Consider the following 83,549-nt stretch of genomic DNA (forward strand, 5'->3'; position numbering starts at 1 on the left):
GTGGGTGGGCGAGGTGTTTCGGGCTATTGCCCAAGACTGCGTATTCCGGTCGAGTCGGCCACCGATTCCGCTGGGAGTCGGTCCGTGAATCCGCTCCGGGGCGGCCGGCCGTTCCGGTGTCGGTCGGCCACCTCTCGGAGCGAAGCGACGATGGTGTTGGCGTTAGCGGTCGTTGGCTGGCTCGGAGAGCTTGCCTTTGGCCGTTTTTCTCATGGAGTCGCCCTTGAGGTCGAGGAAGTCCTTCGGCGTAAACGCACTGCCTGGACCGGACCGATGCGCGCGCGCAAGTATTTTGCCTTCAATAGTTTGCATGGGTATAGTTACTCTTGCCTGTCCCGAATTATAGCGCGAATTCGGGACAAAGTGAAGTGGCGCGAGCACTTTAGATCAGAATGGAGGCGTGGGTTGAGCACGCCGCACCTTCGGACGTCCGAACCGCTGCCCTCGAGCGTCTATTCTGGTTACGATATGCCAAAATCATGTGTTGGGTTTCGTTTACACCCAGCCTTTTCCGGCCGTCCACATCTTGTTGAAGTCACCGGGGTGCGCGGCAGCGAAGAGGGGCAGGGAGAGGAATTCGATCAGTTCCCGGTGTACGGCCACAAAGTCATTCTCGCGATTGTCCGGCAGGCCTGCGCGCTGGAGAAACGCGGCCCAGAGGTCGCGTTTGTCCGTTCGTTTTGGGAAGGTTTCCCACAGGCACGCGGGTATTTCTTTTGGGAGGTCTGTTTTCCGACGCTCGAAGGTCGCGTGTATGGCCTGGCACAGGGTGGGACCGTCGAAGTCAAATTCGCGTGCGAGCACACACAGGTCGTAGAAGTCCTTCATTCGGGTATTGAGCACGTCAAGAGAAACCATCGCCTGAAGCTTCTCGGCTATCACGGTTTCACGCGGGTAAACGCGGATGTATGGCGCGGGCAAGGAGGAAAGGAGCGCCGTATATTCCGCCTGCTGAGGTTCGGGGGTGATGGCGTCGCCGAATCCAATGTCTATCTGCAATGGGATGCGGGCGTTTTGAAGATGGGCCACGAGTCTGATGCGCTGACCGTTGTACTCGTGCTCGACACGAATCTCCTCGACATGGATGGACTGTTCATCGAAGATCAGACCGTCCGGAATCACCTCCATGCGGCAGATGTCGCGGATGACTTTTCCGAGTGCTTCGGGGGATGGCTCGCCAAAGCCCAGCAAGTCGAGATCGCGTGTAGGGCGGTGCGGTTTATGGGACCAGAGCGCAAAGAGCCGCGCTCCCTTGAGGACGAAAAGCTCCGCGTGTTTCGATTGGCTCAGGCGGTAGAGGAAGCGTTCCGTGGCGAAGGCCGCAAGGAGCAGATTGAAGTCCGAGCCGTCGGGCCTTGCCAGATTGCGGAGACGTTCGCGAATGGAGGCGGGCATGTTCTTTGGCGGCGGGGTCATTGAAGCATCTCGATATAGGGCTGTACGACCTTGGTAACTCGGCAAATGACGGCATATTTCACGAGTTCCGGCACGGTCGCCTTTTTTTGCGCCATGGCATCCCGCAGGGCTTCCACCGCCACGTCGCGTCCGATTCTGCGCCGATGGCGGAAGCAGTCGATCACGGTGCGGGCGGGGCTGGTGATACGAACGGGGACACCATCAACCAGGTGTTCCTCGATGCCTTCGGTGAGGGCTTTCCCGGAAAAGCGAACCACCTCAAAGGACAGTTCGGGGATGTGGGGGCGTCTGGCCTTGGGGTGCAGCGCGATCCAGATTGTGGCCGGCAGTTGGGTCGTAAGTTCATGGAACCGGAGCGCGGAAAGCAGGCAGATGATCGCGCCCGTCGTCCGTTTCGTGATAAGCGCGAAGTCGTGGTTTTCCGTTGGCGACGTTTCCGGATGAGCATAGAGTCCGCGTCCAACGCGGACCAGCCGTCCGGAGCGATACAGGACGGCAAGTACATGCCGCGGTATCCCGTGCTTTTCCAGATCGCGGGGGCGCAGAATTCCCTGCTCTTTGGCGAGGGCAAGTACCCGGTCCGATGGTGAAATCATTTCGCCCATTGTTTCATTTCGTCGTTAATGGCCACTAAGTATCCGACGTTTTGTAACACATTCTCGACGTGTAATGCAAAAGAGCAGATCAAGGCCGTGTCCTTCCTGAGCCATGATCGGCTGCAAGTAAGAAGGGGTGGTGGTTTGGGGTACTGGGCATAGTGCGACTCCAAAACTTCGACCGGAGGCCTCGCATGCCCGCCACTTCACCGTTTCTTGCCCGAATCCCGCCGAGAATTTTCCCTATTCAATGCGCCGCCGCCTTGGTATATTGAGGCGCGCGGACCCTTCGGGGTCTGCCATAGCCAATGCGCTCAACGGCGTGGCGGCATCATTCAAGTGGGCTGGCGACCCGGCAAACCCGATCCAGCCAATCGGGCTAAGGGGGCGGACTTCATCACCCGCCATAGCCAGACCCGTAGAGCCGGATGCGTGGAGACGCGCTTGTCCGGTTCGATGGAGGCTTGCCGGCGTAATCCTCCTGGCCCGTCCCCCTGCGGGGCGCGCGAGGAGAGTAATCCCGGCATTCTATCCAATAGCGATTGCCTTGAAGCAGGGCGACGCGGACACGCCTCGGTGGAGCGCATGCGCGCCATGCGTTCCATCGGGGCGGTGTTGGTCCAAGCCGGTGCGCGGCGTACTTCGGACGTCCGAAGTTGCGCCGCAAATCCGCCCAGGGGGTTCGTGACTACAGGGCGCAAGCCCCAGGTTCGTTCAACCTGCGCTGGCGTGGGGAGCGCCCGTCCTGGCGACAGGCGGGCTCGGGTCTTTGAAAGGGCCCGGCGACCGGCGAGAAAAAGCCGGCGGCGAATAGCTCAACCATGAGAGGGGCGAAAGCCCTTGCCAGTAAGAATCGCGCGAGACGGCGCCGAACCGCGAAAGGCTGTGACCGGCGGGTAAGGGGGAGCTTCTTACTTCTGCCCCCTGAAATCGCCTCCTTGCATGCAATGCACGGGGCGGAAACTGCAACGGGACGGGAGTCCCGCTGTACGGTCATTGGCTCCGGGGGATAACACCCCCTAGCAACGTGACGCGTGATTTGTGGATCAATACTAACGCGGGAACCGCTGAGGCGGCCGGGGTGATGCCCGGCGCCTGGCCCTTTCAGCCAGGTAATTGAAATGCCTCAGTGGGGGAGTGGGGTCCGAGTAGAAGTCGAAGGTTTCGAGGGTGCGGGCGGCAAGGCAGTCGCACGCGCCCTGGTGTGTTTCCGGGTGGCGCCGAAGCACGTACGCCACGACGAAAGGACCGACGGGTTTTTACCCACTTGATTGATGCCCGGGGGACGGTCAGCCATTGCCTGGCCGTCCCCCATTGCCCCTGGCGGGGACACGACCGGCCGCGCCGCTTTCATCGGGAGATGGATCGGGCGCGGTGTGTGCATCGGAGTGCCGCGGCAATGCGGGAAAGGAGGTTATGCAACGAGAGGATTTGAGTGCGCAACGGGTATGAATTGGGCACGGGGAACTTACGGAAGTAAGTGCGCCGTGCCGGATGAGCGGACGCCGGGGCATTCCGCACTTGCGGGAAGCGCGCCGGATGCCGGGCGCGAGACGCGGGTTTATCGGGCATTTGCCCTTTCCCGCGGATCGTGCTAAGAAACCCCGCGAGGCGCTCGTGTCGCGGGTTCTGTCTGATGGCTGTAACGCATATCGAGACCGCGGTACGGGCGCTTCTGCAACTTGGCCGTTTGGCCATGGCGGAAGCGTGCGCCGTATAGGATGAACCAGAGGCTTTGCGGGATTGTGCCTTCACCAAACAATCCCGCCCCATTCAACGGGGAAATCGAGCGAGGGAACATGAATTATCGCGGCGTGGCCACCAGCCTTGCTGGCTTTGTCCAACAGGTGGCCACGGCGTATCTTCCGCACGGCTACTGGTTCTACAGCCAGGGCTGCATACCGGCGGGGAAGCGCCCGGAGGCTATCGACGCCAAACTGATCGCGAAGTATGGCGCGGCCCTGTCCAAATGGCAGCGCGCGCGGCGGAAGCGGGCCGGTCTGGCCAACGTCCAGTACATACGGCTGGGGCGCATCTTCCTGGTTATGGCCACGAAGGGCGCGCATCCGTTCTTCCAGGAGGAGGCCGCGTCCATCCGCGACGCCCGCACGGTTCCGATCCGCGTTGGCGGCTATTCCATCAGCGTGCGGAAAGGGCCGGACGGACGGCTGCACAGCCACGTGCGAATTGATCGCGCGCCCTACGCCGAGCTGATGGCGCGCTACCTGGAGCGCTGCAACCGCCTGTCCACCGCGCGGCTCGCCAGCGAGCTGTACCATCTGCCCTATGAACCCTACGCCCCGGTGCGGCGGCAATACCTCATCCTGTTGCGGCGGATAAACGCGGTCCGCAAGGCGCATGGCCGGCCGGCCGTCCCCGTGGAGGCGCTGCCCCTGCGCAGGCGGATCATCCGGCCCTTTGAGCCGGACAACCGGGCGTGGGAGTCTACGCCGCTTCCGGATGCAGCGCCATGATGATTTCCGAGGCGGCTTTGCGGATTCCGTCAAGGGAGGCTTCGAGGGTTTCCACGTTGCCGTTGTAGAGCTGGATGTAGTCGCTGGATGCCGTGCTGCATTCCAATCCGATGGCGCTGGATACGATGTAGGCCACGGCTTCGGCCTCCAGTTCGCGGGATTTGCGCGTGCCTACGAGGCCGTGATCCGTCCAATGGAGCAATTCATGGGCGAGTTCATGAACCAGCACGGAGAACTCCGCGGCGGGACTCAGCGATGGGCGGATGCGGATTCTGCCGCCGGAGGAAGCCCCTTCGGCATTGCCCAGCTCGTCGGAATAGGTCAGTGCGATGCCCTGGCTCGCGATGAAGGCTTTCAGGCGCTCCGTGTGGCCGCGTGGATCGCCACTGGCTTCGGCGGGGCAGGGGAGGGGATCGCCGTCGGTCTGGGACACATCGAACACATACGCCGCACGGAAACGGATGCGGGGTTGCTCGTCCTGCAACGCGGTTTCGCTGGAATCACGGAAAACCATCGGCGCAATGATCGTGATGCCCTGCTCGCCCTTCTTCACGAAACGCCCAAGCTTCTTCCACGCCCGAAATCCAGCCACCCGGGACGCCATCGGGAATTGCGACTGGATCAGCAGGATATTCCGGAAGCTGTAGCGATGGAACCGCGCCATGGCCGCGAGATAGGCCACGAGCTGGTCGCTCTTGCCGCTTTCAAGATTCTCGACAAGGTTTTTCAGGCCCTGATCGATGAGTTGCTTTACCTCATCTGTTTTCTCCGTATTCATGTCCGCCTCCTGGGGGTTAAGGTTGTTTTCTTCGCGGAGACGGCCGACGAAGCGAACCCGGCGGTCAAGGTGGAGGCGCAGCACAACCTTGACGGCCCCAGGGGTGAGCGCAGTCAGAATCCGCGCCAAAAGAAAACCACCGCCCGGGAGGCGGGACGGTGGGGGAGGGGAGAGATGGGGAGTAATGAGACGGGTGCAGATAGATCGAACGCACTACCGAGAAGTGTGGCGGGTCAGCGTGGAATCAATCAAGCGTTAACCCGTCGGAAACGCCTTCCAAAATCGTCTGAATATTGGCCCGCGCAGGTTCGGTGACCGGATTATCAACACCAACCTCGATGGTGACTTGAATTTCCAATCCAGCCCCAGCTGCAGCTTTCTTAATTTCGCCGATATTATCGGCCAGATCCTGGATTTGGTCGGTGCTAAGTTTCGCGGACGCGCGGAGGACCCCGGGACGAACGGGTGGTGGCGCAGATACTGAAGCGACTGTGGGAATGGTGCCCGTGACGGCCTGTAACTTTACGCTACTGGCTGCCGCAATGTCACAGGGCCAGGGGCCACTGTCCTCGGTGCGCTCCAGGTAGTGGCCGTGAATAGCGCTGTCGATGGCATCCCGCACGAGGGGCCAGGGCTGTGGTTGTCCCGCGCGGCCGGAGCACGCGTTCAACAAGGCAATCGCGGTGGTGGCATTCTGTTCCCACGCATCCGGAAGGGCCTCGTGCAGAATGTCCGTCACGGGAATGGGAGAAGGCGGGCCGTGTAATTCGGCGCTGTCATTCAGGACACCCGCCGGGACGCTTTCTTTCCAGATGCTCGCCTGCCCCGCGATGAGCCATATGCTGCCCGTCTGTACAGCAGACTTGATGCCTTCCGCCACCGCGTCCGGCGAGGCGCTGGGCACGGACAGGGGCTCCTCGAAGGCGCCCCGCGACACCTGAACCACCGTGCCGCCTCCGAAATAGGCCTTGACCGCACTGACTGTGAGCACACCAGAGTCAGGCCAGAGCTGCGGAAGAGTCTTCGGCGTGAGCAATTCCCCAGGGATGGCGGCGAGCTTGGCGTTCTCCGGCAACACCAGCTCGAGGCTGGGATCCTTCATGTCCGTATCCGTCGGCCGCTGCATCCACCAGGTCCGGAGCGATCCATCGGGCCGCCGCGCCCGCAACACGAAACTGCCCTGTTCCGCACCGCGCGCAAGCGTACCCAGGATTTCCTGGTGCCGAAGCATTTTCGGCAGGTGGGGAAACTGCGCGAAGGCCCCCGCGAGGTCCTTCACCCGGCGTTCGGTTTCCCCGCCGCGCCACAAATCGAAAGGCCCACCCGGAAGCAGGGCATCCGCCTCGATGGCGGTATCCTGAATGCGGGATCGCTTGTCATTCTTGATGGTTTGGAAGAGCGGCTCGCTCTCGACGGCGATTTTAAAAGCGTGGATCTCACCTTTTTCGTTCACCGACACAACCACGCAATAGGCCTGCTTGATCGCCTCGGGGATCCGGCTCTTGGCATCGCCCAGATAGCCCGCGAGGCGCGTCGACCGAAGCACGTCCAGATCCTGCCCCTTGAGCAACTGATGCACCTCGTCCCACGCGAGATAATCCCGCACGGCGCTCCGGGCCGCGTCCAGGGCTGCCTTCTCCGGCACCGCCAGCACCACCGCATTCCGGCATACCCGCGGCCGGTTCGGTGCTGTGGTGTCGTTGATGAAGCGCTGCGACTCCGCACTGGGATTGCCCGACGTGGACACCGCCCTGGGGCTCAATATGGCGAAGTGGAAATCGCCATCGTCCTCGATGTCACTCGGCTTGGTGGGCAACGTGTGTACCCGCGCCCCGGCGGCGCTCGCGCCCTGGGTCAGGGTCTTGGTGTCGCCGATAAATTTGACCAGCACATCCTCCACCGCGCCATCGGAGACCCGGTTCTGCGCGGCGTCACTGTGCATCTGCTTCAAGTTGGGCTTCCCGCCCAGGCGCCACGATTTCGGCAGCATCTTCTGCCCGCCGGGCGCCGTCTCCGCGTCCTCGATGCATTCCTCATCCAGAAACCACGAAACCTCGGTCCAGCGCCGCAGGGCCTTCTCCAGCTCGATCTTGTCGGGACGCGTCGGTCCCAGCAGCACCATCAGATCCCGCGCCAGGGCCTTGCTTCCCTTGGGCTGGGAATGGAGGAAGGTCGCGATGACCGCCTGCTCCATCTCACGGTGGTTCAGGGCCGTCGATTCGTGTTCCAACGCCGCCGCCTTCTCCAGTTCGCCCAACAGAATCTTGTCCCATTCCTCGCGCTTGCCCTCATACTCCTCCGTGGTGGCCACGGAAGACAGCTCGCGCAGCGCCTCCGACAGGTCCGACTGGCCAGGAGGGGAGAGGAACACGTTACAGCCCACCAGGGGCGACTGATCCCACTTGGCCGCATCGCGCAGGCCCAGGGCAAAGGTCCGCAGCACGCCGCGCGTCCGCTGGAAGCGCTGCATGCTGGTCCACTTGGTGTACAGCACCTCCGTCACGTCCGGGTGGAAGGGATAGCTCTTCTCGAAGCGCTCCTCGGCGCTGTTGGCCTCGCGCTTGGTCTGCTCGTCCAGGTCGTAGACGCCCTTGAGCGCCGCCAGCACGTGCTGCTTGAAGGCACCCGATTGCTGGATGGATTTCGGCGTGAAAAAGCGGCGGCGCAGCACCTCGGCCACGTCCTGCTTCTCCACCGGCTGCACGCTCTCTTCCTGCTCCCGGCGGAACAGATCGGAGAGATTGCCCACGATCTTCTGGCCCGTCGAATCCATTTTCCGGGGGTCCGTCGCGAGCAGGGAGGCCACCACCGCGCAATGCTTCACCTTCGTCGCCGCCTGGGTCAGCGCCTGGAAAAAGCTCTCCAGATAGCCTTCATAGGCTTTCTTGACGTTGATCTTGTCCCGCGCATACATCAAGACCTCATCAATGAGTATGAGTGTCGAAAGCCCGTCTTTTTGCGGCATGGACAGGAGTTCCACCAGCAACGGCTCATACGGTGCGCTCTCGCGCTCCTTGTCCTTGCCCTCGCCGTGGAGCAGTTTCAGGCCCGCGCTCCCGGCAATCTGCCACGCCAGTACGCTCCACGGCTCCTTCAGCCAGCGCAGCTTGCCCGAAGGATCCCCAATCTCCATGCCCTTCTCGATGTCCAGCTTGTCGAAAGGCAACACCACCACCCGCGTCTTCGGCGGATTCAATCCGTCCAGGTGCGACCGGAACTCCTGCACCGAGGACAAATCCCCCGGCAGGTGCTCGGGATCCGCCACCAGGTGGTACAGCGTGATCAGCGTGTGCGTCTTCCCGCCGCCATAGGTCAGTTCGAGCTGGCGCACCGCCTTCTCGTTCTTCCCCGCCAGGCGATAGACCACATCCTTCACCAGTTCCCGCAGGTTGCGCGTGGGGTAGGTCAGCGCGAAGAACTCACGCGGATCCTGATACACCGTCCGCGCCCGGCCGAGCTTCACCTCGTAAAGATCGGCGGCAAAGCTGTTCAGGGCCAGATCGCCGGCCTTCACGTCGTCCCGCAGCGTCACCACTTCGTGCCACGGGGTCCAGGGGGTTTTAGGCATTGTCCGCTCTCTCTTCCTTTTGCCGCAGGGGCACCATGCGTACGCGGCGATCTTCGACCACCGTGAAATGCCCCGCGAAATCCTCCCGGCTCGACAACGCAGCCACCGCCACGCGCGCCACATGCTCCGGCGAAGCCATCGAAATCCGAAACAATATTACGCCACACGCGGCGGGGAGCCGGTGGCGAAAAGCCAGTTCACCAAAATCCTTGTCAAAAGTCACCACGATCCGGCCCTCCCGCTGCGCGCGTTCGAGCACGGCGGGATCCGCCGCGCCCGGCATGTCGCGCCGGACCCACACCATGTCGTGGCCCGCCGCCGCAAGCGCCTCCACAGCCGCCAGGGGAAAGTTCTCGTTCGCCAGCACACGCACGCGTCAGATGCTCAACGGGTACACCCGCTCCGCGTGCAGCAGCTCGCTGGCGTACTGCAGGCACGCCCGCACATCCTCGGGCGTGAGGCCGGGATAATTCTCCAGCACCTCGTCCTCGCGCCAGCCCTGCGCCAGGAGCTCGACGATGAACTCCACCGCCAGCCGCGTTCCGCGAATGACAGGCTTGCCGCACAAGACCTCCCCGTCCGTGACAATTCGCTCGTGCCAATCCATGGTTGGTTCTCCTGTAAATCCAATGTGATTCGGCGGCTTTGATCCACGCCTTCTACACCTTCCAGTGAAAGGTATTTTCAACGCGCAATGCGGCGCAGGCCGGATTGCCTGGAATACATCTCTTATTCGTGTGAATTCGTGTCCATTCGTGGTCTAACTTCACGCACATTGTGGCGCTCGACCAGCCGCCGGACAGGGCGCCGGTCACATTGTATCTCCACCCGAGTCCATCGCCATTTGCCTGTCCTCATGCCGCTCGCCTCGGGCGCGGACGTGGTTGCTGATGCTTTCCAGTAGCGACCTTTCCTGGCTGCCGCGTTCGGCGAGTTCTATTATGGCCTGGAGGAGTTGCTGGAAGAGTTTATTATTGCGCAACGCGCGCTCGTCGAGGTATTCGTTGACCGTGGCCACGTCGCCGGCTTTCCAGAGGTGCATGAGGCGGTGGGTCTGATCGATCAGGGGCACGGGCTTGCCGTTGGGCGCCTGGAGGCCCATGTTCTTCTTGATGCGCCTGTTCCAGGGCACGAGCTTGGCCTTGCCGCCGGAACTGACGCCGTCGTCGCCGGGCGCGTCGTCTTCCCCGGCGGATTCCTCGTCCGCGGTTGCGGCGCCGTCGATCAGGCCGCCTTTCGTGGGCGCGCTGTCCTTGGTCTGCAAAATGCCGTACTGATCCGCCAGCGCCTTGTCCGACAGCCCGCAGGACAGTGCATACATGATGCACGCGCCGCTCGGGGCCTCGCCCATCCCGAAATCGTTCCGGTGGAGCAGGTAATAGATGGTCACGTCGTCCAGGCCCGTCACCGTCACCTCCTCCTCGCCGTGCGAGAGGATGCGGCCCACCGCGAAGTCCACCACCATGCGCCGGACGTGCTGGAGAAACTCGGACACGCTCATGACCGCGCCGGGCTCGTCCGCCTTGCGCACCACGGGGTGCTTGGAATAGGCCTCCAGCGCCGGGCCCGTCGCCGCCCACACAAAGTCAGGGCCCCGAATGCCCGCGTCCCAGAAGTAGCGCAGCCGCTCCGTGATCCGCTCCCGCATCGCATCCAGCACCGGGCCGTCCCAGCCGGGGCGGGCGATGGCGGGGCGCTTCTTGCAGACGAGCCAGAGGGAGGAGGCGAGAGAAGCGCGATTTAAGTTACGAATTCCTCCAGGCATCTCGGTCGCAATCGGCCATGAACCCGTGACAGCAAAGCCCGCCCGAATGATTCCTGCCACCAGCGCTTCCCAAGCGTTGGGATTCTTATTTGCGAACACAACTACGAGTCTTCCATTTGGATGCATTTTCTCACAGGCCGACGAGAATGAGCGGTACATGCCGTCTTCGTAAGTCTGCTTTGAAAGTGCAGCATTTTTCTCGTGGCGACTTGAATCGTCTATAAGTTCGCCGTCACCAGTGCTTGAATTCCACTTCGGTCCAAGAGCTTCACGGGTTGCCTTGTCAAACTCAGGGCTCAATCCGTAAATGGCTCGCCGTATCCAAATGTAGAAAAAGTCCATTAGGTCCGAGTAGGGAATGGCATCATAGTATGGCGGATCAGTGAAAACGATGTCGTTATCGAATTCGATGCCAGTAATCGCGGATGCGTTTAGGGCATGTGGAGCTACCGTTGAACTCCAATCTGTTTGAAAGAAACGAGCGAGTACGCGATACGCTGAATTGATACCACCATTGTAAAAGCGCTCGATAGGTGAAAGGGGATTCCCTTCAGCATGATCCCATGTAATTGGCAAGGCCCATCTCATGAATACATGCTTAACTTCTTCTGCGCCATTTTCCCATATACAAAGGTTGGCCATGTAGTCAGCGGTGCGGCTGAAGACACAAGTTAGAAGAGCTGTTACTGCTTCTTGCCACAGTGGCGGAAATCCTGTCTTTTCCATCGCCTTTGGGCAAGTACGTGTGAGCCTGATCAATACTCCCAACGTAAGAAGTTGCCTATGGACAAATAGTTTGTGCCATTGGTCGAACCCGTAAAGCGGAACACGGAACCCAAGCGCTTCCTTTCCAGGAAGTGGCTCGGTTGGCAGCCCGAAGGGAATGTCCTTGTAAACATCTTCCAGGCACGACTCTGCCTCCTCCGCTTTCGCGATCTCGTCACGTATCGGCAATCGATACTCTTTGCAGGTCGGCCCTTCGACAACGACCGCAGTCATCATGGCCCCCAGCCGTCCTGACTTACCTTCGACTCGGATATCTTCCATAGTCATCATGGCTGGGCAGCACGGGCATTGCGCACCGGAGCGAGACATCGTGCCTCCGCCGAGTTTCTTATCGAGGGCGCGCTTTTGGGCGGCGTTGCCACCCTGTTGCGGGACATTGTCTCGTACCCGAAACACGACGCCCGACTTGTCGGCGTTCGGTTCCATCTCCAGCACGACGCGCTTCTTGTCCTTCTTGCAGAGCCAGCGCGTCTTGAGCAGGGGGACGATGGCGCGGCAGTTCTTGCACTTGACCGTGCGCGCCCAGAGGTAGGCGACGGTGGGCTTGGCCACCCAGCGCGGGTTCTGGGGGTGCTTGAGGTAGTCCTCGCCATAGTCCACGTTGAGCGTGTGGATGTCGGCGTTGCCGTCGGGATCGAGGGGGACGAGGCGGGGCGGGCGCGCCTCGAAGGCGACGCCGCCATCCACCAGGGGCTGGTAGTCGGCGTAGGTGGGGTAGAACTCGGCCAGTTCCTTGCGCGCTTCCTTCAAGACCCAGAGGCCCCAGGCGCGGACGTGCCAGGCGAGGTCGGCGTCGGGCGGGGGGAGGAGCTCCATCTGGTATTCCCGGAGCTTCGCCGCCACCTTCGATTTCGTCGCCTTCTTGCCGCCCGTACCCTTGAAATAGGCCTCCATGAACTCCGGGTCGTTCGCGGCGAAATCGGGTAGGGGGAGCTTCTGGCCCGCCAGCTTCTGGGGGTATTCCAGCGTACACTTGAGGATGAACCACGCCACGGGGTTGATGTCGATGGCCGTGGCCTCGCAGCCCAGGCGCATGGCCTCCAGCGGGATGGCCCCGCCCCCGGCGAAGGGGTCCAGCACGCGCGGCGCGCGTCCGCCATAGGCCTTGCGGATCTCCTCCCGGAAATAGTCCAGATCCGGACCCGACTCCCGGCCCCAATGGAGGATGCCGCCCTCCGTCTCCTCCTTGATGCTGCCATCCTTCTGCACCGTCTGCACCACCGTACCCGCCAGGCGCTCCAACAGCTTCTGGCGCGCCTCCTCATTGCCGGGATCCGGCAGCAACGTGGCGATCAGCGCCGCCCGGCACGCCGCCAAAGGACGCCGCGCCGGCCAGATATGCAGCGTAGAGATATGCCCGTGCCGCACGTTCTTCTCGTGCACCGAGTCAATGGACGTCTGTTTAAGCGGAAAAGCCACCTCAATAAGGCGCGGGGGATCGGGATTAGTATCCATTTCTTACTCCACCGATACTACCCAATAGAATCGTCAGCGGGTGTTGCACTGGGTGAAATCTGCTACTGCTCATCGAAGAGTGCTCTTTTCCATTCTTTCCAGCCTTTGTATTCAGTATTCAGTTTGGTGAAGTGGTTCATATAAGCGCTAAGTTCGTCACTCTTACCGATGGAATTCTCCAATCGACTCAGCAAATCTGTTAGCTGGTAAGAGGCTGCAACCTCCTTATCCAAGTAGGATCCAGGAAAAAGCTGAACCCTAAGACGTTGTTTGGAATGATCCCACTTAAAGGAAGTTCCGCTGTGATCGGTTTCTGGCTCTAGCAGGATATTGCCTGCATCATCTTTGCGCTCGATCTCAAATCCTCTGCTTAACTGCATCGAGAAGAAATCAAAAAAGCGCCTGGGCCCCACGCCAAAAAACGGCTCAAATCGGACGTGTGTGTTTTCGCCCAACTGATCGCCGACGACTTGAGCAAGGGAGTCCGGATGAAAATGTGCGGCTTTGCTCTTGGGATAGGGCTCAACGTATACCACCCGCTCAATGCCAGCGGCGATAATGTGTTTTGCACAGTTGTGACAGGGAAATGTTGTGCAATACAAGTGCGCTCCTCGGGTCGAAATGTTATTACGTGCACAGGATAGAAGGGCCTCCATTTCGGCATGAACGACGCGGCCATACTCGGTGATATCACCAATTAGAGAACGTTTGACCACATCTGCCAAGTCGTCTTTGTCGATAGGAGGAGATTTCTGTTGCTCGCCGTCTTGATTTGCGATGAGCTTATTCAGGACACGATTTACAATGTCATCAACGATCTTGTCCTTCTCCTTCTTATTCGAGTCACACTCTAACGTGCAATCTCGTCCGCCTGGCTGATCTCTGATCTCATGGGACTTCGAATCGTACTCCGGCCAGTAGAGCCCCCCTCCGAACTTTGGGCAATCATTCGCTCCAGTTGAAAGTATTTCCCTTCCCTTGGCTGCGACCGCCCCGACCTGTCGCGATAAATCAGCAGATCGGAGCGCGGCAGAGAACGCCATGAACATAGCGTATTCGTCGAATGTTGGAGTGACATATGGATGACCAAAAACCAAGTCGAGAACTCGCCAGATGCCGTGTGTCATCCGGTCGTTGTTCTCATCAATGTATAGGAAAAAATCAGCAAGATGAAATGTCTTACTTGTCTGCTGGCCATGCTTGAGGTGTTCATCAGCGTCACGCTTTATGAGCTTTTCCGCATCGTTCTGATGGAGACCCTTATTCTTTGTGAGGTACTTGATTCGACGCTTTTCATCGGCAAATACGCCAAGGAGGTAAAAACCGTCTCCATAAATATCGCGGAGACAGGAGACTTCTTCTGGATGCTTCAAAGAGCGAACGATGTACGCAGCTCGGTTACGTGGCGCGGTATCCGAAACCTCTTTTTGACGCCGCAGGGCGATTTCAGCAGCTACCCCGAGTGCGAGGATCCCGTTGTATCCGGATTTTTCTCTCGCTTCGTCTCCTGCTGTCATTAGTCTATCTATACGGTCAAATTCATTTGTCCCAAAGTCGGGAAATTGTGAAATCTTCATTATCACGTCGCGTGATACCGAAATTGTGTCGGGAAAGTACCCAAAACTTTGTAGGCGCTCCTTGAGTACGTTACAGACATTCTCCAACTCAGTGCCCACAGCGCCAACCAACCCAATTACAATTTCTGAGTTTCGAAAGCGACGACCGATGGCCGTTTCGCGATTAATCGACGCAGATGACAACGCCGTGGTATCAAAATCATCTGGACGAGTCTCTACCGGCTCGGTACCGATAGGCGTTGATATTGTCTCCCACGGCGGCGGGTTGTCATCACCAACGACAGGCCCTGGCTGTCCTTGCGAAGAACTCGGGTCGCTCTCAGTGTCAAGTATCGCTCGTACTTCGTCCTCAAGGGCTTTTGGTCCGCTGCCTCGACCCTGAAACATGATTGTTCCTGTACTTGGATACCAATTCATGATTCCGCCGTTAGAGTGACGAAACTGTTTTTGATTGTCGCCGATGTCCAACCATGTCCCTTGGGCCTCCAAGTGACCTAATGCGGCCCTTAGCGCCTCGTAGTCTTCGATAAAACGGAGTGTCATAGTTCCAACTCCAGGATTCTCCTTAACACTTCATTCCCCTTCCGCCGCGGCCTGAATCTGGCCCGCGTTGATGACCACGCCGCCCCCCTTGGCGACCAGCTTCTGAAACGGGTTCTGGACCCGGATCAGGCGGGGGTGGGCCGAAACACTCATGTATTCGGAAGCAATCATCGGAGTTTCATCTCCTGCAGGTAGGGGGAGAGGGTGGTGCTTTCTCCGAGCATGGATTTGTGCGAGACGATATAGAGGCGCTCTCGAGGCCGTGTAACGGCGACGTAGAACAGTCGGCGTTCCTGTTCGAGTTCTGCCGGTGTCTTGGCCAGCCTGCTCGGCCAAATCCCGTCAATGGCATCGAGCACGACAACCGTATGGTATTCCTTGCCTTTGGCTCGGAGGGCGGTCATGAGGTGGATGGAGCGCAGTTCATCCATGTCCCGCTGTTCTTCTCCTTCGGGCACGGGCTGGGCCTTAAGATGAGAGATGGCATCTTCGAGATCGTCCAGAAAGGCGTCGTAGTCGTCACTATAGCGCTGGGCGTAGTCGGCCAGGTGGAGGAAGGGGGGATCGACGTAGAAGATGTCTTCCAGGGACATAGCCTTTCCATAGTCTTTAGAAAAGCCGTCAAACTCCTCACCGAGGACATTGAGCGTGTCTGCGACGGTCTTCGTGGCCAGCAGGCGATTGATGGGCCCGTAGAAGCGCTCGTTATCGATGTTCTTGAGCGAACCGGGGTAGGCCATAAGTGCCTCTATTGCCTCGTCGAAGCTCCGGGGCCTTTTCGTATGAAGGTGCGCGTTCAGTTCGGCGCGGTCCTTTTTATTCAGAGGATAGCGCTTGACCTTGTCAAGGAGGCCCACAAAGTCATTGACAACTTCGGGTGCCCTCCGGCGACGATCATCCCGGCGTGACACCATTAGAAGGATGTCGCGAAGGCTATCGAAGGATGCTTGAAGGAATATATTCAGGTCTTCCTTCGCAAAAAAGGGGATATCCGAGGCAGCAAGCAGAATCTGATAGGGAATAATCTGCCCGCGCTTACGTCCGAGAATGGCCAGTTTTTGACCATCATTCTGATTCATTTCTTTGGCCAGAGTCATCACAAACTCGCAGCTTTCCTGATAGGTCGCGAATTCCCTGACGGAGATATCTGCTTTGCGGGTGCTTTTTGCCTGGACTGTTTTCGGAATTCGAATCTCGTTGTGTTCGATCAATCGGGTCGCGTGGTTAACGATGTTTGAAGGGGAGCGGTAATTCTTTTCAAGGATGTGGGTCTCGAACTCGCCACCGAGAAACTTCTCGGGTTCCAGAATGAACTTTGGCACCGCGCCGCGCCACTCGAAGATGGCTTGGTCGTCGTCTCCGGCAATGGTGAGGGTGCTCTTGTGAATTTGTACGAGGGTCCGGATTAGATTCATATCCAACGGGTCGACATCTTGAAATTCATCGACAAGGATATGGTGAAAGCGTTGATTTGCGGCTACCGTAGTTGCCTCAAGCTTGAGCAATGCATGGTATTTCTGGTCGGCGAAGGTAAGCAGATTGGAACGGAGCAGGTGCTCGGTGGCCGTGGCCCAGAAATGGATGAAATCGTGCTGCTGGTGCTGCTCGTAGAGTTTCATCTTGTCGAGTCGAGATTGATATGCGTTTGCAAAATACCGATCCAGACCCACACTTTCGATCCACTTTGTGTTTTTCACAAAGTCTTTGATGAGATTCTTGCTCTGATGGCGGAATCCCAATCCCTTCAAGACGTCGAACACGTCCAGGATGTCGCCCTTCAGCGCGTTGAGCGCGTTGCCTGACGACAGGACTTGGGCCATGGTGGCATTCTCCGTCCAAAGAGGCCGCAACGTATGGTGAAAAATGCTATAGGCGTCTTTTCTGGAGACAAGTTTGAGGCCACTTTGCTGACTGCGGAGATGCCGATAGCCCAGTGCGTTCAGGGTATTCACCTGGACATGTGACGCGAGAAAAGCCAGATCCGGATCATTCTCTATTCGGTGCCGAATTTCATCTCTCGCGCCTCTGGTGAAGGTAACGATGAGGAAGCGTTGAGGTTTCTTTGCATTGCGTTCCTGTATCGTCTTGCAGCGCCAAAGGAGAGACAGGGTTTTGCCGCTGCCGGCAGGCGCGAGCAGTCGAATTCGTTCGGCCTTGCTTGCGCAGAAGCTTCGTTGCGACAGGTCAAGTTTCACGTCAGGCATGGGTTGCACCCTTTCCATACTTTTTCCTATTCCCCTTCCGCCGCGGCCTGAACCTGGCCCGCGTTGATGACCACGCCGCCCCCCTTGGCAACCAGCTTCTGAAACGGGTTCTGTACCCGGATCAGGCGGGGGTGGGCCGTTGCGCAGTCATATACTACATAGAGCCAGTAGCGATCACCAAGGTTGCAGGCCTTGGCCCATTCGTTGGGGCTGAGCTCGATTTCTCCGGAGCGCATGCGGCCCTTGACCTCGACGGCGATGGTGCTGCGGTCGGCGCGTCGGACGTGGAGGTCGAAGCCGCAGTGATCGTCGAGCCCCTGGGCGCGGGCCAGGGCGGGGGTGGAGACCTCGTGTACGGTGGAACCGCGCACTTCCTCCCACGCGCTGGCGATCTGGACGGCGATGGCTTCCACATCGCGGTCGACCCGCTCGCGCTCGGCGGGGTCGTCGGTGGGTACAATGAGTGCATGGGCCAGGAACTGGACGGCACCCGGCTCGATAAGTTCCGCCTCGCGGTGGAGCACGGCCAGGGCGTCGGCCTTGCGTTGGGCCAGGTGGCGCTGTTGGAGTTTGACCTCTTCCAGTTGCTTCTTGGCCACGGCGATGCCCTCGCGCACGCGCTGGGAGAGGCGGGTTCGCCGGGAGGCCAGCTCGGCATCCTGATAGTCGAAGCCCCGGCGGATGAACTCATCGCGCATGGGGATTTCCCGCTGTAGCGTGGCGCGGCGCTGCTCGGCCAGGGGGACGGCGATGGTGCCGGTGGCGTGGGCGCGGGCCTTCTCCGCCAGGGCGGGGGCCTTGGCGCGGATGGGCTGGGCGGCGGCGGGGATGCCGCGACCGCCCTTGAGGAGCATGAGATGCTCCACGGGACACTCCTCCGTGCGGCCGTCCGCCGTTTGGCGGAGGGCGAAGAGGCGCGATTCCAGGCATTCGGCGTGGGCCAGGGGCGGATGGGCCGGATCGGCCCCGCGCTCGATGTGGACCAGGCCGAGGTGGATCAAATAGGGCGCTTCCGCCGTGGGGTCCACGAAAATGGCCCCGCGCAGGGCATCCTGCCGGAAGCGGTCGCAGACGTGCTGTCGGAAGGTATCGAAGAGATAATCGCCGGGGTGGAGCCAGATGCGGTCGGACAGATCGCCATCGGCGGGCCGGTAGAAGGTCATCTGCTCCCGCTGCGGGGGGGTGTAGGCGTCCAGCGCGGGCCAGAGGGCGTCCATGGCACCGGGTTGATCCGGGCGCAGGGTGAAGATCGCGTCGGGGTCGCCATCGAAGCCGATCCCCAGCACGGGTGCGGCCCGCTCGACATAGCGCCGGATGAATCCGGGCAGGAGGCGGCGGAATTGCTCGCGCTCCAGGCTTTCGCGGATAGCGGGCAGCTCCTTTTTCACGTCGCCGCCGTCGCCGTAGAGGCGTTGCTCCCGATCCGCGAGGGCCTTGACCTGCTCTTCCGTGAGGGTGCCCGCGAAAGGGTCCGCCGGATCGTTCGGGTCGCCGTCGAGGGCCTGCACCATATAGTCCCGCACGGAGACATTCTCGAAGAGGCGCCCGATCACGTCGAAGACCTTGTCGGACCCGAGGGACTTGCGGATGCTCTCCAGCTTCTCCAGGAGGGTCTTCATCACCCGGCCTTCGCGCGTTTTGCCCGCGACGAGGTTGAGGATGACGACGGGGTCGTGCCTCTGGCCATAGCGGTGGATCCGGCCCATACGCTGCTCCAGGCGAGCCGGATTCCAGGGGATGTCGAAGTTCACCATGATCCAGCAGAACTGGAGGTTGATGCCTTCGCCGGCCGCATCGGTCGCGATGAGGAACTGGGCTCCGCCGTCGGCGTGATCGTGTTTGAAAAACTCCTTCTGCTCGTCGCGGCGGGTGTAGTCCATGCCGCCGTGGATGGTGGCGATGCGCCCGGCGAAGCCGATGCCGGAGAGGCGCTTGACGAGGTAGTCCAGGGTATCCCGGTGCTCGGTGAAGATGAGCACCTTCTCCTTCTTGTGGGCGCGGTCGTCCAGGATGGAGCGGAGCTTGTCGAATTTGGACTCCTGGCCGCTGTCGTAGACGTGGCGTGCGAGGGCGGCCAAAGCCTGGGCCTGCTCGCGCTCCAGCAGTAGCTCAGCCAGATTGCGGGCGACCACGCCGCCCATGGCTTTTTCCTCCACCGCTTCCCGTTCCTCCATGCCATCGCTGGTACCTTCCTCGTCGGCGGTGCGGGCTTCGTGGGCATCGTAGTCCTCCTCGTCGAGGTGGCCCTGGCGTCGGCGGAGTTCATCTTCGCTAATGCGGCCGGATTCGATGTCCTCGATGAGGCCGCTGAGCTTCTCGGCGCGGCGTTCGAGGGAGCGGAGAATGGCCCAGGTGGAGCTGGCGAGGCGTCGCTGAAACACGCTCATGGCGAAGCGGGCGGCAGAACGGTTCAGCATTTTGGCTTTGTTGTAGTAGGTGCGGATGTACTCCGTCACGTTGTCGTAGAGGGCCTGTTCGCTGTTGGCCCCCGGCGTGAGATCGTAGGAGAGGGTATCCGTGATCCGGGTGGGGTAGAGGGGGTTCCCCTCCAGGGTGACCATCTCCTCCTTGGTGCGGCGGATGAAATGGCGGAGCTTCTCCTCCTCCGGAAATTCATCGAGGGCCTCGGGCGTGGCGAAGACATTGGGGTCCAGCAGACGCCACAGGCAATAATAGGGGAAATCCTTGCCCATGTGGGGCGTGGCACTGAGCAGGAGCAGGTGCGTGGCGTGCCAGGGCAATTGCCAGCGGGGATCGTGGGCCGTGGCCCCGGCCAGCGCCTCGCCGAGTTTGTAGCGGTCCGTCTTCTTCACGCCGCCGTCCAGATCCTGCCGGACGGAAAGCTTGTGGCATTCGTCGAAGATGATGAGGTCGTAGGGCACCACGGCGGGATCCTGGAGCCGTGCGAACATCTTGTCGCCCGCGAGGGTGTCCACGCTGACCACCAGCCGGTCACTGCCGGGGCCGACGAAGGGGTTGCCCTTGCGCGCGTCCGCCCCTTCGATGATCCGGAAATGGAGTCCGAAAAGGGCGCGGAGTTCCCGTTCCCAGTTGCCCAGGAGGCCTGCGGGCGGGACCACGAGCACCCTACGGATCAGACGGCGGGAGAGCATTTCGCGGATGTAGAGCCCGCTCATGATGGTCTTGCCCGCACCGGCGTCGTCGGCCAGCAGGAAGCGCAGCCGGGGCTGGAGCAGCATGCGGTCGTAGACGGCAATGCGCTGGTGGGGCAGGGGATCGATCAGCGCCGTCTCGGTGGCGAAAGCGGGATTGAAGAGGTGGCCGTAGGTCAGGCGCTCGCCCTCGGCCACGAGCCAGACGTGATCCGGGTTGGCGATGAAGTCCATCTCCGGCGCGGGGGACTCGCTATACAGGTCGCGTTCCTCGCGCGCTGCGGAGCGAGGGGACTGGAGGCTATCGATGCCGTGTGCTTCGAGACCGGCCACTTGCTGCCAGGCCAGATCACTCGGACGGGTCTGACCGTTTTCCCAGCGATTCACCGAGGCAAAGGACACGCCAAGCAACTCGGCCAGACGCGTCTGCGTCAAGCCGAGGGTGTCTCGAAGTGCCTTGATGCGCTCACCCGCATCCGGCGGCACCGCAGTTGTCTTAGCACGAGGCGACAACGGTGATTCTCCCGGTAGAACTGCCGGGTAGAATTATAACAGGTGCTATATTGCGAGGTACAGTGGAATTAGGTAAAAAAAGGGCAGGGAGGCCCGGTGGTGCAATCGAACCATTGAAAAATCCCTGCCGCAATCAACAAGTACTATTCGTCGTCGTCCTCCGTGCGCTGGCTGGCGCCGAAGATCCAGGTGTGGGCCATGTCGGCGATCTTGGCGACCACGGGGAGTTCGTCCCGCCCGAAGGAGTCGGAGGTTTTCCACTCCTCGCCGTCCTTGTAGAGCCGCGTGATCCGGACGTTGTAGCGGTGTCCGTTTTTCGACTCGTTTTGCCAGATGGCGGCCTTGATCGTCCCGAGCCGGAGCTCTTCCACGGGCTTGTTCGCCGTGCTTTTCTTGCTGTTGGCCATGTGGGCCTCCTTTCGTGGGTTGTGTTTACGCGGCGAGGGCCAGCAGGCCCGACGCGCGCGTGTCCAGTTCGATGCGGTCGCCGGCGTTGGGCAGCTTTCCGGCCATGCGCGTAAGTGCGTCGATGACCGCGAAGAGCGAGAAACCGCTGCCGTCGCCAGCAACCCTGATGGCTTCTCGCGCGAGGTTTCGGGGGATGCCGTGTTTGTGGAGGGCCTTCAGGACCTCCTCGGCATCGGTTCCCATGCGCGTGCGCATCGCATTCTCGATGACGCGCACGAAACCGTCGCGCCGCTCGTCCCGTTTCCAGACGAGGTGTTCGATGATCCGCCGGATGTCATTCAGCGAATCGTGGACCCGCGCGGTGTGCTTGCGGGTGAATTCGACGACTTCCACGGCGTCCCAGACGATGTGGTTCCGGCAGATGGCCTGAAACCAGAAGGTCTGCACGCCAATCGAGCGCTTGCCCACCTCGGAGTTCCACAGGAAGAACCCTGGAGCGAAGGCCTCGCCCTGGATCTCGGTCCAGCCGGTCGGGTCGATGAGGAAGCAGAACATGTCCTGCTCCCCGCAATAGAGCCCGCTCGCACCCGTGATCGCCTGCTGCGGCGGACAAAAGTCGCCCGCCACCTCGCGAACCACATCCAGCAAGTCCGCGTTGTGCAGCCGGGTGTAGCTGGCGCCGTGAATGGAGCGGATGCCACCCGGCTGCACCAGCGCCTGGATGGGCCGCGATCCCGCCGGGAGCGTTTCCCGCAGCGCCGCGACCGCCGTTTCCGGCCGGAGCTTGTTCACCGTGTCCTTGCTGACCTTCGCCAGGCCGCAGACCTGCGTGAAGCTCCAGTCATTGAGCCGGTAGACGCCATCCTCGCCCAGGCGCAGGGTGAGCGTTCCCTCATCCAGTTCCGGGCGGATCGCCGAAGGCGCGTTCCACTTCTCCTCCGAGCGCTCGCGCTGCTCGTTGCAATGGCGCGTGAGCGCCTCCAGGTTCGCATACTGTTCATCCGGCGAACGCCGGAAGAGCTCATTGTGAGCTCGCGTCAAATGGGCCATGAGACTATCTCCTAGTTGTTGAAACCCGTTGAAAAACCGTGTTGCACCACCGGTCTCCCATAAGGCATGGAAGACGGGGGTATCCCGTCTACGCGTGTTCGTTTTTCAAAGAGCATCAACTTGGAGGGTTATGCGGGGAGCATACGCGAACGTGACATTTAGTCAAGTTCCGGGTCGGGAATGGGGGAGAGAACGCGGCATCGCCTGCAGGATGCGGCGTAATTGTTCAAGGCATCCGCCTATGCGTAAGACTTCGGACAGCGGCAGGGCGGAGGAGGCCGGCGTCGGGCCGCCGCCATGCGCCAGGTGACCGCCCGCGTTCCACGGCCCAGTCGCCGACGCCGAGCGCCGCCTCCTTGTAGGCGAAGATCCCGTAGTCGCGGTACGTTTCCGGGTCAACGATTGCGGAGAAGAAATTGGCGAGGAAGGAATTCCCACCCGCCGCCAACCCAAACGGATCCACCAGTGACCACGGGTTGCTCGCGGCGTAGGTGTAGCCGTTTCCCAGGTTCAGCGGGTCGCCCCAGAGGCCGAGCGGGTCGCGGCTGGCAGAGCCTGTCGTCGCGAGGTGCGAGTCTGGGCGGGCGTTGGACTGTCTTTTCAGGTCGCAGCACCACCGATCAGACCGGAGCGTGGCCCTATGAGTAATTGCGCGTGCTGCGCATCTTGCTAGCGGAAAATGCTCACCTTAAACACCAACGCCTCAAAATCCGGGGGATCCGCCATGCCATGGCTGCAGTGATAAATACGTTCTGATTCCGACAATTCCTCAACCCAGAACCCCGCGTTGCCCGTCCACTTTTCCTCTACCACGCGATCATTACCATACATGCGTTTGAAGACGTTCCAGACGCCGATTTCTCCCTTTCTACAGAAAAAGGGGTATTCAACAGAGTCCTCGTATCGATTATCCTTCCAGGTCCTCAGGATATCCACCCGCTCGCCTTTTTCCAACTCGAGCCAGCCATCGTATACTTTTAAATCGAATCCTTGCTCGAATTCAGGCTTTACCGACAAGAATTCAGCACGGATAAGTCCACTTTCGGCTACGGGAATTCTGTCATAGGTTTTAACTACTCTGCCATTCCATAAAATGTGATCTGGCCTCTTGGATTTGTCCGGATACCTCTTTACCTGGTCCACCATAGCCCATTGTATGTCTCGACCGCTGTCGGCATACTCATCACCTCGCAACTGCACCATGGCTTGCTCCTTTAGCGTTTTTTCAACCTTCGGTGCGGGTCTCTCGCAGCGTGCTCTTCAGGCCAGAGCGGAACAACATCCTTGCCACCTTTTCTAAGTGGAACTGGTTCATGAGATAGTTCCATCGTCTCTAACTCTCCATAGTCATTTCGTTGTTGCGGTCCACGCCAGCCACGTTCTCTAATCATGTCACGCTGGTCGGGGGTCAGTCCAGAGTTTGGATCCTCCGCCAGTTTTCGCCATGCTTTCCGCCGCTCCGCGTCTGTGAACGTGTAGGGTGAAGGTGGATTATTCGGATCGGAAACGAATCTGCCTGTTTTCGGGTCTCGAAGACGAGGAGGACTGACTGCTTCTTTGACAGCACCCGCCCTGATAACGTTCCCCGCTTCCCTCAAGAGATTTGGGAGGCTCTTGATGGACATGGCGATGTCCGGGGCCCCGTAACCTGCATCTTCCCACCCGAAATTCTGCAACTTTTCTTTAGCAGCATCCCCCACTGCTCTTGCGGCGCCAACGGGGTCCTCCTTAACCGCGCCAATGGTGGACTTTACTTCATCCGTTGCCTTGAGCGTCTGTTCCGCAAGATGATCGGGATCTTTCATCAACTTATCGGCCTCCAGAACAAAGAGACCAAGGTCCCAAATGCGCTTCCAGAAGCCGCGCCACATCTTGCCAAGCGGTCCTTCCTGATTCGAATTCCCGCCCGCCGCCAGCCCAAACGGGTCCACCAGCGACCACGGGTTACTTGCGGCGTACGTATACCCGTTCCCCAGGTTCAGCGGGTCGCCCCAGAGGCCGAGGGGATCGCGGCTGGCGAAGCGTCCGTGGGTGGGGTCGAGGTAGCGGTTGCGGTAGTAGTAATAGCCGAGCTCCGCGTCCCATTGGCGGCCGGTGAAGAGGTAGGGGTTGGCATGAGTCCCGCAGTATTATCGACCTAGCCCAGCATTTGCATGATATCCTCTATCGTTTGTGCCCGATCAAGCGATTTTTCGATTGTCTCAATGTCTCTCGCCAACCATAAAGATTGGTACTTCTCAATGTCGGCTAGAACCAGTCTCCGTAGTTCGGCTACTGTAATGGTATCAATAATGCCTACGCGCCACCTGACTCGCGACTTTCGGCCCATGAGTTTTGCAAGTAGAGAAGGCGGGGAAGCATATTCAGGACTCTCTAGACAGTACCTCGTTCCCTTCGAATCCACGAGAAAGTAATACTCCATATTCTTCCACCTGGCAAGCTTCTTGGTGGATGCGTAAATAAACACCTCGCTTGAGTCATACTTCAATACACTGCAATCCGGTGCGCCGAATCGTAGTGCGGGCCAGTGAATATCATCAAAATCCATTTCTGTCATGAAATACAACCCCTCAAATTATTAGTCGCCAACCAGGTAAGAACCGGCAGCACCCATACCGATACCAGCACCTCCAACAATAGCCTTATCCAATACATTGCTACCGTACCAAATCCGTTGCAAGGCGTTGAGCGGCATTTCCGGGTTAATCCTGTGTAGAGCCTCGTGCAGGCCAGTTCCTCCGAATCTCCTCGGCTGGCCAAGATTGGTTATATTCCACCTCGAGTTCTTGATAAAGTTCGGCACATACCTGCCGTACTGTTCCCCAAAGAAGCCCTTCCACGTCAGCCTGCCAGCCCCGCCGCGGGTACCGCCTTGCGCAATGATGCGGTGGTGAATGTTGTCATTCGGTGCGGCGTTCAACCTTTGAGCATGCGCATTCCGCATCCCGTTTCGGCCTTCCCACCGGTATCTTCCTGTGTCCGCGAAGCCGTCCTTCCATCCCCGCCACTCGCCCGCAATATCTTTCCACCAGGAGCCAAACTTCGAAGACAGCCCTGGCCTGCCCGGAATGCTCCTTCCGTAACGTCCAAGTTTTCCGAGGATACCAGCTTTCGATCCCGCCTGGACAATTCCTGCGCCAAATACAGCGCCCGCGATCGTGACGCTCACTTCCGGGGCGAGTCGCCCGAGGTCTCGATCACTGAAGTTTCCCACGTAATTTGAGAAATCGTTGGATACGCGCTCGGCCGTCTCTGCCGGATTGGAGGCCGCGGTCCACAAGCCAAAGGAAGAAGCCAGCAGGTTGTCGCTCCGGTGCATGGGGTTTATTTGTCCGTACCAGAAATCTATCCCCTGACCGACCATTGCGAGTCCGAAATCAATATTGCCTTGCGCATAGGCCGCGAGCCTATCGTTCAAGGCCGTGCCGCCGCCGTTCCCACTACACAACCCAAACGGATCCACCAGGGACCACGGGTTGCTCGCGGCGTAGGTGTAGCCGTTGCCCAGGTTGAGCGGGTCGCCCCAGAGGCCGAGGGGATCGCGGCTGGCGAAGCGCCCGTGGGCGGGGTCGAGGTAGCGGTTGCGGTAGTAGTAATAGCTCAGCTCGGCGTCCCATTGGCGGCCGGTGAAGAGGTAGGGGTTGGCGAATTGGGACGCGGTCACATTCAGGCGCGCGCCGGCGGCGTCGAAGAATTCCGGCAGGCCGTAGTCGGCGTAGTCGTAGGCCTCCACGACGGCCCCGGCGCCATCCGTCAGCTTGACGACATTGTGCTGGTCGTCGGCGTGGTAATAGTAGTCCGCGCCGCCGCGGCGCATGGTGAGGACTTCGTCGATGTAGTTGCCGTAGACATAGCTTGCCGCGAGCGCCGGACTCCCCGCCGCCGGGACGTTCCACTCCTCCGCCACGCGCGCGCCATCGTGGAGATAGCGCGTGGCGCCGCCCCCCGAACGCTTCTCGATGCGCCGGCCCAGGGCGTCATAGACGTATTCCGACACCCCGTCGCCGATGTTCACGTCGTCCACCAGGCACGCGTTCGACGCCTCCAAGATGAAGCGGTCCGTGCCCTGGACGGGCGCGTTGTCCGCGCGCAGGACCGTCGCCAGCGGCTGCCCCAAGGGCCCGCGCCGGATGACGACCTGGTCGCGGAAGACATGCGCGTGGATGAGGTACGGCGTGTCGTTCGCCGTGGCGACGGGCGCCGAGGCCAGCTGCCCGCCCGTTCCCTCGCGCCAGAGGCTGATGCCGTCCGCGTCGATATCCAGCTTCAGGAATTCCGCGTCAAACGTGGTGTCCGTGTTCTGCCCCGTGATGCGCAGGTAGGCGTCCAGCACGTCGTTGCCCGAGGCGCCGGACGGGCGCGTGTACACCCACCAGAAATCGCCGTCCGGATTCGTGCGCGGCAGGGCGGAGGAGGCCGGCGTCGGGCCGCCGCCATGCGCCAGGTAACCGCCCGCGTTCCACGGCCACGGCGCGGACAACACGCCACCCGCGCTCGCCGGGTTGTGCTCCCACGCCGCATCGAGGCCCGTCGCGAAGTCATCGCTGAAGACGCTCCCCGCCGGGACGCCGTTGGCGCTGTCGATTTCCGGCGCCCGCGCCGCCCGGACAATGCGGTCGCGGTAGTCGTGCTCGTAGAAGGCCGGGAGCGCCTGGCCGGTCCGGAGGGTGTTGCCGTTCTCGTCATAGACGCGGTCATCGATGTCGCCCGGCGCCAGCGTGTACTGGTTCATCTGCGCGTCCGCCGGCGCGGGCGTGGCGTCATCCTCCGAGTAGGCCGCTGTCGCGAGGTCGGTGTAGGTATCCGGCGCGGTTTCGACCCGCGTCTTCACCGCCTCCCGGTTCCCCGCGCCGTCGAGGTCGTATTCGGTCACATGCGGGCCGTATGTAATCGAAACGGGATTCGAATACACGCGCGTCCCGCCATCCAGCGCGCTCGCGTAGATATCGAAGGTTCCCTGGTCCGGCCGCGCGGGCGCGAGGGCGTCGATCTGGGTCGCGGTGTAGCCCTGCAAGTCGGCCGCGTAGTCCACCGTCTCGTCGCGGGCGCCCTGGGTCTTTGTAATATAGACGCCGAGCGTGCCCGGGTCGAAGGTGGCGCTGAAATCGCCGTTCAACTGCAGCGGCGCGCCGCCCGTGAAGCTCGCAACGTCCGGCGTGACGCTGTTCAGCGCCATGGCCCCGGTCCAGTTGCCCGCCGCGCCGGAGGCCGCCGCGCCGATAGTCTTGATGGAACGCTCCAGCCGGTTCAGCGAGTCGTACTGGTAGTCGTAGGTCTTAACCGGAACGCCGCCCGCCAATTCGACGCGCTGGGTCTTATTGTTCGCCTTGTCCCACGTATAGGTCCGCGCGTCGAAAGCCGTTCCCGGCGACTCCGGATTCTGCGGGTCGTACTGCTCGTGCGTGGTGGCGTTCACCCGCCCGACGGCGTCGAACGCATAGCGGAGACGCGTGCCGTTGCCCGCCATCGTGCGCCGCTCGACGCGGCCCGCGCCGACGTAGTCGTAGGAAGCAAGCAGATTCGCTCCATCGCCGCCCTGGGAGCTGTGGATGGTGGAAATACGCTCCAGTTCGTCGTAGGCGTGGGTCACCGTGCGCCCAGCGGGATAGGTGGTGGACTCCCGATCGCCCGTCAACCCATAGGTGTGGCTGATGGTCTTGGTGAAACCATCCGCCGCGAACTCAATCGTCTCCGACCGCATGTTCGACATGGAGTCGAAGGTGCGCGTCACCGTGGCGAAGTCGTTCGCGGCTACAGTGGTGTTGGAGAGGCTGTCGTATTGGTAGCTCTCGAAGGTAGCGCCCTGGATGGACCCTTGCGGGTCGTCCGGCGTGATGGTCTTGTCCGTGAGGCGATTCAGGGCGTCGTACGTCGAGACGATTGCCGTCAAATTCGCGTCGAGCTTGTGCTTCACATTGCCGAAGCTGTCGTAGGTGTAGTCCACCTCGGTGGCGTCGGCGAAGACGACCTTGTCCAGCCGGTCGAGGGCGTCGTAGACGTTGGTCGTCCGGTTGCCGTTGGGGTCCTCCTGCCACGCCAGCCGGGAGTTGTCGTCCCACCCTTGCTCGGTCGTCACGTCTGCCGGGTATTCCGGGGCAATGCGGGTGGTCTTCAGGAGCCGGCTGAGGCCGTCGTATTCGAACCGGGAAACGTTGTCCTCGGCGTCCTTCGCATAGACCACATTGCCACGGGAATCGTACTTTGCCACGGTGACGTGGCCCGCGTTGTTCTCCGTCTGGATGGGCCGGTTCAGTTCGTCATAGGTCACGTCCACATAGTAGACCGCGTCCGGGTCGCCCACGTCCGATTTTGCCGTCTCCGTCGTACGGGTCACATTGCCGTTGTCGTCCAGAGCCAGCGCGATCTGGTTGCCCTTGGCGTCGGTGGTCGTGATCAGGCGGTAGGCGGTGTCGTATTCATACTCCGTGGCGTGCCCGTTCGCGTTGATCACCCGCTCGATTGTGCTGTTGAGGTTGTAGACGGTCTCCACGGTGGATACACCGCCCAGGAACGCCGTTTGCGCGTCCGGATCGAAGTACGCCACCTGGTTGTGGGTCTTCCGATTGAGATTGTCGTAAACGTTCGTCGTTTCCGCCATGCGCGTCAGGGTGGCGCGGTGCGTGTCCAGCGTGGCGTCGGCGCCATCCGCCGGCACGGTGGAAGTATCCTCGCTCACTTCGCCCCAGAGGATGGTACGCGTTATGTTGCCGTTCTCATCGTAAGAGAATTCCGTCACGTTACCCATGGGGTCCGTGACGTAATGCAGGCGATTGAAGCCGTCATACTGGTTGTAGGTGATACGGTCGGGCTCCGTGCCGGACGGCTCCTGCGTCACCTGGCGGGCATTCCCGTTAGCGTCGTAGGTGTACCGGATGGTGAGGGTATCGTCCTGCGTGGCCGGATCCCCCCGTGTTTCCGCGACGACCAGTTGTCGCGTGTTGTATTCGTAGGTCGTATAGTTCAGCGGCTCGTTCCCCGCCACGGCCTCGCCCGACCACTGCACGGTCGGATTCTCGTTCCGGTCGTAGTCCGTGTGGGTGTGGATGAACTCGCCCTCTTCCACCTCCTCCAGGATGTCCGTGGGGCTATTGAGCGTGTTGTAGCGGATTTCCCGGACAATCACCTCATTCGAATCGTCGTCCGTGCCCTCCTCGTCGAAGTTCTCCGTGTAGGTATAGCGGAGGTTGTTGTTGCCGTCATATTTGAAAACCGTCTCTCGGGCACGGTTTACGGCGCCGGTCACGGTGGGCGTGCGCTCCAAGACCAGGCGATCGCGGTGGTCAAAACGGCGCTCCGCCGTGTTCCCATTGGGGTCGGTGATGGCCTCCGCCAGCCCGCGGGCATTGGGCACGTAGACCGTGGTGAGGTTCAGCCCGTCGTCATCGATGACCTGCTGCACGAGGTAGCCGTCACTCCGATAGCCGTAGGTATCCACACGCGGCGGCCCGGTCTCGCCCACCGGGTGTGTATGGGAGGTCATCTGGCCGAACGCGTTATAACCAAACGACTCCGTGAGGCCGTTGATGGCGTAGGTCCGGGTTAGTGGGTTGCCCTCCGTTGTGTGCGTGGTGAGGGTTTCATTACCGCGACCATCCCGATAGCGCGCGACGAAGCGGCTGTGGTTCCCGTGGTTGCCAAAGCCCTCCGCGTAGTCCCACTCCTGTGTGATGGGGGCGCCACCGCCCGCCAGATAGTGGGACGCCGTTCGCATATTCCCCACGGTCCACCAGGCCGGCTCCGTTTCGCTGCCCGCGCCGCCATAGGTGAAGGTCTCGTAGTCCCCGCCGGGATAGTCGATGCGGGTGACCAGGCTGGTATCGCCTTGATAGCTGTAGGTCGTCTCGAAATAGTCCGACGGGTCCGTCGGCAACGCGGAGAACGCCGTCGTCTCGTCCGCGTTCTCGCGCGGGGCCGCGTAGACCCGTTCCGAGCGTGTGCGGTTCTTGTCGTCGAAGACGGTGACGCGAATATTCCCCTCTGGATCGTTGACCGTCACCCGCCACATGGCGTCCGCCTCGCCAAGAAGTTCATACGAGAAGTTATATACGCCGTCTCCATAAATCTGCCGGGTCACCCGGTTTTTCATGAAGTCCGCGGAGGCTGTGTCGTAATCGTTGTCCAGATAGACTTGGCCGTTGCCGTCCGTGATGGTATCGATGAGGTCGGTCCCTGGTACGTAACTGTAGCGGTTCACCGTCCAGCCGCGGCTGTCGCGTACGGTCGTCAGCTGGTCACCGTCGTAGGAGTAATACACCGAACGCCCGGTGAAATCCGTCACCCGGCTGATGCGCCCAGTATCGTAATAGCGGATCCGGTAGCTTCGGCCGGCCGTATCAACGACTCTCGAGAGGCGCGCCGAGCCATCCTCCAGCTCCTCGTAGTGGAAATCCATCTGGTTACCAAAGCGGTCCTTGATGTGTCGCAATCGCCCCCGCTTGCCTCCGGAAGACGCATCCAGCGGATAGAACTCGTACACCGTCTTGTCGGCGTAGGTCATTCTGACCCAGCCCGATAGGTTCTCGGAATCCTCCATCGTGATCTGGGTCGGATAATCCCCGTTCGTCCACGGCCCCGATGCGCCCTCGCGCTCCCAGATCTCCTCGCGCCCGCTCCGGCCATCATGGACCAGAATTCTCCGCCCATCGTTCTGGCGCCGGACCCACACATTGTAAGCATAATCCCACTGCTCGCCAATCGGATTCCGCTCCGCCTTGATGTTCTGAAGCTGTTCCTGAACAATCTCCGCCGGTCCGACAAACTGCCGGACACCCGTGTTGTTCCGGGCATGCTTCGATCGGTAGACCCTGGACCAGTCAAAGTCGAACCCCGGGCTCGAAACCCGAAGATCCGTCATGTTCTCCGTAAACTCACCAGAGAACTGATAGACAGGATCGCCGGCCGCGCCGTTCGAGGCAATACCCCCATGTTCTGCTCCCGTACCGTGCATCCCGTCGGGACTGTAGCTTGCGGGATTTTCATCGCTTGACGCCAGCTCGAATCCCTCCACTGCACCATGAATAACACGGAACCGTATATCCTGCGCCGCGCGCAGAACACCATTCTTGTAAAGTTGAAATGTAGCGGTGACATCGTGGGGAATACTCTGCTCGGGAATGTTATACGCGAGGGCATAAACCCCGAGACCATCGAGGTCGCTAAGCTTGAAGCGGTCTACGATTACCGTTGCGAGGTCGACCGAGTACTGAGGGGACGCCGAAGGGCTGGCCGAGAATCGGCGAGTCCAGGCATTCGTGGCAAAAAACAACAACTCGGGGCTGGTGTCCTGTTCGATTGAGACTTCCCATTTGTCCCTTTGAAGGGCCTCCCCAAGTTCTCCCACATCCGTGACTTCGAAGCCGATTCGTCGAGCGAGCATATGAACGCTCTCCGGCAAATACTGTTCCCGCGACAAGTCGGGAACGTTGACCAATTGAACGACTCCCTCCGGATTCGCCTCCGGAACACCGTCTCCGTCGGTATCGAGAGCAACAATGAACCCTGGAACGTCGATCGGCTCGAACAATGCGCCTACATTCCAGTTTCTGCTCGTCGGCAGGGAAATCGGGTTAGTAGACATGTCCTGGAGATCACCGGTCCACCCAACAAACGTGAAGCCTATGTCCGGAACTGCTTCCAGGGAAATCGTCTCATTGCAATCATATATCGCGTAGTTGCTATTTCTGGATATGACGCCGCCCTCAGACGTTTCCAGGTCCACGTCAACAACATTTCTGCAATTCGCCTCAAACACGGCCCGAAACCAATTTATCTCGGGATGTTCAACGATTTGGCAGGAGGTTAACTCCAGGCGTTTGCTGGTTGAAAAGGGTACGTTTTCCCGATTGTGGTATGCCAGTTCCCAGTACTTGAACTTGTACCCGGGTCTCGGCGTCGCTACGAGTGTAACAGTTTCATGGATTGGGTAAATCCCTGCTCCTTCGACCGTGCCACCAGGCGTCGCGGTGGCCGACACCTGCATTTCGCGCCCGTCTGGCCGAAGTGTATAGGTTACATCTCGGCCTTCAGAGGTGTCTACATACGAAACGGACTCCACCTCCAAGCCGTGCTCCGGAGCAAGTGCAACTTTGCCCCAAAACGTAGAACCCGAGCTACTGTGGGCATCTCCGATTGTCAGGTACTCTCCCTCCTCGAGTACCCAACCTGCACGCTCCCCGTCGAGGGATAGGCGAGTTCCTCCGACAATTGTCAGGTGGTTTCGAGTCAATTGCAGGGTTAAGTCAAGATAGGGAGGGCGCGAGCCATCATAGTACGAAGAATTGGGAGCCAGGCACGTAACAGGACTTGTTGTTCCACAGGCGGTTTCAAGCGTAGTATTCACTGGGGGGTTTCTGATGTAAGATACCCAGCACCGGAAAGTCTCCAAATCGACGCGCCCGTGACGCAGATCGACGTCGTAAGCGACGAATCCGCTCCCCAGCCATTGGTGGCATTCCGTTTCCGAAGGTAACACCGTCACTGAATCCGTCCCTAGTATTATCAGGCTATTTTCCTCCCCCAGGGGAAGGCCCCCGTTCAAGGGAAGGCCTATCGTCTTTGCTCCGGGAACTTCTACAGTTACCTCGGGAATTGGATGATCGTAGTAGTACGTCCAACCACAATATCGGGCGGTACCCTCGTGGCAAAAGTCATGCCTTGGATTCCACCTTGAGTAAGTATACATTTCATACCACGGACGACAGTCGTGCGATACCGTACGCTTTGGTGCGGGAGTGAGTATCGGTGGCGATGGAGGGGCGGTCGAGTCGCCTGTTATCCAGTAGCCAATGTTGATGGTTGCTTCCGGGTTCGACTGGCCCGTGTACGCATATACGGGCGCAACCGTAATATCGCTTGTCAGCCGAGGAATGGTAAGAATCTGCGTATCACCACTTATGTCGCCGGTCCAGTACAGAAAAGTGTAGTCGGGAATACCCGGCGCGGCTAGAACGACCCGAGTTCCAGCCTCATATACCGGTCCTGGGCTTGGGTACATAGTCACGGGATGTGAGTTCACCAGGACCAGATTACCGAAAGATTCGCGCATCCATCCAGGAATATCGATCCGGAAAGTCCTGCCAGTTGATACGAATACAGCCTCAACATAGACGTCATTCGGGGGCATGTCGAACTCCCAGATCACGTCTTCTGAGCCAGGCGAAGAGGATCGCCACTCAAGAAGCTCCATGCCATCGCCGGGAAGAGCAACGAGTTTCACCCGCTCTCCGGCGATGTATCCATTCTTATTGGGCGAGCGCCATATCGTGCCTTCACCGATGGAACGTGTAGATACCGAATACTTCGTTTGCTTAAACACTGCCCATACTATATAAGGCGCGGTCGTAATTGCGGTGGTGATGGACCCATCCGCAGGGCTGCTCTTTGTCGCCTTACCCGAGTCCCCGCTCAACCGTGCGGTTTTCTGCGCACTGAGAGAAATATCCCCTTGCCAGTGGTCAAACTCCCACCCGGGATCTGGAATTGGCGTGAATGTGACTACGTCACCAAGCTTGTATCCCTCGGGCTTATATGGCTGAATTTCAAACGTGCCGCCAGGCATGGCACCCGGCGGTGGGATCTGAATCTTGACCAACGGAGCAAAAAACGCCTTAAGTTGCTTGTTGCTGTTTATTAATATTTGGATCGAGGGCGAATCGCTACCATCTACATCATCACCTTCCCAGTGATCGAACTCCCAGCCTTCCGCAGGAGAGGCGATCACCGTAACGGACGCTCCAGACGCATAATTGTCAAAGACTGGAGTCACGCTTCCACCGTCTCCCGCGACGACATTCAGTGAGTACCAAACGCCATCCGGCTCGAATGTTGCGTGCACCGACATATCCGCCGACATTTCCGACACGGTGTGAGTAATGTCGGTGCTCGTGATGTCCCCAGACCACCCGGAAAAGAGCCACCCTTTGGCGGGCTCAGCGGTGAAGATGACCTCGGCGTCTTTGTCGAATCGGGTGATTCCCGGCGCGGGTATAACATTGCCCTCACCGGTCTGGGTGAGCGTGAGGGTGACCTTGTCGTCGGAATCCGGTTCATTGCGGAACACGGCCGTGATTTCCGTGCTTTCGGTCACAGGCGGCAGGGGGCCGGTGACGACATCGACTCCGGCTGCGTCGTTAACAATCCAGTGGTCGAACACCCACCCGCTTGCGGGCGTTTGCGTGGCGGTAACGCTTGCTCCCGGAGGCAGATATTCCTCGAAGGGCCCGTCCGAGGCAACGAGGTCGCGGTCATTGGATTCGAGGCCCGCGGAGTGGGCGAGATGTACGGCGCCCTCGCCGACGACATTCGCCGCGAAGCGGAAATGCGTGCCGCCCGGAAGGAATACGGCGACAATGTCGTGGGCGGCGTCCATGGTGATGCTCTGGGGGGCGTCGCTGTAGATGGGGCTCCCGTCGACGATCCAGTGGTCCAGATGCCGGAAACCGTCTTCCACGGCGGACACGGTCACTACGGTGGCCGGTTCCTGGGTGTGGGCCGGGTCCGGGTAGAACTCGTATCCTCCGGGTTCTGCGATGACGCGGCCAGGCGGGTTGAGGGAAACGGACCCGCCCCCGAAGCTGCGGACGGTGAGAGCGAAGGAGGGTATATAGACCGCGGTGAGTTCGGTGTTCTCCGTGAGGGGGAAGGTCTCTTCGTGGTTTGTGCTGTTGTGGATGCTCCCACCTTCCCAGTGGTCGAATCGGTAGTCACTGTCGAGCAGGTCTACGGCCCGAACGGTGACATTTTGGTCCGCGCGGAAGGGATTGAAATACTCGACGCGCTGGCCGGGCGCCTCATCTCCGTTGATGGGGTCGGGCGTGAACTCTATCCGGCCGGTTCCGGCGGGGTTGATATTTACCGTGAGCACATGAGGATCCAACCTGTAGACCGGATCAACAGTCCAATCGTCGGTCATGTCCAGGACGAGGGGGACGTCCCCGCTCTCCGTCGGCACGCCTCCCGAGCCGACGTATTCCCAATGGTCCAGGGCATAACCCAGTTCCGGGGCGGGGGACAAGGAGGTGGTTGCCCCGTTCAGGATGTAGTAGCGTGTGGCTGCGCCGTCGGTAGTTGGGAAGGACACGGACAGGAGGTCTTCCGGCGGGTTGACGGTAAAGGTGGCGGAGCCGCGGAGAGCATAGTCCCCGCCGGGCACGGGGTAGCCGTAGTCATCGCGCACCTCGAGCGAGTGGAAATCGTGTGTACCCACGGCGCTCAGTGTCAGGTGGTCCGTCACGGTGATGTCGATTGCCGGATCCCGGCTCCCATCAAAAGGTTGCCCGCTGCCGCTCCAGTGACTGAAGCAGACACCGTCGTCGAAGTTGACAAGCTGATGGTCGGGAATCGTGAGTGTGACGGTATTGCCTGTTGCGACGGCAATGGTCCGCGTGGAACCATTGTCTCCAATGATAAAGCCGTTGTCCACGTACACTTCGGGCGTGAAGTAGGGCGTGGGGAACTCCAGCGTGAGGATGGACTCACCGACGAAGTCGGCTTCGATGTGCTTGTCGCCGTCCATGGAGAAGGTGTAAGCGCCATTGAGCAGTTCCACGGGAGTTCCGTTGACACGCAGTTCGTCGACGAGCATGCCGGTTCCCGGTAGGGGCGTTATGGTGACCTCGGCGCCTCCCTCAATACATCCATAGGTGCTATCCGCCACGAAACAGTCGTCCGGCGCGGGCGTTACGAGGATGGTGCAGCCGTGATCCGGGGGCAACACCGTGCCGCCCGCGCCAGAGACGGACGCGGATAGTCGGTAGCGAGACACAAGATCGGGGCAGGCATCCGTGTCGATGGCCACGGTCGCGCCCTTTTCGGGGCTTTCCAGCGCCCGGACAGCGGGAGAGTTCGCGTCAAAGTGGACATCACTTACCTCAACAAGGTCGCCACTCCCGATGCCGGGACACCGAACCAAAGGATAGAGGTTGCGCACCTGGGTGCAGCGGAGATCAACTCGCGAGAGATTCTCCAGGCTGGAGAGCCCGTTCAATGCGACGCCTTGTGTGACGGAGTCCGCCATCTCTTCAACAGTCCCGAACAGCAGATCGTATAGGCCGGTGTCTGCCAGATAGATTTCCTCCAGGGCCACAAGTGCCACGGCCCCATCCAGCGCTCCTGGCTCATCGAGCGGATTACCCGAGAGATCGAGGCTTAAGAGTAGGTCGCCATCGTCCAGGTGGGACAGTCGGGTCACCTGATTATCCCGCAATGATAGTCTTGCGAGCAGCGGTGGCTGGGTCAGGGGATATAGCTCGGAAACGGAGTGCCCGTTGAGATTAACCTCCTGCGTTGTGCGAAAATATTCCACTCCCCGCAGGCTGGCGACGCTTTCGCACGACTCGCAGTCCCAATTGAGAACCACGGGCGCCGCATCCAGATCCATCGAATAGAATGCGCCCTCTGGCCGCCCAATACTGCTTCGCACGAGAAATTCAAGTTCGCTATCCACGAACGGTGGCTGGAAATCGCCGGTGCGGGCGCTCATGCCATAGTCGTCAATCCAGACCGCGTTCGGGTAATAATTGTCGAACTCATCCAGATACACAATGTGGATAGAGGTGATAGCGGACGAATCCAAAGGCGCCACTGGCGGGTCACGTTCGATCAGCTTGTCCTGGCTCCTCCAGGCGTCTGGCGGCCCCGAAGTGGCCGAATCCCAATCGTAGTCGCCTTTCGCGCCGCCGGGCTCTCCCTCTCCACGGATCCACACTTGCCGAAGTTTACCGTAGGTTTCGATGTAGACGTTGTACCACGCTCCGGGATCGAGCGGTTCAGCGAGGGGAAACTCCACCTGCTCCACATCGTCAGACCCGAAGGCGCCCCAACGTTCAACGAGCGTAATCTTGTTAGGGAAGATCTTCACCGTACTTGATATGGTTTCGTCCGCCGCACGCGTACGAAACGCCGCGCATATACTGTCCGCCAGTTTCTCGCCTTCTTGCCAGTCGGGATCCTCGTTGAAGCGAAGAGCGACATTGAGCCGGTTGTTCGGGGCCGTCATTGGGCGCTGGACGATGGCCACGTCTGTGAGATTCGGCGGAGCTTGCGCGTTTACGGTCAGGTATGCGTTTAACGTGTCGTCGCTCGCCACGACGATACCCGTTCGCAGCCATTCACCAGAACCCTCGACCGTCCAATCACCATCCGAGAACGCGCCGGGGTATGAGAGCTCAAAGTCATCCACAACCCCGTATGCGGGAAAAGATTCGTCTGCGTAGACGTGAACAGTCTCCGTGGCGACAAAAGTGTTGACACCGTCCCCCGCCACAAGTGTGACTGTATAGGCGCCAGGCGCGTTGTACTCATGGGTTTCTTGCTGGCTGCCCGCTTGCAGGCCAGACCCGTCCCCGAAGTCCCATGACCAAGACGTTATGGTTGTAGGAGCACTCGAGTTTATCTGGCAGTTCTCGGTGAATCGTAACGGAATCGTTCCGGTACCCGTGGCTTCTAATACTTCCACGGTAAACGCCGGGAGTACTTGATCACTAAATCGGACGGGGAGACGCACGCTATGGAGCGCATTCGCTATGCTCTCAGCCTCCGTACCTATGCGAAGCGTCACATAGTGGTCGGTATTCGGGGAAGCGAAGGTCTTCGTCTCCACCAGATTCGAGGCAAAATCCGTACTTTCAAAAACGCCATCGTCATCAAAATCCCACTCGCGAACCTCGTAGGGCAGATTCCCAGCAATTGAGGAATCCCGTAGCGTAATGCTGCCTTGGAAGCCATTCTGCGTCCAGGTGAACTGAGGGATGGGGTCAGTGAGGAAACTGACTTCCTGAGATGTCCTCGAGGTTCCATTGTGGCCGATGGCCGTCAAAGTCACCGTATAGTTGCCCGGACGAGCGTACTCATGTGCCGCGTCTCCCGAATCGGGATTCGCCGGGACATGATCTATAGTCACTCCGCTTCCGTCGCCGAAATTCCACAGATAGCGAACAACCGAATCCGCATTTGCCGTGGTATTGTCAAAAACCACTTCTCCGGGAAGGCTAATCCCATTGAGATCTGTTTGGATCACAAAATCGGCGACGGGCGCGGCAGTCACATATATGCTTCTGGTTGATTCGATCGTATTCTCATTGGGAGTGCCTGGACTCAGCAACAGGCGCAGGGTTACGTTATATTGTGTGCCGGCCTCGAGCTCGAAGGTAGCCCCCGACGTAACATCGCCTGTCGCAATATCGTCGACGAGCCAGGTTCGACTCACGTTCCCGCCGCCGATATAGGTCCGATCTTCAGCATGTACGCGATACACATCGGGAGAACTTCCGACCTGTTCACCCTGGCGTAGCGTGAAGAATGGCGTAACATCGGGCTTACGATTCTGCCCGATGATGTCTCCGATCACTTGTTCCTCACAACTCTTTAGGGCAAAAAGGCAGTCGATATAGTTGGACTCTGCCACTAGCACGTACTGGTTGGACATGCTCCCGACGGCACAATCTATCCGGCACAATCCTGCGTACTCGGAATAGCATCCTTGCCAACGGCTAACTCTCCATGGAGAGTTCTCTACGCTGGGTAAATTCTCTATGCAGCCAACACATTTGGCGTAGTCTAGCGCGCAAGACTCATACGCCATTAAACCTGCCCATTTCCCTTCTAAACGTTTGGAACATGGCTTGCCTAATGATGCGGGCGCGTCGCCATACATCTCCAACACGGTTGAGTTGCTCGGTCGGTAGTGCTCCTGGCTCTTGGGCTCATAGATAGCCCCGCGATATCCCAGAGGCATTGCCGCACCAGAAAGCTCGGTCACCTCGCCGAAGGGCAGGTATTCCATGCTGGATAGCCTGGCCGCATTTCCATCATAAGCCCGCCGGATGCTTCCCTTGATATCGTGAACGTAGTATGCCGCCTGGCTGCTTTCGGGCTCATTAGCGTCAAGATGTCCGAGAACTGTCGTCGATGGCGCCATCGGATTAAGCGGCACGAAGGTCAAGCGCGTACTACCGCTTGAGGCGCTCTTCAATGCCGTGGCGTTGTGTAGGACTTCCATTCCCGCTGGAAAGCCACCGAGCCCCCATTGGAAGAAGGATATCTCGTTGGGGACGTCATGCCGCCTTCTCTTTGTGTCTCCCCGGTGACTGTAACTTACGTCCTGCTCTCCAGGAAAGTCACTCGTGAAGGAGGTCGGTTGTAAGCCCTCTGTGTACGTGTAGTGTGCATAGTGCGTGCCGTCCGTCTTCGATACGACCCGACCCCAGCCGTCGTAGATGTAGGAGACCGGCGTACCGCCATTGGAAGTCACCGTCGCCAGCTTATTGTCTTCGTCGTAGGTAAAAGATTGGCTTTCAAGTACGCCGTTTACATTACTTACTACGCGAGTCAAGAGATTATTGGCGGGGTCGTACGTGTACCTATAGGTTGCGACAAATGAGCCGCCCGCGCCCCGACGAGTGGCTTCCGTCAATCGCTGGCGGACATCATAGTCATATACCCACCCGGATCCATCAAGCCTCGATTCCTCAAGCAGTTCTCCGGCAGCATTGTAGATATACTGGAAGCGCTCGACCAGCGCCGCGCCACTCGTATGTCGTATTTCAATGACTCGCTTATTGTCGTCGTAGGTGTAGGACGTAGTCATTCCATTGGGGGCTGTGGACGCCTTCAGATCTCCCTCGCCGTTGTATTCGAAAGTCCACACCTTTCCGCCCGGGGCCTCAATTCGACTCACCTTCCCGTGGATTTGCTCATAGCGATATGCAATATCGTTCCCGAAATAATCATTGAGATTTGCAACACGCCCCATGCTGTCATATGTATAACGCATTTGTGCGCCGTATGGGTCCCGTATTTGCGCTACTCGCCCCAGAACGTCGTAAGTGATTCGCAATCCGTGATTCGGGTCCAGCCAATCGGTGATTTCCGTGGTGCGGCCCTTGACATCATATTTCATGCCTACGCTTGCCACACTACTTCCGTTACTATACGATGTTGTGGCGAGACGCCCCAGATCGTCGTAGGTATGTTCTATTGGATTATCTGTACCGGTGGGGCCCGCAGCGGCGGCAATGCGCCTGCCATAATCATCATACGTAAAATGCTTTTCCCGACCCGCCTGATTAACCTCGGACATGAGGCGATTTGCCTCGTCGTAGCTATACGTAGTTGTGTTGTTTCTCTCATCAGTCAATTCAATGAGACGGTCTTTCGCATTGTCGTAGGAGAATTGCTTGCCGCCAAATTCGTCCGTTGTCGTGGCGATTCGCATGAAAGCGTCGTAGGTGTGGGTGGCGTCATTTCCCGATACGTTCGTCTCCGAAAGCACATTCCCGTAGCTGTCGTATGTAAAGGGTGTGCTTATTGCGCCATCGCTTCGAGAGAGTAGTCGGCCCATCGAATCATACGTGAGGCTTATCACTTGCCCTGAAGGCTCTTCACGGCTCGTCAACCGACCCAAGAGATCGTAATCGTATAGCGTAGTTCCCGTCGAGTCTGTACTCGAAATGAGTTGCCCACTCGCGCTGTATGCGAGTACCCGCTCGCTACCATCCGGGTGTATCTCTCGCACAAGATTGCCGTGAACATCGTATTCGTACTCGGTCACTCCCCAAAGCGAGTCCGTCTTCCTGGCAATCAGTCCCATCGAGCCAAGACATGTCTGGCATCCGCTCGTATCGAACTCGAATTGGGTTATGGCGCCAAGACTATCGTATTCAACGACAGCATTGCCGAAATCGTCGTAAATGCGCGATACGGCATATCCTCCCGGCGCTGTTTCATTAATGACATTCCCCATCTCGTCGTAAGTAAACGTCGTGTCATTACCCAAAGGGTCTGTGATTGTGACAATTTGCCCGTAACTATCGTACGTGTAGGTTGTGCCGTCTATAACTCCGGTCTCCAAGGCATTCTCGATGCGACCGTTGGCGTCGTACGTGATGGCAACGCTGGTCCCGTCGCGGCGAGTGATACTGCTGGGCAGCGCGTCGTCCGCACTGGCGTAGGTGAGCGTCTTGCCATAGCCGCTTACATCCGTGGTAACGGTGGCGCGCCCGTAAGCGTCGTGGGTATAGTCCGCGAGTACAACTGACCCGGGCCCTACAATCTGCTCCAGGGTGTAACCGTCTGTTCCATAGAGGTAAGTCCATCTTTCGAAGGTCGTGGCTGTCCCACTCGCGTAATAGTCGACGTGCCATGGCATGCCGGTAGCCCCTACGGGGGTGTAGACGTATTTGCTCAGCGGCGTGCTCTCGTCGTAGGTGATGACACTGGCTATGTAGGTGCTCAAGCTCCTTTGGTAAACCGTGCTAAGTCCGTCGGCTGTATTAATGGAAATCTGGCTGGCCAGGTAGCCCAACCCTGAAGCATAAGAGAACGACCATACGAGGTCGGTCGGCGCTGAGTTTTTGTCCGTAAGCTGCGTGAGGTAACGTGAAGCGGGCACGGAGCCGTGGGTGTCGTAGGTATAGGTAACAGGATTCTCGCCCGGATCTTCCACAGCCACCAGTTCATCATTGCCGTTATAGGTATAGATAAACGCGGCCAGCACTGTGGTGTCCTTCTTGAGCGATGCTTGCGAAATGAGGTTTCCGGTGTATGTGAATTCCAGGTACCGTGGATCATCGATTGGTGCGTAAGCCTTAATGAGCTTACCGACTCCCACCACATCGTCGTATTCCAGCGTGATCTGGTTCCCATGGCTGTCGACGATAGCTTCCAACCGCGCATAACGATCCGTGGTCGTGGTGGGCATAGAGAATTCGTACCGTCCATTGTCCGCGCGCCACAATATGTACGTACCTGCGGCCTTGTTGCGGACCAAAACCTGGCGCTTCTCTTCGGGATAAACAGCAATGGAGCGGTAGTAGATATCCTCGCTGGCGGTGCTGTCGGTGGGACTCCGGGCAAAGGTTCGAGCCTCGCCTGTCTCGTCGTAGACGATGACCGTGAGTGGGTAGCCGCCCACCGTGGGCGTAGAGGTGGTCAGGTGGACGTTAAGGTTGTGGGTCCAGCCAGATCCGATGTTGTTACTCCACGGTTTGGCTGGGTCCGTGTATTCAGACGTGGCAAAGCCTGCCTTGCACAGGTAGTGGCGGGTGAAGGCCAATTGCAGGTCGCCGCGTACCGGCGCCCGAACATCGGAAATCGCCAATTGGACCGTGGCGCCGGAAGGGATGACGGAGAGAAAGCCACCCGGCACCAATACGCCCGAATGGGCGATGCCGCCGGTCGCCGTATCCGGCGCGCCCGGCATGCCCGTCTGCGGTATGTGTCGCGTATCGCCGTCCCACGGATCCCAAGCATGCACCAGTGAGCCTTGGCTCGACTGAGGAAGGGACGACAGAGCCACCGTTTGGGGGCCCGGTGGGGGAGGTGGCGGAGCGTTGTTGTCATTGGAGCTGCCCGTGCCGCCCCGGGCGCCCTTGAGCGTATCCAAGTCCAGGACGGTTAGGGCGGCCAGGCTCTCATTCCCCTGATACTCGATTAGGGCCTTGCCATTCCACCGCGCTAGAAAATCCGCCAGCGCCATGGGCGCAGGGTCCGCGCCGTTGTCAGATACGAAGAGAGAATTACTCTCCCTCGCCAGAACGAGCAGAAAATGGTCGCCATCCACGTGGGCCACGAAGGGCACGGGTAATTGCTCCACTGACTCGGCCGCCACACCGAGGGTGTCGAGGCCGTGAAGTTTCGCAGCCTCGATCAATCCGAACATGCTCGCCCCGTGTTGATCGTTCCGGGATTCAATCGCCAGCGACTCCAACGTCACGTCGGTCCCCCGGAGAGCCAGCCAGCGGTGGATTGCGCGGGGGCCGCAGACTTGGGCATAGACTCGTTTGTCCGCAGGCGCGAAGTTATAGACCTCCATGGAGTTATACAGGTTGTCGTAGATGAACTTCAGGTCCTGCTCCACACCGGGAACAATCTTGTCGTCCGGGTGTTCCAATAGCAGTTGCTCCAAGATCTGCGCCGCGCCCCGGTAGTCGCCATAGTTGAGGTACACCGCGCCCAGTTTGTGCAAGGCCCGCGCCCGGTATTCCGCCTGGTAGCCCCCGGATTTGTCCATGCTGGCTACGATGCCCTCGTAGGCCTTGGCTTGGGCGAAGGCGTCTTGGGGATTCAGCATCTTGATCAGGTCCGCCATTTCCAGGCGGATACCGCCACCGGCCCTGCCGAGGATCCACTGGTCATACTCGGTGTAGAGGTCCATAGCGTCTTCGTGGCGACCCACTGCCCGAAGGGCTTGGCCAAGGTTGAGGAGCAGCCAGGACTTCACCCAATAGATGACGTTCGGGTCCGTGAATACACTGTCCACAAAACCCGCATCGAAGTCCTCCACCACCTCGCTCATGCGCAGAATGTAGGATCCGCGCTCGTTGGTGAAATTCTGAGCGTAGGCTGCCAGATTATATCGCGCTCCCAGCCGGTTCATGCTGGGCTGCGGCCGGGCCGCTAGTTCTTCCAAGTCGATGATGACATTCCGTAGCGCTTCGCCACCCTCTTCTACGCCATAGTCATAGTACGAGCCCACGGCGGAGTTCTGCAGCGGATCGTTGGGGTGCTCGTAGATCAGGCGCCGCGAACTCTCCAAAGCCCTCTGGCGGTATGGCGCAGCTATCGCCTCGTTCCCTTCGCGCTGCGCGACGTAGAACACTTCCTTGTAGTAGTCCGTGATGGCATATTTCCCAGCCGGACCCAGGGTCTCCCAGTCCGGGAATCCCAACTCAAATTCTTCGAAGCTCGTCAGCGAGGCTTTCTGCACCACCATGGCTTCAGCCTTGTCCATGAGCAACCGATTCGCGTCGGTTATCGCCTTCGTGCCGCGGTATTGGTCGAAGATGGGTAGAAGAATGGATGCAGCGTCTCGCCCTCGATTCTGCGAGAGGGCCGCCCGTGCGGAATCAAGCGCGTCCTCGGCCTCCTCCGGTGCGCGGCGCGGTGATGGCGACTTCAAGCTCCACAACGGCGCCGGGGCGGCTTTGACAACCTCAAGCACCTGTTCCACGGCAGGCAGGCTGGCCCGCGCGAGCATGGGTTTTGTTCCGGACGAAAGAACCGACATATCCGGTGGCGCTTTATCAGGTCGTTCTTCTCCAATGGCTGGCGGAGACGGCTCGTTCACAGAGGAAATTTCTTCAGATATTTCCGGGAGTATGTTAGCTGAATCGCTCGGCGTCGCGCCGGCGCGTCCAAACGAAAGGGCAAATACAACTACCCCGCCGATCGTTAGAAGACAAAAAGAAGCCCATGCCAGTTGATAGAATCTGCGCATCCGAACACTCTCCTCAGAGTCACAACGACTTAAGGCGCGCTCGGTAATTCTCCGATCCGAACACGTATCTCTGTTGGCTCAGTCAGTGGTTCTATAGATATCTATGTTAATATTTTTTCATATTGAAAAGCTGCCTTGGCGTGGTGCGGTGAAACTCACAACGACGAACGCGTTACTCGAACGCCCCTTGTCCCCGTGCGACACCCTCAATCGTGTCAACAGCTCTCTTTGAACCCAGGCCCGCGCGCCCCCTTTCCAAAGGTGGCGAGCCCGCTATACCCCTCGATTTCGAGAACTACTCATCCCTAGCTTGGTGAGATACAAGCTAGCATAGCGGATTTCAAATGTCAATGGTTTTGGCTCTTTTAGACTTCGCCCAAAGATCGTGCATACTGATCGAAGCGGCGTGCACTAACGTTATCACGCGAAATCCAGCATTGAACACCAAGCTCAAGATGCGATTTTTTCGATATAGTTTGCTATTGCTTAGTCTTATTACAATAATCCGCAGTCCGGATAAGCCCTTCGGATGTACTCTACGTTCGATTACGCTTATGCCGACGAGTTCTGAGGGATGCACCAAAGAAACTGTTCTAGAGTCCGATAGTCCCACTCAGCGAGAAGTCGTATAGGGCTTGTTTGACTTGAAGATATCTCAGGCCCACCAGCAACCTGGCCGCGTGGCGTGGCCTGCGCGCGCGCAGGCCCCAGGCGCCGGGTGGCTTGCCACCGTCTTCGGCCGTCGTCGTCGGGTCTCACCCCGGCACGGGCCCGGCGCACGGCGGCCGGAGGCGGTGGGTGCGCCCGCTTCCCCTCCCACCGGATCGGTCCCGAGTCCGAGGGGTCTCCGGGGGCTTCGGTTGGCCCGCAGGGCCATCGGAAGCCCGGGTTATGCGCGCCGGCGCGCTCGGTGGCGACGGAGGAGCCTCGGAGCGCGGCCCGTGTTGCGTCGCGCTCCGGTCCGCGGTCGGCTCGTCTTCGGAGTATCCGAGAACTCGCCAGTCGAGCACCAGGTCGATATCCTCGGAGAAGCGCTCGATGAGTCCGAAGGCCTTGCATAGACTCGTGCCGCCTTTGAATGCAAGACGGTCTTTCCAGGCGCATTCCGTAAAGAGGTAGTCCAGTATCCAGCAGACCCAAAAGTCCTTCTCCGCGATGGCGGGATGCACCCCCATCTCCGCGGCCGTTTCCTGGAAGAGGTCCCGGCGCGCATGGTTCGGGCAGCGCGCCACATCACGCATGGGGCGTTTCCTGCCGCGCCGCCAGGCGTTTGACCGTTTCGTAGACCCATGTCGTGGCATAGCGTGCTTCGCGCAGGGCCCGGGCGCGATCCTGCGCGCTCAGCTTGGAGCGAAGATGGTCCAATACCTGTTCATCCACCTTGTCTTCGCCGAGGGCCTTGAGCGCCTGGACCATGAGGGCCGTTTGGGGGGAGAGGCCCGCCATTTCCTTGTTCGCGCGGTGTTTCATGTGAACACTGCCACCTTCCCAGGTATAGCGCTTTGTCGGACCATCGCTGAAATACTGCCACCGGGCGGGCACCTGCGTGGACAGGCCCAACAGATTGAGGGCCGCCTCACCGGTAGGGATCAGCGTCCATCCGTGCGCGCGGGCAATGGCGCGCGCCACGGCATCCGGATCGGGACGGGACGGGCCATTCCGAACCGCGCTGTGGGCTGGGTAGTCGTACACGCCACGAAGGGGCCGTCGCAACGTGCCGGCATTGGCCAGCCGAAGCAGGGACTTCTTTGCGGCTTCGTAATTGGCAAGATCGAGGAAGTCTTTCGCGGTAAAGGCGCTTCCCCTACCGGATCCTTGAATTCTCGCAAGTATTTTCTCTTCATTCGTTGGCATGGCGTTGATACCTTGCTTCTGTCCCGAATTCTACCTATATTTCGGGACAAGATCAATCGGCAGATACCTCAAGCATGAGAGATGGCCGCGCCTGTAACTTGCACTCTTCTCTGAACCTGTACCCCGGTCATGTGACGCATTTACGGATTTGCAGCGGCAAACCCGTATGGGCAGCGTACAGCTACAAGTATTGGGGACCAACGTTCACAGGGGTCACCCTGTGTTGGGTACACCGCGCGGGAGCGCGCGAACACCGCCGAACGCGGCGCCGCGCGTCCCTCCAGGAATCTTTGCAGCAATCGAGCTATCAACAGCGGACGGGAGCGCGTCAAGAAACGGTCTGGATTCACGGATCCAGATGCCCGAGTTCCACCAGGGTGGTTCCGAGTTCCCGGAGCAAGGTCTGGTTCTCGCGCACCCAGTCCCAATGTTCCTTGGTGCTGGCGATGGGCCACGCCGGCCGGTCGTTTTGAGTGGAATTGGCGATTTCGTGCAGATACCGGAGACCATCTTCCGTCGGTTCCAGGGCCTTGTGGCCGGCGATGGCGCTGAAGGAGAGCGGGCGTGTTTCGGTCCGGACGCGCTGCCACTGGTATACGAAGGGACGCGGGGTCTGGAGGGACATCGCCGCCTTCGTAACGAAGGGCTCCAGTCGCTTGAGGGTGTCCGGGGAGCTGGCCCTGGCCTTCAGGGCGTCCGCCTGCATGCGGTCGCGCAGGTGTGATTCCTCGGCCATGAGCGCCTGCAATTGCTGTTCTCCCCGGGCGCGAACCAGGGCCTGCTCCGCCTCGGCCAGCTTTGCCGTGACTTCCGCCTCCGCCGCTTTCCGGGCGGCCTCAACTTGCGTGGTTCGGTCCTGCGCATCCGCGTAATTCAGGGCGTCCACCGCCTGCTGGAGGGTCGATTCGCCGCGAACGCCCCGCTGCTTCGCGGTGGCGAGCATGGCTTGCATCGCGGGCACGGTCTCCAGGTAGGGCTCGAGTGTGCTCTTGACGCGGTTTTCGAGCGCCGCGAGGCGGATGGAGAGCTCCGGGTCCGGCGTACCCGCGATTGCTCCGCTGTCAATGATCTCCTTCGCGGGCCCGGTCAGGGCGTTGAGTTCGGAGGTCATGACTTCCAGGGAGCTTTGCGTTACGGCCTTCATCGTTTGGACGTAGGATCGAAACGACACCACATCGCCTTGTTCCGCGGTGAGAAAGCGCCCGTCTTCGGTGGAGAGGAGGGCGAGAATTTCGGCTTCCCACTGCCGGTGCAGCTCGCCGAGCGTTTCCAGGTCGCCGCGAATCCGCGAGCCCGTATCGAGGAGCTCCATATACATGCTTCTTGCGAGCGAGAGGGCCTCCTGCTGCTGGTTTCTCTCTCGCGCCGCCGCAAGTTTTTCCAGATCGCCCGACGTGACCGGAGCGGTCGGCTTGGAACAGGCGATGGCGGTGAAGGACAGCATTACAGCGGCCAGAATGGTGGGAATACGATCGCGATTCATGAACAGCTCCCTCATCTCGTTCGGAGACGCATGTTGGTTGACACCCGGTTGGCGCCCGTATTTCCCGGAAGCGGGAAACGCGGGCTACGACAGCCGGAGGTGTGGATTCTCGTCATCGAATTTCTGTATTCGCGCGTCCAGCCTTGCGAGCACGGATATGGCGCGTTCGTCGACTTCTTCCGGAGACACGGCGGCCTCGGTGGCGGATGCGACGCCGATCTCCTCCAGCGAGGGCCACGGCAACACATCGCGGCGCTGTTGAAAGTCGAGCCAGCGCACGGGATGGAACATCTGGACCGCGAGCGTTGCGCCGCCAAACTGGGTGTATCCGCTGCCGGAACGAACGTCCATATACGCCTGCAGGGGGTGGTCCGTGACGCGGAGCATGTCATTGGTTGTCACCCTCGGCTTAATCACATGGGACCAGCGGTCGAAGTATGGCGCGTCGGGCAAGCCGTCCCGCGCCAGCGCGTACGAGCCCGAGCGGATGTAGGCGAGCTCATCGCCGGAGCGCTTCGCGAAGTCGGTCATCTCCTTGCAATCGGAGAAGGAGAAGTAGAGTTTGAGGCGGGTGTTCTGAAGCACCGTTGAACGGAGGTCGTACGCGGGCGTCTTGAGATCGGATATGGATTGGTTGGAGAGTATGGCGGAGAGGCCGAATCCTCGGGCCTGCTGCAATATGACGTTGAAGCGGTCGCCGGCGAGCTTCTGAAATTCGTCGACGACCAGGTAGGACTGGCGCAACGGCACACGGAGTTTCGCGCGCGAGCGCATCGCGGAGAAATAGGAGAAAAGCGCCAGATTGCCGATCTCGCGCGCGATGATACTGCTTTCCACCGTGGGCAGCCAGAAGTAGACGACCTGCCGCTTCTCCACAACCTGGCGCATGGAGATGATCTCGGATTCCGGAACGTCCGGCGGCGGTTTGAGTTGTTTGAACTCCGTGAGCCCGTACAGGGTGGCCAGCAGCTCGAAGGCCTGGTGCCGTTCCTCCTGGGTCCGCATGCTTGCTTTGGACACGCGGTCGCACAGCTCGTCAAAGGTGCTGGCGTCTTCCGCGCGCAAGACCTCGTGCAAAAGCATGAAGTTCTTGCGGCTGTAGTAGGATCGGCCGTATCCGGGACCGTGATTCAATTCCAGGGCGTCGAGCAGAAGGTTTGCCAGGTCGGAAACATAGCGATCGGAGTAGGTCATGTCGCCGAGCGGGTTGAAGTAATGGGTCGCCATCCCTTTCTCCGAGGTGAACAGGCGAAAGCAGTCGTTCAGCGTTCGCCCCTCGCGCTCGGCCTGTTTTCTGACCTCTTCCCGCACGGTGTGCAGCAGCGCGTATTCGCCCTTGAGGTCGATGATGACGATGGGGGGCATGCCGCCCTCCTGGTTTTCCTCGTCCTGCGGGCGCGACCGGATCAGCTGGACCAGAAGCGAGAGAATGCCCAGGGATGTCTTTCCCGATCCGCTTCCGCCGGCGATGTAGGCGTGTTCGGCGAGAATGTCGCGGTGCAGGAGCAGCGGGAAGCCGTTGGTCGCCTCCAGGCCCATGAAAAGGTGGTCGGACTCCCGAATTGGGATATCGGGGTTGCCCGGTTCATAGGCAACGTGCCGGGAGTTGCGCAAGCGGTCCACAAACCATTCCCAGGGGCTGCGTGTATCCTCGGTGGCGGCGCGCGCGCCCATCCTGTCACCCAGGCGCAGCACGCTGTGAACGGTTCGCTGTCCCGCCGATACAATGAACAGGGCGGGTAGCAGCAGGGCGTTCAACAGGGCCACACCAAAGCTGGCGGCCACAGTGGCCGGGTACTCCGTCAGATTACGAACAGCCATTTCCATCCAGGAAGTCGTCGAGTGCGAATACCAGGCGGCCGCGAAATCATCAAGTTCGGGCTCGGCGTTCGAAACCTGTTCCGCGAGTTGATTCATCTCTATGTCTATTTCAATCTTCTTATCGAGGTCCGCACTCGCGCGCGCGATGCGCAAGCTGTCCAGGCGCTCCAGTTGCCTTTGTGACTCGTCTCGATCCGGGAGCGCCGCCCAATTCAATTCGGGCATCTTGTCGCTCAAGAATTCGCGCCCACCCCTGTCGTCGTAGGCCATTCCTCGAAACATTTCCGTGTACTGGCCGCGAAAACCGGGCATATCCCAGGCGAAGAAGAAACTGGTCCCAACGCAGAACGAGAACAGGAGGAGGAGGAGGCAAAGCGTGGCCATGCGCCTTCGGACGAGGTAACTCGTCTGGGGCGTCCAGACGCCTGGCATGGGATGGGGGAACTTCCTTCCGTACGTGAAGTATTCGGTGAAGAGGTAGAACAGGGTATTCATCAGATACCGAAGCGTGATTGACCGGTCTGAGGCGCGGAGCGCCCGAAGCGGGCCCCGGAGTATGCTGTACAGGAGGACGCCGTATATGAGCGCGAGTATGAGAAACGGGGACTGGCTGGTTCCCAACACCAAGAGGACATACACCGTCAGGACAGTGCCCAGGTCAATGCCCGGCCAGGGCTGTTTGAGCGCTTCCATCCGCTCGTCATTCCGAAGGCAGGGGTGCGAATTCATGAATCCGACCGTGAAATCGAAGAAGTCCCGGGCGACCATCCTGGTGACCAGAACCGCCGGCGCCCCGACCGCGATCACCGCGAGGTAGGAGTAGTCGAGCATGTCGGCTACCAAAAAAACTGTCGCGGCGAGCAGGGAGAAGAATATCGCCAGCGATATCTGGATCTGCCGCCGCCGCAAGAGCAGGATGCTCTGACCAAAGAAGAAGTCGGGGAGAGCGAGGATTAGGATGAGCGTAATCGCGCCAGTGACAGCAAGGCCGAAGGCCATGTAAAACGCCAGCACGGCCAGCATGATGGAAGCGTATTTCAGATAGGGGAACACGCTGAAGATTGAGAACAGGGGCGGGTCGAAATAGTCCTCGCGAAAGGCGAGTTCCATATCCCGCAGTTGTTCTGGCGGTGGGAGCCGTTCAAAGTTGTATTCGATGGGTGGACGCGAATAGCGGAGAAGGCTCCGGCGCAACGCGTTGGCGGCGTAGGAGCCGACGTTAAACAGGTCATCAATCACGAAGCGCCACTCCGATTTCGTTCAGGTCCGGCGTGACCGCAATACGGACGTGCCCGAGCCGTTTCAGTTTCAACGCCTGGACGCGCTCTTCCAGCCGCTTTTTGCGTTCCGGTTTGCTGACAACCAGGAGGTTGCCATAGCGGGCATGCTCCACGTACTCCCCGAGAGCCGGTATCTCCGCGCATTCCAAGAGGTCTTTTCGGGTTTCGCGCAGCGCATACCCGTCGTCAGAATGCGCGCCGAGCAGGCGTATCCGGTATACACGCCGTTTTCCCGCGATCTCGATACAGTACGGGCAGTCCTTCGCCTTGAGCGGGTGGTCAAACAGGGTTATCAGGTGATTTTCTTCAAGGCGAGAGTAACGGTCGGAGGACATGCAGCATAGCCAGAGAACCCGAAACGAAAGTTCCAGCGAGTTCTCGTTGAGTTTCTTGGCCCGCTTGGGGGAAAAACCGGCGTGCGCCGCGCCCTGGGGAGTGAGCTGATAGGCCGTGTGCCCGCCCAGAATACTGCCATAACCCTCGGCGCGCCCCAGCGACTTGACGAGGTTTCTTGACCTGAGATCGCGAAGCGCGGCGGAAACGTCACCCCGGCCGTCAAAGACCTTCTGCATGATCTTCAAGAACGATATCCTGTATCGGCCTATGTGTTCCGCCATCAGATCCGGCAGTGTCTTCTCGGCTCCGTTCGTCACCAAATCTCGTACGAAAGTCCTATGCGCTGGCAGTAGGTGTGAAATGAACGCAACTTCTCTACCCTATATGCGCCTCCGAATTCAATCGCCGTTCGCCTCGGCCGCGTCACGATGGCGTCGGGGAGGTGCAGTTTTTCCCGGGTCCGGGCGCCTTTTCCGCGCTCCCGGAGCTTTTCCTCCGAAATCCAATTCCCGGCGATTGCTGGCTCCAGCATCCGTTTTCTCAGAAAGACGGCGGCCATATGGAGGTCGTGGGTGCGCTCCGTCGGGCGCGGATGGCGTCCGCCCCAACCACCGTATAGCCGGCCGGATTTCCGGGTTGCGATAACCGCCGTGTGGCGGATCGGGGGAAGCGCCCAGCGCTTTCCAAGCCGGTACGCGAGTTCGTCGAAATCCGGGGTAGGGGCCCCCGGGCGCCAGTGCCCGATCGGGGACTCCAGCGAGAGTTCGGGGTGCGCCAGCATATCGAACGTATGAATACTGCCGGCCAATTCGAGTACTTCCAGACGCCTGACCGCCGCACGACGGCCATGGCGAAGTCCACTCCACCAGGTGCGCGTGATTTGTTCAACCGTAAGGACTCGCACGCGAAGTGTGAGAGCGTCGAGGATTTCATTGTCTCGGCTTGTAATCGCGGGCATGCCGGTTCTCTCTCCGCTCAAACCACCTCCTCAACCACCTCTTGACTGCCTTTAGGTGGGTTACAGAGGTGGGCGCGGGGTCAGCTCTAACACCAAGGAAGTAGGGGACTTAAGATAAACTGAACGGACGCCGCTGCGCAAACGTATTGGGACGACGGGATTGTGGGTTCGCGCGGTGGCCGGAGCGTCCAGCGGAGGCCTGGCGACGCCACCCGTTCAGGGGGGCGTCGCGGCGCTGCACCCCGCCCCAGCGGGGTCAGCGCCAGCGCGAGCGGCCCAGCGAGCGCAAGGCCCGTCCAGGGCCGGGAGCCCTCGCGCCCAAGCGCGAGGCGACTACCGCGCGTTCAGCGCGGAGGCTCCGTTCAGGAGCCCGGCGACGCCGGACGTTCAGGAAGGCGTTGCGGCGCTGCACCCCGCCCCAGCGGGGTCAGCGCAGGCGCGAGCGGCCCAGCGAGCGCAAGGCCCGTTCAGGGCCGGGAGCCCTCGCGCCCAGGCGCGAGGCGACTACCGCGCGTTCAGCGCGGGGGCTCCGTTCAGGAGCCCGGCGACGCCGGACGTTCAGGGAGGCGTTGCGGCGCTGCACCCCGCCCCAGCGGGGTCAGCGCAGGCGCGAGCGGCCCAGCGAGCGCAAGGCCCGTTCAGGGCCGGGAGCCCTCGCACCCCAGTGCGAGGCGACTACCGCGCGTCCAGCGCGGAGGCTCCGTTCAGAAGCCCGGAAGAGGGGCGGCCCGGGAACGGGCGAGGGGCGTGACAGCTTCGCTGGCGCGAGCCTCGCTTCCGGGGCGTGGCTGCCAGGAATAGAGGCCGAGCGACTTCCGGGCGCGGAATAAGGGAGGCCTCGGGGTGGGGCCGAGTCGACAGCATGTCCTGACCAGGGCGACGGGTCGGGAATGCCGAGAGCTCGGTGAGAGACCGGTTGAGGATTTTCCGCAAGGCGGAAATCCGAGCCGGGTTCGACCCGTATACCCGCCGCGCGCGCCGCGTGCGTCCGAGGAAAGGGCCGCTGCGCGCCCGCGCAGCCGGTGGGGATGGGTCGTGGCGGGTGTGGCGTTGGCCGGGGCGGGGCCATGCCGGAGGCGCCGGACCGGAGGGAGGGGCGCGAGCGGAGGTCCGGCGTCGCAGGCCGGGAGAGCGGGCGAGCGATGTCCCTGCCAACGGCGGGGAATCGCGAGCTGGCGAACCATGGACACTGCGCGCGCGAAGCGCGCGTCCCTGGACGTATCGGGGATGGGTTGCGGGGTGCAGACAGCCCACGGCAAGCCGCAGGCTTGACGTGATCGGCTTGCGAGCGATCAAGCGATGTCCTGACCGAAGGTCGGGAATCGCGAGACGCGAGCGGCAACAGGGCCGGGCCGAAGGCCCGCACCGAGGAGGGGCGGCGTGGGGCGTCCCGCGCGAAGCGGATGGTGATCTCTTCACCGTCCGCGTGCGTCATGGACACTACCGGGCCACAGGCCCGGACGATGTTGGGGGGTGGCGTGGGGCGCCCGCGCAGGCGGGCGGTGATCGGTCCACCGCCCGTGCGCCAGAGACACGGCCGGGCCGCAGGCCCGGACCATTTGGGGCGCGGGTGGCGTATGTCAGTTCAGGTGGAGTTGAGGAAAGCCCCGTTGGCGTTTCTCCCGCTCCAGGGCGTGCATCAGCTGGAAAGCTTCGCCGGCTTCGAGCATCCAGAGGCTGTCCAAGTCCCGCCGAAGGCGCGCGAGGCGCAAGCCCTGGGCAAGGTCAAGGTGAAGTTGAATAAGCATGGTGGCGATGTAGGCAAGCTGCGCGGGTGTTGGGTTCATGGAGTTACCTCAGAAGGGTTGCTAATGGCCTGAGAATCTCCCACATGACGCGATCGTTGTCGAGGGGTGCTCCGGGGACAACTTCGGATGTCCGAAGTTCCACGGTTACCTGAATATTCCGGAGCACGCAGTTGGCTGGAGCGGTTGAAGCGAAAGGTAGAGAAAACAGCCTGCCTAACTCGTGCAATCCGCCACTCCAGGCTCATAGAACGATAACAGTCTCTCACGGATTTCGCCTGGAATATCTCGGACGCCTGCACGTTCGGGCGAAAAGTATGCTAAGAGATCTTGTATGGACCAAAAACCGTGTCGGCCACCGTCGCTCCAAGATTGAAGTGCAGTTCGGCCGATGAATCCACGTGCAAAAAACGCAAGCAACACCAATGCTCCAAGGGCGGTTAGCTCCTTAAACCCACTTTCAATCCCAGGCGAATTTTGACAACGCCATGGATACCAAATGACTATATCACCGAGACGTGGCAACTCCGTCTTGTTTTCTGTGCTCTGTCCGATCAAGCGAAATCTGATATTCTCGTTCGGACCAATCGTCATGCGGATACCCATGTCCTTGTAAAGCTCTCCTGCTTGGTATTCTTCACCAAACCCATCGCCCTCTTTGAGAAGATCCAGTAACATTCTATTGGCATCTCTAACGGCGCTCTCTTCAATCACTAAACCCTCGCCAGAATCGCGGGTGCCCCCGTGCAATCCAAGTGATTGCCTAATCTGGTCACAGTATTGACGCCAATGAGAATCAATCTTTGGGCGCCGGGCCATTAGGTCCTTGATAGACTCACATTCATTTGCAAAGAATTCGAAGACTCCATCGACCACACATCTCGCATTAATCTCAACGTCAAGTACAATATTATGAAATCGATCTTGTGGATGTCTTGACGTAAGTATCACATGAGGAGTTATGTGTTTCGAAAGTAAGCAACGAATAGTCTCCCTTCGCAGTGCACGAGACCCGCCTGAGTCCCCACCCCGTAGAGCAATGCCTTCCGTGGGCACGCCCCACATAAGGCGACGGGAAAAACGAGGCAGCTTGGTCTGAAACTCTCGGGGTGCCACATCGGAAAGATCAGCAAAACACCGCCAACAGAACATGACGAGCCAAGACAGTCGGTCACAATATTTTTGAGCAAATGGTTTTCGGGATTCGGAGTTTTCCGGGTTAGAAAGCTCGGCAATCTTGCCTAACTCTTCGCCTCTGATCCACATTAGAGACGCGGCGCAGAGTCGCATAAGCATGGGCTCTATGAACTCTTCTCGACGGGTTTTTCCGAGATCATCGCGCTCAATACACTCCTTCGCCTGCTCACGAATCGCCTCAATCAAAGACTCCAGTGCGTGGTCAGAAATTGACAGCCGACGCAGTTCGTCACGAAGACGAGCCTCGACTTCTGAATCATTCTTCGTAAAGAACTCCTCACCACGGTCCCTGTTCCCTTTTTCCTGCTCATAACAATACACTCGTGCAGACAACCAGAAGTCACGAGCAGTTATCAGTCCCGGTAAAACGAGTTCGACAGGAGGGTTCTCTACGCCAATCTGGCGGAGCCGCAATAGCCATCGTTGAATCGGCCATATACTCGCGAATTGAGTACCCGTATCCAACAGCGCGAAAACATGGGGCAGGGCTTGGTAGGTATTGTCGAGAAGAATTCCATCCGGGTGCCCACTAGCGGTATCCTCAGCGACTTTGCTAACCAGCGGAGGTCGAACATTTGGCGCGCTGGCTAATTCGAGGATGCGAAAGACAAGATCCTTCGCAAGTTCGCGTGACTCTTCCGTGGCCGCTTCGTAATACAACGTATTTTTAAACAGCGCGAGAATGTCTCGTACTCTTACAGATCGCCCTTCACCCAAATGGCGCATCAGTGTTATCACGGTCCGCAAACTGGGAAACGATACGTCGTCTATTTTGGCCAGTGTTTGCTTTTGCAGCTTTCGAATGTCAGCCTCAAGTATCGCATTACTTAATTGTTCGCCTCCCGGAGAAGACCTCAAATAGTACCTTCTAATGACTTCCGAAGCATCACTAAACATTTCTATGCAAACTAACGCTTCACCTCGGTCCGCGAGGCCAAAACGTCCCGCACGGCCCAACAAATTGTGATACTCGTTCGGTTTCAGCCAACGCTTTGGAGAAATATCATCACTGTCGTAATCGACTCGGGGCCACTTGAGGTCCGCGAGGATTACGCAATCAACGCTTAAATTCACGCCATACGTCAAAGTTTCGGTGGTGTATATGATCAGACCGGCTTTGGAATCGTGACGTTGAGAGAAGTGATGCTCAATGGATTGGCGAATCTCTCGATGGGTATCACTAACGTGTACATATATTCCCTGCTCCGCAAGGTCTCGAAATAATCGCTCTTCCTTCTGATCTTCCATATATCTCAGGGCGAGTTCGAACCCTTCAGGCAATCGCCTCTTATTATTTTTGCTTGACGCACTTCTCGCTCGGAGGTGCAAATCGGCTAACCGACGCGTACCAAAGGACGAGTTGACGCATACAAGGACAACACCGTATTCAAGGCTCTTCTTCTGCACCAATGGCACAAGTTTTTCATAAAAAGTGCCGTCGTTTTTCTTGACCGTCTCAAAACCTGAGCTAAATGAACGCTTGGTCAGAGTTTCCTGGACCTTGACTATTAATTTTCTTGCCTCAGAAGACTCCAGATGGCGGTCCTTCTCTTCCTTAAATTCGACGATTCTGATTGATTCATCACCGTTTGGCCAAACAAGCTGATGAAGTAAAGGCACCGGCCGCTCAGGCGCGACAATCCTGATAGGAGGGACTTCTCTACTCCTCTTATCTTTATATGTAAGCAAGTTCTTTACAGAGTCTACACTGGCAATCTGCTCGGTGCTGATACCAACAATCCGGCATATCTTCTCTGCTTTTCCGTTAGCATCGAGTATTCGAGCCAACAAAGTATCGAGAACACCGCCCCGTTGCTCATTGGCGAGCATATGGATTTCATCAATGACGACCATCCCGATTCCATTGTTCGCAATCTCACTCAAGAAGAGATCGGCTTTCTCATAGACGATCATCGCGACCTTGAAATCGCCGCTCCGAATACGGCTGTCGTCTTCCGGAAACTCGCCCGAAGAGCGCAATACCCCTCGTTTATCGAGGACCCCGGCAACGCAATATCTATCTATGAATTTATCATAGCGTTCATTAACGAGAGAGCGCGTTGGCGCGATATAGATGACAGGACGAAAATGTTCGACAGCCATGCTCAGGACCAGTAATTCAGCTACGGTTGTCTTTCCACAGCCCGTTGGCCCTCCAAGTAGCACATGAGTGAATTCGCTATTCGCTCCAAAAGTAGGAAACAGCTTGTTTTGCTCGCTTGTAGCCCCTGAACTTCTGAGCTCGACTTGTGGACTCGAAGCGCCTTCGTAATTAAGTGCAGCTTCTACCATACCCCCTGGGTTAGCCGTTTCATCCCAGGCACGTTGATTCTTATCCAGGATTTTACCGACCGACCCAGGGTCGGATGGGATTGCGAGGTGGAGGAGGTCTTTCAGTCTCGGCCGCCGCCCAGGATTCTCATCGACTCCATCCTTGGCAATTCTTCCTCTTTTTTCCAGACCCAACCATTTCGCCAATCCATCAAGAGCAGGGTGATCGGACGTATTTCTCGCCGTGTTCTCTCGCAATTGAAACAAGAAAACTTGACCCAAGTCGGAGTGTGCCATTTCTTCCCACAGCTCTTCAAAAGAGTTTGGAACTGGCTTCGGATCAATGCCTTCCGAAACGAATACCTTGTCGTCAGGATGTAGTAGAAGTACCGCGCCTGTCTCGAGTGCATGGACAACCTTCTCCGCTACATAGCCATATTCTCCCAGTTTCTGCGCTTGAATCTGAGAATCGAGTCGGGCACTCAACAACACGAGGAGAGAGCTTGCGTTGGCACGCTTCCCAGGAAACACGTAACGTGCCATAAGTTCACAGAGCATGGCGGCCGATTTGCCCTCTATCTGGCTATTGGCAACCTCTTCTGCTTTGACACTCTTGGACTCAAAATGCACCGCTACTGTTTTTGCAAGATGCTCTACTGACGTGTTTAGAAAGGAATCTTTGAAAGGTTTATTTGTGTTTAAAGGAGAGTCGTTCCACCACAATCCCGCTTCGCCATCACCCTCATAGACAAGTACAGTCTCTACTTTTTCGGCTTCATCACGGTCATTAAGAACGACCAGCGGAAATCCTAGCAAAAATGGGGTTGTCGCTTTACTGTTCAATGATCAGTACCTTCACGGTTTGAGCGGAATACTCAATTGCTGGTGAGTCAACAATCCGAATGGCCACATCCACGGCACCACGAAGCTGAATACTTTCGGAGATGCTACCGTCGTCGCACTCGATAGTAAGACGTTGCGAAGGCGCGACACACTCAAAGACGACGGAAATGCTGGTTCTTGGAGATTCTGCAAACACGCTGATACGACCCACGCCATCTCCATCAAGTGTTACATCGACATGACCCCCGTCTTTCAACTCTATTGTTTCTGCAATACCGCCACTTGATGCTGCCAACCTAAGAGACTTCTCAGGCCTTGATAGTTGTTGTGTCACCGCAGGCTCGCCGCCCTCGGTTTCGACCGGCCAAGACCCGTCATTGTCACCCTTCTTTAGTCCTTGGTGTTCGCTCCAGAGTGCGCGAGCATCGACGACATTGGGTTCTTCGGTCATTTCCGTATCTCTTATCCCCCCGGACATCAACTTAATTGCCGCGTCTCTGTACGGTGTATCACAGATCTGCACATATTCCTGATACATACGAACCACGGCCCCGTCATCCACAGATATGGAGCCAGTAAATGAAGCGATGGTGTCCGCATTATGGGCAGCGCCGTATGAGGCATACCGCCAATGAACGAGCGCTTCGAGCTCATCTTCCTCGAGAAACCCCACACCTTTCATAAGCAGTGATCTGGGCACGGGGTGTTCCATTCCCATAGCGGCGAAACCGGCGAGGTGATGTGGCCGGTCCCCCAGAAGAAAGTCATCAAGGGTTGCCAGTTCGGGGCAGTAGGCAACCGGTACGACTTGAACTAACTCGTCCTCCTCACCGGGAGTCGCGAGTATCAAGTACCCATCTGGTATGGGCACTACCTTGCGATTATCAATGGGCCATGGAGACCACAGGGTTCCCATCACCATCGGGATTTGTGGTTGCGATGCTCTTCGGGCCCTTGCATTTCGAATCTCAATCAACCGATCCATATCCGCAAGAAATTTTTCTTCCGCTTCTTTATTGAGTGGGGGAGGAGACACTGCTTTAGATTCAGCTGCCTCTTCGTCATCTGCGATGGTAAGCAGAAACAAGCGCAGGTGCTTTGATAAGCATTCCTCCTGATCTGCCACAAAGAAACGGAGCGACTTAACGCTATCAAAGTCTTTCAAGATCACGTCGGCCAAATAGGATTGCGCAAGGCCCGGATCGGACCAGTCAGGTTGTATCATAACAGTGCTTGCTTTCCGCAGAAGCTACGTTTGTAAACTTGATGACTACATCTAAGCATTACTTGCGCCGTTTATCCGGGTTGAGGGGTATTACTCTCAAGCAGCAGCTCCATCGGACCCGCATAGACGGCAGCAAGTGCTGCCTTGAACAACTCTTCGTCATCACATTCTACCTTCAGCTTTGCCAGTTTCTTTTTTACTCTTCCAAAAGCATCCGACACACGCTGTGCGTTCCGGGGGCCATCAGGCACTCCACTGGCGGCACACCATGCAATAATTCCTCTAGCGCTCAGATTGTTTTCGCGACCCGCCCAGACGTATCGCTCGGCGAGGGTCATGGTGCTCCAGATACGAGTCTTCCAAGCTTCGAGTTCCTCTACGTCTATCAGAGATTGGTCCCGCTTGCCTATAGTATCCTGCCGCGTAAGACCAGACCCGTCCTCTTCGCTGACGGGCTCGTCCAAATCAACTTGTGCCGCTCGTGAAGGAAAATGCAAGCCCGGAGGCATAAGAGCTACAAGTGCATAAGCCAGGGTACTACGGTTAACCGCTCCAAGTGTCTCGACCACATGACGACCGATACGCTTCAAATCTTCATTGCGCAATATAGGATCGTCAAGTTTGGAGTCCTCCCCGTAAAGGACTAGCCTTATAACGTCAAAATCTTCATCCAGGTGGGTCGAGGTCTGGTTCACACAGAAAACAAACCGGTCCCTAATCGCTTCCGCCACAGTATTCACATCGTGGTTGGAAATTCTCGAGAGCCCCAGCTCTTCCTGGAGTGGGCCCAAGCGCATGTAGAACTTCCCACTCAATTTCCCCTGGTTTTCCTGGTTGAGATACTGCCGCCACAACAGACGAATGCCTGGAACTGGGTCCGGACAATCTATGAGCTCTTGGCGTTTGCGATCACTCTCGATATATTCCCAGAACCCACTCAACAGACCATCGGGATCTTTCAGCCAAGCCAGTCGACTACCCACACTCTGCCTCAAGTGTTCATTCAATTTGCGCACATCCGGCTGCGGTTCTGCTCCGGAAAAAAGAGAATGAACCATGTGGCAAACTTTGATTGGGAGACGTGCCACTGTTATTTGTTCCTTTCCCCGTCCTTACTACAGTTTGCAGTGGGCACTTGCCAAGTTGCAGCGAGGTCACAATCCGACCATGCCGGATACTCTTTGAAAATCTTTCTCACCTGTTGCAGATCGCATTGAATCTCGCTGGAGATCAGCATCTCGACCCGCTTGAGTTCAGCAAGTTCTCCGGAATCAAGGCTTGACTTGTGCCGGTTCGGGCGAATGCCTCCACGTGAACTATAGAATTGCTCGCGCATGAACATAAAACGGTGCAAGACGTCGAAATACCCCCCGCGCCCGTCACCGACCAAGTTGTCTACACGAATACTGTAACGTACGAGAGTATTCTTGGTGTGCCCGTGGAGGATTGGAATCCGCGCGAATGGCGTAGCGTCGTCGCGCGTGGTGGCGCAGCCGAAGTGTCCTTTTCGGTCCTCGCGCTGCACACGGCTATAGCCCGGGTTCGTCTCACCCCACAGGTGCTCGGGTACCCAGTAGATACTGCCCCGCGGTACGGGCTGTACTTCCGCGAGCAGCATCTCTGCCATTCTTAGATTTTCCACCGAAGGCATTCGCATATCTCCCCGTGCTTTCGAAAGGACTTCCAGCGTCCCTCTACCCTTGGCGGGTAACTGTATAGTGGACACTGCGCGACATACAAGTCTCAGTAAACGGAACTATTCACTGAGGGGGGCTCATTCGATACGGAATTTCGCGAAGGTTGCCGCTGCATCCCACGGAAATTCTTCCGGACCTGCTCTTATTACAAGAAGAACGCCGAGGACACCAAGCTTAGATCGGCAAGGACTAACAAAGCAGCAACGATAACCGTAGCGCGCAATTGAAGGTGAGAAGAATCATGAAAAAAATCAAGGGCAAAAAGCACCTGACGACGGTCACCGCGAAAGACGTGCAGAATGTTCTCGGGCAATTGGATGAAGTGAATCGGAAGGTAAGATCCTCTGGCTCCCTTAGAGAATTCTTCGACGATGTCGTTGACATGGGCACTCTGATTCGCGACTTCACTACTGGCCGTTATTCCTTGGTTCCCTGGCGAACCGTTTCAGCAGTGACTGTGACGCTTACGTATGTTTTCATGCCGTTGGATGCCATCCCCGACCTGATACCTGGCATCGGTCTCACCGACGATGCCGCCGTGGTCGCGCTCTGCCTGTCTCTGATACAGGACGACCTCGAGGACTATCGCCGCTGGCGGCTGCGGAGTGGGGGCTAATACGCCTCTGCGTCAGACCTACATCCACCACAAGAACGATAACCATGTCCATCAAGCTTTCGTCATTCGCATTAGACAATCCTTCCCCAGTTTGGGGGTTTTAACTGCGGCGAAAACATCATCCTCCATGATGACCGGAAATCTTCCTCAACTCGCTCTTAGTTACCTTTGTAATCAGCCCACGGAGAAGGAACCATGAATCTGATCGCCCTACTAAAATCCCCGCTGGCTCGTGAGGTGGCCAGTATGGTCGTTCTGAGTCTAGTGGGCATGCTGCTCGACAAACTTGAGGATAGTCGGGCAAGGCCCAATTGACTGGTTTGATCCATAGGCCGCGTACCACAACCGACACAAGGATCCGCCATGAGATCAATCACCATTTCTCTCGCCGCAGCCGACTTCAATACCAACTCAAACCCAAGCAACGCCATAGAACATACCACCTCCTACAAAGGAAACAAATCCATGAAAAGCACCCTCTCCTTCACCGCCATGGTTGCCGCTGGCCTTCTGCTTGCCGGCTTCGCCGCAGCCGACACCAGTCTCAAGCCCCCTGCGGATCTCAGCACGCTTACCAGCCACCAGCACGCGTGGCACGAAGCCTCTTCCGAGACCCGAAAGCTCATGGCCGAAGCCCTCGGCGAGGCGGGTGCCGCCCAGTGGGCCAAGGGCCAGGGTTACGAGCCCGTCCTCGACCACACCCAGAAGCAGTTCCGCCAGGGCGTGGATCAGGTCTACCGCACGCCCGACGGCAAGATCGTGTGCCTCGAAGCCAAAGGCGGCACCAGCACCCTCGGGCAGCGCAAGGGCCTCACCCAGGGCACGCCCGAGTTCGCCGTCGAATCCGCCGCCGACATGCTCAAAAGCCCCAGAACCACCGTCGAGGAGAAGAGGGTCGCCGCCCTGGTGCTCCAGGCCGCCAAAGAAGGCGCCCTCGAGACGGTCGTGATCCACACCGAACACACCTACGGCGAGCCCAAGGCCCCTCGCGTGAAAGAGGGCTTCCACTTCACCACCGACCACCCGAAGTCGAAGGCCGCCGCCAGCCGCGCCGCCACCCTCGTCGAAGAGCTTCAGGACATCATCCAAGTCGCACTGAACGGCACCAACACCGCCGCCAGAAAGGCCGCCCAGGAGGCCGCGGACGCCCTCAAAGGCAGCGCCCTCGCACTCAAGCTCACCAAAACCCTCGCCAAATTCGCGGCTCCCGTCCTCGTCATCGTCGATCTCTACGCGGCAACCCAAGAGTACCAATCCATCGAAGCCGAATTCGCCCAGGGCCGCATCACCGAAGACGAACGCCTCAACCGCCACGTCCAGCAGGTGACCGGCATGATCGGTGGCTGGGCCGGCGCCGCCGGCGGGGCCTGGGTCGGGGCGATCGGCGGGAGCGCCGCCGGCGCCGCCATCGGCTCCTTCGTGCCGGTCATCGGCAACGCCGTAGGCGCCACCGTCGGCGGTGTCGTCGGCGCTGTTGCCGGCGGTATCGGTGGCTACGCCGGCGGTGATCGCGCGGGACGCGCCACCACCGACTGGGTCCTCGGCACCGCGCTGGAAGCCGCCCCGAAAACCGGCGACTGACCTGAGACCGCCTAATCTGGACATCACCCCAATGAAGCTTCCCCATGAAACTTCTACTAAACGAAACGTGGCGGGGTGTACCCCGACGATGAAAATTGTCAGTGCTACTAAAGATTCAGCGGACCTAGATTCTATCACCACACGATTTTTGATGCAGAATACGACGAGAACTTCGGACGTCCGAAATTTCCCAAGCACACCACCTATCATCCGCGCCCCTAAACATTCCTCAACGCCAGCAGCTCCCGCGCGGGTGTCCGGTCGCCGTTGGCGCTGATCCGTCGCGGGGCGTGCAGTTGCACGATGCGGAATCCAAGATCCTGATAGAGCGTTCGTACGCGGTCGGTGTCGTGGTTGGAGAGAACCACCGGACCGGGATGGCGCGCGAGCCAATGGGCGAGGCGCACCTGATCGTCCCATGAGAAGCTCTCGGCGCCGTACTGGGTGAAGGCGTCGTCGTAAGGCGGGTCGGCGTAGACGAAGTCGCTGGGGCGCAGGCGAAGCCGCGCGAAGTCGCGGGACTGGAACCGCCAGGATGCGAGCTGTTGGCGATGGGCCTCAAAGCGGGTTGCGCAGCGCGTCCGGCGGTAGCGCCCGAAGGGCACGTTGAAGTCGCCGCGCCGGTTGAAGCGACAGAGGCCGTTGAAGCCGTGGCGATTGAGGTAATAGAAAAGCATGGCCGCCTCCGGGTCACCGGAGCGCCCGCGCGCGATAAGATCGTTAAACCGGGTCCTGTGGTTGTAGTAGGTTGCGGCGTCGTTTTCCAGGGCGATGCGAATGATGAGACCGCGCTGGATCCAGGTGTAGAAGTTGATCAGGTGCGGGTTCGCGTCGTTCAGGAGGGCCTCGCGGGGACGCAGGCCCAGGGCGACCGCGAGGCCGCCGCAGAAGGGCTCCACAAGGCGGCGCTGCCGGTGGCCCGCATAAAGCGCGGCGATATCGGGGGCCAGCCAGCGCTTGCCTCCCAGCCACTTGAGGAGCGGCGGCAGCGCGGGCGCTGCTGTTGCTCTGGGGTTTGTATCGGCGGTACCGGGTTTCGGCTCGGGTCGTGTCATGCGACCCCGTTAACACGCGGCGCGGGCCGGAACAACCCAAGACTTTTTTCCCTGGAATTCCGGGATCTTATGGTACACTACAGCCAACGCAGTTGAACCCGTTCCTTAACTCCCTTGTTGCCAGGAGAAAAAACACGGCAGCCTGCGCGCCACACCGGCACGCCTTCTCAGGTTAGCGAATTACGGTTTGTTAACGCGGAGAAGGAGGAACCATGAAAAAGCGCGCAGTCCACGTGATTATCCATAATCACGTACATGGCGGGGGCGATAGCTCCCGTTGGAAAAGGTTGAAATGGGTCATAATCTCGGGCGTGGCCGGCTTTCTAGCCGGCGGCGGCCTGATCCAGTTGCTCATGTAGACCTTTCCAGGTTTGGGACCGCACTCCACCCGGAGTGCGGTTCTTTTTTTCCCGAGGCCTCAGGAGAGGTTCCGCGCGACCGCGGCAAGCGCGGCCAGGAGCAACCCCACAATAAAGCCTACGAGAATGTCCCGAATGATCTGCTTGCGGGTTTCATTCTTGTCCTTGTCCATGAGGCGCTCCTTAACAGGAAAGCGCGCCCCTGTCCACCGGGAAAATCGCGTCTGAACGCCAAATCGCGCAAGAGCCGGGCGGCCCGGGGCCGCCCGGCGGAAATATTAATCGGACGCTTCCTCGCCGGCCGGATTCAGGATCCAATCGAAGGCCTTGTCCGCCAGCTTGGCCACCAGGGGCAAGTCGTCGCGCCGGAAGCTGTCGGTGGATTTCCAATCATCCCCGTCCTTGTAAATCCGGGACAGGTTGACGTTGTAGTAAACGCCCGATTCGGATTGGTTGGCCCAAATCACCGCCTTGACGGCGCCGATGCGAATTTCGTGTGCTGGTCTGTTCTTTTCCATGATGTTTTCTCCTATGAGAGGTTTATAACGGGTGTGCACACCACGGAGGGGTTATGCCGAGGGCAAGGAGGAACGTGCGCTTGCGCAGGTAGTTCCTTGACGGAGAAGCGACCCGTCCGTACGCGAAGCGGGTGCTCCCGAATAAACCGGCGGGAGAAAACCGGAAAAGAACGCGGCATGGGAGACGCATCGGGCGCGGCGGCGGAAACGTCCGCCAAACGAATCGGCGGGCCGCCACGCCAACCACCCGGAAACAGCGGGATGATTGGGATCGCCAGCGAGGCGCGCCGGCGACGCACGCACCAGCCAACGCGACAGGCTACGATTAGACGCCGCGCCGGACAGCGAGGCTGATACGTTGCCGCCGGGCGGCCCCGGGCCGCCCGGCCTTGCGATTTGCGCGCCCGCGCCCGCAAGACGTCGTGGGGCCCTGGTAACATCGCGCGCGCGCCAGGCGCGCGGAAATGGATAATGGCCGCGACACTGCGGAGCAAGCCGCAAGCCGCCGCCATGGGTTACATAAGATAGATTATCAGACGTTGAACGGGGTGGTGAAGATCCCCCACTTTGATCGGTCCCCGGCGCGGCATCTGTCAGGATGCTGCCGCTCCAACACCGATGGATACGTACCCAATTGAGCCATGCCGCGACTGCGTACGCACATCGTTCCGCTCGGATCAATCACACAACACACCCAAGCGTTGTCGTCACACCCCAACGACAATTGATCGCCTGAATTAAGCGCCGATCTGGATTTCGTCGAGGCGCATCGCTCGCCATGGTTTGCGCAAAGACTTTCAAGCCTCGCCGAAGTCGTGCTCATGCCGCTCACAATGCCCCGAAAGTTTCGGGATGCAATCCACGCCCACGTCACGAAAATTGGTACGCCGACAGTGCCCGGTACACGATAATCAATGGAGAGATCATCCCCTCAGGAAATATCGGAGCGGTAAAGCTCCCCCACTCTCGTCCGAAAACTTCGGACGTCCGAAGTTTTCCTGCGACAACAAGCCAAGCGCCATACGCGACATCCACACCCGCACCACGCGAATGCCAGGCACCGGTCTCCGCTCTCCCCCACGCTGATCAAAAAACTTCGGACATCCGAAGTTTTCACTACCGAGGGACCGTATGGCTCAGGCGGGCTGAAACCCCGCGGTTAAGACTTCCAGAATACGTGAAGGATCCATCTGCCGGGGGTTCAATCCGGACGCTTGGCGGATACTCCCCCATTCTGAATTGTTTTCGGGAAAGGTGTCCAAGAATTCTTGCAGGTCTGAATGAACCGAGCGGGGTATGGTCAGCTGCTGATCCGGTGCGAGAAGCAATGACAGTTTGAACACATCATTCCGGTGTTTCTTGATGTGCTTCTCGTCGACGTGATCGCCCTCCCGGCGCCGGTTGTTCAGATCCAGAAAGGCCTTGGCCTTGAGCAGAATGAGGCCTTCGGGAGACAACAGCGGCAACCCTTCACGCATGCGTTTATTGTCTCGCACGACGCCATAGTAGTCGTCATCCATGAGGATTGCCGACAGACTCGATGCATCTTCGCCGGCGGGAATTGGAATTATCTCCGGAGATCCCCGAAGTTCCAGCGTCGCCGGCGCGCGGGAGAAGATTTCGAGCATCGTTGGATAGTCTTCCTTCGGCGCCGTGAAACGATAATAGACCCTCTCCCCCGTGTTCTTCCGCAAATTGTCGTAGCCGCCGTCTTTCACGAATTGCCAGAAGTGGCCGAGAAACTGATCGTCAATGTCTTCAACGAATAAGACCAGGTCGAAGTCTTTCGTAGCCCGCGGCCTCATGTCTGCTTCTTCGAGCCATTGCATGGCCGCAACGCCACCAATCAGGACGAAGTTGTCTGCGTACGCGCTGAAGTGATCGCGAAAGCGTTCGAGTCCTTTGATCATTCTATAACCTCTATAAGTTGCTCAAGGGCGGCCTGAACGCGTTCGTCGGGATCCTCGCGAAAGCAAAGAAAGAGCGACAAGGGGTCCACGGCCGCGCCAATGGCCAGCGCCCTGGGTGAATAGGCCCACGTCTCAATGATCGCCCGGGCGTCTTCCTCAAGTTCTGTTATTTCAATTCTGCCTTGCTCTCGTGCCTTGCGGAACTCTACTTCACTCATCGCGACTGTGAGAAGTTCATTCGACAGGATATCGGTTCGCTTTGACAACGCAGTCAACCCGGCGCGAAACGAAGTCTTGATCTGCTCATCCAATTCGCTCGCAAGGAGTGTCTTCTTGACCGGGGCGCGCATGTAAGGAAGGGCTGTCCGCCAGAGTTCCGGCGGCGTGGCGCGAAAGCGGATTCTTTTCTCACGTCCGACGCGGATCCGTTCGCAGAGTTCCAAGGAGACCAGTTCGTCGACGGCCTGTGAAATGGCCATGGGCGTATACCCGAGTATTCCGGCGATATGCGCTAGAGGCCGTTCTGTGATGTCGTGAGAAAGCAGATGGCGTAGCACAACGACCTGGGCCACCCAACTCATGGTTTTCATTTCCCCATTCGTGCGCGCAGGAAAGCGCTCCCGCAGATCCGTCAGCAGCATGGGCATATACATTTGCCGGTGCGGGACGATGAAGGGAACCTGTTTCTGAATGAGCCGCCGCCGCTCATAGGATTTGATTTGAGGAAGCACAAGGACAACGGTTGCGCCCAACTTGGTCTGGATAGCTTCCCGCTGTTTGGCCAATCTGGCCAGATCGAGTTTGCCATGGAAATCGGCCAGCGCAACAAGGACATTCTCTCCGAAGAGATTTAACTGGCGGATTTCGAGCTCGGTCGTCAGGTACAGGGGAAGGGCAGCCAGGGAGTTCTTGGCCAACGGATGGATTTCCGGCCGCGCTTCGAGGGTCGCGGCCAAGTAGGATTTCAGTTCGTCCAGTAGGCTCATTGGATGCCAATCATAAAATTATCTATGCACACTAAAATAACAAGATTTATTGTGCATGTCAAGCTTTACTTATGATTGGCGCCGTCGTATCCCAAGGGTTCAATATTGAAGAAACATCCGTCCTCAGAGAATCCCGGTTCGACTATTGCATTACAGCGGGTTCGATTCACGCGGGCGATGAAAGAACTTCGGACGTCCGAAGTTCTCCCCCCTACACCCCCGCTGACCGCTGACGTTGCCGGCGGCCTCTTGCCGCAACCTTAACCTCGGTAAGGGCATTGGCAACACGTGCGTAAACGTCTGCTTCCCGGCCGAGGTCTTCGAGCCGAACTACCACCGCAAAAGGAACAGGTTGGGTTTTCCGTTGCCAGCGCTTGTACGAAGCAATGGCACGTGTATAGTGGCCATCGCTGTGGGCCGCCTTATGCTCCGTCCATTCCAGGAAGTCGTGCTGCACCGTGCCTCGCGACCGCCGCTGTACTCCGTAGCAGAACCGTAGTTCGTTTGGAAGATCCGGCGAAGGCTTATCGTCATCGTGATTTGCTACACCGTCGAGAACCGAACCTTGCTTGCCCTCGTCCTCTTGACGGATCATGCCATCAATAACCGGATCGCGACTGATGTCACCATCTGTCGGGATAGCCGCCTGCCCCTCGGGGCCTTCGGCGCCGGCCACGGACCTTCATGGCAGGGCCGGGCGCGGCGTGCGTGATCCTCTTGCGGCCACGGTCTTGCGTCAGTCCGCACGCTGTGGATGGTGGTCGAGCAGGCGGCCCGCCGGGTCCGCGAGCCAGTTCAGGTACTCCTCGAGATTGGTGTAGCCATCACCGGTGCGGTCGTGGTTGCGGTCGTTGGAATCCCCGGGGTCGAGGCCATGTTCAGTTTCCCACCAGTCGGGCATACCATCGCCGTCGGTGTCGGATGGTGGCGGGAGAGAGCGCAGTACCGGCCAGCCGCCCACGTCTTCCGGGCTGTCGATAATGCCAGTGGCGGCGCCCCGCGTTCCACCATAGGTTGCCGTCCCCTGCCGGACCTCCTCGACAAGGCGCCGGTCAATGGCGTCACGAGCGTGGGAGGCGCCGGCCCCATCGAGGACCGACAGATAAGCCTCCGCGGCGGGCTGCTCCCCGTGCAACGGGGGGAAATCGTGCGGGGCCGGCACAAGCGAGTCCGGTCCGGCTCCCTTCCGGAACTCGATCCCGAGGTGATTATCCTCGCTCAACGCTGGATAACCCTCGACATGGTTCCCAGAAACATAGAACCGTGGCGCGACTTCCAATTCCCCCTTCATCGGGGGATCATTCCATATCTGATATATGATAAAGACCTCTGGACGGCCCGCGTTCGGCCCGGGCTTGTAGTAGTTGTTGGCCCAGTTTACGTAGGCGTTGGAGCCGTCATAGCTGGCGCGGCTGGGGCAGTTGTAGATGACGTTGTTGCGAAAGTCCACCTTGCTGTGCGCGCGCCAGGCGATCTTTGGGCCGCGGTTGTTAAGGTGTGCGTAGAGGTTGTGGTGCAGCGACTCGCGCCGCCCGCGAATCACGCTGCCAAAAGCGCGGTTTCGGATGCCTTCCACGCGCGGCACGTTGTAAAGGCCTTCCGAGATGATGCACCACTGAATGGTAATCAGGTCGGTGACGCCGGCTTCGGTCTCCTGGACCGAGCCATAGGCCGGAGAGGAACTGGACAGGATCTCGTCCACCCCCCAGCTCGCGGTTACGTGGTCAAGAATGACATTGCGCCCCGCATGGATGCGAACCGCGGTATCCGCCCGCCCGGCACGGTCTCCCAAGCGCGAGCGGATATATCGGATGATCACATGATCGTTGCCCACAACCAGGCCATGATCGCGCAGAGTGATGCCGTCCCCCGGGGCGCTCTGTCCAGCAATGGTGATATACGGGGCGTCCACCGAAAGCGTACTTTCTAGAGCGATGGTTCCCGAAACCCGGAAGAGTATGGTGCGCGGACCATCGGCGGATTCAAGGCCGAGGCGCAGTGAGCCGGGGCCGCCATCGTCCAGATTTGTCACGTAATAAACGTCCCCTCCACGTCCGCCGAGCGCATGACGCCCAAAGCCCTCCGCTCCGGGGAAGGCGAGTTGCGGGCCCGCATCCGAGGCCGCGCCCAGATATTCCGCGCGCAAGCCGGAAGGCGGCCAAACAAGCAGGATCGCCATGCAGGCGAAAATGGTCAAGCGACTTGACGGTTTCATACTCGTCGCTCCCCGGGGTGTTTCGTTTCCTGCGATTCGTTTCGACGCTGGCGCGGCGGCGGCGGTGAGCCCAGCGCTACCGCATGCTGGTGCTTGTTAACCGCTCCAATGTTACCTTGTCAACGCACCTCCATTATAGCCACCAATTCAGACTCTCCGCCGTATAACGCAACATCACCGTCACCGACGGCCTCGACGCCGCGTGATGGTGGGCTCGCGAAAGAAGCCGGTGTCCCCCCGCGGGATGGCATGTACACGGGACCAGCGCGACCGGATACGTCCGGCCAGTCAGGCGAGAACCTCCAGCGAGCCCGCGCTTGCAATCCGTACCCCGCGCGCAGCTTCCCACGCCTATCGGATCGGCTTCCGAGTCGGAGGGTGTCGCCTTCGGAGATCCGAAGCCTTTCCAGGCGGGATACTTTTTCTTAGAAAACCTCGTTCACCGCCGCGAAGGCAAGGACGTTCACGATCTGGTGTACATCCTGCAACGCGCTGGCGGCGAAGCCGCCGGGGTCAGGCAGTCGGTACGACCCGAAGAGCTTAAAGCCGATGCTTTCGTCCATGCCATGAAGACGCTTCGCGGAAATTTTGAAAGTCCAGGCGAGGATGGCCCCGTGCGTTATGCGCGTTTCCTTCCGGATGCGCCGGATACGGCTATTCAGGCTTTCGCGGCGGTGAACGAGTTTTCTGAATCGCTTCCTTCCTGAATAGTAAGCCGCGAGCAGGGCAGGTGCGTGGCCGCGAGGCGACATCGTGCGCCCGTTTCCGTTGGCCCGTTAGGGCCATCGGAGGCGCAGTATGCTACCCGCGGGCCTTCCGTGGCGAGAGGACACGACTGGCCCCGTTTCAAAACTTCGGACGTCCGAAGTTCCTGCCGGCGCGCGGGGGGAGGGTGAGGATGCGTAAGATGTCGCTGACCTGGGATTTCTGGTAGGCGTTGGCCAACGTCACTCTGTTAGGATGGGCACGTACCGCTCTCGGGTATTGGTCGGCTTATCTCGGTCTAGATGATGATTCCCCGTGACGTTGCGTTTCGGTCAATGGGACCGCGCCTCCTGAAGGAGTCTCGTGATGTATCGGCTTCGCTTTGTCTATCTGACGCTGCTCTCATGTGGCCTGATTCCGGTTTCGCTCGCGGGAGCGCAGGAACGGGCCGTATTGGAAAACAGCCAATTGGGTCTGACTTTCGACGCGACTTCTGGCACGCCGATTGCCTTGGAAAACAAGCTCACGGGCGAAACCTACGGCATTGCGGGGGATCCGGTGGTGGTGGAGGCGGTAGCGTTTCGCTTCGATTCGTCGGAAGCCCGTGTGGCGTCGGTTGCCTTGTCGGATGAGCTCTTCCGGGTGCACTATGCGACCGATGCCGTGGCGGTTGAAGTCACCTACCACCTGCGCGCGAATGATCATTTCCTGGAGAAGCGGGTCGTTCTCATTCCCGCTCAGGCTACGGGCGTGACGCGTGTGGTGGTAAGCAGCCCCACGATCGCATATGCGGGTCTCGGCGTGGTTGAGTATCGCTATCCGAAGTTCGGCCGGACCGCGGGCGCCGAACCCTCCCGCACGTATTTTGGCCGCACGGAGAAAGGTGGATTCTTCGCAGGCGTTGCGGAGCCATTCGACGCTTCGAACGCCAGTGGTAACCGGCTTACACTTGCCTATGCGCCTTCGTTGAAGGTGGGCGCGGGTCAGCGCTTCGCGTGCGAGCCCGTCTACCTCGGCGTATACAAGCGGTCGCCCGACGACCAGGCATCCGACGGGTTGCCGCTCTGGTCGGAGTCCAAGGCGATGGTGGCCATGACGTCCACGGTACTGGGGCCCCCTCGTCACGGTCTTGTGCCCATGGCTTGTGGCTGGCACAGCGAAATGAGCCAGAACGGCTATGCAACGCTGGCGGAAGTCGAGGCGGACATGGCCTCGCTCGATTTCCTGGCCGCCTGCGGCATTGACTGGCTGTCGGACAGCCACCCCTGGGGCGGCGAGACCGAGAAGCTGCACAATCTTACAGCGGGAGACCCGTTTGAGATCGGCCCCTTCAACCGGCGGTTTCTCGAACATGCGCAGGCGCGCGCCGTGCGCGTCGCGATGTGGCCCACAATGAACAACAGCCACCCCTGGTCCAAACTGGGGAAAGCCCTTCGTCCGGACAGGCCGGACTGGCTGATGACCCGCGCACCCAAAGAGGGCGAATCCCCGCTTCTATCCCGTAATCCGGCCAACTGCCTGGCCAACACGGAATTCCTCGACTGGCTGATCGAAATCAATCTCCAGGGCCTTTCCAGCGGCTTCCATGCGTCGTGGGCCATAGACGGGAGCTTTTTTGGCGATGGCGGCTGGTTTACCTCTATTGTGCCCGCGGACTGCACCGCCGATACGCACGACCACCTTCCGGGCGACTCGAACTACGCCTGCCAGCGCGCCCTGGGCCGCCTGATCGACGCAGTGCGGGAGGCGCATCCGGCCATGTACATTTTCACCTGCCGCCCACCCATGGATCTGGGGGTGTGGTCGCTGCAGAATGTGGACGTCTGCTTTACGCTACTGGAAAGCGGCACGGCGGACGAGGAGGTGTCTCCGCTTCCCGGCCTGTCCGGACAGCCGCTGAACGTAGTGGCCGGTGACCACATTCGAACCTGGTCGCGCGCGCGCGTGCACCATGATTTCTTCCCCCATTATGTGGATCAGCCCCTGCTTTTCCCCAGCCGTTCCGCCGCGCATGATCGCGCGCCCAACTGGCCGCGCGGGAATCTGGATTACATTCTCCTGAGCGCAATATCGTCCTCGCCCAATCAGTTGTATTATATGCCGACCAAGACGGGGATTCCAGAGGAAGATCGGGCCGAGATCCAGCGGTGGCTCGATTGGGGCCGCAAGAATGAGGAATATCTCAAGGTGAGAAATGACCTGCCGGGGTGGCCTGCGGCGGGGCGCGTGGACGGCTCCGCACACATCGCCGGCGACAGGGGTCTGGTCTTCTTGTTCAATCCCAACCCTGAACCTGTAAGCGGCGAGTTTGCTTTGACGGCGGAAAGCATCGGGCTTGAAGCCAGCGGTTCGCTGCGCGTGGAACAGGTGTACCCGAAGTCGGACCTGCACAAAGAATTCCAGGGCGGGCAGGTGGTTCGGTGGGAGGTTCCCGCGGAGTCCCCCGTCGTGCTCCGCATTTCACCAGCACGATGACCAGCAATTCATACTTGCGCCGGGGCCACCTGTTTCGGGCGCGGGCAGAGGGAACGGGGTGTATTTCTACCCCAGACTCTCCAGCGCCTGGAGCAGTATCGCCTTCACCGACGACTTGGACACCGGGCCCTTCTTGAAGGTCACGGCTACGGTCGCGCTGGGCAGAGCGAGCGGCATGACCAAGCTCAAGGGCTTCCGCCAACCCGAAACACTGGTCGTCCCTTCGGCGGCCATCACACGCGGGGCTATAGGGCATTGGCCCGCTGATGCAGATCGGCCAGGGCCTGAAGCGGGCGTTGCTGGAGGGCCAGAAGGCCACCGGCTGCCTCCCAGCGATAGACCGTTGCCGCCGTGACACCGAGTGCGGTGGCGAATTCCACCACGCTCAGGCCAAGCTTTTTGCGCAGCCGCGCGACGGATGCCGAGGAGGGGCGGATCCGGGGCACGGGTGATGCACCCGCTCCGCGTTGCTTCGCCGCATTTTCCGCGCGTGCTGGGCGGGCGGGCGTGGTCTGTCTGGCGGGCTGTCTGTTCGTTGCCTTCCGTGACGGCGTCGGTGCGTTGCTCGATTTCGTGGCACGCGCGCCAGCACCGTTCGCCGGGACCGCGAGGGGGGCGGGGTCGCCATCGTCGAGTTCGATCCCGAATATATCCGCGAGCTGCGATTCCGCTATGGCCCCGCCGCCCGCTCGGGCATTTCCGGGAAGCGCCAGATCCGCGGTAATCAGTTCCTCCGCCGCCACGTCGCGCAGCAGAAACAGCAGCTCGGGCCGCGTGTCAAAGCGGTTGCCCGCGCCGTACAGCACCGCAGCTACGTGCTTGCACATGGTGGCCCAGTCGGGACAGCTGCACTTGAGCTTAATCTCGCCGGGCTTGGGAAAGAGGCCGCCCTCCCGATCGCTCACGACCGCCATCACTTCGTTGGACAGCTTGCCCTGAAGCAACTCCAGCATGGAGCCGATACTCCCGGCGCATTTGCCTTTGATGGTTTTCCAGGCCGACGCGGGCAGCGCCTTGATCTCCACGGTAACGGTGTAGAGCGAGGAGCCGGAAACCAGGGCCTCGATGCGGCCCGGCTGAATTTCCAGGTGGCACACGGAGCCATTGCGCGCGTAGGTCCGCCCCCGGGGCAGTCGGTTGGAATAATCGGAAAACGACTCCAGATGTTTGCACCAGCCCTTTCCCCAGAAACTGTGGGCAATCTTCTGCCCGTCAATCTCCACGGGCTTGACATCCTTGCCCTGCTTCCGCAGCGCCTCCATCTTCTTCTTCGCCTGCGCACGGCGCGCGGCCACGGGCACATATTCGCGTTCCCAGTAGGGCATGGATACTCCTAAAGCGCCGCCTGGCTCACATCGAGCCGGACCAGGCGCAGCAATTCGTCGTCGGGCAGTTCGGTCAGGTTTACCTCGCCCTCGCCCGAGAGCAATTCGGTCGCCAATTGTCGCTTTTCCTCAATCAGCGCGTCAATCCGCTCTTCGACCGTGCCTCGCGTGACGAACTTGTGCACCAGCACGTTGCGCTTCTGGCCGATACGGAAGGCGCGGTCCGTGGCCTGATTTTCCACGGCGGGGTTCCACCAGCGGTCGAAGTGGATCACGTGGGAAGCCGCCGTAAGGTTCAGGCCCGTGCCGCCCGCCTTCAGCGACAGGATGAAAAAGGGCGGGCCGTCCTCTTCCTGAAACCGGGCGACGATCTCCTTCCGCTGCTTCACGCCCGTGCCGCCGTGCAGGACGAGGCCCGAACGCCCGAAGATGGCCCCCAGATGCTCCGACAGGGGCTCGATGATCTCGCGGAACTGGGTAAACACCAGGACCCTCTCCTGCCGTTCGGCGAGTTCCTCGCAGATCTCCGCGATGCGCAAAAACTTCCCGCTGTCCCCCGCGCCGTACTCGCCGTCCCCGGCAAGCTGGCTGGGGTGGTTGCAGATCTGCTTCAGGCGCATCAGCGTTTGCAGCACCAGCCCGCGCCGCGCGATCCCGTCCGCCTTTTCCAGGGATTTCTTCATCGACTTCACGGCCTGCTCGTAGAGCTTAACCTGAGCCTTGGTCAGGTTGCAGTAGCGCGTGGTTTCCGTCTTGTCCGGCAGGTCCGTGATGATGGCGCGGTCTGTCTTCAGGCGCCGCAGGATGTAGGGCCCCGCCAACTGTCTCAAGGGCGCGAACTGGTTCGCCGGGCGCGCCTGGAGGCCCTTCACGAAGCCCTTGAACTCCGTTGCCGAACCGAGCAGGCCGGGGTTGAGGAAGTCGAAGAGGGACCACAGATCGCCCAGGCGGTTTTCCACGGGCGTACCCGTGAGCGCAATGCGCGCGCGCGCGTCTAGCTGCTTGACGGCTTTCGCCTGACTCGCGGAAGGATTCTTGATGGCCTGGGCCTCGTCTAGAATGACCAAATCCCAATGCTGCGCCGTGAGCCAGGTCTGGCGCGTCAGCATGGCGTAGGTCGTAACCGCGAGATCGACCTCGGAAAGGTATGTTTCCGGTGCCTTGGCGATCTGCTCGAGCTCTTCGCGGCCCGCCTCCGCCGGGTGGAGAAACTGGAGCGTCAAGGACGGCGCAAAGCGCTCCGCCTCCTGGCGCCAATTGCCCAGGAGCGAAGCGGGCACCACAAGCAATGAGGGTTTCCGTTTGCCCGCCCGAACGTTGCCCCCGGCCAAGAGCAGGGCGAGGATCTGGATGGTCTTGCCGAGGCCCATGTCGTCCGCCAGGCAGGCACCGAGGCCGAGCTCAGTGAGGAATCGCATCCAAGCCACGCCGTCGCGCTGGTAGGGGCGGAGGGTATCGTGCAGCGCGCCCTTTCCGCCGCCGGCGAGGCGCGACGGATCCCGCAGGCCCGCCAGCACCCCGGCCAGGGCCTCGCCCGCCGTCACGTGAACCCAGGAGCGCTCCTGATCTTCTTCCACTTCGTGGGCCAGATCCCGCGAGGCTCCCGCCAGAAGGCGCATGCCTTCCACAAAGGAAATTTCGCCGTTTGCGGCATCCGCCTGGATCGCCTCCCAGTGGCCGATGGCCTCCTGGAGCTTTGCCCGGTCCACCTCGACCCACTGGCCCTTGATCAGCACCAGGCCATCCTCTCCCGCCAGCAGCGCCTTGATCTCCGACGGCGACAGCGCCGCATCGACGAGCGCGACCTCGACGTTGAAGTCAAGCATGGCGTCCGTCCCGAGGGTGGATCTTCTCTGTTCGCCGATGGTCACCGCCACCCGGGGGCGGGGCCGCCGTTTCCACCAGTCGGGCATGGTCACTGAGAGGCCGCTCTCCTCCAGGGCGGGAACGGATCGCAGGAAGGTATAAGCGCGCGGGGCGGCCCAGGCCGTCGGCTGGTAGATCCCGCTGGAATCCACCAGCGCCTTTACCCAGTCACAGCGCTTGGCCGCCTCGTGGACCGGTGAAAGCAGCTTGACGAGCGCGGGCCGGTTATTCGCGGTGGCGTACTGCTCCAGGGCCTTGCGCAGGGGTAGGTGCCTGAGCTGGCCCGATGCGCCGAAACCCGCCGTGTAGGTGGCCATGAAGGCGAAGGGGCTCACGCTGTCGTTCTTGTTTTCGGCCAGGTGAAAGCAAACCCGGCCGACCTGCCGCCACCGGGGCGCCCGCGAGTCCAGGAAGGACTCCAGGTCGCCGTCCTTCAGGATAGCCTCGCGCACCCAGGCGTCGAGGTCCTCCCAGATCGCGCACAGTACGGCTTCTGAGAGATATTCCGCGCCCTCCATCGGGGGCGCGGTCAGGATCAGTCCCGCGCAGTCGGCGGGGGACGGGGGCGAGATGCGGAAGGAATCGGCACCGGCGGGCACATGGCATAGAGCCGTCAGATAGCGCGCGGCAAAGTCCTGCCAGTAGCGGAGCGAGGCTTCTCCGCCGGAATACGTCTTCTCCGCCGCGAGGACAAACAACGCCTCGGGCCAATGGGCACCGAACGTATCCCGAAGGACCGCCTCGCCACGCACGGCGGCGTGTTCGTCATCCACCCAGCGCAAGTGGCCCGCCGGGGTCAATCGAATAGGCATTCTGGCTCCTGGCGCGGCTAACCCGCGCGTTCTAGTCCTTGTTCTCCAGGGCCGCCTCAATTTGCCGGCGTTCTCTCTGGATCTCCACTTGCAGCTCTTCTTCACTCGGCAGGAATTGCAGGTACTTTGACGCGAAGATCTGGCGGCTCTCGCTGAGCACGGAATACCTGGCCACGGCCTCGCTCTTGTCGGAGCAGAGAATAAGCCCGATGGTCGGGTTGTCTTCCGGCATCTTGAATCGATCCTCGAAGAGACGGACGTAACCGTCCATCTGGCCCACGTCGCGGTGGGTCAATTTGCCATTTTTCAGATCAATAAGGAGGAAGCATTTCAGGATGAAATTGTAGAAGACGAGGTCGATGTAGAAATCCTCACCATCAAAACGGATGTGGCGCTGACGTGCGACGAAGGCGAAGCCTTTTCCCAGTTCCAGCAGGAACGATTGCAGGTTGTCGATGATGGCCTGCTCGATGTGGCTCTCGTGGAGTTCCGGCCTGTCGGGAAGGCCGAGAAACTCGAGCACGTAGGGCGATTTCAGCACGTCCACAGCACTGGGCGGTTCGCCGGTCAGCCGTTCCCGATCCGGCGCGTCCACCGCGGTCGCGCCACGATGGGCTACAATGCGCTGGTAGTAGGCGGTGTGAATCTGGCGCTCCAGTTGGGCCTTGCTCCAGCCGCATTCCACCGCCTCGCGCTCGTAGAACGCACGCGCGGCGGGGTCGTCGACCCGCATCAGGGCGCGATAGTGGGACCAGGAGAGGAGGGGGGAGAAGGCTGGTGCGAAATTGATACCCGTCGGGTACTGATTCTCTACAGGGACCAATTCTCTTCCCGACGGGGCGGGAATAGCCTTGTTCGTGCCGAATTCCAAGCCCGGCGGGCGCTGTTTTTCAATTTCTGCGAATTCGTCACCAGACGGGTGGGGTTTTCTTTCAATGCTCAATTCGTCACCCGCCGGGTGACGAATTTCCCGCTGAGCCAATTCCCTCCCCGCCGGGGAGGAAATTGCAAGTCGCTCAGAATAAACCAGATAGAACTTTCGGTAGTTCTGGAGACTCTGCTCGGAGAAACCCCGACCGTACCGCTCGGTTAGACGGGCGGAAAGACTCTCAACCACCTGCTTGCCATATTCCGCCCGGTCCTCGCCGCCTTGGATCTCTTCCACAATCTCCCGGCCGATGAGCCAGTAGGCCGTCACCATCTGGGTATTGACCGCCCGGACAAGATTCCCCCGGGCTTCTTCCAGGATCCCGACAATCCGCTCAAAGAGGGCGTCCGGTTGTGCCAACGATCGGTCGTTTGTTGGATTGCTCATCGTTCGCTCCCGGCGCCTGCGCCACGTGTTGCGGTCATTTCGATGGCTTCCGCCGGTGTATTTTACCCCAAACTCTCCAGCGCCTGGAGCAGCATGGCCTTCACGGACGACTTCGACACCGGCCCCTTCTTGAAGTTCACGGTGACGGTGGCGCTGGGCAGGTCGATGCGGTAGGTCTGGTCTTTGGGGGCTTCGGTGGTCTTGGCGACAGGCCTCGGGCTGGGCGCGGGGGTCGGGGCTTTTTTGCCCTTGGCCTCGTCGATCCTGGCCCGGATCTCTCGGTTGGGCTTGCCGTCGAGGACGTCTTTGACGAGGTGTTTCTGGAGCTTCGCGTCGTCCACGCGGGAAATGCGCATGACGGCGTCGTAGGGGACCGGGGCTTCGGACGTCCGAAGTTCCTGCTGGAGCGCGGGGGGGAGGCTGAGGATCCGGAGCATGTCGCTGACCCAGGCCTCGCGTTTGCCGATCATTTTGGCGAGGTCGCGCTGGGTCTTTACGGCGGGATCTTCATCGAGGATGGCCTGGAGGGCTTCGGCGAGCTCCACGGGCGGAACGTCTTCCCGCTGGACGTTGCTGACGATACTGCGCCGCCGCCGGGCCTGGCTCTCCTCGGGATCGGTGATCACCACGCGGAGCTGCTTGAGGCCGGCTTCGCGGGCGGCGCGCAGGCGCCGGTGCCCGGTGACGACCATGTATTTTCCGCCGTCGTGGGCGGTGACGGTCAAGGGCTCGATGACGCCCAGGGCCCGGACCGTGTCAACCAGCCCCTCCATGTTGCGGAAGGTCTTGCGCTCGTTTTTCGGGTCTTCGATAAGCAGGTCAATGTCCAGCAGCTGGGCGCCGCGTTTGGGGATCGCGGGGATCGCGCCCTTGCCCTTTTCCCGGACCAGTTGAAGCCGCGAGGGCCGGTTTTCGGCGGTGGATTCTGCGTGGCTCATGCGTTGGCTACCTTCTTGCGTTTCTTGACGTTGAACAGCCCCAGCACCTCGTCGCGCAGGGCCTTGATATCCACAGCCCCCTTGGAGCGCGGCCGGTATTCGAGAATCGACCCGCCGTGCTCGTCCACCTGGGCGAGCCATCCGCAATTGCGGATTTCGGCCTGGGCAATGGGGATGTGCTCCTCGTGCATCCGCTCGATGACCCGCTTGCGCAGGCCGGGCCGGTGCAGATTGTTGAGCACGTGCAGGAGGTGGAAGTCCGCGCTTGGCCGGATCTGGAGCAGCAGGCTGTAAAAGTTCGCGTAGGACTTCACGGCCTTGGTGCTCTCAAAGGGCACAATGAAGAGGTCCGCCGGATAGATCGTGTTTTCCATGATCGGCGAGATCTGGTTCGGGGCATCGACGATCAGGAAGTCGTATGCATCCTCGGGCAGTTGCGCCAGCACGCCGGCGTAACCTTCGAAGTAGCCTTCCTGGTGAACGATGTCCCGGCCGTATTCCTCCAGCGCGAAGGCGCTCGCGACAAAGGACAGGTTCTTGTGCCGCGTGGTGTGGATGACCTCCGCCAGCGGCGCATGCCCCAGCAGCGCCGCAACGATGGTGTCCTCCCAGGAGAGGCCGTCGCTGGCGTGGAGCCATTCGGAGACCTGGGCCTGCGGGTCCATGTCGGATAGGAGCACCCGCGCGCCGTCCTGGGCGAGGGCCGCGGCGAGGTTCATGGCGATGGTCGATTTCCCACACCCGCCCTTCGCATTAATGACCGTAATGATTCTCATACGTTGACCACCTCCTGGCCCATGCGGGTCGGATTAAATTCCCGGTCCCATCCCCAGAAATCGAGAATGCTCCCGTCGAGTTCCCTCGAATATTCGTAAAAACGCTTCAAATGCTCCTTGTCGCTGTCGAAAGCAGCGAGCATCTGATTGATAAACTCGGGCGACTGGCAATACGGCGAGGACGCCAGGAATTCCCGCTGGCGGCGTTCCTCCTCCTCGAATGCGGCATACAGCAGCGGGTTTTCGTCCCGAAGCTGGATTTCCCGATCGCGCACGTAGTCCATATAGTCTCCGCGAAACCGGTCATAGTGCAGCTTGCGGGCCCGATCGGCCGCCTTCTTCGCCGATGCGCGCACCTTCCGACGAAAGTCCACAACGAAGGCGTCCCCGTGGCGGGTTAGGGCCAATTTGAGCGAGCGGGGCATCCCGGGGTTGGCCAGCTCCTGATCGCGGACGTATTCCCCGAAGCTTCGGCCCATCCGGTGGACTTTGTCCTCGTGGGGATAGTGGCGAAGCAACTCCTTCACGAAGCGCTCCCCGGCTTCCACGTCCGACCGCACCACGGCGGCGGCGGGCTGCTCGCTGTTGCCGGCCCAGGCCGCATAGAAGTGAGCGGCGAAGACGCCGCCCAGGCGTTCGGGATTTTCCGCCTCGGGACATGGCCAGTTTTCTTCGATACTCTTCCGCAGGAGGCCCAGGCGGTTCCGGGTGGGATTCCGGAGTGGAAGCCATTCGCATTGCTGGATGATCTGGAGTGGGGGAAAGGCCTCGGCGAGTCGTGTCGCCGTGGTTCGGTCAAACCCTTCCTCCTTCAATCGAGAAAAAGCCCCCTCGACAGCAGCAGGCGCCGCCTGTTGTTGTTTACTGGTTTTATTTAGGGTGTTCTTTAGATCTGTTATTTCTATACCGGTGTCAATAATGGACTGGTCACGGTGTTCTTTTTGAACCGGCGCCGGTTTGGATTCTGAACCGGTCTCGGTATCCTTTATGAACCGACGTCCGGTATCTTTATTGAACTGAGTCCGGTCTGCTTTTTGAACCGGTCTCGGTGAAGATTCGTGAGTGGCCTCCGAGTCGGCCCGGTATTCTTTTTGAACCGCCTGAGGGCTCGGATCGCGGAAATCGCCTGCTTGCTCCGGTATCCTTTTTGGACTGTTCATCGGATAAGTGTTTGTGTCAGTCCACTTTATGCCATACGTGGCGGCGCGGCTGGCCTGCCCGGCATTGGAATCAAAGAAGCCCGCCTCTATGCGCTGTATATGATTGTTTTTGATGGAATGCTGTATGGCGTCGTTGAGACTGCGCCGTGAGGCGATTCCCGTGATGCGCTGAAGCCGGGTGAAGCTCATTTCAATCTGCTGGCGCCGGAAGCCGAAGCGGGTCTGGAATCCGATGGTGTGTCGGATGATGGCGCCCACGACCTTGATTACGGCCAGGGATTCGTTGGGCACGGTGAAGTCGAAGAAGGCGTTTGGGATGTAGGTCAGGTTTCCGTTTCCGGAATAGAAACCACCAAAAACAGATAGATCCTTGATGTATTCGTCGCGATCATCCCAACAAAGCTCGTAAAGCGCCGATACCGCGCTCTGGCGGGGGCCGGAGGCGCGGCCTTCCCTGATGCAGCGGATGAAGTGGTGGGTGACGGCTTCCTCTATCGCGGGTCCGATGGCTCCCCGGCTAATCCCCGCCTCGCGGATGAGCTGGTTGTAGGAGATGACAACCTGGGGTTCCTGGGGATTGCCCTGGGCGTCGCTCCATCCCAGGGTTTTTCGTATCATGTAGGCCACAAGGCGGACGCATCCACGGGACGAATGGCGCAACACCACGTCGAAGAACTGGTTCGGCGTGTAGGTCGTGTTGCTGGTGGGCGCGGGATAACCCTGGAAGGGAGTCCTGTCGCCGCGTTTCTTATCGCCCTTGGTTGCCATATGTTATGCGCTGTGCCGTTGTTCCTCTTGGGAGTGAATAGGAGTGCCGTTCTGGGCGGCAAAGTCTTCGATGATCATGTTGACCACTTCGCTTCGAGAACGTCGCTGAAAAACCGGTGATTCGCGGCGTAACTCGTCCAGATAAGCGAGGATACGGGCATCGAAGTTGATGCCGGTGGTGCTCTTGGTGCGGGTGGCCGCGCTGTTTGTAGATGCTGACATGGACCAAACTCCTTGATGAACCTTGTCGTTGTATGTTGATCGTGGACAACGTTCGACAACTTTGTCAAGGAAAAAATCACCTTCAATCGCAAAATGCAGGGGAAAGACGCAGGATCAGGCCCAATATGTGGGGTTTGCTGTACCCGCCCGGACTGCCGGCCCGGAGGCAATACCGTTTCCCGTATAGTAAATAAAGTAAATTTCCATAAAATCACTGTCAAGAATTTACTGGCCACTGTCGGGTGCTTTCTCCAGAAGTGCATCCCGAGGTCGCCAAATCGTGGGAAATTGCTCTATAGAATGGGATGGGCGCGTTGCCATTTTGGCGGGGGACACCCGGGTCCTCGGGAGGTCTATGGCCGACCGAGATGCCACTCGAAGGTTGGCCGACTGGCGCCGAGCGTTGACGCGGCGAGGCCCCGTATGAAAGGGGCGCAATTCGCTTGCAGTCGTCCGGCGCTTACGCGGCCATATACCGGGTCTGGCGGATTAAGCACGCCTGCGCGCCGTCTTCCTCACTGATGGCCCTATTCCGAGTGGTGAAGCGGGCGGACGGGAGAATCTTTCTGAAGCACGCCGCGCCGGGCAACATGGCCCTGGCGGACCCTGCGGGTGGTCTCCCGGGTAGGGAGCACGGGGTGCGCGGAAATGGCGTTGTCCAGCGTGCCCGGTCGGATGACTTTCGCCAGTGACTGCCATTGGAACCTGGATTGTCCCGCGCACGGCTGGAGGTATTGAAGACTAACGTTCTTCGGGATCTTGCATCGATTCCAATTCC

Annotated in this window: 46 protein-coding genes and 2 pseudogenes; 5 read left to right on the top strand and 43 right to left on the bottom strand. The window is 59.6% G+C overall.

All coding sequences use genetic code 11. The annotated features are described in order from the left end of the window. Positions 1 to 162: 162 nt before the first annotated feature. The 3 genes from KF886_23365 to KF886_23375 all read right to left on the bottom strand — a co-directional run bounded on the left by KF886_23365 (position 163) and on the right by KF886_23375 (position 2,012). The gene (locus KF886_23365; GenBank protein ID MBX3180301.1) at positions 163 to 312 is read right to left on the bottom strand and encodes a hypothetical protein; all 150 of its coding nucleotides are present in this window, start codon (positions 310 to 312) and stop codon (positions 163 to 165) included. A 183-nt stretch (positions 313 to 495) separates the two neighbouring features. Beyond that, positions 496 to 1,416: a nucleotidyl transferase AbiEii/AbiGii toxin family protein gene (locus tag KF886_23370; GenBank protein MBX3180302.1), complete on the bottom strand. Its 921-nt coding sequence runs from the start codon at positions 1,414 to 1,416 to the stop codon at positions 496 to 498. Continuing rightward, positions 1,413 to 2,012, bottom strand: a complete 600-nt coding sequence (locus KF886_23375) for a type IV toxin-antitoxin system AbiEi family antitoxin domain-containing protein (protein ID MBX3180303.1) — start codon at positions 2,010 to 2,012, stop codon at positions 1,413 to 1,415. Before KF886_23375 ends, KF886_23370 begins: the two co-directional genes overlap by 4 nt. 1,799 nt (positions 2,013 to 3,811) lie before the next feature. Here KF886_23375 and KF886_23380 point away from each other — a divergent pair. Next, positions 3,812 to 4,486, top strand: a complete 675-nt coding sequence (locus tag KF886_23380; GenBank protein MBX3180304.1) for a hypothetical protein — start codon at positions 3,812 to 3,814, stop codon at positions 4,484 to 4,486. On the opposite strand, the gene KF886_23385 is transcribed toward KF886_23380, so the two are convergent. From KF886_23385 to KF886_23510, 26 genes and pseudogenes are all read right to left on the bottom strand, one after another. Continuing rightward, the gene (locus tag KF886_23385; GenBank protein MBX3180305.1) at positions 4,458 to 5,264 is read right to left on the bottom strand and encodes a DUF1738 domain-containing protein; all 807 of its coding nucleotides are present in this window, start codon (positions 5,262 to 5,264) and stop codon (positions 4,458 to 4,460) included. The two genes, KF886_23380 and KF886_23385, sit on opposite strands and share 29 nt — an antisense overlap. Positions 5,265 to 5,508: 244 nt before the next feature. Next, on the bottom strand, positions 5,509 to 8,832 hold the full coding sequence (locus KF886_23390; GenBank protein ID MBX3180306.1) for an ATP-binding protein: 3,324 nt from the start codon (positions 8,830 to 8,832) through the stop codon (positions 5,509 to 5,511). Further along, entirely contained in the window at positions 8,825 to 9,205 is a 381-nt protein-coding gene (locus tag KF886_23395; GenBank protein ID MBX3180307.1) for a DUF5615 family PIN-like protein, read from the bottom strand. The genes KF886_23390 and KF886_23395 overlap by 8 nt, the downstream gene beginning before the upstream one ends. A 3-nt stretch (positions 9,206 to 9,208) precedes the next feature. Further along, positions 9,209 to 9,439, bottom strand: a complete 231-nt coding sequence (locus KF886_23400; protein ID MBX3180308.1) for a DUF433 domain-containing protein — start codon at positions 9,437 to 9,439, stop codon at positions 9,209 to 9,211. A 204-nt stretch (positions 9,440 to 9,643) separates the two neighbouring features. Beyond that, positions 9,644 to 12,766 carry a DUF1156 domain-containing protein gene (locus KF886_23405; GenBank protein MBX3180309.1) on the bottom strand — a complete coding sequence of 1,041 codons (3,123 nt, stop codon included), beginning with the start codon at positions 12,764 to 12,766 and terminating at the stop codon, positions 9,644 to 9,646. Positions 12,767 to 12,900: 134 nt separating this feature from the next. Beyond that, positions 12,901 to 14,958, bottom strand: coding sequence for a cytidine deaminase (locus KF886_23410; protein MBX3180310.1), 2,058 nt, complete (start codon positions 14,956 to 14,958; stop codon positions 12,901 to 12,903). Between the two features lie 30 nt (positions 14,959 to 14,988). Further along, positions 14,989 to 15,129 (bottom strand): hypothetical protein, encoded by a 141-nt coding sequence (locus KF886_23415; protein ID MBX3180311.1) that lies wholly within the window; start codon positions 15,127 to 15,129, stop codon positions 14,989 to 14,991. After that, entirely contained in the window at positions 15,126 to 17,162 is a 2,037-nt protein-coding gene (locus tag KF886_23420; protein MBX3180312.1) for an ATP-dependent helicase, read from the bottom strand. Before KF886_23420 ends, KF886_23415 begins: the two co-directional genes overlap by 4 nt. A 26-nt stretch (positions 17,163 to 17,188) precedes the next feature. Beyond that, the gene (locus KF886_23425; protein MBX3180313.1) at positions 17,189 to 20,710 is read right to left on the bottom strand and encodes a DUF3883 domain-containing protein; all 3,522 of its coding nucleotides are present in this window, start codon (positions 20,708 to 20,710) and stop codon (positions 17,189 to 17,191) included. A 221-nt stretch (positions 20,711 to 20,931) separates the two neighbouring features. Next, on the bottom strand, positions 20,932 to 21,195 hold the full coding sequence (locus KF886_23430) for a hypothetical protein (protein ID MBX3180314.1): 264 nt from the start codon (positions 21,193 to 21,195) through the stop codon (positions 20,932 to 20,934). A gap of 25 nt (positions 21,196 to 21,220) precedes the next feature. Beyond that, complete coding sequence (locus KF886_23435) at positions 21,221 to 22,246, bottom strand: DUF932 domain-containing protein (protein MBX3180315.1); 1,026 nt, start codon at positions 22,244 to 22,246, stop codon at positions 21,221 to 21,223. Positions 22,247 to 22,915: 669 nt separating this feature from the next. Further along, positions 22,916 to 23,449 (bottom strand): hypothetical protein, encoded by a 534-nt coding sequence (locus tag KF886_23440; protein ID MBX3180316.1) that lies wholly within the window; start codon positions 23,447 to 23,449, stop codon positions 22,916 to 22,918. Positions 23,450 to 23,460: 11 nt separating this feature from the next. Further along, a pseudogene (locus KF886_23445) lies at positions 23,461 to 24,360 on the bottom strand (hypothetical protein). 23 nt (positions 24,361 to 24,383) lie between these two features. Further along, positions 24,384 to 24,803: a hypothetical protein gene (locus KF886_23450; protein MBX3180317.1), complete on the bottom strand. Its 420-nt coding sequence runs from the start codon at positions 24,801 to 24,803 to the stop codon at positions 24,384 to 24,386. A 21-nt stretch (positions 24,804 to 24,824) separates the two neighbouring features. Next, positions 24,825 to 44,459 carry a PKD domain-containing protein gene (locus KF886_23455; protein ID MBX3180318.1) on the bottom strand — a complete coding sequence of 6,545 codons (19,635 nt, stop codon included), beginning with the start codon at positions 44,457 to 44,459 and terminating at the stop codon, positions 24,825 to 24,827. Positions 44,460 to 45,214: 755 nt separating this feature from the next. Continuing rightward, entirely contained in the window at positions 45,215 to 45,700 is a 486-nt protein-coding gene (locus KF886_23460; protein MBX3180319.1) for a nucleotidyl transferase AbiEii/AbiGii toxin family protein, read from the bottom strand. Then, positions 45,693 to 46,313 carry a hypothetical protein gene (locus tag KF886_23465; protein MBX3180320.1) on the bottom strand — a complete coding sequence of 207 codons (621 nt, stop codon included), beginning with the start codon at positions 46,311 to 46,313 and terminating at the stop codon, positions 45,693 to 45,695. Before KF886_23465 ends, KF886_23460 begins: the two co-directional genes overlap by 8 nt. Positions 46,314 to 46,659: 346 nt before the next feature. After that, positions 46,660 to 47,796, bottom strand: coding sequence for a hypothetical protein (locus KF886_23470; GenBank protein ID MBX3180321.1), 1,137 nt, complete (start codon positions 47,794 to 47,796; stop codon positions 46,660 to 46,662). An 84-nt stretch (positions 47,797 to 47,880) separates the two neighbouring features. Further along, positions 47,881 to 50,856, bottom strand: a complete 2,976-nt coding sequence (locus KF886_23475) for a type IV secretion system DNA-binding domain-containing protein (protein ID MBX3180322.1) — start codon at positions 50,854 to 50,856, stop codon at positions 47,881 to 47,883. Next, on the bottom strand, positions 50,849 to 51,478 hold the full coding sequence (locus KF886_23480) for a hypothetical protein (GenBank protein MBX3180323.1): 630 nt from the start codon (positions 51,476 to 51,478) through the stop codon (positions 50,849 to 50,851). The genes KF886_23475 and KF886_23480 overlap by 8 nt, the downstream gene beginning before the upstream one ends. Before the next feature lie 68 nt (positions 51,479 to 51,546). Next, positions 51,547 to 52,041, bottom strand: a complete 495-nt coding sequence (locus KF886_23485) for a hypothetical protein (protein MBX3180324.1) — start codon at positions 52,039 to 52,041, stop codon at positions 51,547 to 51,549. Positions 52,042 to 53,771: 1,730 nt separating this feature from the next. Then, positions 53,772 to 53,978, bottom strand: a complete 207-nt coding sequence (locus tag KF886_23490) for a hypothetical protein (protein MBX3180325.1) — start codon at positions 53,976 to 53,978, stop codon at positions 53,772 to 53,774. A 174-nt stretch (positions 53,979 to 54,152) separates the two neighbouring features. Beyond that, a complete protein-coding gene (locus KF886_23495) occupies positions 54,153 to 58,247 on the bottom strand; it encodes a DEAD/DEAH box helicase (GenBank protein MBX3180326.1) in 4,095 nt (1,364 codons plus the stop codon). Then, positions 58,237 to 59,472: a hypothetical protein gene (locus KF886_23500; GenBank protein MBX3180327.1), complete on the bottom strand. Its 1,236-nt coding sequence runs from the start codon at positions 59,470 to 59,472 to the stop codon at positions 58,237 to 58,239. Before KF886_23500 ends, KF886_23495 begins: the two co-directional genes overlap by 11 nt. A gap of 71 nt (positions 59,473 to 59,543) precedes the next feature. Beyond that, positions 59,544 to 60,560 carry a hypothetical protein gene (locus KF886_23505; protein ID MBX3180328.1) on the bottom strand — a complete coding sequence of 339 codons (1,017 nt, stop codon included), beginning with the start codon at positions 60,558 to 60,560 and terminating at the stop codon, positions 59,544 to 59,546. A gap of 2 nt (positions 60,561 to 60,562) precedes the next feature. Then, positions 60,563 to 61,099, bottom strand: a complete 537-nt coding sequence (locus tag KF886_23510; GenBank protein MBX3180329.1) for a hypothetical protein — start codon at positions 61,097 to 61,099, stop codon at positions 60,563 to 60,565. A gap of 311 nt (positions 61,100 to 61,410) precedes the next feature. On the opposite strand from KF886_23510, the gene KF886_23515 reads away from it, so the two are divergent. Beyond that, the gene (locus tag KF886_23515) at positions 61,411 to 61,785 is read left to right on the top strand and encodes a DUF1232 domain-containing protein (GenBank protein ID MBX3180330.1); all 375 of its coding nucleotides are present in this window, start codon (positions 61,411 to 61,413) and stop codon (positions 61,783 to 61,785) included. Between the two features lie 465 nt (positions 61,786 to 62,250). Next, positions 62,251 to 63,366, top strand: coding sequence for a hypothetical protein (locus KF886_23520; GenBank protein MBX3180331.1), 1,116 nt, complete (start codon positions 62,251 to 62,253; stop codon positions 63,364 to 63,366). A gap of 218 nt (positions 63,367 to 63,584) precedes the next feature. Here the strand turns inward: KF886_23520 and KF886_23525 are convergent, their stop codons facing one another. The 6 genes from KF886_23525 to KF886_23550 form a co-directional block, all read right to left on the bottom strand. After that, positions 63,585 to 64,421, bottom strand: a complete 837-nt coding sequence (locus KF886_23525; protein ID MBX3180332.1) for a Dam family site-specific DNA-(adenine-N6)-methyltransferase — start codon at positions 64,419 to 64,421, stop codon at positions 63,585 to 63,587. Positions 64,422 to 65,058: 637 nt separating this feature from the next. Next, a complete protein-coding gene (locus KF886_23530) occupies positions 65,059 to 65,298 on the bottom strand; it encodes a hypothetical protein (GenBank protein MBX3180333.1) in 240 nt (79 codons plus the stop codon). 1,136 nt (positions 65,299 to 66,434) lie between these two features. Then, positions 66,435 to 67,208: a hypothetical protein gene (locus KF886_23535; GenBank protein ID MBX3180334.1), complete on the bottom strand. Its 774-nt coding sequence runs from the start codon at positions 67,206 to 67,208 to the stop codon at positions 66,435 to 66,437. Continuing rightward, a complete protein-coding gene (locus KF886_23540) occupies positions 67,205 to 68,194 on the bottom strand; it encodes a hypothetical protein (protein ID MBX3180335.1) in 990 nt (329 codons plus the stop codon). Before KF886_23540 ends, KF886_23535 begins: the two co-directional genes overlap by 4 nt. Positions 68,195 to 68,405: 211 nt before the next feature. Then, positions 68,406 to 68,870 carry a hypothetical protein gene (locus KF886_23545; protein MBX3180336.1) on the bottom strand — a complete coding sequence of 155 codons (465 nt, stop codon included), beginning with the start codon at positions 68,868 to 68,870 and terminating at the stop codon, positions 68,406 to 68,408. 60 nt (positions 68,871 to 68,930) lie between these two features. Next, a complete protein-coding gene (locus KF886_23550) occupies positions 68,931 to 70,409 on the bottom strand; it encodes a pectate lyase (GenBank protein MBX3180337.1) in 1,479 nt (492 codons plus the stop codon). 317 nt (positions 70,410 to 70,726) lie between these two features. Here KF886_23550 and KF886_23555 point away from each other — a divergent pair, with 317 nt between their 5' ends. Further along, positions 70,727 to 71,116, top strand: a complete 390-nt coding sequence (locus KF886_23555; GenBank protein MBX3180338.1) for a hypothetical protein — start codon at positions 70,727 to 70,729, stop codon at positions 71,114 to 71,116. Between the two features lie 364 nt (positions 71,117 to 71,480). Continuing rightward, positions 71,481 to 73,589, top strand: coding sequence for a hypothetical protein (locus KF886_23560; GenBank protein ID MBX3180339.1), 2,109 nt, complete (start codon positions 71,481 to 71,483; stop codon positions 73,587 to 73,589). A gap of 245 nt (positions 73,590 to 73,834) precedes the next feature. On the opposite strand, the gene KF886_23565 is transcribed toward KF886_23560, so the two are convergent. The 8 genes and pseudogenes from KF886_23565 to KF886_23600 form a co-directional block, all read right to left on the bottom strand. After that, positions 73,835 to 74,914, bottom strand: a complete 1,080-nt coding sequence (locus tag KF886_23565; GenBank protein ID MBX3180340.1) for a helix-turn-helix domain-containing protein — start codon at positions 74,912 to 74,914, stop codon at positions 73,835 to 73,837. A gap of 8 nt (positions 74,915 to 74,922) precedes the next feature. Next, on the bottom strand, positions 74,923 to 77,592 hold the full coding sequence (locus KF886_23570) for a DEAD/DEAH box helicase (protein ID MBX3180341.1): 2,670 nt from the start codon (positions 77,590 to 77,592) through the stop codon (positions 74,923 to 74,925). A 31-nt stretch (positions 77,593 to 77,623) separates the two neighbouring features. Next, a complete protein-coding gene (locus KF886_23575) occupies positions 77,624 to 78,907 on the bottom strand; it encodes a DUF1016 family protein (protein MBX3180342.1) in 1,284 nt (427 codons plus the stop codon). Positions 78,908 to 78,969: 62 nt separating this feature from the next. Then, a complete protein-coding gene (locus tag KF886_23580) occupies positions 78,970 to 79,845 on the bottom strand; it encodes a ParB/RepB/Spo0J family partition protein (GenBank protein MBX3180343.1) in 876 nt (291 codons plus the stop codon). Further along, positions 79,842 to 80,621, bottom strand: a pseudogene (locus KF886_23585) (ParA family protein). The gene KF886_23580 and the pseudogene KF886_23585 overlap by 4 nt, the downstream one beginning before the upstream one ends. Then, positions 80,618 to 82,549 carry a hypothetical protein gene (locus KF886_23590; GenBank protein ID MBX3180344.1) on the bottom strand — a complete coding sequence of 644 codons (1,932 nt, stop codon included), beginning with the start codon at positions 82,547 to 82,549 and terminating at the stop codon, positions 80,618 to 80,620. The pseudogene KF886_23585 and the gene KF886_23590 overlap by 4 nt, the downstream one beginning before the upstream one ends. A gap of 3 nt (positions 82,550 to 82,552) precedes the next feature. Continuing rightward, positions 82,553 to 82,771: a hypothetical protein gene (locus KF886_23595; GenBank protein MBX3180345.1), complete on the bottom strand. Its 219-nt coding sequence runs from the start codon at positions 82,769 to 82,771 to the stop codon at positions 82,553 to 82,555. A 527-nt stretch (positions 82,772 to 83,298) separates the two neighbouring features. Continuing rightward, positions 83,299 to 83,549 (bottom strand): hypothetical protein (locus KF886_23600; protein MBX3180346.1); only part of this gene is annotated, 251 nt, incomplete at its 5' end.

It is taken from the genome of Candidatus Hydrogenedentota bacterium (genome assembly GCA_019637335.1).
Taxonomy (GTDB): Bacteria; Hydrogenedentota; Hydrogenedentia; order Hydrogenedentales; family JAEUWI01; genus JAEUWI01.

Excerpts from the sequence above, each read along its gene's own strand:
- KF886_23535 (MBX3180334.1), bottom strand. The coding sequence starts at position 67,208 with ATGATCAAAGGACTCGAACGCTTTCGCGATCACTTCAGCGCGTACGCA.
- KF886_23390 (MBX3180306.1), bottom strand. The coding sequence starts at position 8,832 with ATGCCTAAAACCCCCTGGACCCCGTGGCACGAAGTGGTGACGCTGCGG.
- KF886_23570 (MBX3180341.1), bottom strand. The coding sequence starts at position 77,592 with ATGCCTATTCGATTGACCCCGGCGGGCCACTTGCGCTGGGTGGATGAC.
- KF886_23375 (MBX3180303.1), bottom strand. The coding sequence starts at position 2,012 with ATGATTTCACCATCGGACCGGGTACTTGCCCTCGCCAAAGAGCAGGGA.
- KF886_23420 (MBX3180312.1), bottom strand. The coding sequence starts at position 17,162 with ATGCCTGACGTGAAACTTGACCTGTCGCAACGAAGCTTCTGCGCAAGC.
- KF886_23580 (MBX3180343.1), bottom strand. The coding sequence starts at position 79,845 with ATGAGCCACGCAGAATCCACCGCCGAAAACCGGCCCTCGCGGCTTCAA.
- KF886_23380 (MBX3180304.1), top strand. The coding sequence starts at position 3,812 with ATGAATTATCGCGGCGTGGCCACCAGCCTTGCTGGCTTTGTCCAACAG.
- KF886_23525 (MBX3180332.1), bottom strand. The coding sequence starts at position 64,421 with ATGACACGACCCGAGCCGAAACCCGGTACCGCCGATACAAACCCCAGA.
- KF886_23460 (MBX3180319.1), bottom strand. The coding sequence starts at position 45,700 with ATGCGTGATGTGGCGCGCTGCCCGAACCATGCGCGCCGGGACCTCTTC.
- KF886_23550 (MBX3180337.1), bottom strand. The coding sequence starts at position 70,409 with ATGAAACCGTCAAGTCGCTTGACCATTTTCGCCTGCATGGCGATCCTG.
- KF886_23430 (MBX3180314.1), bottom strand. The coding sequence starts at position 21,195 with ATGGCCAACAGCAAGAAAAGCACGGCGAACAAGCCCGTGGAAGAGCTC.
- KF886_23465 (MBX3180320.1), bottom strand. The coding sequence starts at position 46,313 with ATGCCAACGAATGAAGAGAAAATACTTGCGAGAATTCAAGGATCCGGT.
- KF886_23530 (MBX3180333.1), bottom strand. The coding sequence starts at position 65,298 with ATGGAAAAGAACAGACCAGCACACGAAATTCGCATCGGCGCCGTCAAG.
- KF886_23515 (MBX3180330.1), top strand. The coding sequence starts at position 61,411 with ATGAAAAAAATCAAGGGCAAAAAGCACCTGACGACGGTCACCGCGAAA.
- KF886_23385 (MBX3180305.1), bottom strand. The coding sequence starts at position 5,264 with ATGAATACGGAGAAAACAGATGAGGTAAAGCAACTCATCGATCAGGGC.
- KF886_23590 (MBX3180344.1), bottom strand. The coding sequence starts at position 82,549 with ATGGCAACCAAGGGCGATAAGAAACGCGGCGACAGGACTCCCTTCCAG.
- KF886_23560 (MBX3180339.1), top strand. The coding sequence starts at position 71,481 with ATGTATCGGCTTCGCTTTGTCTATCTGACGCTGCTCTCATGTGGCCTG.
- KF886_23595 (MBX3180345.1), bottom strand. The coding sequence starts at position 82,771 with ATGTCAGCATCTACAAACAGCGCGGCCACCCGCACCAAGAGCACCACC.
- KF886_23370 (MBX3180302.1), bottom strand. The coding sequence starts at position 1,416 with ATGACCCCGCCGCCAAAGAACATGCCCGCCTCCATTCGCGAACGTCTC.
- KF886_23365 (MBX3180301.1), bottom strand. The coding sequence starts at position 312 with ATGCAAACTATTGAAGGCAAAATACTTGCGCGCGCGCATCGGTCCGGT.
- KF886_23440 (MBX3180316.1), bottom strand. The coding sequence starts at position 23,449 with ATGGTGCAGTTGCGAGGTGATGAGTATGCCGACAGCGGTCGAGACATA.
- KF886_23455 (MBX3180318.1), bottom strand. The coding sequence starts at position 44,459 with ATGCGCAGATTCTATCAACTGGCATGGGCTTCTTTTTGTCTTCTAACG.
- KF886_23500 (MBX3180327.1), bottom strand. The coding sequence starts at position 59,472 with ATGATACAACCTGACTGGTCCGATCCGGGCCTTGCGCAATCCTATTTG.
- KF886_23415 (MBX3180311.1), bottom strand. The coding sequence starts at position 15,129 with ATGATTGCTTCCGAATACATGAGTGTTTCGGCCCACCCCCGCCTGATC.
- KF886_23565 (MBX3180340.1), bottom strand. The coding sequence starts at position 74,914 with ATGCCCTACTGGGAACGCGAATATGTGCCCGTGGCCGCGCGCCGTGCG.
- KF886_23400 (MBX3180308.1), bottom strand. The coding sequence starts at position 9,439 with ATGGATTGGCACGAGCGAATTGTCACGGACGGGGAGGTCTTGTGCGGC.
- KF886_23490 (MBX3180325.1), bottom strand. The coding sequence starts at position 53,978 with ATGAACCCAACACCCGCGCAGCTTGCCTACATCGCCACCATGCTTATT.
- KF886_23450 (MBX3180317.1), bottom strand. The coding sequence starts at position 24,803 with ATGACAGAAATGGATTTTGATGATATTCACTGGCCCGCACTACGATTC.
- KF886_23470 (MBX3180321.1), bottom strand. The coding sequence starts at position 47,796 with ATGAATCGCGATCGTATTCCCACCATTCTGGCCGCTGTAATGCTGTCC.
- KF886_23510 (MBX3180329.1), bottom strand. The coding sequence starts at position 61,099 with ATGGCAGAGATGCTGCTCGCGGAAGTACAGCCCGTACCGCGGGGCAGT.
- KF886_23410 (MBX3180310.1), bottom strand. The coding sequence starts at position 14,958 with ATGACACTCCGTTTTATCGAAGACTACGAGGCGCTAAGGGCCGCATTA.
- KF886_23435 (MBX3180315.1), bottom strand. The coding sequence starts at position 22,246 with ATGGCCCATTTGACGCGAGCTCACAATGAGCTCTTCCGGCGTTCGCCG.
- KF886_23575 (MBX3180342.1), bottom strand. The coding sequence starts at position 78,907 with ATGAGCAATCCAACAAACGACCGATCGTTGGCACAACCGGACGCCCTC.
- KF886_23540 (MBX3180335.1), bottom strand. The coding sequence starts at position 68,194 with ATGAGCCTACTGGACGAACTGAAATCCTACTTGGCCGCGACCCTCGAA.
- KF886_23520 (MBX3180331.1), top strand. The coding sequence starts at position 62,251 with ATGAAAAGCACCCTCTCCTTCACCGCCATGGTTGCCGCTGGCCTTCTG.